The following is a 115343-nucleotide window of genomic DNA, read 5'->3' on the forward strand; positions in this document are numbered from 1 at the left end:
CCGCCAACCGCACCGGTTCTAGCGGTCGTAACGCCCGAACGGAATGCCCGTTCGTTCGGCAACTTCACTCGAAAATCGCGGTGATTTCCTGAAACACGATTCTTCCGCCTCGTCTGCCAGACGTTTCCAGATAAGATTCTTTCAACCCTTACAGAAGATGGAATCGGGCAGTGGCTGCGTATCGAGAACGTGTTTCGACAGCAATGGACCTGCTTACGGCGGGGTTGACCCCCTATGTCGAGACGAAACTGCGCTCCGCTCTGCAGGACAACTGGACCAAAGCGGTTGTTTCCGCCTTTCGCGACGATCGCAACCGCGTCAACGGTGACAAGGTCGACTGGGATGCCCAGGCCCTGTTGACAGTCATGTGGGATCAGTGGAACGCCATTTTCCGCGATGATCTGGGGCACTTCGAGCGGAGCCTGGTCAGCGAGCTGCGGGAAGTCCGGAACCGCTGGGCGCATCAGCACGAGTTCAACTTCGACGACGCGTTTCGCGTGCTCGACAGTGTCGACCGGCTCCTCTCCTCCGTGCGAGCGCCGAATGTTGCCACGGTCAAGCATGAGAAATCGGACCTGCTGGAATCGCATGTGGCCGAAGCGGTCAACACCCAGGTGCAGAAGACCGCCTTTCAGCGGAACAAGTGGTGGATCATCGCCATCTACACGCTCTGCTGCGGGCTGATCGTCGGGCACTCCCTGTTCGACGGCGGAAACGGCAACGCCGCACTCGGTTCCATTGTGCTGCTGGTCTTCATCTATCTGATTTACCAGCAGTTCAAGATGGAGCCGCCGCTCCTCTATGGCCCGCGCGAATGCCCTCGCTGCCACCGGATCGTTTACCGCAAAATCTGCCCTTACTGCAGCAGCGGCGAAACTTGAGCAGGTTGCTCCTCCGCCCCCCGGGCAGCACGACCTTCTATTGATCTCCGGCGTCACTCCGCGTGGCGAGACCGGGTGAATGCAAAAATCAAAGTGCTCATCAAAAAATCCGCCGCACCCTGGGGAGTGCGACGGAATGTGCTTCTCAGAATGGACTGGCTGAAATCAGACTTCCGGTGCGTACAGCACTTTCGGAGTCCCGTTCCCGGCGTGATACAGCACCAGTCCTCCATCGGGACCATTCACACGCACCACGGCATCGGGTCGACCGGCTGAGGCCTCTTCCAGAATTGCTTCCAGCGCCTGCACGGTTGCCACCACCTGCCGGTCAGCCGCCAGATCGTTGTAGCCCAGCTGCTGCATTTCGGCGAGACGGGCAGCACGCCCTGCTTTTTCGCCTCCATGCTCGACATAGGCGACTTCCCGGATGAAGCGCTCAATCACTTCGATGCCGTAACCGCGCTGGGCTCGCTCCTGCCACGGCTCGAGGAAGCTTCCGTTGTAGTGGTTGTTCATCGAATTCTTCAGCGTGATCGGTGTCCGACCTTCCACGGTGCACTCCACACCGCGCTTCCGCGAATGACCATTCCACAGACCGTTGTCGAAGCGGAACTGCACTTCCTGCTCGACATAACCGGGGAAGTTGTCGGGAGTGACCCACGACGTATGCACGTCGAACGCCGCCTCGCGGCCATCCGCGTACTGATACACGGTCTTCGACTGCACGCTGTCCCAGGTGGGGCCATCCGCCTTGCCGACCAGACCACGCTGTCCGGAAGCAGTAATCGTCTTCAGCTTCCCGCCGAACGTGAAATCGATCAGTTTGTAATAGTGCACCGCCACATAGGTTCCGGGGTTCCGCCCCGTGATCCATTCGGCGAACTGGCTGCCGGAGATCGATTTCGGCTCCAGCAGTGAGCAGTAGCCGTTGTTGACATGCTGCAGCACGTTGTCGGCGACCAGTGTCCGCAGCTTCTTGTGATCGGGATCGAGCAACTTGTGGTAGACAACTTTCGCGAGGACCCCTTTGTCATGAGCCAGCTTCACCAGCTCATCAAGCTGGCTGAGCTGCAGCACCGAGGGCTTCTCGATAATGACATGCTTTCCCTGCTCGATCGCCAGCCGCGCGGACTCGAAATGTCGATCGTCGGGAGTGGCGACGCAGACCAGATCGACACCATGCGCGAGCAGATCCTGCGTGCAGTTCTCCCCGGAGGCCGAATAGAAATCTTTCGTGGCGGCCGGGGCGACTTTGCGATAGCTCTCAGCCCGTTTGCCGGTGCGGGACGCGACGCCGGCGAGCTGCACATCGACCACACCGAAGCTGCGGTCATAAACCCCCTGCGCGGCGGCGCGCTCGAAAAAGGGGCGATACGTTTCGTCGAAAATCATTCCCATGCCGATCATGCCGGCACGGACAACGGGATTTCCCATGGGACCCAATTTCCTCAAGGAGTGTCACGCGAGTCGGAATTACCATTTGGAACAACCTGCATCATGGCAACTGACGAAAGCGATTTCGAGGCAGCCAACCGCCGAAATTTCGCACCCGTTGAATTCGAGAGGAATCTCCTGCCGAACGTCGTGAAAGACTGCAGATTGACCTGAAAATCCCCATAGAAAACGTCTATGAGACTGAAATTTCAAGGGGACTTTCCGGCTGTGGAACTGATGGGTGGCCCGTGGGCGGGGTTCTCATTCTGCCTGAATGTGTCACAATAGTCGGATCGGCGCATCGTCCGCCGAAAATCGTCCGATCTGAGTCGTGTCCGTGCCAGCCCCATTCGGGATTGGGTTACCCCCTCCCCAGTCGGCCAACCTGGCCCTCCCGCAGTCGTTCTGAAGGAATCTCCCCGCTCCATGGATGATCTGACTCCGCCCCAACGTGCTGCCGTGGAGCATCTTGAAGGCCCCCTGCTCATTCTGGCCGGTCCGGGCTCGGGCAAGACCCGTGTTGTCACCCGCCGCATTGCCAACCTGCTGGCGCATGGAGTGCGTCAACACCAGATTCTCGCGATCACGTTCACCAACAAAGCGGCCGGCGAGATGGCGGAACGGGTCGGCTCGCTGGTGCCGAATTCCCGTGTCTGGATCAGCACCTTTCATCGCTTTTGCGCGCGTCTGCTGCGTCAGTACGGCGAGGTGGTCGGCCTGAAATCCAACTTTTCGATTCTCGATACCGGCGACCAGCGGCAGGCGCTGCGACGGGTCCTGGTGGATCTGGACTATGACCCCGCGCACTTCGCTCCCGATAAAATCGCCTGGCGGATCAGCAACGCCAAGAACGACCTGATCACACCGGAGCTGTATCACGAACGGTTTGAAGCTTCGGTTGCGGATCATCTGCAGGCGGTCGTCCGCCGGGTCTATCCGGCGTATCAGAAATGGCTGCTCGACTCGAATGCTGTCGACTTCGATGACCTGCTGATGCATGCCGCCCTGCTGCTGGCCGACAACCCCGACCTGCGAGAGCAACTCGACTCGCGCTACCGCTATGTCCTCGTCGATGAGTATCAGGACACCAACCTGGCGCAGTACCAGATTGTGGCGGCGCTGTCACAGACCTATCAGAACCTGTGCGTTACCGGTGATCCTGACCAGTCGATCTACGGCTGGCGCGGGGCCCGCATTGAAAACATCCTGCGCTTCGAACGGGACTATCCGCAGGCGAGCACGATTCGGCTGGAACAGAACTTCCGCAGCACACAGGCGATCCTCCGCGCTGCCGATTCACTGATCATCAATAACCGGCAACGCAAACATAAAGAGCTGCATACCGACAAACATGAAGGGACACCGGTTCAGCTGCTGCGGTTTCAGGATTCGTACGCGGAAGCGGAAGGGATCGCGCTGCAGATCCGCCAGCTGATGAATCAGCACCAGCTGAACTGGAACGACTTCGCCATCTTTTACCGGGTCAACTCTCTCTCGCGACAGCTGGAGCTCGCCTTCACCCGGAATCGCATTCCGTATCAGGTGGCTGCCGGTGTGGCATTCTATGACCGTGCGGAGATCAAGGATCTCCTTGCTTATCTGCGGCTCATCGAAAACCCGGCCGACGAATCCGCCTTTCTGCGGATCGTCAACAAGCCGCTGCGGGGACTGGGAAAAACCTCGCAGGACCGTCTGCTCAACTGGGCGCGGCAACAGGGCTCGACATTGCTCGAAGCGGCCGCCAAGGCCGACAAGGTGCCGAAGCTGTCCAAAAAAGCGGTCGTCATGTTCAAGCTGTTCGCGAAAATGTTCGAGGAACTTTCGCTGGCCGGCGCGGGTTCGGTGGCGGACCTGCTGACGGATACGGTGCGGAAGTCGCGCTACACCGCCGCATGGGAAGGGCTCGACAATGAAGAGGCCCGCGAACATCTGGCGAATGTCGAGGAACTTGTCGCTTCAGCCCGGCTCTACGATTCCGCTGCCGGAGAAGAACGGAGCCTGCAGGGCTTTCTGGAGCAGACCGCGCTCGTCAGCGACCTCGATCGACTCGATGACGAATCGGGCCGCGTCACCCTGATGACGTTGCATGCCGCGAAGGGGCTGGAGTTCCCGGCCGCTTTTATCGTCGGCGTGGAAGATGGCCTGATTCCTCACGAACGCTCGCAGCGCGATGAATCGGGACGGGAATGCGAAGAAGAACGTCGACTGCTGTTTGTCGGCATCACCCGTGCACGGGAGCATCTCTTTTTGACCGAATCGCGCATTCGCTCGATGCATGGCCGGACAATGCCGACGATCATGAGTCCCTTCCTGCGCGAGCTGGACATTGAACAGGTGGAAGTGGCGATGCGGGGAGACGAATTTGCCGGAGGCTGGGGACCGACAGTCACTCCTGCTTCCCCGGCGGTCAGCACATCTCCGGAAACAGGGTCTTCTGTCGCAGCTGCGGAAGAGGCTCCTTTTGTGCATCCGATGAATGTCCGCAAGCCGCTGCTCACCACCGGGGCCTCACTCCTCTCGGGACAAGGAGTCTCAGTGCAGCTGCCGGTTGGCTTCAGCATCGGCCAACAGGTTCGGCATCCCCGCTATGGTCGCGGAACGGTGCAGGAAGTGAGCGGGTTCGGCAAGCTGCGGACGGTCACCGTGAAATTTCCGGATCAGGATCGCATCGAAACGTTTGTCGCTGCGCAGGCACCTCTGCAACCGATCGGCTGAGCATCTTCGCTTTGGAAGTCCCCGTTCCGGCCCGGAGGAAATGAGCATCTCCTCACACGAAACATGTGTCGCTCGGGCACAGGAAGGACCAATCTGCTCTACGCAGCCTGTGCCGCTGCCGCTTCGATCGACTGCAGCCGATCGACAATTTCCTGCAGACAGGAGAAGTAGCGAGTCACCGCCTGGTCGGGTCCTTCCCGCAGCTGGGCCTGAATCTGCACGAAAGGACAGGCGATCACTTCCGGACCGATCTCGATCCCCCACCACCCCTCCCGTTCTCGCCATTCGCCTCCGCAGGTTCGGCGAATCGATTCACCGAGAAAGGCCCCCAGATTGAAAACCGCCTGCTCGGCGAGCGGAGTCTGCAGCATCTCGCGGGCCTGCTCCAGATAGGTCGCCAGATGAGCGATCCCCGCTGCGTCATAAGTCAGAGTGATGTCGAGTTCATCGGCAAAGACCCCGACAACAAGTTCAGCCTGACGTTGAAAGCTCGCGGAATTCGGTTCAGGTGAGGACATGACAGGGCTCCTGCAGTGAGAGGGGAGTGAAACTGCGAGTGGAAGGCTTCAGGTTATGTCTTGTTCAGCAGTGCAAGGACCTGCTGAGGAATCTGGTTGGCGGAGGAGAGGACCGACGTTCCCGCCTGCACGAGAATCTGCTGCCGCGTGAAGTTGGCGATTTCAGAGGCGAAGTCGGTGTCACGAATCGTCGACTCCGCACTGACCGTGTTCTCAAGCGTGGTGCGGAGATTGTTGGCGGTCGATTCCAGAGTGTTCCCCTGGAACGAGCCGAGTTCGCCGCGCAGAATGGTGATGTCCGTAATGGCGGAGTCGATAATGCTGATTGCATCCTGAGCCTTGGCGGCGGAAGTGACGTTGATCTCGGCGAGGTTATTGAACCGGTTTCCGTTCACACCGACTCCCAGCGACTGGGCGTAGATCTGCGGGATCGCAATTTTTGTCGACTGATGCGTGTTGGGGCCGATCTGAAAGACCAGTGAATTATCGGTAACCGTGACATTCCCTTGTGCTCCCGACACGGTGCTGGTCGGGTCGCTGCCACTCAGGCCAACTTTGATCACCAGTCCCTTGGCAGGTCCGCTCGTCGCCTGCAGCAAATTGCCGTTCCCGGTGAAGCTCGTTCCGCCAATGGTCCCCGTCACATCGGTGCCGACCGCATTGACGCCGGTGGTGCCAAAACCGCTGCTGCTGGCTGCGCCCGCCTGATTGGAAATCACCGACAGCTTGGCATTGGCTCCAAACTCGGTTGTGTAAAGCCGCGTGGCTCCGGAGCTGATGTCGGCACTCACCCCGGTCGATGCCGTGAAGGTGTTGATGCGGGCGACCACTTCTGATTGCGAGAGCCCCGCATTCAGGGTGATGCTGACGCCGTTGATCGTGAGGATTTCATCCGCAGCCAGCGGGTCGGTCTGATCGAACCCCGCATCGGTGGTGGCGCGCGTCGCTGCCGAAGTGATGTTAATGTTATACGCCCCGGCGGTGGTATTGCTGCTCGCCTTCAGAAACGAGATGTTGCTATTGCTGGCGACGCCGCTGATGCCGGAAGAGCCGTTCAACAGGTTCTTGGTCCCGAATTGCGTGTTGTTGGCGATACGGTCGATCGTCTGCAGAGCGTTTTCAATTTCGGCCTGATTGGCTGCCTGGGCATCTTCATCATTGACGCCCGCGTTGGCGGAATCGATCGCCAGCCCTCGAACCTTCAGCAGCAGCGCATTGATCTCGCTGAGCGCTCCTTCGGCGGTCTGCACCAGTGAAACCGCCTTGTCTGCGTTTTCAATGGCTTTCTGCAGACCGGAAATCTGGGCCCGCTGGCGTTCGGAAATGACCAGTCCGGATGGATCATCGGCTCCGCGATTGACGCGAAACCCGGAGGACAATCGCTCGATGGAACGCGAGAGTCCGACGGACGCCTTGTTCAGCTGATTCTGTGCCGTCATCGACGACACATTGTTTGCGATTGTCAGTCCCATCGCAGAGTCCTTTCTGCTATCCGGCTGCCGACCGAAGCGGCCTCATGCCCGGCCGAAAAACGTGTCGGCCTGAAATCACTCCGGCTGTCGGGGACGATCGAAATCGGATCGCCCCGCTTCCGGAGAGTGCGTACACTCACAGGAGAGTCTTCCCGCCTGCGGAAGGAGCGGCCCTGCTGAGACAGCAGTGGCTGCGCACGGCGCCGACAGGCAAGTGTCACCTGCAGTAGGATCGGTGATCCGTACCGGCAAGGTCATGTCTGACTCCGCCAGCGAAGCGAGTTCCGCCGCATTTCATGGAAATCACGCACGGTGCGTAATTTCGCGCTCAGCCCCTTGCGCAACAGCTCCGGTGGCCATTCCGCCAGTTGGAACTCCTCAGAGACCGACGCGTCAGCGAGGATTATCCTGGAACTACGCCGGAAGACTCCGGGCCGCGACAGCCAACCCTTGCAGCGTGAGTGCCGGTTCATGTCGGGTTCCCGGCAGATGCGGTGCGAGGATGACTGCCGCTCCGCCGGTCAATAGCACAAGCGGTTCCCCTTCCGTTTGCTTCAGTGCGGCGGTGTAACGGGTCACCATTTCCCGCACCGCCCCCAGATGCCCCCAGTACAACCCGCTGCTGATGGCGGCCTGCGTGTTCTTACCGAGCAACGGCGGAGCATGCTCCAGCAGCTTCCAGACATCAATGACTGGCAAGGTCGTGGTGTAGTCGTGGAGCGACTGCGCCCCGAGCAGAATGCCCGGCAGAATTGCCCCGCCATCAAACGCGCCATGCCGGTTCAGCACATCCACCGTGATGGCGGTTCCCGAACTGACCGTGATGACCGGCTGCCCGGGAGCACGGATGACGTTCGCAGCGGACGCATTCAACAGTCGATCGATCCCCACCTTCTCCGGAAAGTCGACATGAACCGGGATCGGCAGCAGGGTCCGGTCGGTAAACCAGTAGGGTTCCGGCAGGTTGTTCGGCCAGGACTCCAGCAGTTCCTCGGTCTTCTGACGATTCGTTCCCGAGATGATCGCACGGGTCAGATTCTGCGCAGTCGCCAACGCAGCCAGCAACGGCCAGTCGATCGTTTCCAGACTGTGAAACGCCAGCAGCTTGTCGACCTGCGGAAGGGATTGCCCCCCCGCATCCAGACAGCTGGCAAATTTGTAGCGGGTATGTCCGACATCGACGATGAGTAAGCGCTGATCCATAAACTGCAGGATATCGCAGTTTCTGCTCGTGAGCTACAGGTGTCGTCAGGCGACATTCGACACCGAATTCACAATGGTCTCTTCAAAGCGGCCTGTTCACAGGGGCCTGACATCCCAGACATGGCTTTCAATTGTGTCGGGCGCCTGTTCCCTGCACAATTCGTTGCTTCCCCCTTCCGCGTCAGGAATTCAGCCGTCATGGGCGATCAGATGTTTCAGTTTCCGGTGACATCCCTGCGCGAGCAGCTGCAGTCTGCCTGCCTGCTGGAAGCACTCGCCCGCAAGCCGGGAAATGTGCATCCGGGAGCCTCATTTGCCGATCTGACGTTCGAACATTTTGTGAAATCAGCGGCAGCGGTGGCTCCGGTTCTCTCCCGGACACGGGAACTGGGGGTCGGCCCCGCGATTCTCGAAGCGGTCCGGGCCACCACGCAGACCGTCGGCACGAATACCAATCTGGGGATGATTCTGCTGCTGGCTCCGCTGGCGGCGGTTCCGGCGGAAGAGCCTCTGCAAATGGGCATTGAGCCGGTCCTGCAGTCTCTCACCATGCACGATGCCGAGTCACTGTACGCCGCGATCCGGCTGGCCAACCCCGGCGGACTCGGGAAAGTCGACGATCAGGATGTCTCACAGCCGCCGACGCTGTCGATCGTCGCAGCGATGACCCTCGCTGCACAGCGGGATGCCGTGGCGCTGCAGTACAGCAATGGCTTTCAGGAAGTGCTGAATTTCGGGCGACCGGCGCTTCTTCACTGGATTCAGCAAGGCAGCAGCTGGGAACAGGCAATCATCGGCACGCAACTGCAGCTGATGGCGCTTATTCCCGATTCGCTGATCGCCCGAAAGTGCGGGATTGAGACCGCTGTCGAATCGCAGCGCCGGGCACAGCAGCTCCTCGACCAAGGCTGGCCCTTCGCAAGGACCTCTGCGGATCAACAGCGGAACTTTGATGCGTGGTTGCGGAGCGATGGACATCGCCGAAATCCGGGAACGACGGCTGACCTTGTGGCGGCCATCCTGTTCGCCGTGATCCGGGATGGGGATTGGACACCGCCTCCGCAGATCGGTATCACTGCATCACTGCCGGAAAAACCGTGATCCCGGCACGGCCTGATCCCCAGCGGCATTTTGTTTTCTGATCGACCCGTTCTTGCCACGCGGAACTGAGCATTTCATCACATGAATCGCTTGCTGCGCGGGCACCGGAAAGAGCAACCTGCTCTAGCGACTGTTTCCTGCAGAGAATGAAGACTGATGTCCTCCGATCCGATTCGCCGCTTCTCTGTCGAGGTCACCAAAGACCATCTCGTGTTCTCCGCCGGTCACTTCATCACCATCGGCGACTTCTGTGAGCGGCTGCATGGGCACAATTTCCGTGTGGCGGCGATCGTTGAGGGAGTGCTCGATCCCAACGGGTATGTCTTTGATTTCATCGCGCTGCGCGATGAGCTGCAGAAACTGGTGAACCAGCTCGATCATCGCATGCTGCTGCCGTTGAATCATCCCGAAATTCAACTGGACGTCCGTGAGCGGGAAATCGAAGTGACTTACACCGACCGGCGCTGGGTCTTTCCCCGGGAAGAATGTGTCCTGCTGCCGGTTGCCCAGACGACGACGGAACTGCTCGCCCAGTGGCTGGGAGAGCAATTGCTGGCGATCCTGCAGACCGGCACCTTGACCTCCCTGACCGTGAAGGTGGAAGAGAATTTCGGTCAATGGGCGGACTGCCGGTTTGAGCTGGCATAAGGGGGGATGAATCCTTTCCCAGCCACGAACCGGACCCCACTGAATCGGCGCTACCCTTTTCTCCAAAAGAGGTTACAAACCACCAGCGCTCGCAACCCCCGAATCACAGACGGTTCCCCGTAAGCAAACGTCGATTGCTGATTGGCCCCTGATCCGATATGACCACGGGTCAGAGTTTCCAGTCCTTTTGAGCAGATTCGACAGATTCCTATGGTTTCAGGGAAAGAGTCCCCCAACGGGGACGGCAACGGACAAGCCGATCAGCTGCAGTACGTTTCCATCAGCGACGAAACCCGCCGCCGCTATTTGAATTACGCGATGTCGGTGATCATGTCGCGGGCTCTGCCCGACGTCCGCGACGGGCTGAAGCCGGTGCAGCGCCGCATTCTGTATGTGATGCATCATGAGCTGCATCTCACTGCCGATGCCAAATTCCGCAAGTGCGCCAAAATCACCGGGGATACCACCGGCAACTACCACCCGCACGGAGATCAGGCGGTCTATGACGCGCTGGTCCGGCTGGCGCAGAATTTCACTTATCGCGAGCCCCTGATCGACGGGCAGGGGAACTTCGGAAACATCATGGGGTTGCCCGCAGCCGCCCCCCGCTACACCGAAGCGAGACTGACCCGGGTGGCGGAACGCCTGCTCGACGAACTGAAATACAACACGGTCGACATGCGTTCGACCTACGACGCCATGCGCGACGAACCGGTCGTGCTGCCGGCGCAGTTCCCGCATCTGCTGGTGAACGGGACGCAGGGGATCGCCGTGGGAATGGCGACCAATATTCCGCCGCACCATCTGGGCGAAGTGATCAAGGGGTGTGTCCACCTGATCGAGAACCCGGACGCCAGCGTCGCCCAGGTGATGAAGTACATCAAGGGGCCCGACTTCCCGCTGGGGGGTCGCATCGTCACCGACCGTAAGGAGCTGCGCGAGGCCTATGAGACGGGTCGCGGTTCCATCAAGGTGCGGGCGGAATGGCAGTTCGACAAGGAAGGTCGCAAGGAGATCCCCAATCGGCTGGTGGTCAATTCCATCCCCTATGGTGTCGAAACCGGGCCGCTGGTCAATTCGCTGGGGGATATCCGCGATTCGCGACGACTGCCGCAACTGCTCGATGTGACCGATGAATCGGATGGCGAACGGGGGCTGCGGATCGTGCTGCATCTGAAGCCCGGCGCTGATCCCAACATGGTCATGGCGTTTCTTTATAAGCACACCCGGCTGGAAGACAACTTCGCGTTCAACGCGGTCTGCCTCGTGCCCGATGAGCATGGAGTGCTGGTTCCTCAGCGCTGCAATCTGGTCGAGATTCTGCAGCACTTCCTGAAATTCCGCTTCGCGACCGTCAAGCGCCGCTTCGAGTTTCTGCTGGCCCAGCTGGAAAAGCGCATCCATGTACTGCGGGGCTTTGCCATCATCTTCGATGGACTCGACCGCGCGCTGAAAATCATTCGCAACAGCCAGGGGAAGCAGGATGCCGCCGTCAAACTGATGAAAGAGTTTCCGCTGGATGAAGCGCAGACCAACGCCATTCTGGAGTTGATGCTGTATCGCATCTCCTCGCTGGAGATTGGCCGCATCCGCGAAGAACTGCAGGAGAAGGAGACGGAAGCCGAACGGATCCGCAAAATCATCGGCTCGGACAAGCGGCTCTGGAAAGAAGTACAGAGCGAACTTGAGGCGCTCGGGGCCACCTTCGAATCGAAGCGGCGAACCACTCTCGGTTCATCGGAAGAGATCAGCGAGTTCGACCCACAGGCTTACATCGTGCGGGAGAACACGAACATCGTGCTCAGCACGGAAGGCTGGATCCGTCGACTCGGCAAGGTCTCAGCCGTCGAGAAACTGCGGGTCCGCGAAGGCGAACAGGTGCTGGGCATTTACCCGGCGTCGACGGTCGACCACATTGTGTTCTTCGCCAGCGATGGGGTGGCGCATACGGTGCCGGTCGAGCAGATTCCTCCTTCCACCGGCTATGGCGAGCCCCTCTCCAAGCATGTGAAGCTCAGCGACGGTGCGAGCATCGTCGCTGCGATTACCACTGATGCCCGCTTCACTCCCGGTGACACCGAGTGGGAAGGCTTTCCGCCCTCACCGTATCTTTTCGTCGCGACCGCGCTGGGGAATGTGATGCGGATTCCGCTCAGCCCGTTCCGACAGGCGTCGACAAAACTCGGCCGCAAGTTCTGTCGACTGGCCGAGGGAGACCGCGTCGTCCATGTCGAACTGGTGAACGAAGAGGACACCCTCTTCCTGATCTCGCAGGCCGCGCGGCTGATTCATTTTCCTGCCACCGATGTCCCCATTCTCTCCGGTGCCGGCAAGGGAGTGCGGGGTCTGCGACTGGTGGAAGAGGGAGATTTCGTCCTGGGAGCCAAACGTCTCTCGCGCCCCAGCGATGTGCTGAAGGTCGTCAACGAGCATGACAAGACCCTCAGCTTCGGACAGATGAAATACTCCGTCACCTCGCGCGGCGGGAAAGGGATCAAAACGAGCCAGCGAACGCAGATCAAGTCGATCGTTCCGGAAGAAATCGTGCTGGTCGACTGGGCGAAAATCGAAGCGGGTCCGCAGAGCAAATAGCCGGAACGCCGGAACAGAAGATCGACCTCCCCCGTTTCCGGCGGAACCATCGCACGATATGATGATTTCAGCGGGTGAACCACGATCGCCCGCTCTCCTTGTCCCCTGCCAGGCAGTCGCCGTATGGGTCCCTCCGCCCCAACTCCGGAATCCGATCCCTCCCGGAAAGTCTCTGCCGCAACGGCATTTGAACAGGCTGCCCAGGAACGGGAATTGAGTCTGCTTCAGGAATTTGTGCTGTTCCTGAAGGAGAACAAGGCGTGGTGGCTCGTCCCCATTCTGATTGCTCTCGCCCTGCTCGGGCTGCTCGTCGGCCTGAGCGGATCAGCGCTGGCGCCGTTCATCTACCCACTGTTCTGAGCGTGGAGCCGGTTCGGTGCCCCCTGCTCTTCCCTGACGCTGTGGAACCGGATTCCGCAGTGGACGCCCTGCAAATCTGATCGACAATGCAAGGGGGAGACGAAGGATGGAACCACTGCAGCAGGCCCGTGAAGAAATGGTCCGCAATCAGTTGATTGCCCGGGGGATCTCGCAACCGCGCGTCCTCAAGGCGATGGGGGAGGTTCCCCGGGAAGCCTTTATCGCCGCGGACTACACCCCACTCGCCTATCATGACCGGGCATTGCCCTTAACGCATCGCCAGACAATCTCGCAGCCCTTCACCGTCGCCTTCATGTGCGAGGCGTTGAAGCTCAAACCGGAAGACAAGGTTCTGGAGATCGGAACAGGCTCCGGATACGGCGCCGCGATTCTTTCCAAGCTGGCCGCCCAAGTGCACACGGTGGAACGGATCGAAGAGCTGGCTGTGCAGGCCCGGCAGCGTTTGCAGGAACTGGGGTTTGACAATGTGCAGGTCCATCACGGAGATGGCTCACTCGGGTGGCCGCCGGCCGCCCCCTACGATGCGATCTGCGTCACTGCTGCCGCGGGACCGATTCCCCCCGACTACCTCGCGCAGCTCAAGGAGGGGGGCCGACTCGTGATTCCCCTGGGAGAAGGAACAGGGCCACAGACGATGTGTCGCCTGACACGACACGCCCAGACGTTCACGCGGGAACCACTCGGAACATTTGTGTTCGTTCCGCTGATCGGAGTTCACGGGAAAGAGCAGGCAGAGGGCCCGGCATCCGGTCGCTGAGAGGCTGAAATAAATCGGAGATCGGGCAGCGTCGTGGCGTAGCCTGTCCGCCCGTGGAGCAGAAGCTCCTGTCCGGGGTGATCGTCCCAGCGCTCCACTGACACAAAAAAAGCACTGAGCCGCGTTCACGACTCAGTGCTTCTAAACTTCAGCCGAGAATGTCACCGGACGTTGGCCTGCCCACTCCCGTCACGCGGGAAGGAGCAGGCTATCCGGAGATCAGGCGGTCCGGGGATTGACCTTGTCCGCATCAATTCCGAGCTCGCGGAGCACTTCGGGCAGACGATTGCGATCGAAGGCGTTTTCTTCCGACAGCGCGAGCAGCGCGGAGTAGGCGGTGCACTCGGCATCCACTTCGAAGTGCCGTCGCAGCACCGGGCGGGTATCGCTGCGGCCGAATCCGTCTGTCCCCAGGACGAGGTAACGTCCCGGCACCCACTGGCGAATCTGGTCAGCCACGAGCCGCACGTTATCGCTGGCGGAAATGAACGGACCATCGACTCCCTTGAGCTGCTGTGTCAGGAAGCTTTCCTTCTGCTCTCCGTTGGGATGCAGCCGGTTCCAGCGATCGGCATCCATCGCACCGCGACAGAGTTCGCTGTAGCTGGTGACACTCCAGACGTCGCAGCCGATGTTGTACTTCTCCTTCAAGATTGTCTGGGCGCGAAGGACTTCGTTGAGGATCGTTCCGGAGCCGAACAGCTGCGGCCGCTGTTTCTGGCCGTCGCCGCTGTCGGTGCTGGAGTAGCGATACATGCCGCGCAGAATCCCTTCGCGGACCTGATCCCCTTCCGGCATCGCCGGCATTTCGTAGGCTTCGTTGTAGACGGACATGTAATAGAAGATTTCTTCCCCGTCCGCATACATCCGCTTCAGGCCGTCCTGCATGATCACGGCGACTTCATAGGCAAACGCCGGATCGTACGACACCAGGGTCGGCACGCTGGTGGCGATCAGATGGCTGTGACCATCTTCATGCTGCAGTCCCTCGCCGTTGAGGGTCGTCCGTCCGGAGGTCCCTCCGACGAGGAACCCTTTCACCCGACTGTCGGCCGCACACCAGATCAGGTCACCGACCCGCTGAAAGCCGAACATCGAGTAGTAGACGTAGAACGGAATCATGTTGATGCCGAGGTTGCTGTAGGCAGTCCCCGCAGCAATGAACGAGCTCATGGCGCCCGCTTCGTTGATTCCCTCTTCCAGCACCTGGCCGTCTTTGGCTTCCTTGTAGTACATCAGGCTGCCGTTGACGCGGTCGACCGGCTCGTACAGCTGTCCCTTGCTGGAATAAATCCCGAAGGTGCTGAAGAACGCTTCCATCCCGAAGGTGCGGGCTTCGTCAGGGATGATCGGGACGATCCGCTCGCCGATCACCTTATGCCGCATCAGGCCGAGCAGAATCGCTCCGTAGGCACCCGTCGTGGAGACGGTTCCCTTGCCTTCAGTCCCCTTGAGTTGCCGGGCGAAGGACTTGTCATCCAGACCCGGAACTTCGAGACGCTCCGCCGTGGGCCGTCGAGCCGGAATCGGACCGCCGAGCTGTTCGCGCTTGGCCTGCAGATACGCCATCTCTTCGCTGTCTGCCGGCGGGCGATAGAACGGCATCTTTTCTACATCCGCTTCGCTGATGGGAATGCTGAACCGCTTGTGGAACTGCTTGAGTTCGTCCAGGTTCATCTTCTTGGCGTTGTGGGCGATGTTCCGACCTTCACCCGCTTCACCCAGGCCATAACCCTTGATCGTCTTGGCCAGAATCACGGTTGGAGCATTCGTGTTCTCAACGGCGGCCTTGTAGGCCGCGAACACCTTCTCCGGATCGTGACCGCCGCGACGCAGCTTCTCGAGCTGCTCATCGGAAAGATGATCCACCAGTTCGAGCAACTCCGGATCGGTTCCAAAGAAGTGATCCCGAATGTAGCTGCCGGGAGACACACTGTATTTCTGGTACTGTCCATCCACGATCTCGCCGACCCGCTTCATCAGCTTGCCGTTGTAATCGCGGGCGAACAGCGAATCCCAGTCGCTTCCCCAGACCACCTTGATGCAGTTCCAGCCGGCACCGCGGAAGGCTCCCTCCAGCTCCTGAATGATCTTGCCGTTCCCGCGGACGGGTCCGTCGAGCCGCTGCAGGTTGCAGTTCACCACCCAGGTCAGGTTGTTCAGATTCTCGCGGGAAGCGAGCGTGATCGCCCCGAGTGATTCCGGCTCATCGATTTCGCCGTCTCCCAGAAACGCCCAGACGCGCGACTTCGACGTATCCAGCAGACCCCGGTGCTGCATGTAACGCAGGAAGCGGGCGTGATAGATCGAGCAGATCGGCCCCAGTCCCATCGAGACCGTCGGGAACTGCCAGAAGTCGGGCATCAGCCAGGGGTGAGGATACGATGACAGCCCCTTCCCGCGTTCCGTCTCCTGACGAAAATGCTCGAGATGGCTCTCATCAATTCGCCCTTCCACGAACGCGCGGGCATACATCCCGGGAGAGGCATGTCCCTGGAAGTAGACCATGTCCCCCGTGTGATCCGCGGTGCGGGCATGGAAGAAATGGTTGTAGGCCACTTCGTACAGCGTCGCCGAAGAAGCGTAAGTCGAAATGTGACCGCCGACCGCACCGTATTTGTCGGTCTTCTTGTTCGCCCGGACCACCATGGCCATGGCGTTCCAGCGAATCAGCGATTTGATCCGTCGTTCGATTTCGAGATTGCCGGGGTATCGGGGCTGATCGGCAACAGAAATGGAATTGATATAGGGAGTGGTGGCCACGAAGGGCATCATCACCCCTTTGACGTAGGCATGTTCCCGGAGGTTCACGAGCAGTTGCTGGGTCTTTTCGGGACCGTAGCGGTGCAGCACATCTTCCAGAGAATCAAACCACTCTTCGAGTTCTGCCGGATCGATCCCTTCGATCAAACCTTCGCTGGCTGGTTTGGCAACAGAGTCCATCTTGTTGATTGCTTCTTCGGTAGCCATGACGCACTTTCAATTCATGAACAAAACTCAGGACGAGTCTTCAGCGATGCAGACTCGATAGTGATCTGAACGACCGATCGACCGGGGCCTTCCCGGTGATTCACAGAATCCTGCGCATTCTCGTCACAGGGAATCTGGACTGCCCATTCTAGCACTCTTTTGCGATCGCTAAACCCCGACATCCATCAGCGTCCACTGAATCGTCTGGGCATCTTGACAGGATTTTGCCGCCCCACTAAATTGACTCCCTTGCTGGTTTTCGCGAAAACGAAGCCAGCCCGGATGATTCTTCAAGTGCCATCCGGTGGGATGCCGATCAGGATTCGGTCTGCGAGCAAAACCAGAGCTGGCAGATGCAGATCGGCAGAAAATGCCCGAGATGGGGGATTAGCTCAGCTGGGAGAGCGCTTGCATGGCATGCAAGAGGTCAGCGGTTCGAGCCCGCTATCCTCCACTTTCTTTCCAATCACGTACCGACCGTACAGCTTGATTTGGAATTCCGCTTCACGAGTCGCACTCCTTCTTCGCGACTCCTCAACCTCACGCCCTGTTTCCCGCTTCCCCGCGTGCGTCATTCAGCCACTTGGCACGTCACGCCGTCACTGCCAACGTACCAGATGCGTGGCGCCTTTTCTTCGCACTGTCGCCATGCCTGCTGACAGTGACCAGACCGCAGTCGGCGTCCCCCGCTCCCCGACCATGTCAAAAGTCATGCGCCCGACATGACCCGGCGAAGTGACAATCGACACTTCGAGCCCCGCAGGGGGCGAACTACAGTCGACTCCTGATCTTCGCACTGACACGAATCCGACTCGAGTCCGACGCTGGATTCACTCTGACCGGGAACCTCGCATCATGTTCCGATTGCCAACCAGCTGTCGCGCTGCACTCCTGCTCTGCCTTCTCGCGGGGCCGTCCGCTCCCCCAAGCACAGCACAGGGAGCCGAGAGCCCGCTGCACCAGCAACTCTCGCAAGTCGACTTGCAGGACATCCGGGGCAGCAAAGTTTCCCTGTCGGAGTTTCGTCATACCAAGGTGCTCGTCGTCGCCTTCCTCGGAACGGAATGTCCGCTCGCGAAACTCTACTCGACACGCCTGCAGCAGCTCAGTCAGACCTACCCGAGCGATGATGTCCGGATTCTCGGTGTCATGTCAAATTCTCAGGACTCGCTGCAGGAGATTGCCGCCTTTGCAAAGAAACATGAGCTGACTTACCCGCTGGTCAAGGATGTTGGCCATAAGCTGGCGGACGCTCTGGGAGCCACTCGAACACCCGAAGTGGTCGTCCTCGATGCGCTGCAGCAGATCCGCTATCAGGGACGGATTGATGACCAGTATCAAATTGGCGTGACCCGCGACCGGGCCGAGCATCAGGAGCTCAAAAACGCCATCGACGAAATCCTCGCCGGCAAAGCGGTCACGGTTCCGCGGACTGCCGGGGTCGGCTGCCTGATCGGACGTCCAAAAGAACCTCAGCCGAACAGCCCGGTGACGTATTCCAATCAGATCGCCCGGATTTTTCAGGCTCACTGCATCGATTGCCACCGCAAAGGGGACATTGGCCCCTTCGAGATGACCAACTATGAGGACCTGCGTGGTTGGGGAGAAACGATTCTGGAAGTGGTTGAACAGAACCGGATGCCCCCCTGGTTCGCCAGCCCCGAGCACGGAAAATTTGCCAACGATTGCCGCCTGTCGGAAACTGACAAACAGCTGATCAGAACGTGGGTGGCGCACGGTTGCCCGGAAGGAAATCGAGCCGATCTCCCCGAACCGAAGCCGGTCATCGAAGGCTGGCAGCTGCCGCGCGTTCCCGACCGGATCATCGCCATGCGGGACGCCCCCTTCACCATTCCGGCCGATGCCGGGCCCAGGGGAGTGGAGTACCAGAACTTCTGGATCAACCCGAAACTCTCCGAAGATGTCTGGGTCAACGGCCTTGAGGTCCTTCCTGGAAATCGTGCGGTCGTCCACCACATCATTGTCTACATGCACCCGGAGGGCCGGAAAGGAAAACGCAACTCCTTCCTGACCGCCTACGTTCCGGGGCTGCGACTGGAAAACGGATTGCCCGCAGGGGCCGCCAAGCGGATTCCGGCCGGTGCCTGGCTGCGGTTTCAGGTGCACTACACCCCCAACGGTTCTGAACAGCAGGATCTGAGCCGGCTCGGCTGGCTGGAAGTACCGCACGACGACGTGACCCATGAAGTTCAGACGGCGGAGATCGCCCAGACCGGGTTGAACATTCAGCCATTTCTGGCCGATCAGGAGTTCAAGGCCCGGTCTCCGGAAATTCAACGGGAAGCCCGGCTCCTGTCACTCTCCCCTCATATGCACCTGCGGGGACAGTCGTTCCGGTACGAGTTTCTCCCGGGCAAAGGACAGCCGCCGATCGTGCTCCTCGATGTCCCCAATTACGATTTTAACTGGCAGACCCGTTACGTCCTGGCGGAGCCGCTTCCGCTCCACAAGGGTTCGTGGCTCCGCTGCGTGGCGAAGTTCGATAACTCCGAAAAGAACCTCGCCAATCCTGATCCCGCAGCTACGGTGCGGTGGGGAGACCAATCCTGGGACGAAATGATGATCGGCTATTTCGACGTCATCTTCCCGGTCAGCAAGGAAAACTCAAATAACCTCTTCAAAGGGAGCAGCAGCATTATTTCCGATGGTTTTGATCTCGACGAGGCCTTCACCTATCTGGACAAGAACAAGGACGGGTTCCTTTCTCCGGAGGAATGCAAGCGGTTCGCCATTCTGGAGAAGGGATTCCCCCATATCGACGTGAACAACGACAAGCGCATCGACAAGGAGGAACTGGCGGAAGCGTTCCGGAAATACGGCCTGCCGTAACCTGACACCCTCCCGCCTCACGCTGCGGGTTCGATTTCCCACAAGCTATTTCACACAGTTCACTTACAGCACTCGCGATCGCCCCGGAATAGAGAACTAGATGCAAAATCCAGTCCTCTAACCGGACGTCGGATTCCCGATTCAAGTTGACTTTCCAATCGCCCGCTTGACAGCTACAATCTTCGGCTCCCCTGAAATACGCCGGCCTGCGGGACCGGATCTGGTCCCGATTTGAAATCACACGAGGTTTTCCGATGTCCAAGACCCAACGCAAGTTAAAGAAAGCCAACCACGGTGCTCGCCCTGCCAGCTCCAAGGCTCGCCGCCTGAAGCGCAAGGGAATCAAGACATAATTTCTCCGCGAGACTCCCGTTCTCGCAGGCAGAATCGCAGCAGATCTGGGACGCCTTCGCGCGTCCTTTTTTTATTTCTGCACGTCCCGAGGCCCCCACTTCGCTCCCCATCCGGATTCATCCCATGCTGCAGGCGGGCTCTGTTCTGGACGATCTGAAAACGTGGGGGCCCACCGCCCACACTGCCGCTCCCAGCCTGCCCGACGCCGAAAGCTACTGTCGCTCGCTGGCCCGTGCTCACTACGAGAATTTTCCGGTCGCATCGCTCCTGCTTCCCCGGTCGCTCCACCAGCCGTTCTACAACGTCTACGCGTTCTGCCGCTGGGCGGATGATCTGGGAGATGAAACGGGTGGACCGGAGCGGGCACTCCCGCTGCTCGCCTGGTGGCATCAGGAACTCGAGGCCAGTTATGCGGGACAGGTCCGGCATCCCGTCTTTGTAGCGCTGAAGCCGACGATCGACGAGTTCGAAATTCCCCGGCAACTCTTTGCCGACCTGATCTCGGCGTTCGTGCAGGACCAACAGGTTCAGGAATACGACACCTTCGAACAGCTCATCGACTACTGCCGCCGCAGTGCGAATCCTGTCGGGCGAATCGTGCTGCACCTCTGCCGACGTCATACCGCCGAGCAGGCCCACTGGTCGGATTCCATCTGTACGGGGCTGCAGCTGGCCAACTTCTGGCAGGACGTGGCCCGCGATGCCGACATCGGACGGATTTATCTCCCGCGCGAAGACCGGCAACGGTTTGGTTACAGCGACAGCGACTTTGCCCAGCGCCGCACGACTCCGGAATTCACCGCGCTCATGAAATTTGAAGTGGACCGGGCTCGCGAGTATCTGCTGACGGGTCGTCCCCTGGCAGCGCGCATGCCGGGGCGGCTGCGAATTGAAATCGACCTGTTTGTGCGGGGTGGACTCTTGATTCTGCAGGGAATTGAACGGATCGGCTATCGGGTCTGGGAGCAACGTCCCGTGGTCAGTAAAGCCCAGCTGGCGTGGGGAGCGGTCCGCAGCCTGTTGCGATTGCCATAACAGGCCGGGCGCCACTGAATCCGCAGTGACCAGCCGTGCGATGCGGGGGGTGCGCACCATCCTTCAGTGGAATCCGTAATTTCCTCTTCCCGTCAGGACGAAGTGAAACTGCCCGCCGACGAAACAGACGCTGCACACGCCATCGAACGAGCAATCGGCGCTACCGCGACTGACGGCCGAGATCGGTCATCAGTGCTTCCAGGCAGAGCGGAATCGGCATTGTCTGACGCAGATGCAGATCGGCCTCGAAGCAGCGGTCGAGCATGTTGCCGAGCTGATCGAGCCGGGCCACCTCCTCCGTCTGCTGCAATTGCTTGCGCAGGGCTTCCACCACAAACTTCAACGCCCAGCGCATATTGAGCCGCTGGGAAGCACTGTCGGTTCCAAGCTCCTCCAGTGCGGTCGTGATCTGCTGAATCCCCTTCAGCGCATCGACTTCCCGACCGGAAAGGACCGCTTCAACCGTCTTCCACAGTTTCTGCAGCGCGGGCTCAAGCAACTGCCGCGCAACACTGGGGCTCCCTTCCGACATCCGCACGACATCGGCCAGTTGGCCATCGTGCTGTTGATCCTGCAACAGTGTCAGGACCTGTTCATCGGTCAGCGGGTGAAATCGAATCGGCTGACACCGCGAGCGGATGGTCGGCAGAATGGGCTCTGTCTCGGGAGTGAGCAGAAACAGGATCGAGCCGACAGGAGGTTCTTCCAGAGTTTTCAGCAGGGAATTGGCACTCGCCTCGTTCATCGTCTCCGCAGCGTCGATGAGTGCGATGCGGCGGGAAGCGGACATAGGTTTCAATGCGAGGTCATAGCAGAGCCCCGCCCGGCCGCGATGGTCACGGTCTCCTGCCAGCAACTCGATCGGCAATTCTCGCTTCCCTTCCGGCAGTTCGACTGTCAGCAGATCGGGATGCGTTCCGGCTTCCATCTGACAGCACGCGCTGCAGACTCCGCAGGCGTCGAGCGCTTCCTCGGGATAACGTTCGCAGAACAAACACTGGGCGAGCGTGCGAGCAAACAGACGTTTGCCGATTCCGGAAGGACCGACAAGCAGATAGGCATGTGCCAGACGACCGCGGCGGATGGCACGACGGAACATCTCGACCTGCTGCTGATGTCCGATTACACGTTCCCAGATCACAGCGGTTCCACAGCCACGGGCGTCAGAGTCTTTTCGAGAAAGCGTTCAATAAACCACAGGCAGCGTTCATTCACCGGTTTCAGTCGATCCATCGAATGCGGCCAGCCGGGGAGTCGATCATACACAAACGGAACGCGAGTTTCCTCCAGCTTGCGGGCGAGATCGTCCGATTGCGACACAGGGACCAGCAGGTCGACGGTCCCATGCAGCAGCAGCGTCGGTGGATCCTGCGGCGTCACGTAATTGACCGGCGAAGCGACCCGGTACGTTTCCGGGCTCTCCTGTCGGGTCCTTCCCAGAAACATCGTCAGCAGCGGCGATTCCTGTTTGGGCGGGGAGATCGTCGTCAGGTCTGACGGGGGGTAAATGGCCACCACAGAGCGCACATGGCTTGTGACGTGCGGGTTCCCGCCGGTCCCTTCCAGAAACGGAACATCATCACTGTAGCCAACCATGAGAGCCAGATGGCCCCCCGCGGAGGCGCCAACTACGGAGATCCGTTCCGGATCGACATTCAGCTCTTCCGCATGAGCCCGCATCCAGCGGACAGCCGCCTTGGCATCCTGCACCGCAGCCGGAAACGGATGCTGTGGAGCCATGCGGTAATCGATGTTCGCCACCACGTAGCCGCGGGTCGCGAGCTCAATCCCATAGAACGAATAGTTCCCCTTACTGCCAATCACCCAGCCGCCGCCATGAATCAGGATCACGCCGGCTGCTTTGTCAGTCCTCTGCCGTGGTTGGTAGAGATCGAGTGAGACCTCCACCTTGTCGTACGTCGCGTAAGTGATGTCTTTCTCAATCTGCAGTTGATCGATCCGGTCATCTGGCTCGATCGCTTCCGGCGTGAAACGGAGGACCTTGAAGATGTCCTTCGAAAACCGCATCGGTGGCGGCGGATGTGGCACCGCATCTCCAATCAAGCGATGGATATCGCCCGTCGTGATCAGCGAGGGAGGCGCGTTCCCCTCCAGCGGATCCCCAGCCCCGGCCGGGCCGGCAATCGGGATCGCGAGAATAACGGCGGTGAGCAGTCGTTGCAGAAAGCGTGGCAAGGGAGCGGGGAGAAGAGGTGCGGAAAGAAATCGGGGAGTTCGCCGCAGCATGGTTGAGATTGACGGGTGCCGTCCAGATCAGTCCGGTTGTCTCTCCTCCGCTCTCCCCCCGGCAAACCCGTGTTTCCTCTGGAAATTCTGCCACTTCGCGCCGGATCGCCTCGCGCCTGGAGATGTTTCCCGTTCGGCAAAAATTGCGAATCAACGGGCCGCCATTCCCTTCAGCAGTCCCATTCTTGTATGGGAATCGTACTCTGTTGCGTGTGGCAGAGTGGGGCCGCAACCGATTAGGCTGGAGAGTCCCCGCCCTCCTTCCCCCAACGGGAGGTCGGCCGGAAGTCGTGGGCAGCACGGGTTCACGACAAGCTGAATCACAGGAAGGTCTCGGCCGACATGATTGATACGAACCTGATGGAATTCGAGCAGCACGAGACCTGGATGCGTCGCGCACTTCAGTTGGCGGAACAGGCCTTTGAAATGGACGAGGTGCCGGTCGGGGCCGTCGTCGTTCACGACAACCGAATCATCGGTGAAGGCTTCAATCAGCGGGAGACGCTCAAGGATCCCACCGCACATGCAGAGATGCTCGCCATGACACAGGCCGCTGCGGCATTGGAATCGTGGCGGCTGCTGGAATGCACCCTGTATGTGACTCTGGAGCCCTGTCCGATGTGCGCGGGGGCGGTCGTCCAAGCGCGAATTCCCCGAGTTGTCTATGGAACGACCGATCCCAAAGGGGGAGCCTGCCACACGCTCTATCAGATCACAGACGACAGCCGACTGAACCACCGCGCGCTGGTGCTGGGCGGGATCTTGCAGACGGAGTGTAAAGGGATTCTGCAGGCGTTCTTTCTGCAGCAACGGGCCAAAGGCAAGAAATAGAGGACTTGGCCTGATTGGCTGTCAGTCAACACGCTCGCGTGAAGGGGACGCCGGGTGCGTTCGCGACGGTCCGCAAGGAGCGTCACCCGCTGAAGGTGTGCCACTTCGGAACGACGGTAATGCCACTCTCGCTCACGGTCAGCCCCCGGGCACGATCTTCCTGGGGGTCAAATCCGATCCGCGTTCCGGGCGGGATCTGAACCCCCTTGTCGATGATCGATCGGCGAATCTTCGCGTGCCGGCCGATGTTCACCCCTTCGAACACGATCGAGTCGCTGATCTCCGACCAGCTGTTGACACGGACATTCGGCGACAGCACCGATCGGACCACTTCTCCCCCCGAGATGATGCAGCCGGGGCAGACGATGCTGTCGAGTGCGTGACCAACCCGTTGCGGCTGGCTGTCGACATCGGCGAAGACAAACTTCGGTGCCGGCAACGGGGCATGATACCCCCGGATCGGCCAGGTGTAGTCATACATGTTGAGCTGCGGATCAACGGAGATGACATCCATGTTGGCTTCGAAATAGGACTCGATGGTCCCGACGTCGCGCCAGTAATAGTCACGGCCGGTGTTGCGGTCCTGAAAGCAGTAAGCCCGCACCCGATGAGTGCGGATGATCTGCGGAATCACATCTTTTCCGAAGTCGTGCGCACTCCGCGGCTCGGTGGCATCCCGACAGAGTTCGTTCAGCAGAAAGCTGGCCTTGAAGACGTAGATCCCCATCGAAGCGAGACAGCGACTCGGATCATTCGGCATCGGAAACGGATGCTGCGGCTTCTCCTCAAAGCGCTTCACCCAGCCGTCCGAATCGATCCCCATCACCCCGAACGACCGTCCTTCTTCCAGTGTGGCCGGCAGGCAACCGATGGTGCAATCGGCGTTGTTCTCCACGTGTTCGGCGATCAGATGGGAGTAGTCCATCTTATAGATGTGATCGCCGGAGAGGACGACGATGTGAGAGGGGTCATACTGCTCGATCGTGTAGATGTTCTGATAGACCGCGTCGGCGGTCCCCCGGTACCAGTGTTCTCCGAGCCGCTGCTGGGGAGGGAGGACGTCGATGAACTCATCGAGTTCCCGACAGAGAAAATGCCATGCCTGGCGAATGTGCCGATCCAGGCTGGCCGCTTTGTACTGAGTCAGCACCAGCACGCGCCGCAGGCCGCTGTTCAGACAGTTGGACAGCGGAAAATCGATAATGCGATAAGTGCCGGCAAAGGGGACGGACGGCTTGGCTCGTTCGTTGGTCAACGGCTCAAGCCGTGTCCCTTTGCCGCCTGCCAGAATCAGTGTCAGCACATCACGCATTCGTCGCTCTCCCTGTTGCGATCCCGTCGGGATCGGGCACGCGATCCTTCTGGCCGGGATATCGTAGTTGCTCATTGGACGTGCGCACAGTACCCCCTTCATTGAAATTCAACGGTTTCAAACGCTGGCTGCCAATACTGTTCCATCTGGCGAAACTGCGTGAAAATCTCACTCCGATCGGTAAAAAAACGGGACTGGGCGGGTCGGTCCGCTGAAATTTCCGTACAATGCATTCTGGTCTCTCTCTACCTTGCCTGAAGGTCACTCTTCTTTATGAAACGCGTCTATCTGTTGATCGCTGCGACAGTGCTGATGTGTTCCCTGTTGATCGCTGCGGTCTTTGTTCCGACCCGCTCCAGCGGCTCCTCGGCGTCCGATCTGATCGTCCGCGCACCCGCTCCGACTCCCGACGGAATGGTCTGGGTTCCCGGCGGAGAGTTTTTGATGGGGACGGCTTCGCTCCCTGCCCCGGATCGCAACCCCGATCGTGTCAAACCGGATGAATACCCCGCGCATGTGGTCGAACTCGACGGATTCTGGATGGACCAGACCGAAGTCACCAACCGCCAGTTTCAGGAGTTTGTGGCCATGACCGGCTACAAGACATTCGCGGAACGGGAAATGACTCGACAGGATTTCGCTGCCCGTGGGACCGACGTCAGCGCCTTTCCCGAAGGAGTGATTCAGCCCGGATCGATGTGTTTCAACTCTGCCTTCGACAAAACCCAATTGGTCGTTGGCCCTCCCGGCTGGGAATATCAGGTCTGGAAAGTGGTCGACGGCGCCGACTGGAAGCACCCCGACGGCCCCGGTTCCACGATCGACCATCTGATGGACCATCCGGTCGTGCACATCGCGTGGGAAGATGCGGTCGCTTATTGCGACTGGGCAGGCAAACGACTGCCGACAGAGGCCGAATTCGAATACGCTTCGCGCAGCGGAGGACAGGACATGGACTATCCCTGGGGAAACGAGTTTCTTCCCAACGGGAAATATCTGGCCAACTTCTGGCAGGGGGACTTCCCCACGAGCCGCAGCAATGAAGATGGCTATCTCACCACCGCTCCTGTGAAGTCCTACCCTCCCAATTCGCTGGGTCTGTACGACATCGCCGGAAATGTCTGGGAGTGGTGCTCGGATTACTATGACATGGAGTACTACTCGGTCTCTCCCCGCCGCAATCCGAAAGGGCCCCTCGCCAGCAACGACCCGCAGGAACCGGGGAACGTGAAGCGGGTTCAGCGCGGAGGATCGTTCATGTGCAACGTCAACAACTGCACCGGCTATCGGACGCGGGCCCGGATGCGGGGGGACGTCGCCTCCAGCAGCTTCCACAACGGATTCCGCTGCGTGGTCGATGCCAGGCAATTTCCGGCCTTTGAAGCGGCCCAGGCAAAAATTGCGGAATGGCGAAAAACACAGGAAAAATGACCTCTTCAACGGCTGGAGAGGGAATTTGGCCCTCCGCCGCCGTGCTCTCAAATTGACTCGGTTCCCGCCCTGACGTTACTGTGCGGCTACGGGTTCGCAGAGTGCGGCCCGGATCGTCTAACCAATCTGAATTCAGAACGAGCCGATGCCCAGGGGAAAAACTGAAAAGCCTGCTGCGGGTCTGAAGATTCAGGTGAACGAAGGGGTCACCATGCCCGAGTTCGCACACCTTTCGATTGCCGGCTGGCGCGGGACGGTTCTGGAAACGTCCGGATCAGGCAGCAAGCTGAAGGTGATTCTCGAGTGGGATGACGCCACGCTGGCGATGATGCCGGAAGATTACCGGCTCCACTGCGAATCACAGGGACTCGTGTTTTCGATGGCCTGCCTGCCGGGCAGTGACGTCCAGGTCTGCTGAGCTGGCTGAAGATTTTGCCATGATTGGTCTCTCGCCGGGAGGCGGGTGATCCTCACGACAGACGCTCGATCGCATTCTCACACTTGACGACTGCGCGAGCTGATTGAGCTTTCGAGTCTCCGCGCAGCCAGAGTTCTGCCTGCTGCACTCCCCCCTCTCTCACGGCCGGGCCGGGCGATCAAATTCGAAACGGTCCCGGCCGCTGACGCTGATCTTCAGTTGCGGGCACCAACAAAACAGCCCCCGTGATTCCACGAGGGCTGTTGAGCATTTGCATCTTGAACCGCAGCAGTGGGGTTACGAGCAACCCATGCTCTGACCACAGTTGTGGCAGAGATAGCAGTTTCCATTTCGCACGGTAATGGCTCCACAACTGTCGCAGGCGGGAGCATCCAGCTGGAAGTGAGCGAACTGCTCACTGCGGCTGCTGTGCTGCACGCTGACCGACGCCAGAGATTTGGGATCGAACATCACCGCTTTGGATTTACCCGAGTGATGGCCATTTCCGTTGTGGTGTCCGTTGGTCGAGGCCCCGTTCGTATGGGTGGGGGACTCGGCGGCAACTTCCGTCCTGGAGGCGCCCCCCTTCACTTCGTGTGAAGAGGAGACTTTAAAATTTGAGGAGTCTCCTCCGGCTCCGTAGCTTCCCTCCCCGTCATCGTCCCGCTTGGGAGTGTTCGCTTCCCGGTATCCGGCGAGGAACGTAATCCCCAGGAACCGGAAGATGTAGTCGACGACACTCTTGGCGACCGGAATATCCGGGTTCGTGGTCCAGCCCGAAGGCTCGAACCGGGCATGACTGAACTTCTTGACCAGAGCTTCCAGCGGCACGCCGAACTGCAGAGCCAGTGAGGTTTCAGTTCCGATCACGTCCATCAGGCCGCCGATCGTGGAACCTTCTTTCGCCATGGTGATGAAGAGTTCACCCGGTGTGCCGTCTTCAAACAGGCCCACGGTGATGTACCCCTCGTGACCGCCGACCGAGAACTTGTGGGTCACAGACTGACGGGTGTCCGGCAGACGGCGACGGACCGGAGCGGCCGGAGCATCGGAGCCCCGTCCTGCTGCCTGACGATCCCCTTCCTTCTTCGTGGCGAGCGGCTGCGACTGCTTGCTGCCGTCACGATAGATGGCGAGCGCCTTCAGTCCGAGCTTCCAGCCTTCGACATAAGCCAGCTCGACGTCCTCGACAGTGGAATCGGCAGGCATGTTGACGGTCTTGGAAATCGCCCCCGAGAGGAACGGCTGAGCAGCCGCCATCATGCCGACGTGGGCTTTCCAGTGAATCGTCCGCGTTCCGTTGGCCGGCTTGAAGGCACAGTCGAACACGGGGAGATGTTCTTCCTTCAGCCCCGGAGCCCCTTCGATCGTTTCGTGGGATTCGAGGTGCTCGAGAATCGTCTTGATCTGGGCTTCATCGTAGCCGAGGGTCTTCAGCGAATGCGGCACGGTCCGGTTGACGATCTTCAGCATGCCGCCGCCGGCGAGCTGCTTGTACTTGATCAGGGCGATATCCGGTTCGATGCCGGTGGTGTCGCAGTCCATCATGAAGGCAATCGTACCGGTCGGTGCGAGCACGGTCGCCTGAGCGTTGCGATAGCCGTAACGGCGTCCCGACTGGAGACACTCGTTCCAGACCTGACGGGCGGCATCGCGAAGATAAGCCGGGCAGGCCGGATCGATCTTCTCGACCGAATCGCGGTGCATCTGCATGACGTCGAGCATCGGCTGCTCGTTGTCGTGATAGCCTGCGAACGGGCCGATGGTCCGGGCGATCTGGCTGCTGCTCAGGTACGCCTGTCCGGTGAGCAGAGCGGTCAGGGCCCCGCAGATGCCGCGACCGGCATCGCTGTCGTAGGGAATGCCCATCGTCATCAGCAGGCTGCCGAGGTTGGCATAGCCCAGACCGAGGGGACGATACAGGTGGGAATTCTCCGCGATCGACGGTGTCGGGTAGCTGGCGTGATCGACCAGAATTTCCTGAGCGGTAATGAAGATGGCACAGGCGCGACGGAAACGTTCGATGTCGAACGTGCCGTCGGCCTTGAGACACTTCTTGAGGTTGATGCTCGCCAGATTGCAGGCGGTATCATCCAGGAACATGTATTCCGAGCAGGGATTGCTGGCGTTGATCGGTCCGCTGTTCTTGCAGGTATGCCAGCGGTTGATCGTGGTGTCGTACTGCACGCCGGGATCACCGCACTGCCAGGTTCCCTGGGCGATTTCCCGCATCATGTCGGTCGCCTTGAAGGTCGGGCCGTCGTGTGACGGATCGGTGACCCAGCGGGTGGTCCAGTCGGCATTCTTCTCGTACGCCTGCATGAACTCATCGCTGAGGCGGACCGAGAGATTCGCGTTCTGGAACATGATCGAGGAATAAGCTTCCCCGTTGAAGTTCGAATCGTACTCACCGCTGGCAATCAGCGTGTGAGCCTTCTTCTCTTCCTTGGTCTTGCACTGAATGAATTCCATCACATCGGGATGCCAGTCCTTGATCGACTGCATCTTGGCGGCGCGGCGGGTCTTGCCTCCCGACTTCACCACAGCGGCGATCTGGTCATAGACCCGCATGAACGACAGCGGACCGGACGGAGTGCCGCCGCCGGAGAGTTTTTCTTTTGAGCTGCGAATGGTGGACAGGTCGGTTCCGGTCCCCGAGCCGAACTTGAACAGCATCGCTTCGGACGTGGCCAGCCGCATGATCCCCTCCATCGAGTCGTCGACCGACTGGATGAAGCAGGCGGAGCCTTGCGGATATTCGTATGGTGTTTCCGGACGGCGGACGACCTTGGTCTTCGGGTCGAAGTGGTAGTTCCCCAGGGAACCCTTCACGCCGTATTGATGATACAGGCCGACATTGAACCAGACGGGAGAGTTGAACGCACCGTGCTGATGCAGGCAGAGCCAGCTCAGCTCGCGGTAGAAGTTTTCACCATCTTCCGCACTGGCGAAGTAGCCGTCCTGGGTTCCCCAGTCGGCGATGGTGCGGGAGACACGATAAATGACCTGCTTGACGCTGGTTTCGCGTTCCGGGGTATTCGGCTCTCCGTAGAAATACTTGGAGACGACCACGTTGGTGGCCAGGGGGGACCAGTCTTTCGGGATCTGGCAGTTCGACTGCTCGAACAGGATCTTGCCGTTCTCGTCTTTAATATGCGCGGTGCGGGCTTCCCACTCCACGGTTTCAAACGGATCCACGTCGACCGGGCAGAAGTAGGGATCGACGGTCATCGCTCCGCCGGCCAATGATTGTCTTGATGAAGCAGTGACGTTCACGCCTGACATGGGTTGCGTTCCTTGATAGCTGTGCGTCATGCACTTCTCCTGACTGGTGAGTTCCCACAACTCGATGCCACGACGCCGTGGCTGCACTCAACACTCGCAGCAGTTCACATCCTTGCAAATTCAGGGCGCGCAGCGAGGAGCACAAAAGACATTTGTGCGCTGAACGCCCGTGTAGCAACTATTATCGGGTCAAGAACGGCAATAAGCCACAGAAATCGAGAGAAATTCCCCGCAAACTGCACTATTGGTTGTGCAGCCGTCTGCTCGAAACGCAAGATATTGTGAAGCTGTCGAGTGCGGAATATAAACGCCCAAAGCGCTCTGTCAATGAGACTTCGTTTCTGCGAGCGGCAGATTGCTGCCTGTTCTCGACCAAAATCGAATCCGGTCTAGGGTTAGCGATTTTCCAAAAATCCGCAGCCCCAAATCGTCCTCATGTCGGCAACCTGTGAGCTGTTAAAACGGGGGGATTATACCGACACAAGTCCACCGACCGGGCTGGTTTCGGGAGACGAACCTTCGTCGCAGCGAATCGCTGCAGACACTCTGAGCCCAACCAACCCGCACATGCCTTGGCTGTCGGAACTCCTGAAGGGAGGCCACTTACCACCACGTCCGCCCCGCGTCACAGGTCGCCGTGACGCACCTTCTGAGAGACCAGAGCAACATCAGAACCAGTCCTTTGACCAGGACCAGCGGCGCGGACTGCTCGAAGGCCTCACGAAAGTCCGTCAGCGCGAAGACCCACAACAGACCCGCATAGGCCAGTTCGAGCCGTGATTTCCGGTTCGCCCTCCCGCGCAGCAAAACAAGTCCCCCCAGGAGCAGCCAGACTCCCCCTTCGAACAGATTGAATCCGTGATAGAGCTTCCCCCAGCCACCTGCCGTCGCTGGATCGTATCGCCACCAGGGCTCCAGCCAGAGTGCTTCCCAGAAGCTCATCGTTAACCCCCGATCCTGATCAAGGGCGTTGCACACCCGCCCGCTCTCCAAAACGTCTCGTTTCCGGTGAAATCAACTCCCCAGTGAGACAGAGAGGCCGCTTTCCCGACCGTGTCCCGAATTTCATCACACGCAACGCTGGCTGCGCGGGCACGGCAAAGAGCAACCTGCTCCAAAAGGCAACAGAAATTGAGAAATTGAGCTTCAATGACCACAGTGCCCGCACCCCGGGCTGCCGATAAATGAAACGGATTTCCGAATCGACGGCGCTTGCGACGACGGCAAATTCTGGACTGCGCAGCGGCACCACGTATTCACACTCATGACCTTCCCCGCAACGCTCTGGTCCAGCTGCCTCCTGCTTCTGATCTGGCCCTGCGCGACGTTCGCCGAGGAAAACAACCCGGCAGCTGACTGGAACACCGTGCTCCCCCAGCCGGGAATGTTTTCACTGGCAGCGCTGGCCGATGACGACTTCGCCGGCGAAGAGGAGATTGTCCCCCGCATTCCGGAGCCGCTGGTCTTCGAACTGATTCGTCCGCTGGGAGAACGCAAGGGGTCGCAGGCCATCGATGTTCTCTCCCTGATCCCCCTCGGTCCCACCTCCAAGAAGGTGCTGGAGTACATCGACCCGCTGGGCATCCCGCAATATGGGACTGTTCGACGGGAAATCTTCTGGGCCCCGGAGTATGAGATCGCCATCGCGGACGGTCTGGCAATCGAATTCGAACTCCCTTTCGCCGGAGACACGTTAGACGCCTACCGATTTGCCGGGCAGTACACGATCGGCACAGCCTTCAACAACAGCTACATCCACGGCCTGCAGACCATCATCGAACCCGACACCGATCTGCGCAACTGGAACCTCTCCCTCCTTTACTGCGGGGGCTATCGCGTGGACGAGACCTGGTCGCTACTGGGGATGATCGGCGGACGGACGGTGACCCGTCCCGGAGTGGACGACGACCGGACCGACCTCTTGCTGAACCTCAACATCTTCGCCGACATCACTCCGCGATTGACGACCGGTGTCGAAAGCAATTTCGTCGCCTCCGATGAAGGGAACTGCTCACTGCTCCTCACCCCGCAGGTGCACTGCGAGCTGACAAAGCGGATCATGCTGCAGACGGGATTTGGAGCCGCCTGGGACGACGGCGACTTCAGTACGCTGCTGGCCCTGCGCTCGATCTATCTCTTTTAGAGCAGGCTGCTCTTTCCCGTGCCCGCACAGCCAGCGTTGCGTGTGATGAAATGCTCAATTCCACGTGGCGAGCACGGGGAGAACAACAGCGAATCTGCTCTGGCCCGTCCGGAAACTCACACCGGATCATTGCCGGGGACTTTCTCGCGCAGCGACAGGTCCTGTGGAACGGTGGTCTTCATCATAGGGGCCCCATGAGACCGAGCAGAATCAGGACGCCGCATTCCAGACCTGATGCTGCCCTTTCAGTGCTCCATCACGGCTCTGGCTGCGAATCGCGGTCGGTCCGCAGCTGTAGCAGCAGCTGCTCATCTGCGACATCAATCGACTGCAGCTGAATCCGCGTCTGTCCGATGCGGGCCGCGTTGAGATCAATCTGCTGAATCCGATGGTCTTCCGACCAGCTGAGCCACGCCTCCTTCACGAGCTGCTCGAAGGCACGGCCGTCCACCTGTGGCACTCGGCTCCCCGCCAGCGGCCTGGCGTCGAGGAAAGTGACTTCGCAGTCGCGCAGCCAGCGAATCTGCAGGCCCGGTTCCCGATGCGTCGCGGCATCCTCGGCAACAGACTCGATGACCAGAGGCTGCGAGAGCAGGAATTCCGCGCTCCCGAGGGGTTGCGGCTGGCCCAACTGCGGGAGAGCCCAGAAATCGAGTGCGATCCGCTGCGAACTGAGCTGCAGCGGAAGCAGAATCGTCGGCGCTTCCGGCGCCGCCAGGGAGGGTGTCGACGAGGTGTCGGCTGAGACACGCACCGGATCGACCAGTCGCAACACAGTCCGCAAGGCGACATCGGGAGAGAGACTGATCCCCGACACGATGGGAGCCATCACTTTGGGGTCAGCGAACTGCGCGAAACGGGGATCGCCAATGTCCTGCACATTCACCTGTGCGAGTTTCTGGTCGATCGTCAATTGAGAGACGGCGGTCGCCGCTTCCAGCGACATCCCGAGCGCGATTCCCGGCTGATGCGAATAGCCTTCGAGCTGCTGCGGGTGTTCCAGTTGGCCCGTCCCCCCTGCCCCCCGGGTCAGTACGGTCAGATCAAAGATCAGCGACAGTCCATCGCGGTCGGTTCGAACCTGGGCGGTGGAGAGGGACAATTCCGGAACAAGCACCGGCAACGGAGACAACAGCCGCGCCAGACGGGGTGCGTTCCGCGAAGAGAGTTCCCGCTCGACGGTCTCCAGAATCCGGGGGACGGTCTGAAGCACCTGCTGGGCCATCTCCTCACGATTGAGATACAGACTGCCGACCACCCCGGTCACAATGTTGGACCTGGAATAGCGGTCGCTCCGCAGCTGCAGAATTTCGGGAGGCGTGATGTACCAGTTGTCGGGATCGATCTCGAATTTCTCTCGCAACAACCGCAGCTTCAACCGGCCGTCCACCATGCAGGGCTGCACTTCCACCTGCAACACCGCTGGTCGTCGCCTGCCGATCAGCACGCGGAATGGTCCCGCGGTCGCCTGATCCTGTTCGCCCGTCAGCTCGGTGCCGCCGATACTGAGTTCGAGGGGATGCAGCTCAAACCGGGCGAGGAATCGTCCTCCGGAAATCGCCCGAAGTTCACACTGCTGTACGGAGCAATGATAGCGCACCTCGGAGAAGACCACATCGATCTGCTGCGCGCCGCTGCCGATCGAACGACGGATGTCCGGGAGTTCCCCCTCAAGGGAAGTCCCCGGAAACATCGTCGGCAGTTCGGGGGCGATTTCCGCCAGTGCCTGATTCCCCAGTCGTAGTCCCACCGAGCGGGGGATACGGTACCGCTGCGTGAGCACTTCCCGATAGAACCGGCTGGAAGGGGGTAACGGCTGCACCTCCAGCAGTTGCTCTGCCGCCGGCGGAGGGTCCACGGGATCCAACATCCAGCGGAACGATTGCGGATCGGCAAAAACGCGGCGCCAGACATCGTGCCCCGCTTGCGGAACCAGAGTCAGTGTGCCACGCCCGCCGAGTTCATTCAGTCTGGCAATCAGCTGCTGCGACGACTGTGAGGAAACAATCTCATCGGCGGTGCCGTGCACAGCCCAGACCGGCAACCGCTGTCGGGCGAGTGGTTCCAATTGCAATGTGTCAAGATCGCCGCCGCCCGAGATGATCAGGGCGGCCGACCAGTGGGCGGGATCTGCGGCTGCCAGACTCCAGGTGCCGTAACCTCCCATCGAACAACCGGCGATCACCCGCCGCTGGGGATCGATCGACTCGGTCTGCTCGACCTGCTCAAGAATTTTCAGAGCCCGCTGTCCATCGGGAGAGTCTGCGAGCCAGTTGGTCAGCGCGCGACCGTTGACCTCCTCGCATTGAGGAAAGACCGCCACAAAGGGGGCATCGGGGTTCTGCTCCAGTGCCGAGGCGAGTTGTCCGGCGAGCGGCAGCAACCCATCCCGTCCCATTTCGCCCGCACCATGCAAATAAAGGACGACCGGCCAGCGTTTCGCAGGAGAGTCACTCCGCGGCCGGAACACGACGTAGCGATGGTCCCCGGCGGCATCCCGAAAGATCCGTTGTTCAAAGCCGGGGGGCAACGGGGGCGTGGAATCGGAGTCTGCTCCCGTCGCACTCGCCATGCAGACGAGCAGCCAGCAGATCCACAGTGCGCCAAATCGAGATGTTCCGGGCATCCGCGTTCTCACCACTTCGCCCGTACTCCGACACTACCCTGCGAGGGAGGAGGCGTGCTGGCGATAGAGCTTTTCGACATCCGCTTCCGTCACGGTGATCTCACGAATAAATCCCGTGTGCGTCCGTTCATAGGCGATGGTGCCTGCCAGTTCCGGATGGTGATGAATCGCCCGGGAAATCGCCCGCTTCTCGGCGTCGGAGAGTCCCTGCAGTTCGGACGACCAACGGGTCTGCGTTTCGACCACCAACGATTCCAGTCGCGGATCAAAGGCATCGTAATCGGCCATGAACGACCACTCGCATCTGAGGGAATGGATGTTGAACACGAAGTCTAACCGGCACCGGTCGATGCGTCGAGACCCCGGATTCCCCAAACTTCCCCTTCTGATTGTGTCTGTCCCCGACGGGCGGACAAGCGGAACTTCCGGTGTTCCTTTCGAAATTCCCCGCTGGCAATATGATGAGTCTGTCTCATGTCCATTTTGAAGCAGCGATTGACGGTTCACATGGTTGATCTGCAGGTGCGGCTGAATCGACTTCAGCTGCGAAATCCGATACTCGTGGCGTCCGGAACATTCGGCTATGCGCGGGAGATGACTCCGTTCGTCGATTTCTCGAAGATCGGCGGCATCATTCCGAAGACGGTCACCCCCGCTCCCCGGCCGGGGAATCCTCCACCCCGCACGGTCGAAACCTCTTCGGGGATGCTGAATTCCATCGGTCTCGATAACGACGGACTGGACACGTTCATCACCAAACACCTGCCGTATCTCCTCACGCTGGAGGCCCCGGTGTTTGCCAATATCGCGGGCAAGACCGTGGAGGACTTTGCCGTGATGGCGGGCCGTCTGGCGGAGTTCACCGGACTCGCCGGCATCGAGCTGAACATTTCGTGCCCCAACGTCAGCGGCGGTGTCGATCTGGGCACCAACCCCGATTCCACCCGCGCCGTCGTGGCGGCTGCCCGGGGTGCGTGTGATCTGCCGATCGTCGCCAAGCTGACACCCAACGTCACCGACATTACCGCCATCGCCCAGGCAGCCGCCGAGGGGGGAGCCGACGCCGTTTCACTCGTCAACACCTATCAGGGAATGGCGATCAACTGGCGACGGCGACGAGCCGTGCTCGGGAATGTGCTGGGGGGGCTGAGTGGCCCTGCCATCAAGCCGCTCGCCCTGCGCTGCGTCTATCTGGTGGCGAAATCGGTCAATGTCCCGATCATCGGCATCGGGGGGATCAACTCCATCGACGATGTCATGGAGTTTCTGGTGGCGGGGGCCACGGCGGTGCAGATCGGGACCGCGAACTTCTATAACCCGGGGCTCTCGTCCCGACTGGTCGACGAACTCAGCTCCACGCTAGCTGCCGAGAAGGTCAGCTCGGTCCGCGAGATTGTCCGGACGCTGGCCGGGCTCCCTCCCCGCAGCTGCCAGTAGCGGTCACCACGTCGCGACCTGCTTTGCCCGGATGCTGCAAACGAAGAAACGCCCGCCGACGACATCAGGGGCGTTTCCTGTTGATGACATCAAACACCGGTCGAGGGCATCGGCGATACCGCGCTCAGCGCTGGGCAGCCTCAGCGGCCGGTTCTTCAAAGCTGGCCTGTTCGACGACCATGGCCCGGGGTGCGGGTGACTTCGGCTTCGAGGCATCCGTCAGTGACTGCTGCATCGTGAGCGCCAGTTCCTCATCCTTCTGAGCTTCGGCAACCTGACCGTTCGTGCGACGTTGCTCAGCACGCTGGCGATAGGCTGCGATCACGCCGGAATCAAATCGCTTGGCGGCGACGTAATCTTCGATCGCGGCATCGAGGTTCCCCTGCTGAACGTGCGCATCACCACGCAGGGAGCGGGCTTCGTGAATTTCTCCAGCTTCGATTGCCTGGGTGCAGGCGGAAATGACGAGATCCAGTTGTCCTGACCGCATCGCCAGCCGGGCCTGCCCCATCAACGCCGGGAGGGATTTGGGATTGGCTTTCAGAGCCTGCTCAAAGGCCTTCACGGCCTCGTCATCGCGATTCTTCAGCAGCAGATGTTCTCCCAGACTGGTCCAGAGATCGGCATTGCCGGGGGACTTCTGCAATCGCTGCGTCAGTTCCCCATAGGTGGTGACCCAGTTGATATGGTCCAGATCGGCCTGTGCGGCCTGTTCCTGTCCGCTTGCTTCGTAGGCTTCCGCCCGGAGAACATAATGCGGCAACTGCTGTGGCTGCAGTGCGATTGCCTTCGTCAGGTCGGCGGCTGCTTCTGCAGGACGATTCAGTTTCAGGTTGGCGCGAGCCCGGTTGGTGATCGCGTTGATGTATTTAGGGTCGATCGACAGGGCTTTGTCGAATGACTGCACAGCCGCTTCCGCTTCACCCAACTGAATCTGCGCGAAGCCGAGATTATTGTGGGCGTCCACATATTCGGGGTTGATTCGAAGGGCGGTTTCGAAATCACGAACCGCTGCCTTGTGATTCCCCAGAGCAATCGCCACCAGTCCCCGATTGTTGTAGGGCTGGGCATAGGCAAGATCGAGACTGATGGCCTGCGTGAAATCCGCATCCGCCTGCGGATAATGCTTCAGCAGCATCAGAAAATAGCCGCGAGTGTTCAGCAGCTTCGGATTTTCCTGATCCAGCTGAATGGCTGCCGACAGATCATTAATTGCCGCCGGCAGGAAGCGGGCCTCTCCCAGAATCGCCGCCCGTCGCACATAGGCTTCAGCACGCTGCGGTGCCTGTTGAATCGCGAGCGTCAACTGTTTGACTGCATCGTTGGGCTGGCCGGACTGCAGCAGTTTGTCGCTGGCAGTCAGCAGTTCTTCATAGGGAACAGTCGGGACAGGCTGGGCAGCGGCAGCGGGAGTTGGTCCCGCAGCGGGCTGCTCGAACGCCTTCACCGGAGCGGATGCCTGAGCATCAACGTGATCGCCTGCCTGACCACAGCCGGCGACAGCACAGGATAAAGTCACGGCAAGGAAAGTGCGCTTCATGGCTCGTTCCAGTCCATTGAATTCAAGTGAGCCGGAGCAGACTTCATGTCTGCAGGCAGAAGGGGAGAGGCGGGTGGGAGCGGGGTTGTATGACTTGAGGCAAAATTCGGTCAATTGGAATTTTGGGAAGTGCAGCGAATCCGGTGTTTAACCGGACGGGGTCCACGCCGTCCCGGGCGATCCCCAGTGGACCAGTCGCCGCGCAGGAAGCGTTCCGGACCGTGAAATGCTGACATCCGCGCTGAGGACGGGGGGAGTTAAAACGCCAAATGCGCCAGGCGGGGGCTGCTCAGAGGAAGCAGCTCAAAAAAAGAGGCAGCCGCCGGACGGGCCTGACCGGCGGCTGCTCGAACTTGCTGCCAGTGCGGGCCAACGCTGACAGCATCTCTATTTTCGGCACATCGCCCCTCCCGCGGCAAGGACTCATCACCCTGCAATTCCGAGGACTCACATTTTACACAAGTCGGCTCTTGCAAAAGAACTTACAGCACTCGCGACAACCGGAATCGAATTTCATCAGAATTACAAACTCGTCAGGAAATCTCACTTTTTATCTGACGGAGGTCGCTGCTCCTCTCATTTCCAGCTGTGAATGCATGATGGCGATTGCGGTTTACAAGGTGACACGGCACTCTCATCAATCGATGACCGAAGATGGACACACATGAGATCCCTGGCCATGACCGCTCCCGACGCCAATTCGCAGTCCGCTCTTCCCCCAGGAAAGGAAGTGGAGGTCTACTTCGACGGGGCCTGCCCCCTCTGCCGCCGGGAAATTGCCCTGCTCCGCAACTGGGACCGGCAGCAACGCATCGAATTCACCGACATCGCGAACCCGCAGTTTCAGCCCGCTGCGCTCGGGCTGTCCGCCAGGGCGCTGATGGACGAGATTCATGCTCGGCTGGCAGATGGCACGATCATTCGGGGGGTCGAAGTCTTTCGAAGGTTGTATACCGCGGTCGGCTGGGGATGGCTGGTCGCGCTGACCCGACTCCCCGGAATGCGACAGTTGCTCGACTGGGGCTATCGGATCTTTGCGAGGAACCGACTCCGCCTGACCGGTCGGTGTTCGACAGACGGCTGCCGGATCGATCCTTCCCAGCCATTGGATCGATGAGACCCATTCAACGGCAATCGAGCTCTGCCCCGGTTCAGCCCGTGCATGGGGGGGGAAGGTTTCAGCACCGAAGTGCCGTGTCCAGTACTCGGGTTGCTCTCCATCGGGTCTGTGTGGAAGCCTTCTGATTGAAGCTCCGTCCGTAGCCGCTGGTTACGGACGCATCAGCCCGAAGACACCGACACTCTCCGGTCTTCGGACAGGGTTGGCTGGTCGCGTGACGGGGGTCTTGCCGAGGACAAATGCCACAATCACCCCCGCTGCAAATCCGCCGATATGAGCCCACCACGCCACGTTGCTGGCTTCTGGTCCGGCAATGGCCGTCCCCTGCCAGAGCTGCATCAGAAACCAGATTCCCAGAAAGAGAGGGGCGGGCAGCACCATAATCTGAATGATCACAAAGAGGGGGACAATCGCCTGCACATGGGCCCGCGGATACCAGACGAAGTACGCTCCCATCACACCGGCGATCGCTCCGCTGGCACCGATAGTCGGAATGGTGGAGTTCATGGCCGTAAAGTAATGCACGAAGCTCGCGACCGCTCCACACCCCAGATAGAAGAGGAGATAGCCCAGGTGCCCGAACCGGTCTTCGATATTGTCTCCAAAGATCAGCAGAAACCACATGTTGCCGATGAGGTGCATCCAGCTGCCGTGCAGGAACACGCAGGTGACCGTCGTCAGGATCGGCGAAACCGCAGGCGGCGCCGCCACCCGCTTGACCTCCCGCATCCGCTCCCCCTGAGCGGTCCGCTCGGGAACCAGATCCGTCAGCACAATTTCTTCCCCAGGGCGGTGGATTCGTGCGGGGATCATCCCATAGCGCTCCACCAGTGACGGACTGTTGGGATCTTCCTTCAGTTGCATGAAGAACACGACACAGCAGATCGCCACGAGGGCGTAGTTCACAAACGGGACAGTTCGCGAGGGGATGTTGTCTCGTAACGGGATCATAGGGTAAGCAGCCCGCAGTTTCAGGATCCGGTGTGATGCAGCGGGGGAAGAGCCCGCCGCGGGTGTTGTCACATCAGCCCCTTACTTATCTGATTTCTTCAGTGTGCAAAGCCCAAATTCCACGGAAGAAAGCAGATAAGCCTGTTTTGTTGCAGCGAGTTCTCCTTCGGCATAGGATGATCACCCTGCGGCCAGATGTTGTCCGCAACTTCACATTTCCGAAATTCCATCACCGGCTGACAGTCCTCAGTGGCGGTTCAACGATGGCGGGCGTTCCGGAAAGTCGTACACTTCCAGTTGTTACGTCGAGACACTCCCTGGAGCGGTCCCGCCGGCTGTCCGGAGGCGATCCCAGCTCAGGAGCGGGTCAGGCGGGGGACTTCGGTCCCCGATTCAGATTCACACGATCGTTGACGAGTTCACTCATGGGGTGCGTAACGGCACTGCTGATCTGGTTGATGGCGTTTGTGCGTCGGCTTGTCCTCAAGCCGATTCAGGCGCTCACCCTCCCCTCAGCGAACACCGTTACCTGGTGCCGGTTGGTGCCGGATTCAGACAGGTCTCCGTCATTGCTGCTGCAATGCGGGCCGCTGGTCCGGTCTGCCGAACGGCCTGAACGCGCTCCGGATGGCACTCTGGCGCCCCGTGGAACAGGTTCCGCCTACTGGCCTTTTTCCGGGCGGATCACGAATCAGTTTCACTGGAAGTTCGGCTGTTCCTGAACACCCGCATCCGTCGCCTGCCTGCTTACCCAGGCTGCAGGACTCTCAACGCCGGATTTGAGGGTCAATATGCTCAGCTCGACATTGATCGCCGTCTTCGCCCTGCTGTTTGGGGGGGTGGCCGGCTATTTCATCGATCAGGTGCGCAAGGGAAAATCGCACCGCACCGCCGCCGATATCCTGAAAGATGCCCAGCGCGACGCGGAGAAGATCCGCCGCGAAAATGAGCTCGAAATGAAGGAAGCCGCCCTCAAGCAGCGGCAGCAGCTCGACCGCGAGCTGGAACAGACCCGCGAAGCCCTCCGCCAGCAGGAGCGACAGGTCGACAAACGCGAAAACTCGCTCAATGAGACCGAGAACAATCTCAAAAAGCGGGAGCGGATGGTCGAACAGCAGCAGCAGCGGATCAACGAACGGAGCAAGTTCATCGAGAACCGCGAACGCGAAATCGAAAAGCTGCTCCAGCAGGAACAGGAAGAACTCTACAAGATCAGCTCCCTCACCAAGCAGGAAGCCGAAGAGCGGCTCCTCGGGCGGCTCGATAAACAGCTGCGCAGCGAGACCGGCAGCCTGGTGCTCAAGTATCAGCAGGAACTCAAGCAGGAACAGGAGAAGCTGGCCCGCGAGATCGTCGGAATGGCAATCCAGCGGTACGCCTCTGCCCACACGTCGGAAACCACCGTCGCCACCGTCGACATTCCCAGCGATGAAATGAAAGGCCGGATCATCGGCCGCGAAGGTCGGAACATCCGCGCGTTTGAGAAAGAGACCGGTGTCGACGTGATCGTCGACGACACTCCGGGAGTGGTGGTCGTCTCCGCCTTTGATACGGTCCGTCGTGAAATCGCCAAGATCGCCCTGCAGAAGCTGCTGCAGGATGGACGCATTCACCCGGCGCGCATCGAGGAAATCGTCAACGAGACCAAGAAAGAAATGGATGAGCGGATTCTGCAGCTGGGACGCGTGGCCGCCGAAGAAGCGGGCGTTCCCAACCTGCATGAGAAGCTGCTGTATCTGATGGGTCGACTTCATTTCCGGGTCAGCTACAGCCAGAACGTGCTGCGGCACTCGGTCGAGGTGGCGCACCTCACCGGAATGATGGCCGAACAACTGGGACTCGACGCCCAGATGGCCCGTCGCTGCGGCTTCTGTCACGACATCGGCAAAGCGGCCGATCACGAAATGGAAGGGGGGCATCCGGCCATTGGGGCCGAGCTGCTCAAACGGTATGGGGAACCGGCGGAGGTGGTGCACGCCGCTCTCGGCCATCACGATGACATTCGGCCGGAATACATCAACACGGTGTTGACCGCTGCCGCCGATGCCTGCTCGGCATCTCGTCCCGGTTCCCGTCGCGAGACGCTCGAAAAGTATGTCCGGCGACTGGAAGAGCTGGAAGCGATTGCCTGCGGCTTCCCCGGCGTCAATGAGGTCTATGCCGTTCAGGCGGGACGCGAAGTCCGCGTGCTGGTCGACCCCAAGCAGATCAACGACCGGGCCGCCGCAAAAATGGCACGGGAAATTGCTCAGGCTGTCGAAGAAAACATGACCTACCCCGGTGAGGTGAAAGTGGTGGTCATGCGTGAGATCCGCGCGATTGGCGTGGCCAAGTAACGCGGCAGCGGGGACGTTGCGACTCGATCGCCTCCCCCCGCGCTGACCATCAAACCTGCTCTCGCCCCCTGCTCTGATGCGGGGGCCAGGGCAAGTTGCTCTTTTCGGTCCATCGCACAGCTGGCCATGCGTGTGGTGAAATACTGACTCCCGCGTGACAGGGAGGGAGCCATCAAAAGTCAAAATGCTCTACAGGCCGGCGCGGATCGTCTTCTCCAGGATGTCGCACACCTCATCAATTTCCTGATCGCTGATCACCCCCAGCGGAGGGAGCAGTCGGACGCGCGTCGGATCGGCACCCGCCGAAAACGTCATGACCCCCGCCTGATAGAGCTGGTTCATGAACTTCCGGGTCGCCTCCGCCGCGCCGCCGTAGACGGTGAATGCAAGCATTCCACCCAGTCCCCACGGACCGGCAAAACGGTTGGGCCACTGCTGCTGAATCCGTTCGAAGTGTTCCACAAACCGACGGTGCAACTGCATGATCCGTCCGTCATCACCGAAGTAGCCTCCCGATTGCAAACGTTCGAGCAGCGAACGGGCTGCCAGAATGGAAGCGGTCGCCCCGGTAAATGTCTGACTGATCAGCCCGGCTTTCGGCTTCAGCTCACTTCGGAATAACGTCGCACAGATCTGGGTGATTTTCCCCACGGTGACCACGTCCGCAAAGTCGTCGAGTCCCAGATGCTGAAACGCGAAGGGGCGGGTCGTTCGTCCGAAGGTTTGAATTTCATCGAAGAAAATCGGGATCTGATGCTCCCGCAACTGGGAGAGAATCGCCACGAAGAAATCGCGAGGTGCGGTGTAGTACCCCCCTTCCCCCTGGATCAGTTCCAGAATCATTCCCGCGTGGCGACCAGGGTAACGCTGCAGATGTTCTCGCAACCGCCCGACAGCCACCCGGCCACTCTCCTCCGGCGCTGTGGCATCAAAGAATGGGACATAGTCCACCGCGCCGAAGGGAGGGAGGCCTTCCCGATTTTTGGGACGATCCGTCACCTGCGACATCGCCAGCGTTCGCCCCGCAAAGCAGTTGGCAAAGGCCAGCATGCGGTCTGCCGGAGCGCGCTTCTGAAACAGAAGCTTGAACGCATTCTCGTTGGCGGTTGCTCCGCTGGTTGTCAGGAAGCAGTGCGAGAGCGCGCTGCCGCCGTCACGGGCGAGCCCGATCAGATCGCGGCAAAGAGCTTCTGACTCGCGGTTCTGTTGCAGGTTCCCCTGCATGATTGTGTCGCCCAGCGCAGCATCGAAGGCCGCAGCCGCGAACTCCGGATCGCTGTGCCCGAAGCCATGCACGCCAATGCCGGTGATCATGTCATACTTCACGCTCCCATCCGCAAGTTCGACCAGTGCACCGTGGCCAATCCCACTCCCGAGATACGGATAAAACAGACTGCCGCCGCGCAGCTCCGCAAACTCTTCGATCTCCCGTGCGTAGTCCGCCACTCGCGATGCATCGGCCTCGCGGAGCCCCGTCAACTGCTGACGATGATCCCGCAACGCTGACAGCAGCAGTTCGCGGGCCTGCCGGACGCGCGGATCGCGGGCCAGCAGATCTGCCTGTAAAGGAGAGGAAGTCATGGAGCACTCCGCCAATTGAGTGAGGCAGTAATTCTGCAACGTCCAATCATACGCCGGCGACCGGGGCAGTTTGAGAGCATTTTATCGATTCGAGATCGCCTCGCGCTGCCTCGCCTGCGCGGTCGATCGCTTCCAGATGGTCCGTATTCTCGCGAGTGGCCGCCGTGGTGAATTCCTTCCCCCCAAGTCCGCATCCGCTCGAGCGGTTTGCTCTGGCCTGTGCCCGCGCAGCCAGCGTTTTGCATGGTGAAATGCTCATCTCCGCGTGGAGAGAACGAATCCATCACAAGTCAAACTGCGCTAACGCGAGGCGGCTTGCAGAAACGGCAGTTCAAGAGTCCCATCCGCCAGCCGCATCAGAAACAGCGCGGTCAGCCGGGCCCGTTCCGGCAGACTGTCGAGCAGGACAAATTCCTCGTGGCTGTGAATCTTGCCGCCACGAACGCCGAGGGTATCGACATTGGGAACGCCGCAGGCCGCCAGCCGGTTCCCATCACACACGCCCCCACTCGCTTCGCTGCTCAACTCCAGACCGAGTTCATGGCCGCAGTGAATGAGCCCCTGCAACAACTCGGAAGCTGGCTCGTTGACGATTTTGGGCGGGGCGGTGAACGCGCCATGCACTTCCGCCGAGAGCCCATCGCTCCACTTCTGTCCGGCCAGAATCTGTTGAACGGCATCGAGCACCAGCTGTTCGTGCTGACGATCGGTGCAGCGGACGTTCCACCGTACCACCGCGAGATCGGGCACGATATTCAAAGGCCCTCCTCCGTCGATGCGGGCGACATTCAGTGTCACCCCCTCCCAGGTTCCGTTCAGTCCATCCAGCAGCGACGCGATCCGGGCAGCGGCTGCAATCGCGTTTCTTCCCTGTTCGAAATCCCGTCCCGCATGGGCCGACCGTCCGCGCACGACAATCGAGAAATTCCCCGCCCCTTTCCGCGATGACACCAGATTGCCATTCGGGAGAGCCGGTTCGAACAGGAGCCCCAGCTGCACCTGACCGGCCACTTTCTGAAAGAGCGGAGTCGACCCGGGTGAGCCGATCTCTTCATCCGAATTGACGATCACCTGCCAGCCCAGTCGCTTTTTCTTCTTGGCCGCCACGAACCTTTCGAAGGCAGTGAGAGCCGCCAGCATCACCACCAGCCCCCCTTTGGCATCCGTCACACCGGGGCCGTTCAGCGTGTTGCTGTCGAGCATCTTCACGGAATGAAAGGGACTGTCCGGACCGTAGACCGTGTCGAGGTGAATCGCGAGCAAAACCTGCAAGGGAGCCCGCGGACGGCATTGCACCCGCAGATTTCTGCCCAAGGGAAGTGCCACCAGCCGACCGCCGGCATCGATGATTTCATGCGCGGCGGAATCGTGCAGCGTGACGGTTCCCAGATCCGCAAAACTTGAGGAGAGGAGCGGCAGCAGCCGGTTGATCCCCTCCAGATTCAACGTCCCCGTATTGATGTTCGACCAGCGGCACAGCAGATCGACCAGCGTCGGTTGCTGGGCATCAATCCAGGAGAGGTAAGGCTCGTATGCAGACGTCACCGACTCACCCACGACGGAACACCTTCCGGAACAATGCAGTCGGCCCCTCGCACTCGGCAGCCGGGCGCACAGCTCACCGCAGCCGGCTTTGCACTCGGGGTCGCTGCACCAGAAGTCTAGGACATTTCGTCGATTGGTCTACCCGTGTTGACCCGACCACAGCGGAGGGGGCCGGCGGCAGCCGCAGTGTGACGTTCAATCTGCCGAACATCACTCGCATTTCTCAGGAGGAGTCCCGGATTCTGGCCGACGTGGTGGCGAATGAACTGAACCGCTGGGGGTCGAGGAGGTGATGTTGCCGCGTGTCTTCTGAACCATTCTTAAATGCTTTCCCTTTACCCATCCTTCATGCCGCATGCCTCGTTCCGTCCATTGCACGCGACTCCATTTCGCATTTCGTTGCGACAGCCAGACAATCTCCCCACGGTGCAATGTTGCAACTTTCATCCCTTTCTTCCGAGGCGTAGACCGCACCGTCACTCGCGCTGAGATGATCGCCGTATTGTCACAATTAAATAAGTGGAACTCCTGACAATGAATGTGCTGGATGATAACAGATGGCTTGTCGTCCGAGATCTCGCGAATTCTGTTGTACAATTCCTCGTAGTAGATATCGAAATGCAATTTCAGAACGTGTAGAATCATGGCTCCAATGAGGCCGTGCCGTTTACACACGTTCCGCAGCCACTGCCAAAACAGAGCAACCCTCTGAAGAGGAGTGGATACCGTGAACTCTTGCGACTGCCTGAGTGTATCAACCTCCTCACGAATCTCGCGGAGCTCCACTCCCATTCCTGGATTGCCGTCTTCTAACGTTTCCTCCATCGTCTCTAGGATATCCACCAGAGAATTTGTGAACGGCCACTTCGTGTGCAATTCATGTATTTCTCTCAGTCTTTCTCTCGCCTTTGCCAACTCACTGACGATGGAGTTTTGTGTGGCGAACTGACTCGCCGCTATGTCGTTGAGCCATCCTGTGGATGAAGCGATAATGGACCGAGAAGGTTGGATCACCTGTTCAGCCAGGGACCCCCGCACGGCAAGATGGCTCGCGGGGATGAATCGAAACGATTCTGTCACCCGTGCTGCAATTGAGTTTCGAATCTCAAGATTAAGTGCCTCTGCACCACTTAACCGTTCAATAGCTGAAGCGGGTATGGATCGAGACGCCTCAGCGAACCGCGTGACCCGGCGATTAATCTCCGACTGCACTGCCGCCATCCCACGCGCAATATTGTCGATCGCTTTTCTGTGCTCGGAAAGGATCGAGTTTTCCTGAGCATCACCCCATACTGGATGCTGTGGCAATCCAAGGGGCTGGTTTGAATTCGATATTTCTTCCGCCAGCAACCCTCGTAAAGATGGTGATCTTAAAAGCTCTCGTTGAGCTCTTATCAACTTAGAAGCGTCTTCAATAAATTTTGAACCGAATGTGGAAAGAGGATCAATCATTTCACGTCCCGCTCATTTCGAAAAAGTTCTTGAAGTTACGGGGAAGATTATACAACATTGCCGATGATGTGGCATGCGCACACTCACGGAACCAGCGGCAGCTGAAGCGGCACGGTAGAACGGCGCTCGCCTCGATCACCTGCTCAAAATCGAGTGGGGCAGAGAGACCGGCGACAAGTTCTATTCCGACTGCGATCTACCCGCCCCAACATGGAGTCAGACGATTTACTCGCCCGGTGTCAGCGATTCTGGTTCGAACAGCCATCGCAGGGACCGGTCCCGTTGAGTTGTTCGAACTCACCAGTAGCGGCCTCTGTGGTAGGCCGCTTGTGTTATCGGGTCATAGAAATAAATGACCCCTCCCCCATCAGGTTCGACAGGGCCATGCATTTCAAGGAGAGTCGAAGGGGTCTCCCATCCGGTCGCCTCGAACTTCCGTTGGAATTCTGAGCGAATCAGGGTTCTGGTGTCAGAAGCGGAAGCGACTGGACTCGCGCGCGGAGGCGATGGCAGTTCCTCACGAGGAATTGCCGAATGCTCACCCGATCTTTTCCAGAGGCCCTCGACGAACGCCTGCAGGTCGGATTCCGGGATCGAATACCTTGCCCAGTGTCCGGTAGGATCTTTTCTCAGCGTAATCGCCGTGGCAGTGGGGGGCAAAAATCGTTCAATGCGGAAGTCTTTCACCTCGGATGCCGTGGCGAATTCGAATGTCCCAAAGCGGAATCTGTCGACGATCCCCATGATTCCCAGGCAGGAGGGGACAAAGAGCAGAACGCCCAGCAGCGACGAGATCATCAGAGTGCGGCGCCGTCGCCACTTCCACGCAGGAGCCCTCGCAGTCAGGAATGCAATCAGGGCCAGCAGGAGTGCAAACGTAATCTGGGCAGGCAAAACGATGGGCCAGAGCATGCAATCTTCCGGGCCTGAACAGGGGGTGTTGACGTGCCTCGCCTTGAGAGCAGCAATTCGGCCAGCGAGGACCGCTCGACAGAGAGGGTCTGGAAAGGGGAGCTGGCTGTCAGGGGGTCGCTCTCGAGTTATATTCTCCGAGGCGACTTGTTTCCGGCATGTGTTCCCGCAGCTGAAATGCTGGACGCTCATGGGAATTAACATAGGCAGCGAGATCGAGAGCCTCCTGCTCTGTCAGATCTGTTTCATCAAGAGGCATCGAAACCTTGAGCCAGGAGGCAAGTTTAATGACGTCCGCCAGGCCCGCTCCGTCGTTGAAGGAGCGCTTCCCCCAGACGGGCGGATTGTCGTTGTCCCCTTGGCCATCATCACCATGACATGCGGCACAGCGAGTGGTATAGAGGTCCTTTCCGCGAGCCTGATCCGCCATCTCCAAATCGAGTTTCAGGACCGGAACCGCAGATGGCCCCAGAGAACTCTTGCCGTTCATTTTCAGTGGCTGGTCTTCCGAGAGCCAGGTAATGTAGGCAGCAATCGACACAGAGACCTCGCTGCCAAGTGGAGGTCGCGTTCCATGACAGCTCCGCATGAAACAGTTCAGGATTCGGTCCTCAAGAGTGATCACCCGTTGTTCACGGGGCGACCACGCCGGGTAAGCAGTGGCCACCCCGAGAAAGGTGGCTGCTCTCGGATCCGTGCCGTTCTTCAAATGGCACGAGGTGCAATTGAGAGCATTCCCGATATATGGTTTGGTGAGGGGGTGTGAGGTGGTCTGCTCAACCAGCGTGCGTCCTCGCTCGATCACCTCTCCCAGAGGCCCCTCAGGCAGAGCCCTTGCCCCGGGCGGGGGATTCTCTGCGAATACAAAAGGACACAGCTCAAGTCCTAAGACAGTGATGCAGAGAGAGGCCGCCAGAAAATGAGTCCGGTTCCACAAGGCAAGATCCTTTCGGCAACCCGGCATTGAAAAACTCCTGCTCCAATCGGCCGGTGGGAAGGCCACTGCCATACGTCACCCTCGGGACGACTGCCAGTGCGGGGGGGGGGGGGGGGAACAGAACCCCGTTAAGTTGACGGTCTTCAGGATACCCGATGGGAGCTTCAGTTTCCTGCGAATTCATTCCGCAACAATTCTACAGCAAACGCTGCAGCCCGGACTTTCTGATCCGCATTTCGAGCGAACAGGGCCATGACTCATTGTTCCACACCGGAATTCCCGGAGCGTTCCCAATGCGGATGCAGAAAGGAAACCAGAAGGCATCTACAGCGTTTTGACTTTTGATTGTCTCTCTCTTTCACCACCCGGAAGCCAGCGTTTCACCAGACGATACGCTTGCTGCGTGGGCAGTGGAAAGAGCAACCTGATCAAGATGACGAGCCGGCTGAAAGAGTGTCGATTCGGTCACGACTTCCAGACAGAACCATTCGCGGCAGGGAAGGAGTCAGCGGGGCAACGTCGAGTGTGACCGGCAGGCAAAGCGATTGGCCTCAACGGGCATTCGTCAACGCAGCGGCCGCCGCTGTCGACAGACACGCCGACAACGTACGCGAAGCACTACCCAGTCACGAGCACCGGCAATCCGTCGATGCGGCTCTGCGTCGATGACCTGCTGATGTATTCAGATCCGAGTTGACATGGCCGACGTAGGGTCACTGCAGGAAATCGGACGAGACAAATGCGGACCTGCCGTTGAAGGGGCCGGATTGCAAGCGAACCTCAGTACAGAATATGCCGATGTCAACAACGCGGCAGGATGTCCCTGATGGGGTCTCTTTCACTGCGCCAGTCAGCACAAGGGCATTGAGACCCTACAGATCCTTTGCCCGGCTGAGCTTCATCATGCGGTCATAAGCGTCCCTGGTGAATGCAATTGGGACTTCGCTGCCGTTCTTCATTCGCAGGGTGGCAGTTTCGCCGACTTTAATGCTCCGGTGAGAATTGGCCCCGGAATGTGAACCTGGCCAGCTGAACCAGAGAAACAGCAGTCCGGCGAGAATGCAGCCGCCCAAAAACTCGTCACGTTTAGAAGTCGCCATCGGTCACCCCAAGGGGTTGCCGCCTGCCGTGGCGTGGTCAATAAAAAACCTCGGATGCGAAAAACGGATTCCGTGTTCAACCCTTCCGCGCAAAGGCACGCGGAAATTTTTGACGGTTTCCGATTGTGGGCGTTTCCGCTTCCACCATCCGAGGTGATCGGGAATTTCCCGATGTTTCCATTGGCGGCTTGGAAATCACAAGCCGTTGCCGTACAGTATGTTACGGCCAAGTCGAGAGAACAAGACGTCATTTGAACTTTTCATCGGCGAGTTTGAACGCTGGAGGCCAGAAGATTGGCGATTGGCTTCTTCGTGCAACTCCTGACTCCGTTTAGATTTCGCTTCGTGATTCCAGCGTTTTTCTCGCTCCTCCCAACCCGTTGCGATCTTGATTTTGTCGGCCCCGGAGCACTGCATCCGATCTTGAGGCGGCAGCGCCCCACCATAAAATGAAGTCGGCACTTCGTTGATCTCTTCAGCCTGCATACCAGGCTGATTTTTGTTCCTTCCTCGGGAACTCAAACACAAGAGGACCCTTCGGCGTTTCTGTCGAGTTCGCTTTCCAACATCGGTGCTTCGTTCTGACCGGCAGGCTTTCGTTTGGGCCTGTCTGCAAGGACGAAACAACAAACGATGGAGGAAACATGAACAAGAAGAAACGTGATTCGAAGGAGTGGCGGAAGCGAAGGGCAAGAGACATGGCTTTGGACATGGCGCAGCGTCGACTGATTTCACTCGGCTGGGTTTGTCTCCTGGCGTTTGGAGTCTGGGCGCTGGCTCTGTCCAAGCTCTAGCTTTTTGCTTCCGTCGGCCTGGGTAATCCCCAGGCCATTTTTGCAGATTACCAGCCGTGCTCGCATGGCTGATTCAATATCGCATTCAACCGAATTTCTCAGTCCGCATTGTCGGGCTGATCTGTTCCTTCCTCGGGAACGCAAACACAAGAGGGCCTTCGGAACAGAGTTCTTCTCCATCGCAGCGGTGCTTTCGTTCAAGCAGGTCCACGACCTGATTGCACGAACGTATGACAGCAACAATGGAGAAACACGATGTACAAGTGGGAACTCGAAGCGAAGGAGTGGCGAGATCAAGAGTCGGCTTTCTGGAGGTCAATGAAGCGTCTCGATCGGTTTTTGAGTGTGTGTCAACACCTGCTCATTTGGCTGATCGCGGTTTATCTGATCATCTACGTCAGTCGGCTGTGACTCGTCGGCCTGGGTAACCCCCAGGCCATTTTTGTTGCCGGTATCGCGAACCCGGAACCTGTGATCGAAGCTGATTTTCCAGAAACCGTCGAATTTCCGGAAACGGAAAACCGTCCGAATCTGGAAAATCTGTCTGCTGCGTTAGATCAGAGCGGCAAACTGGCGCAGAACTCCCACCGTCTGCGGGATGGCCTGTCGTTCCAAGGCTTCCAAGAAGTCCTCGACGGAGTATGCGGGATTCTTCAGATTCTCGCGCTGTCGTTTGGCTGCCGCGCAGACGACGTTTGGAGCAAGGTCGAGCAAGTGCATGATGAATTCATCGGGATGCTGCACTTCAATTCCGTAGTGGGCGAGCACGTCCGCTGGAAAGTCGCTCAAGTTGTAGGTCACGATCACATCGGCACCGGAGCGGATTGCAGCAGCCAGTACATGGCGATCGTCAGGGTCGGGTAATGTCAGCGCGGGGATCAAATCCTCAAAGTTAGTCACGAGACAATCTCTGACGTGGGCATTCATCAGCTCTCGTGTGCGCGCAATTTTCGCAGGGTCCAGATCTGGTCGATCCTTGAGGACATTGCGGGTCCACTCATCGTGGATGGCGTCAGTCCATTTGGCCCGGAAAAGATCTGACAGTGCAAGATGCATCAGCAGGTCACGCAGCGGTGCCGGGTAGAGCACGCAGGCGTCATACACGGCAGTAAAATTGCTCACCTCAGTAGCCCATCTTCAGTTCCTGGGCCTGGGCAGCGAGTTCTTCCAAGGCCTTCAAGCGATCTTTATCCACCTGCTGTTTGTACTCCATCAAGTCGCGAAAGAGAATGCGACGATGAGTGCCAACCTTCCGAAATGGCAGAGTACCCTTTTCCAACAAGTCGACAAGAAACGGACGCGAGACGTTGAGAATGTCCGCCGCTTGCTGAGTGGTCAACTCGGCATGCACTGGAATCAGCGTAACAGCGTTTCCTTTGCCCATCTCAGTGAGAATGTCAGACAACAGCTTGAACGCTGAGAGCGGGATAGCGATTCGCTCTTCGGGTCCGCCGTCTGGCTCGATGCGCAGGTCGAAGCTCTTCTTGGCTCGCTTGCCGCTGAGGAGCTTGACCAGTTGACGGCTGGAAGCCTCTGCAAGGCGCGAGTCTGCTTCGGTAGGGGTGACGGTTTCGGGGAAGTCGATCAGGGTGGACGCCATAATTTGATTCCTCATGGATTTATGCAGTATATCGTCCAATCGAAACAAAAGCAACAAACGAAATAGACGAAAATCGTTTCGATTGTTTCGATGAGTCCTGGCGAGAAATGGTTCGGCAAACACAACCCCTTGAATTTACTGAGGTTGCGTCGCTGCCGGAATCGCGTGGCTTGGCTTAGAACAACTGCAGTCCGCTGTTGATGCGGGTCTGGACATCCTCCAGTGCAAGCTGCAAGGCCCGTTCGATCTCGTCATACGTGCCTTTCTGCTGGGCCGTGATGGTCACTTTCCAGCCGTTCTCGACAACAATCACCTGGCGAGTTCCACGCGGTGCTGACTTTGCCTTTCCGGCCCGCTTGCGAACCGCATTCGACGCATCGCTGATTGTCAGTTGTCCCGCTGCCGCCTGATCGGCAAGTTGCCGTTGGGAATCTTCGTTTGAGAGCTTCGACAACTCGTAAGCTGTTCTCGCGGCGATTTCCCCGGACTCGACTTTCTGCTGAATGTCAGGTGGCAGATCGAGAAGGGAGAGTACGCGGCTGACCTTCGAGGCCGGAACGCGCAGTGCGTCTGCGACCTGCTTTCCGTTCCAGCCGTTGACTTCCATCAGGCCGCGAAACGCTTTCGCTTCTTCCATCGGCGAGAGATCTTCACGCAGCAAGTTCTCGATGAGCTGCTGCTCCATGATCTCCGTTTTGGCCAGTTCGCCTTCGTGGAAGTAGCAGTCGATCGTCGGCAGTCCTGCGTGTCGCGTGGCGCGCCAGCGTCGCTCGCCGGAAATGATGATCCACTTTTCCAGATCAGCGGCCCAGCGAACGCGAATCGGCGAGAGCTGTCCCTTGTCGAGAATGCTCTGAGACAATCGCTCGATGGCGTCTTGCGAAAACTCGACTCGCGGCTGATCGGGGTCGGGGATGACTTGGTTGATATCGACCTTGCCGAAGTTGCGAATTGCCCGTCTGCCGACATCCTTTGCCGATGCCACCGGACTCAATCTCGGGCTGAGATCGACTTCACGAACTCCCAATGATTCTTCGAGGTTACCTGAGATTTGCTCCAAGGTCGTACGTGTCTTTCCCATCCTGAATCCTACGGGCGTTACGCTACGTGCTGTCTCGAATATCGAGCAGCGATGCGGTTCATAATCTCTTGCGCAAGCTGATCGGTCAGCTTGGCTGCTGGAGAGCGAGGGCTATACATGCCGACTGGTTTGCGGCAGGTCAGGGCTACTTTGAATGCGGACGCCTCGGGGATCACGGTGTTCAACACCGTGTCGCGATACAGCGTTTGCAGCTTCGCGTGATACGACTGATGCACGAGCAACCGCGCGTCGTAGCGCGTCACCAAATGGCCCAGACGACGAAGGTCGGGATTGAGCTTGCGCACGTTGTCGATCGCTTGATGGACCGTTCGCAACCCCTGTGTGCCGAAGTCTTCCGGCGGAACTGGAATCACGACGTAGTCCGATGCAACCATCGACGCCCAACTGCACAAGTACAGATTGGGCGGACAGTCGATGAGCACGATGTCGTGGCCGGTGACCGTTTCGAGAAGCTCCCGTACGGCGAACTGCTTCAGGCCTTCGTTTTCCGGCACTGGCCGATTGTGCTGCGCGAGTTGTTGATTCGCAGGCACAATCGAGATTCGTTCGAACTCGGTGGGCTGCGGCAGCGAGTGCAGGTCAGCGAATCCGAACTCGTCATCGAACAGCGATGCGAGTGTCGCTGAGGCGGGAAGGTTCTCTGCGATAGCGGAACCAAGGAATCCTGGGCTGAGGGAGCCTTGCGGATCTGCATCAACCAGCAACACGCGGTGACCTTGCAGGGCAAAGGCTCCGGCCAGGTGGAAGCATGTGGAACTCTTTCCGCAGCCGCCTTTCTGGTTGATGAGGCAAATGGTGGTTGTCACGGCGTCTCCGCAATTTGGGAATTGCCAGTGGCAATTCCGCGTAAGCCCTTGAAATCTCTTTCGATACGCTGGCACAAGCTGGGCAAGGCCGCAACGGAAATCTTTTCCAGCACTGGTTTTGTGGTCGACGGCTACCTGTTGAATGTATCCCAAGACGTCAAGTTTTAAGGACGTAAAACTTGACATTCGGCGCAGGCGAGCCGATACTTGAAGCATGGCTACCACCACGCGCACATCGTCATCACTTGGAACGGCAAGGCTCGTCCTTCAACAGGTCGAGAATGGCGGGGAGCGTCTGTGGCGTTTGGAGGACTTCGGTGCGCTGCCATTTGGTGCAGTCGCTCAAGCTCTGTCTCGACTTCACCGCAATGGCGAACTTGAACGCGTCGGGAAGGGAATCTATTTCCGGCCGCGACGTACGGTCTTCGGAGCGAGTCGGCCAAACCCTGCAATGCTTCGCAGCGTTGCTGCCAGAAACGCCAAGCTGTTTCCCGCTGGCCTCTCAGCAGCAAACGCGCTGGGGTTTACGACTCAGAATCCCGCCAAAGCAGAAATCGCCACGACGGCGCGAAGCATTCCGCGATTGCTTCAAGACGAAGGCACAGTTGTCCATACTCGCCGTCCGCCTGCCTGGGAATCACTTTCAGAGACGGATGCCGCAGTTTTGGAGTTTCTACGGTTGCGAGGCGAGCCTAGCGAATTGACGGCGAAAGAGACGATTCAGCGACTACTGAACCTGCTTGGGGAGAAAGGCCGATTCTCTCGGTTGGCCGCCGTCTCGGCGACCGAACCCCCTCGGGTTCGGGCGATGCTCGGAGCCTTGGGGGAGGAACTCGGTGCGCCGAAGAGTCTGCTCAAGTCGCTGCGTGCGACGCTGAATCCGCTGACCAAGTTTGATTTCGGCGCACTTGCAGAACTGGAGTCTGCAAGCCGGTGGCAGGCAAAGGAGCGCAGTTTCCGTGCGACTGTCTGAACATGAAGATTTCGATCAGGCGGTACTCCGGGCCGTTGACTATTTCAGCGGCTCGGGGTTACGCCCGGCGATGGTGGAGAAGGATTACTTCGTCACCGAAGCCTTGCGTGCGATTGCGAGTGCTGGCCAGGACAGGGTGATTTTCAAGGGCGGTACCAGCTTGTCGAAGGGCTGGAACCTGATTCAGCGATTTTCGGAAGACATCGACCTGTTCTTGGACCCAGCGGCGTTTGACCCCGCTTTGAACAAGCGCGGAATCGACCGGGAATTGAAGCTGCTCCGTGATGCGGTGGCCGGCGTGCCTGGGCTGACCTTTCTGAAGGATCAGAGCAAGACCTTCGGCGGATTCGGACGAAACGACCGGTCAGGGTACCAGCAAGTTTTCGGCGGTGCTGGTGAGGTTAAAGGGGAAGTGTTTCTGGAAGCTGGAATCGCCAGCGGAAGGCAGCCGACGGCGGATCTGTCGCTTGAGTCGTACGTGGCTCGGTTCCTGAGAGAAACGGGCACGAGCTTAAGCGCGGAGGACGAGACGCCGTTCACGATGCGTCTGCTCCATTTCCGTAGGACGTTTGTGGAGAAGCTCTTTACCATTCACGGCAAAGTCCAACTCTTCAAACAGCACGGGCAGCGAATCGGCTCGTACGCCCGGCATTACTACGACCTGTTTCAGCTTTCCCAGCTCCCTGAAGTGCTCGCGATGCTCCAGTCCGATGAGTATGCCGAGATCAAGGCGGACTATGACACGATCAGTCGCGAGTTCTTTGACCGTGGGTACTTTCCACCTGAAGGAATGAGCTTTCGCGACAGCAATGCGTTGTTCCCGGACGAGACGTTGGAAGCGGAACTGGGGCCAGAGTTTGAATCGCAGTGCCGAGTGCTTTGTTACGGCCCGCTTCCGTCCTGGGCTGAGTTGCGGAAACGGTTCGACGAAATTCGCGACCTTCTTTGAGAATTGCCAATGGCAATTCCGTATAAGCCCTTGAAATCTCTTTCGATACGCCAACATGGATGTGTGAAGGTCAGCAGGCACGTACGTCCAGATCGCCTTACGTCGAAGTGTCAACTCGCAACTGCTACGACGCTGAGCACCTTCGTCACTCTTCCCCTCTTCAGGCATCGTTCTAGGATGCCGATTGTATTGCAATGTGATGCTGCCGATGGAGTTCCACATTTATGACTTTGTCATTGCCGGACGACACTAATCACACGTTTCACCGTTGCACTGCGTGTAAACATTTGCTCACGAGCAGTGCTCACTTTTGTCCGCAGTGCGGCGAACGTGTTCGCTCGTGTGCTGATGCGAGCATGAGCACACCGGCGAAATTCGAAAAAGCAGACCGCCACGCTGATCGGACGCCAGTTGTCCTCGTACTATCCTGTCCGATGTGCGCTGGCCGCGTAGACGCAACACGGCGCGAATGTGCGTATTGCAACGCGCCATTACTGTTTCATTCGGCGGTACCGTATTCAGACACTTCGGTCCAATCGGACGTACTCAGCACAGCAGTAGCAGCATGGCAGGCGAAAATCCGAAGTGATCCTGACAACGCGGAGTACCACTACTCTCTAGGGCTTCTGCACCTCCAGCGTCGGCTGAGAGAAGCGGCGATTCACGAATTTCGTCTGGCGTGCCAGCAGTGTCCCGACAACCATCTGGCTCATTATCACCTTGGCGTTGCGTTATTTGCTAACGGGAACATCCGGGTTGCGTCGCAAGATTTCCAAGATGCAGTACAAGCCTTCGAAACCAGTTTGACAATCTGCCATGATTTCAAACCCGCCCAGGGTTTTAAACACGGACTGATGGCATTGCGACTTCTTGACACGGATGTGGCGCAGTCTGTCATCAAAGGCACTCTTGCGGTCGAGGCTAACCCGGAAGCGCCAATCCTCCACAACAACCTCGGATATGGCCTCTTTCAACAGGGACAACTAGAAAAAGCCGAGGTGAGCTTTGTTAAGGCAACTGAAATGGAGCCACATCTGCAACTCGCGTGGTCAAACCTATGTCTTGCCAGGATGCGAAGGCGAAACCCTCACCAAGCGATTATCGCCGGCAAACGGGCAGTTGCATGAGCCAGTTTCACAACCTTTAGATTACTGAACAGGATTGGCAAGGGATGTGCTTATGAGCATGGTGAAAGGAGACACTCATGCTCATTACCCTGCCTTCGTGGCCGACACCCCGTCGGCCCAACAAGACAGGGTCCAGGACGGCCCCGAAGCCCTTTCTCTCTGATGCACAATGGTTTCTGATCGCGGATCTGTTTCCTGATCTTCCGGTGGGCCCCCGTGGAGGACGCCCTTGGCGATCTTCTCGTGAGTGCTTGGAAGGCGTTCTGTGGGTACTGATTACAGGGGCCCGTTGGAAAGATTTACCAGAACGATACCCCTCACCAGTCACCTGTTGGCGACGCCATCGTGACTGGACTCGAAACGGGGTCTTTCGTGCAGCCTGGGATCGATTGCTCAGCAAGCTGCTACAGCGACGTGGCATCGACTGGGAAGAAGCGATCGGTGATGGCTCGTTTTCACGGGCAAAAAAAGGGGTGACGACGTGGGACGTTGTCATCGTGGCAACGGAACCCGCATCCTCCTCCTGACTGATGGACGAGGCATTCCACTCTCGGCATATACCACCTCTGCCAATTACAGCGAGGTGACCACGATCCAAACATTGATTGATCAATGCCCTCCACACGGCAAGCCGCGTCGCCTGCTGTACGATAAAGCTGCCGATGCCGACTGGTTGAGGGAACATCTTCTGTCCCGTGGCATCGAACTGATCTGCCCGCACCGAGACAAACGAACCAAGCCTCGACTGCAGGACGGTCGAGCATTGCGGCGATACGAACGCCGATACCGAATTGAGCGCACTTTCAGTTGGCTGCAGAACTGCCGCCGATTGATCACTCGCTGGGAATACTACGCCGAACTGTTCGAAGGCTTCGTTCACTTAGCCTGCCTGTACACCATCATCAAAGGGTTGTGAAACTACCTCAAGGCACTTCGCAACTACGAAGCGGTCGTCGATGCCGTCCCGAATCCCAAGACCGCCATTCCACACGCCGAGGAGATCATCAGTGCCTTGTGGTTGCGGTCCCTGACGGTCGATCAGATGGCGGGTGCCGAACCCTACGAGCTTCAGATCGACATCACCGCAGACAAGCCCATCGACGACAACCAGTTCGAGGTCGAACTCGCAAACATCGTTGACAACAGTTGGAACATCCATCCTGTCGGAACCCGTCTCGTCTTCAAGCACGATGTCAACGCCCGGTCGAAGCTGCTGGCTCATGCCAAGAATGACAAGCTCTTCCAGAACGGCGAAGACGTTGAACATCTCGCCAAGGAAATCCGTGCGGTCATCGGCGGTTCGGAAGAAGTGTCGGCGAAGCACCGGGTCGTCGTCCTGAAGAGGAAGTGGCAGAGCGATCCGTGGTCGGAGTTCGACGAGAAGGAACAGCCCAAGAGTTGGGATGCTCGCCTGCCGCTGGTCGTGGTCCCCGACTACCCAGAGAAGATCGAAGGCGTCCTCGGCAAATGGCTGAAGGATCACATGCAGGAGAACCGGAACACGATCCGGTTCCTGCTGCCGCAGAAGGGCACCGGCAACATCTACTACGACCGGGAGTTGCTCGTCCTCGCCAGAGCCGTTTGGCTGGCGATGAAATGGAAGACCACCGAGAAGGTCTACGCCGACCTCGAACGCTCGTTCCGCAAGGATGAACTCATCCCGAAGCTCAAGAGCCGCTTCGACCGCTTCGCCCTCCTCAGCGAGTGGAGCTACGCCGAGCCTGCCAAGTGCCGGTTCGAAGAAGCCAAGCACGACGCACAGGGGGACAAGATTCCCGAAGCGGTGGACCGCCTGGTGCGAGAAGAGGTCTTCATTCCCGAAGAGTTTGAGGAGTACGTTCTCAAGCTCGCCGAGAACTCCGAATCGGTCGGCAAGCTGCTCAAAGACCTGCGTGAACCTCGACCGGGCGGCAAGCCCTGCATTCCGTGGCTGGGCGAGATCGCCGTCAAGGAACGGGTGATCCGCATGTGTGCCGAGGGGCAGATCGCCATCAATGTGCGTGGACTCGATTTGCTGCAAGCCAAGCCCGGCGAAGATGCCGACGACGCTTGGACTCGCATGAAGGGCAAGCTCGGCACCGGCAAGCATCTCGATGAAACGATCATGCTGCTGCCTGATGCCGTCACCGTCAGCGGCGGCAAGACGGTTGTCACTGATCCCACGACCGGGGAGACAACAACGGTGGAAGTCGGCGGCACTGGCGGCAACGGTGCAACTGTCGTCACGGGCGGTACGAACGCAGGCGGCACAACGTCCGGCAACGGCGGTGCCCCCGGCAATCTGTTTGGCGGATCAGGTGGAGCGGGAACCGTCTCCAAGAAATCCTGCTCGGCACCGCCGACTTCCGGTCTCAACCTGCTCGGTCAGGTCGAGTCGTGGGGCATCGGTCCCGCCACGAGCGTCAACAATGTCGCCCTCAAAGTCGGCAAGATGACCGGGGCACAGCTTCAGGCTCTCATCAAACACCTGCCCGATGGCGTGACCTACGCACTCGACCTTGAAAAAGAAGTACAGGGCGAGAAGGAGGAGAGCAACTGATGTCCTCATTCACTGCCGATCTCCTCGAATCCGTCACCAGTGGTCCGCCGCAACAGGCATGGGGCGACATCGCCGACCATCTCTGGCAGACGTTCTCCGCTCCTATCGCACCGGCTGTCGCCGACGCCGAGGTCGTGAAGCGGGATCGCAGCATCACGGAACTGGAAAACACCCTCTCTGGCTCCTGTTGGGACTTGTGGAACGAGTTCGAGACCAGCGTCCCGAAAGCCAGTGCCGGAATCGTGGAATTCTGGAAACGCATCCACGGCGGCAAAGCGGTGCTGATCCTCGATGGCGTCTCGCTGCGGGAAACGCCGTGGCTGCTCGGTCAGGCGAGCGACCGGGGTTACACCATTCATGCCGCTGGTCCTCGTGGAACCGAACTTCCCTGCGAAACCTCACCCTTCGCCAAGGCACTCGGCTTCGCACAGCGATCCGCCTTGGAGAACAACGGTGCCGGTGGTGCCCACAAGCTGACCGGGGCGGCAACCGAATCGTCCAACCTCAACTGGAAGGACTGCATCGGGCTGGTCGGCAATCAGCAGCACGTCGTCTTCTGGCATCACTTTCCCGATGCCCGGATGCACGATTTGTCAGTGCCGGGCGAAGGGCTGCACAAGCTGGCGAGGGAGACGCACGAGCATTTCACGTCCGATGACTTCTGGGCGTTTGTCGAACGGCTGGCGACCGGGCGGCGGCTTGTCATCACCAGCGATCACGGCTACGCCGCCTGCGGCTTGTTCCCCGACCTCGTGGACAAGGATCAGGTCGAGTACATGAAGAAGCTCTTCAAGAGCGGACGCACGGCGACCAGCGTCAGCGAAGACGGGGCATGGGTGCCGCCGATTGACCTGCGGCTGGTCACCAGCCACGGTTCGCATCGGCACGTCCTCGGTCGGCGGAAATGGAAGAGTTCCGGGGGCTACCCCACGCTGCATCACGGCGGCTTGTCGCTGCTGGAAGTCTTCGTCCCGTTCATCGAGTTGTCGAAATAACGGGTCGGCTCGCAGGCGACAGAACGAACATCGAAGAACAAGCATCAACGGAATTACCGGAAGAGCATTCAACGGATCGAGGGTGGAAGTGGCTAAGGCAAAGAAGAAGACGAAAGCGGAAGAACTTCAGGAAGCAGTCGCCGAGGCGGTGGGTGCCGGGCGGGAACTGCACTTGGAGTCCGTGGACTTCTCCGACCCGAATCGCCCGAAGACCTGCCTCGAAGTCGATTTCCCGATCCTGCCGATCAACCACGTCGCCGCCATTGAGGGGAACGCCGGGAAGCCGATTTACCAGATGTCGAAATGGTGGGCACGTCGGCGGTCGAGCGTGTTCCGGGCGATGCTGATCGCTGCGGCGACGAAGGCTCCCGAAGATCAGGGCGAAGCGGCGAAGACCGTCTGGGACGCTTACTACGGCAACCATCAGAAGAACGAAGCGTTCCGCAAGCTGAAGGTCGCCGACATCTTCATGGGGGGCGGCACCACCATCGTCGAAGGTGCCCGGCTCGGAATGCAGATGTACGGCAACGACCTCAACCCGGTCGCTTGGCTGGTCGTCAAGAACGAACTGGCTCAGGTCGATCCGAAGGAGGTTCAGAAGCTCCTCGACGCCATCGAAGCCGAGGTCAAGCCGCAGATCATGCCGTTCTACGCCTGCGACTGTCCTCGTGGGCATAAGGGGAAGTGGACGCACAAGCCAACCGGCAAGGTGATGGAGTCGAACTTCGATCCGCTCAGCCTGACGCCAGAGCAGCGACCAGAATACGAGTACGAAGGACCGGAAGTCATCTATACCTTCTGGGCGAAGCACGGTCCCTGTCAGGCGTCAGAGTGCAACCACCGCACGCCAATCATGTCTTCCCCGGTTGTCGCCTTGAAGCAACTCACGGTCAAAGCGTGGAGTGGAAAGGAATGCCAGTCCTGCGGCACGAAGTTCGACATCGAACAGAAGGACGCTCGGATGGCACCAGCAGCGATGCTGGTCGTGGCGGATTCCGAAACGCCCTTTTCCGTCATGGATGACAAGGGCAACTACACCTGCCCTCACTGCGGTCATGAACGCCAAGATCAGAAGGCGGCGAGTGATGGTCAGTCATCGTCACTTGGAAAATCCAAGAATAAGAAGATCGACCTGACACTGCTCGTCCATCCCGATTGGCTCAAGGGATCGCCCGGCAAAGACTCCGATGGCAACTGGTTCGGAGGCAGTGTGACCGACTCTGCGGAGGCAACTGCCGCTTGGAACGAAGTGCGGGCGAAGTCGCTCAAGCTGATTGAAGTTCGTGGTGAACTCCCTGAAAGCATTACATGCCCGGACACTGGCGACCTAATGCTGACGGGGAAGACCGGCGGTACCGTGCCGGGAAAATCCAAGTTCAAGTGTCAGGAGGCAACGTGCGGACGTGAACAAGACGTTCTGAAATCCATCAAGAAAACCAAGAAGGCTGGACCCGTCTCGATGTACGCCGTCCACGGCAGGTGTCCTGAGTGCTCTAAAAATGGGGAAGCCTACTCTGGAAGATTCTTCGGATACCCGTCGATCCCACTCTTCAATGCAGCGTGTCACGAGTGGGAGTTGAGGAGATCAACTGATCTGGCTACGTATTGGCCAACCAGCGAAGTCCCCTATGGTTTCATGACGCACATGAATAACGGTGGCATCCCGAATCATGGGTACACTCACTGGTGGACCATGTTCAACCACAGGCAGTTACTTGTGCTTGCACAGATTCTTCGAGGCATTCTGAGGGCAGGGAATGCGGATTGGAACGTGCGAGAATTTATTGTACCTGCGTTCCAGCAGTATGTCCGTTATCAAAACATGTTTTGCTATTGGCACATCAAGAAAGACCATATCGTGCCACACATGAGCAATAGCAACTACCACCCAAAGCCGAATGTAGTCGAGAACTCAGTGTTTTCGGACTTTGGAATGGGGAACTGGCAGAGCAATTGGGAGGGGCTTCTTGCCGGGTTGGAGTGGTCACGGCAACCGTGGGAGCGTGTCCCATACTCGGCAATCGATGCTCAGAAGATTAGTGGGAGGACAAATCTCCCGAAGACCGAGAAGGTATTCCCACTCGATCCACTCAACGGCAGCAGAGCCGAGATTACATGCGGGTCGTCAAGTGACTTGACCAGCATCGAAGCAGAATCCCTTGATCTTGTGGTGACCGACCCACCATTCGGCGGCTTACTACACTACTCTGAGCTTGCTGACTTCTTTCACGTCTGGATGCGATTGGCTCTGAAGGAACGGTACCCGGACTATTTCGATGCAGACTTTACACCAAAGGCACTTGAGGCAGTTGCAAACCGGGCACGTCACCCGGAGGATGCGGATGAATTCTACGAGAAGCTCTTGACTGAGTGTTGGAGGCAGTCCTTCCGAATTCTCAAGCCCGGAGGAATTCTTGCGTTTACGTTCCATCACAGTGAGGACGAGCCGTGGGTTGCTGTCCTAAAGAGCCTCTTCGATGCAGGATTTATCCTTGAGGCGACGTTCCCGATTCGTAGCGATGAAACAAAGGGAGAAGGATCAAAACCGGGCACAATTGGCTCTCAAAAGATCGAGTTCGACATCGTTCACGTCTGCCGAAAGCGACTCGAAGAGCCAGAACCGATTAGTTGGGCACGGTTGCGGCGGCAGATCATGCGGGATGTTCGCCAGCTTCAGGAGATTATCGAGCAGCACCAGAAGGAAGGTCTCGGCGAGGCGGACCTGCAAGTGCTCCGCCGTGGCAAGGCTCTCGAATACTACTCCCGGCACTACGGCAAGGTGTACATCGAGAAGGGACGGGAAGACGAGTTCACCGTCAAGGACGCTCTCGTCGGCATCAACCAGCTTCTCGACGACGAGAGCGACACCACCAGCGAAGCCCCGCCAGTGCTCGCCGAGCCGTACACCCGGCAGTTCCTTCGCCTGTTCGCTGATCGTGACAGCCTCGAACGTGACCAGATGCAGAAATACCTGCGTGGCACGGGTGTCTCGCCGTCCGAGTTCTTGGAACGAGGCTGGTGCAGCGAAGAGAAGAAAATCTTCACGATCACGCCGCCGCTCGAATGGGCACAGCAGTGGAAGGGGAAGGCTCGCAAGGGGATGTCCCGTGACTTCGATCAGACCTTCTTCTTGATCGGTGCCTGCTACGACGAGAGCGGCATCAAAGCCAGCGACACCCTCAACAGCGGCAGCTTCGTCCCGCACCCCGCCATCAGCGACCTGCTTGACTGGTTCGGCAAACACGGTAGCGATGCGGAAATGAAAGCCGCCGCCCGACGAGCCAAGCAGATTTACTCGACATGGCTGGCGAAGAACAAGCCGAAAGTTGACTCCCAGTTGTCGCTGTTCGACCTGGACGGAGGGGAATGACCAGAATGCAGGCTCCGCTGATCAATGACGACCTGTGGACTCGGCGTGGGATTTCTCTTCTATGGGATGCCGACGAACTCAACAAGTTGTGCCAGCCGACGCAGGTGATCAGTCTGCGCCGATTCCGACAGCTTCATGCGGCCGGCTGGCCGGATTCTGATTTGCCACTGGTCAACGATGTCGCTCTTGTCGTTGCTGGATTGGAAGCGTGCATTGACGCTCTGCCTCCTGACGACATGACGGCGTGGCTTGAGCAAAAGATCTATCCGGCGATTGTGAGCTACCAGCGGGAAGTGGCCGATGGCGGAAGTCAGGCGGCATTAGTGTTCTGGATGGTTGAGCATGCCAGACTCCAGCACCACGTCAGCGAAGATGCCTGGTTGTGGCATTGCAGCGGCGAGCATCGACAGCAGCAGATTCCGTTGAGTCATTGCCTGTTCAACGGAGCACAGCACGATCTCAAGGAGATTCACGATGCCAAAGGGAATCGCCTCGGCTTGTACCACCCAAGGATTTCTTGAGCGGCGATTTCTGAATGTCATCGGCTCCTACTCTTCAGCCTGGTCAGCGAATCCGTCACGCCGAATTTGGTGAGGGCGTTATCGTCGCTTCGGCGGCGAACGGGTTCGTGCGGGCGTTCTTTAGCAGTGGCGAACGCCAAGTCCCGCTCGTTTCGCTGACCCCCATTCTCCCGCGGTCTGAGCAGATCGTGCAGAATGTCAGCGCAGGGGCTTCGCGGAACCGTCGAGCATGGCTGGCGTATCAGGCCCATGCGTTGCCACTGTTGGAGAGTGCGGCGGCGTTAACCTCCGCCAAGATCGACTTGCTGCCGCATCAGGTGGTGCTGACGCACCGAATCGCCACCGCTTCGCCACGCCGGTACCTGATCGCCGATGAAGTTGGCCTGGGGAAGACGATCGAAACAGCACTTATCCTGAGGGAGCTTGCCAGCCGTGGAGAAATGAACCGGGCGTTGATGGTCGTCCCCGCGGGCCTCGTCAACAACTGGCACCGAGAACTGAACGAAGTGTTCAATCTCGATTTTGAAGTGTTTGGAAGCGAGGGGGATGTCACCGACCGAAAATCTAACGCCTTTGCCAAGCACGACCGGCTGATTGCGAGTGTCGATACGCTCAAACGCCGAACTCGCGTCAAACGGCTCATGGATGCGCCGCTGTGGGATCTGGTTGTGTTTGACGAAGCCCAGCACCTGACTGCTTCCAGATCGGGGGGAAAGACCAAGAAGACGGAAAACTACAAGCTGGCGGAAGCACTGAAGGACCACTGCCGGGATTTGCTCCTGTTATCAGCGACACCGCACCAAGGGGACCACTACCGCTTCTACATGCTGATGAAGCTGCTCGATCCCACCATGTTCTCGTCGCCCGACGACATGCTGGAGAATCGGCATCGGCTCAATTCAATCATCTTCCGCCGCACGAAGGCCGACGCCTGCCGACCTGACGGCTCAACGCTCTTTGCCCGCCGTTGGGTCCATACCGAATCGTTCGTGATGTCGGATGCGGAGCGTGAGTTCTACAACGAACTCAACGTGTATCTGATGGACGGGTTCGCTCTGGCCAAGCAGCAAGGCAGCAAGGGCCGTGCGCTCGGCTTCGTGATGACGATCTTCCAGAAGATCGCCGCTTCGAGCTTCGCCGCCGTGCATCGTACACTGCGTCGGCGTCTGATCGCCCTGACGGTCCAAGAAGGGCTGATGCATGACAGCAAGCTGGACATCGACGCCCGTGATGCCGCCTTCGCGGAGGCTCGCCAGTTGATCATGCGGGAGTTTCATCTTCCGGCAGATCGCCTCGGTCAGATCGAGTCTGAACGCATTCTTGCCGACCTGAAACGGCAGATCGTCAAGCGAATGGACGATGACGAGTTGGCGATTCTGTCCAGCGAGTATTCTTCCGAGACGGCGACCACTGCCTCTGAGGATTCCGCCATCGTCGCCGTCGAACTGGCGTTGCCTGAAGAGCGCCTACGCATTCGAGATCTGCTGACGAAGTATCCGCCGGAAAGCGAAACCAAAGTCAAGAATCTGATCAACGCCCTTGGAACGCTCTGGCAACAGGATTCGTCAGAGCGAGTCGTGATCTTCGCCACATACCTCGGCAGCGTCGAGATGCTCGGCGAGGAGATTGAGAAGGCGTATCCCGGCCAGGGCGTGGTTGTCCTCAAAGGGGGCGATCACGGAACCAAGCTGGCGGCCGAAAAGCGGTTCAAGCAGCCGAACGGCCCCCGAGTGATGATCTGCACGGCTGCCGGTCGGGAAGGCATCAACCTGCAACATGCTCGCGTGTTATTCAACTTTGATCTGCCGTGGAACCCAATGGACTTGGAGCAGAGAATCGGTCGCATCCATCGTTACGGACAGAGACATACGGCGCAGGTCTACAATCTCGTGTTGTCCGATACCATCGAAGGCAAAATCTTTCTGCTGCTTGACGACAAGCTCAAGGAGATCGCCAAGACTTTGGGCAAGGTCGATGAGCATGGGGAGGTCGCTGAAGACCTGCGATCTCAGATTCTCGGGCAGCTTTCGGAACGGCTCAGCTACGAAAGCCTCTACGCTCAGGCAATCTCTGACCCAGAGCTGAAGCGAACTCGACTCGAACTCGAACAAGCGCTCTCGAATGCGTCCGAGGCAAGGAACGTCGTGTATGAGTTGTTTCAGGATCTCGACGGCTTCTCGCTCGACGACTATCAGCCATTCTCAGACACGAGCGAGGGAATGGACGAAATCGTTCGTTTCGTCCGTAACGCAGCCGAAGAAGATGGAAGGACGTTTCGGCCGGAATCGAACGGAGTGTTTGTCGTCTCGGCTTCAGCCAATGGGGACACTCTTCGCTTCACAACAGACCGCGATGCTTCCATTCAATCCGACAACGTAGACCTGCTTGGTCTGGACCATCCACTCGTCTTGGAGTTCATGCAGCGGTTCCGTGACCTGCCTGACGATCAGATTGGCGTACGAGTTCGGAGCGATGATGGCCGCTCGGGTGTTCTTTCCATCTGGCACGTCACGATGCAGGGCGAACGTGGCGAAACGCGAAGCCATTTGCTGACCTTGGCGGTAGACGGCGACGGTCAACGTATCCCTTCCTGGGAAAAACAAGCTGATCGACTATTCCAGCTTGAACCATCGCCAGCAAGTGCCGTCGCTCAGATTGATCTACTGACCGAGACTCTTGAACCGATGATTCAACGCGAACTCGTCCATCGCGGCGTGCTCGGCGAGAACAGAGGCTACAACGCCAAGTTGGTGGGGTGGGTCGAGGTTGTTGGATCGGCTCACGCGCGATTCGTCACAGACTCAGATTGATATCCGCTCCACGATATTTCGCGTAACTCGCCGCTGCCGCCGGTCGTAGAGCCTCGTCGTTCGCGGATCGGCGTGCCCGGCGAGAAATTGCACGTCCTCAAGCGGCACGCCTTGGCTGAGAAGATCGGTGATGGTTGTGACTCGGAACGAGTGAGGAGAAAGGCGTGCGGGAAGACCTGAGTCGCGCATGCGGCGTTTGACCATGCGGCCCATGTCCGCCCGCGCCAGCGCACGGGAAGTCAGTTGTCCAGTTCTTCGCACGGCTGCACGGAACAGTGGAGCCTGCTTTTCGACGTTCTGAAGGCCCGCCGCGTCCAAATACTCGTTGAGGAAGTTTTGCAGATCATGGCGAGCAGGAATCTCGCGTGACTTGCCTCCCTTCTCATTGAAGCGAAGACAGAATTGTCCGCCGGCGTCATAGAAATGCTGGCGCTGGAGCTTGGCCACGGCCCCGATGCGTGACGCCGTGTAAATCAGAGTCGCAAGTATTGCGCGGTCCCGAAGGCCGACGACGCTGCGGGTGTCGATGCTCGCCAAGAGGGTCCGCACCTGTTCGATGGCGATCTCCGGCGTCTTTCCCTCAATGACTTGATGCCGCTCGGTGCGAACGCTCGCGGCCGGATTCAGAAGCACGGCGTGCCGGTTGACCAGAAAATCGAAGAGTCGACGAATCGCGGAAAGATGGAGCTTCTGTGTCACCGGCGACACTGCGAGTTCGTCGAAGTACTGGCCCACGTCTCGGGGCGAGACGCGATGAAGCTCCAGGCTTCGCGACTGACACCACACGAGAAAGCGCTTCGCGGCATGTCCGTAGTTGCGGCGAGTGTTCGGGTTTCTCAGCGCACCATAAATGAATTCTTCCCACGCAAATTGTGCCGCACTCCCGGCGTCACGGATCAATCCCGGCGTGTTTGCCTCGGCCCTCTCGGCGGGCAGCAGTATGTCGTCATCGCGGTCGAACATCCGTGGTGCGGTTCAGATGGGATGCCCAGCAAACGCTCACCCTTCGACGGAGCGATTCCTTGAGCCGACAAACGTTCATTCAAGGGGCAGACTTTTGGCAGACCTGCCAATTCTTTTGGGCCACCGAACTCGCCGGGAAATGGCGATCCGGTGAGTTTTTCCGAATGTCAGAGTTAGTGCCCCACAACGTCTTTTGTGTAGCACTAAACGCGATACCCCGGCGAGCCTGTTTTTCGTCCTGAGGGGTTTCCGGTGTCTGTCGGCGGTATTTCGCCGCTGGCTGACTTTGCACTCCAGTTTGACATTCGCGGCTCCAAACTGCTTGGGTGAGGAAGATCATATTCCTTCCCGACGTAAGCAGGTGCGCTATGCCAAAGCCTTCCTCACTCCGACTGACCGTGTCGGCCCTTGCAGCTCTGATCAATGCGTTTCGGTAGGCTCCATGACTTCTGAAAAACTTATTGCTCAGAGAAGACTGGTCCGTAAGGACTCCGACGGCATTCCGGTAACAGTACGGCTATTTCTCCCAACTGAGCTCGAAGATGGGCGTTTTCTTTGTCGATTCGAGTTCGATGGGGCGCCAAACATGAAGGTCGAACTAGTGCCAGGTCCTGACGCTTTTTCAGCGTTGATTTACGCACTGTTTCAAATAGGCGAGGAAGTGTATCGGCATCATGATCTAGTGTGGGAGCTGACGATGCAGAGCCCCGGATTCCCATTTATTTTGCTGACATACGATTCTTTTGGAGAAGGGCATCGACTAAAACTGCGGCAACTTCTCGACGATTATGCGGGCACGATCAATCGGAAGAAGTAGTCGTCACAAAGCGGCGCACATCGAAGTTATCGAAAGAATGAGCGACTCCGAATGTGTCCCTCAGGCGGGCGAGCCAGTGCATTGCGGCGGTAGCCTCAAGCGTTATTCGGATGGGCGATGGATGACGGGCCGTTACGAATGGACCTGCCAACCCGAAGACCGTCCCACGTTCCACGTCGCTGGAACGTCAATCTTCCTCACTCCGCAGCGCCTGCTGCGCTGGCCGCAGTAGTGCGAATGCCTCTCTCCGTCGTTAAGCAGCATCCCGCAGATAGAGCAACCGCCAGATTCGGTCAATTTCACCGCGTTCGATGACTTCCAAGGGCTTGAAGCCGTCGAGGGAGTCATTCGGCAGCAGCAGCCAGGCACCGATTTGTTCGGCAGGAATCACGGTGAGCAACGCTTGCTGCAAACGGACAATCTCTGTCAACCGCTGACGGGATGAGTCGCTCTGCTCCTTTCCCGTTTCCCATTCAGCAATCGCCCGCTCCGAGTATCCGGTGAGGCGCGAGAACAGCTTTCGGGTCAGCCCGAGTGACTGACGCAGTTCAGCCACGGAAGGGGCGGTTGACACCGCGTTAAACGCAGTCTGAATCGGTTCTGAAACCTTCCGCTGATGCCTGGTACCCAAGCCTGTCCCTCCAATGGTACTGTCGGGCGCTTGCTGCATCGGCTCAAGCACCGTTGCATGCAAAAGTGCAGGCGACCTCGCAAGCACTCGTTATTGCTGATCTTTTCATGGCGTTCCCACTGCCTTTTTCCTCGCTTCGTGGTAGGGAATTGGATCAGAAACGCTCTCTGTTTGTCGGGAATAGGAGGGATGACAAACGCCACCTCTCGTTGACGGGTCGGGCCGTGATCGGGAGGTCGGTGGTGCCACAGGTTTTCAATTTTTCTCGGCCTTTCCACGGCCCCACCGGCCGAGTCCCAGGTTGCCCACGTGTGTGGACGACCCGTGGCTCGGCTGCGTATGCCGGGCGGATTTTCCAAGTCCGCGATTTCGAGGAGAGGCATCATGACGAATCTGACTACGGCCAATCAGGAACTCTTTCGGCGACCGCCGGACGAGTGCTTCGATTCGCTCGATGTGCTGCACGGCCATTGTCGCCAGCAGCGTGAGCAGTCCTCAGACATCTGGCAGAAGCCGGAGGACGTGCGGTTGTCGCACGACATGACGTTGATGATCGGAGACAATCCCGATCGTGTGCTCAATGACTGGTCGTTCTCACAGCTCTGCCGCATGGCCGGCGTGAGCAAAGACACGATCAATCGGCTGTCGAACAAGACTGCGAGCCGAGCACTTGAAGAGACGCTTCCGCGCTCTGACAAACCGCTGCAACTGTTGACGATGGACAACCTCGTGAGGTCGGTTCACGGAGTCGCTTACACGCGCCTCTGGAACGCCGATCTTTTGGATGCAGTCCGTGAAGCGGGGCCAGGCTTTCAAGCTCCGCAGAATGCAATGAACGGACACGGAACGGGGCTGTACTGCGGTGAGCAGGACATGTTCGCGTTTCTGATCGATCCGCTCGGCTGGATCGAGATTGACGGTGATGCGTTCGCACCTGGTTTCTTCGTCTGGAACAGTGAAGTCGGTCGGCGCTCTCTCGGCGTTCAGACGTTCTGGTTCCAAAAGGTGTGTCAGAACCACATCGTGTGGGACGCTGTCGAAGTCGTCGAGTTCAGCCGAAAGCACACGGCCAACGTCAAGGATGGCCTGGATGAGATCCGGCGCTTGGTCGAAAAGCTGGTCGCACGGCGCGACGCACGGCGGGACAGCTTCGCGGGTGTGCTGCAGAAAGCACTGACGCAGAAACTCGGCGACGATGCCGAACAGGTGTCGAAAGTGCTGGCCCGCGAGGACTTGCCCAAAGGGCTGATCAAAGAGGCCCTGGCACTCGCGCAGGCTCAAGGCGCATTCACAATCTTCGCATTGGTGGATGCCTTCACCCGGCTGAGTCAGTCGGTGAAGTTCGCAGGCGATCGGGCAGAACTCGATCAGAAAATCGGCCGCTTGTTCGCCCTGGCTGCTTAGTTGTCTGTGGAACACCTCCGTTGTGGAAGTGCTCATTGGTTCCGTTTCAATTCTTGTTGGAGCTATTCGTCATGTCACAGCAGACCAAAAATCGACCGGTTCATGAGATTCGCTTGGGACGCATCAAGGCTGCGATCTGGGAGAACGACACGCAGAACGGGACGCGCCACAACGTCACCGTCAGTCGCCTCTACAAGGAGGGAGAAGCGTGGAAGGACTCCGCCAGCTTCGGACGCGATGATCTGCCACTGGTCGCGAAAGTCGCCGATCAAGCTCATTCCTGGATCTTCAGCCAGGGGCACGATGCTGGCAACGGCGATGGTTGACTGAGATCGGTTCGGGATGACGCAGAAGGCGATTCTCGAACCATTCTCGCAGAGGTTACGGCACCACCGGACCTCTGACTCTTGTCGCGGCGCAGCACTTACCCGTCGGTAAACCAATTCGCGATTGCTAGATCATCTTGATGGTTTCAAGATCCTCAGATGTCTTTGTCAGGATGCTGCGGAAGCATTCGTCGCATACTCGCTTAGAGGTAGAAAAACCTGTGCCAAGTTTCGGGATTTCAACACAGGTTTGCCCGGCGACAAATGGTCCCTGACAGCGAGAGCATTTTGACGCCTTCAAGACATTTACCCGCTTTGGCCTTCCGTTCGTACTGCCAATTAGCGAGGGAACGGGACCTCTAGGCTTGATTTTTTTCATATTCGGACTTGGCTTTGCGGACACGTCTCGCAAGGGTCTGGAGGATGTCATCGAGATTATCCAATACGTGTTTGAATTCCTCAGTTGAAGCCTGTGCACGCTCTTTTCCAAGGCGTTTGTTGATCTCGGCATTTACCATCATCAGAGCAGACACGTAGTTGTTCTTTCCTGCAAGCTTCAGAGATTTGTATTTATGGACAAGCTCCATGCCGGGCATAGTCAACTCGACGTGGTTGAGCAGCAATTTCGCGATGCGTTGCGCCTGCTCATACAGCCGTTTTTTAGCCTCTTCCCATTCCCGTTGCGGCTGGACCGCGAACGGTTCAGAAGGCGCCCGCTTGCGAACGGGTGCCACCTGCGCTTTTTTCACGAGTTCGTCTGCCTGGCTGGGGTCGAGACCAAACAACCGCAGCCGGTCGCGCAAATCCTCTATGACCTGCTGATCCTCGATGGTAGTGAAATCTTCCTCCCAAAGCGATTCCACAACTTCACCATGTACGACGACGCGCTCGCCAACCGTAAGCCGCGTCGAGCCATCACGGACTTCAGCAGGCACCTCGGGCTCGTCGCCGCTGATCACCTTATCCCAAAATGCTTGATCGTCGTTCTCGAATTGCTTGAACTCCTTTAGCCGTTCGTCGAGATTCATGCCGAGATGAGTGACGATGTGGCCGACATTGTCTGGATGCACCGGGTCGTTCTGAACGACAACGCGCATAATTCGGCCGACAAACTGGATGTAGGGGGCGAGGGTCCGAAATGGGCGGAAGATAGCTGCTATGCTCAACTTCGGGTGGTCAAACCCTTCGCCAAGCATCTGCACCTGGATAATACAATCCAGAGTACCGTTGCGCAGGGCAATGAGAATCGCCTCTTGTTCGTCAGAAGTTTGCTTGCTGTGGATTACATCGGCGTTGAAACCTCGTTCCTGGTAGAGCGATCGGATTTCCCGAGCGTGATTGATCGAGCACGCGACGGCGATAAGCTGGTGTCGAGTTCCACTTTGCCGCAGCTCTTCGAGCTTTTCGAGACTGCTGTCAACGATGTGCTGGTTGCAGGGTCGAGCAAGCGCAACACCTCGGCTGAACCACTCTTCCTCTTTCAGCTTGAGCACCTCGTCAAGGTTGTATGTGCGGCCTCGCTCGTCGGAAAAACCGAGTTCGATTTCAGAAGGAGCGACGTAACTGGCTTTCAGTCGCTTAATGTAGCCTTTTAGGGTCGCGCTGCGGAAAGGATAACGGAACACCAACTCCCCGTCGATTTCCTGTCGATCGCTGCGGAACGGCGTCGCAGTCATGTGAATGATTTTTGCATTCGGAAAGTGATCGATGACCTTCTGCCAGCTTGCAGCGGCGCTGTGGTGGGCTTCGTCGACGATAATCATGTCAAAGAAGTTATCGGAAAACTGCGAAAGCCACTTGTCGACGCTGGTCGCAAGCTGCTGAATGTTGGTGATGACGATGTGCGACTTGGTCGCTACCGAGATATTGCCTGTGTCGAGGGTACATGCCAAAGGCCCGGCTACCATTTGGTCAGGACTCAGTACTGCTGCTTTCCGCCAGAAGCATTTCTGGCGGTTCGTGATGTCCATCGCCTCGTAAAGGCCATTTTTTATTGTCAGATTCGGCGCAATAACAAGGGCGCGCCCCTCTGCGAGCCCGAGAGGAAGCAGGGCTGCCAGACCGGTTTTGCCGCAGCCGACGGGTATCTGAAGGATTGCCTTGTTCTTGCCTGCACGAAAGAAGTCGTACGTCCGCAGATAGCCATCGCGTTGGGGATCGCGAAGAGCAGCATTCTCCTCGATATTGAAGTCCAGGTTTACAAAGAATGACTCCAGCGGTTGGTTAGCGCGAACCCAGGCATCTACGCTTGCCTTTTCAAAGACCCATTTTTTTCCGAGTTTGCGAGCGGGAATCCGGCCATCGCGAGCGAGCGCATACAGCGCAGTTTTTCCCATGCTTAGGTAATCCGCCGTCTCTTCAAGAGACAGCCATTGGGCCTCTGAATTCATTTGCATGCCTCCTGTCAACAGATATCAAGTGATACCAAACGACAGATACGGCGTCAAGTTTGTCAGCGTGACCAAAGCCACGAGATTACTTCCAGTTGGGTGCTGAGGCTTCGTCGTCCTTCATCCGTCGAGCTCGCCCCGTGAGGCCGGAGGCCCTTGGCTCGATGAATGAAGGATGAGGAAGACTCGGGGCAGAGACGAGCAGTCGACTCCGCCGTTCGCCTTGGCCCGCAGAGGCTTTGTTGTTCGATTCCCGAGGGCCTCGTCTCCAAGCTGCGTCGCATGTGTTCCTTGGGCACGAGGTCGCAAGTTTCAACTGACAATCAAAGTCGTCAGATGCGAGCTCGATTCGCGCGCCAACGAAAAAACCGCCTTATGTTTTACTGCCCGGCGGAATGGGTCAGGCCGCCTTATTTTTCTGTTCCCGGCAGCGGAGGAACATGCCTGCATTGTACCAGATTCGGCTCAGGGGGCGAGTAGCCCCTTCTCCACCATCTGCTTTGCGTACTTGAGCAGCAACGCATGGGCCTTTCTCAACTCCGGCGTGTTGGTGCGCTCGAAGCCGGAGGCGCTGCCAATGAACTTTGGAATCGGTCCTTGGTTGCGGTCGTTCTGAATGCTGGCGACGTACATCAGGCCCTCCATGCCGGTGCGGCCTTCCTTCATCGCGTGCCATTCGACGAGCTTTGCGTACGACACCGGGCCAGGTTTGGCAGCGTTCTTGGTGTACGTCGTGCCGTTTTCGACCAACGCTGACAGGTAGTGCTTGATGTCGGGCAGAGCTTTCTCGAAATCGGCGTCGCGGGCGGCTTTTTCCTCGGCAAGTTTCTTGGCCGCCATCGCTTCCTGCTGGCGACGTTGTTCGGCCTGGGCTTCCTGAACGATCTTCGCCGCGGCCTGCTCACCGGCGAGCTTTGTCGCTTCCGCCTGGGCCATGTCAATCTTGCGCTGCGCTTCCGCCTTTTCTCTGGCGATGCGATCGGCACCTTCGCGCCGCGCTTGTCCCAATGCGGCATCTTCGGCCTCGCGCCGTTCCTGGTCGCGATGCTCCTGGACAGTATCCAGGGCAGCTTGCAGCGTCATCGTTTCATGTGGGGTGAGAGCACTGGCTTCTTTCGCCAGTGCCGCCAAGTCGCGTGTCGCACGTTGAATCTCATCCAACTGCTCGTTGACGCTCGACTCGATATCGGAGATCCGCGATTGCAGATCCTTGCTCGGCGTGAATGCAGTGTCTTGCTCGGCAGCACGCTTGACCGGCTGCATCAAGCTGTCCAGGCGCTGCGCGAGTTGGTCGGCAGTTTCTGCGGTGGGGAGGTAAGGCGAGAGCAGACGATCCGCACGTTCGACGAGCTTCCAGTCGGAAGCAATCTTTCGGCCAGCCTCGCCGTCAAGGACTTCACTGCGTTTGGCCTGCCAGACCTTCAATGCACTGCGGAGCTGGGCAATCCGGTCCTCAGCAGTCTTCGCGACCTGAACGGCGGTAAGCGACGCATCACGGGCAATCGCTTGCTCCTGCTGCTGGTACAGCTTCGACGTCTTCAAGTCTGAAACGACTTCTTGCAGATTGGCCATGCTCTTCTGCAATTCGGCGTTCTGGGAGACCTGTTCCGCGAGGCGGGCTTCAGCCGCATCGCGAGATTTCTTGCCGTCGAAATAGATGTAGGCGGCAAACAGAGCCAGGCCAACAACAACGGCGGTCGTGCCGAGCCGACGGGAGTCAGGCCGCGACACGTCACCAGTTGGGGCCGGTGGTTGGTCGGTCATTGATTGCCCTTTCTATCGGATTAGTTCTTTGGGGGTCGTTTCTTGCGTTTTGAAACTTGGGACTGCCAAACGTCGCGGAGCGGGTCTGGTTTGTTCCCGTCCGCTTCTTCAAACGGCAGCTTGGCATCGATGATCGGTTTTCGCTTTTCGCCCACGACGACATCCTGAATCGCAGCGGCCGACTCCAATGTGGGCACCAGTGTTGCCGGGTTCTGTTCTGGCCAACGAGCATTCTTTCGTTCACCGTACTCTTTGGCACTGATGTGATGCGTCGAGCGCATGACGAAAGGAAAACCGCCGTACTGCGCGTAGCCATCGCCGCGTCGAATCTGGACGATGCTTTGGAGCGGATGATCGGTGGCGAGCAGGATGTCGTTGACGCCAAGCCGGGGAAGGAGCGTTTCGCTGTAGCCGACGCTGGTCTGTCCGCCGTGAAGGGCGCTCAGGGACTCCCGCCAGGCGCGTTGGTGAACGAGAGTTTGACCGGAAAGAGCGATCAACTCCTGCTGATCCTCGACATTGGATGCAGCAAAGATTTGCTTGTAGCGAGTATTGGCCCGAACGGCGGGCATCAGGTCGATGCCCTGACGCTTCAGATCGTACATCGACTGATTGGCCAGAATCAGTCCGACTTTCATGCTGCGGGCGGTCTGGAGAATCAGTTCCAAATTGCCGGAGACAATGCGCTGGAACTCGTCGATGAAAACGAACACTTGTTTGCGTTCGGCGTCGGGTACGGTCCGCGCCGAGCCAAGCAGCGAATAGAGTGCGATGCGGGCGATCTCAGCCGACGATGTTGTTCCAAGTGACGAAGGCAGGTGGAGGTAGACGACCTGCGGAGTGCGGAACACGTCACTGAATTCGATCTGCTCCTTGAGGACGGTCTCCGGGACCTGAGTGCGTGGCGTGACATTCAGAGCTTCGGTAGCTGCCAATCGAGACACGATAGTGCGGATGTGCGAGCCGTCTTTTAGCACCTGGTTGCTGACGCCGCGCATCGCGTAGCGATCCCCGAGGACTTGCTCCAATTCCCGGAAGGAGTCGATGTCGGGCCGGACCTTCAGGGCGTTGAAGAGAAGCTCGGCATTTGCGTCAGAAAAATATCCGCGCCCGTAATCCGTGCCGTACTGAAGACCCAAGGCCGTCGTGATGACATCGGTTTTCTGATACAGCGACAGCCCTGCGAAAAACGCCTGCCGTAGCGGGTTGAAGGCGTACGTTGAGCGATTCAGTTCGTTGGTGAACCAGCGAAAGGGCTTGTTCGCCTTTTCTGAGTCGATGCGACTCCCGCTGAACAGCGCCAGGTCATCCCCCTTCAGGTCGATAACGACAACCGAGGTGTCCTGCACTCGCGCCATCTGCGAAAGAATCAGCGAGATTCCGAGTGAAGTTTTGCCCGAGCCGGAATCGCCGATCAGGTGCGCGTGTTCCTCGAAGACCTTCAGCGGAACCAACACCGGCGTGTTGTCGCTGGCGTTGACTCCGAGCAGCAGACTTTTCTTCTCCACGTTGTCTTCTGAGGACTGCACTCGTTTGACGAGTTCTTCCCAACCGTCCGCTGAGAGAATGTCCTGCGGATCTACATCACTGTTGGGACGGAGGTACCCCGCGACGCGGCCAGTAGTTGCGAAACAAAAGCCGCCGACGTAGAGGAGCGGGAATAAGACCGCGAAGACCGGATAGGTCGCCCAGGTCACAACCGCGAGAGTCCAGCCAGCAGCGACCCAGAAAAACCGTGCGGCGATGCGATCTTGTTGCTTCTCCCGAGATGCCGGATCACCCGCTTCTGAGGCCGACTTTGGAGTGGCCGCAGGCTTTGCAGGCTCTGTCGGCTCCGCTGGCATTCGCTCACGAAGCCGCTTCAAGTATTGCTCGCGTTCCTCGGGCGGCATGCGTTGGAGCATTCGTTCCTGATACGGCTCCAGTTTCGGATCGCCAGCGAGCAGGAAAGAATCGGCTGCGGGTTCTGGATCGGGTGACTGGCCGCGAATGCTGGTCGGGTTTTCTCGTTTGTGCCAGTCAGCCGGATCGAAGTCATGGAGCTTTTCCCAGAAGCCACGGCGAGGAAATCCCTGCACCCGAAAGAGCCGATTGCTGTAGTCCATGCCATGACTGAAAAGCTGCGCGAAACTCGCCGCGAACAGAATCAGCAACCAAAAACTCAGCCGCCGGCGTCGCCGGCAACTGCCTGCCGGCGTCTGGTAGGCACCGGCAACTTTGATGTGTTGTGGGTTGTAGGTGAACCACTGCACCAGCGCTGGCCAGAACGCGGTTCGCATTTGTCGCAGTCGTATCCACGGGCGAACGTAGAAGTAGCCTGCCAGGACCTCCACCACGAGCGGCAGCAGGAGCAACACCAAGAGGCCGAGCATCAGCGGCGGCACGTTGGCCCACATCATGCCCGATGCTGGGGCCGACATGAGCCACCAGAGAAACACGGGAAAGGAGAACAGCCCGACAACCAGCAGTGAGTACAGCTCCAGACCTTTGGCCGTATTCCAAAACCAGCGCGCTCGCCAGAGCGAGCGAAGCTGGAGGGCGCGATCGCGGTCCAGTACTGAGGTGGTCTGCAAATGAAAGAAATGACACGCGAAGCTGTCAGCGACGATGACGGCACAAATGCACGCGACTGTCGCGATGAGCAACGGCTCGCGCAGCATGGTCAACGCGAGCATTAGCGGCGGCAAGACGAAGAGATAGTACAGCCACGCAGACCAGCGCTTCGGAAAGCCGGTGAAGACGACCGAGAAAATCGCCAGGGCGAGCGCCCCGACGGCCCCCAGGATGAATTCAATCGAGTAGTACAAATTGAAATTGGCGACGATCGCCAGCGGAAGGCAACACAGTAGTCCCAGAAAAATCTGCCAGCGGGCGCCCCGGCGATTCTCGGGCAGTGATCCGCTGACGACCGGAAATTCCAGCTCGACGCCTGAGGTGTTCGGCAGCCGGTCAACCTGCGTGGGGTTTCCGATCGGCTGCGCGAGAGACTTTGGGAGCAGATCGAGTGAATCGAGAAACTGCCGGATGGTGCGAAACATCAGCCGTCTCCATCAAACGGAGAACGACTCGACGACCCGCTCGCGAGCAGTTGGGCGAGATCTTCGACGGCTTCGACGCGAAAGCGAACGTTCCAACTGTGCCGCTGAATGGCCTCGCGAATTGCGGCGGCCTTTTCTTCGGTGGCTGTGATGATTGCCACGAGATAGCGGTCTTGTTCGATTAGCGTGCGGACAGCGGCGATCCGCAGTTGCATTTCCAAGTCTTCTCGGCACTTCCGAATGACATGGTCTGGCGGCCCTCCTTGATCGACTCGGATATGGGCCAGGCGAACGGTTTCGCCGTCATGGTCCAGGTAGTAGTGACCACAGTCGGAACGCTTGCCGGTGAAATTCGGAACTTTCTGCTGTAGCTCCGACACCAGCAGCCGCTCGCGTGGCGTGTTGGCCATGCAGCAAAAGAGCAAGATCCCGTATTCACGCGGGAGCGCTTGAGTGCCGATGGCTTTGCACTTTTTTGGGTGAGAGTCCGAAGAGCTTGATTGCCTCAATGCCGACCACGAAGTAGCTGCGACCGGAGTACAGCTCGTAGCGGTTCAGAAATCCGTGATCGACCAAGCGAGACGTGACTTTGGTGACGGCATTCAGTTCGCTATCAGAAAAGAAGAGGTGGTGCAGAACCTCGCGCGTTGTCATGCGATAACGGGGCAGGTGGTCGAGAATTTCATAATCCCGGTCGACCAAACGGGGATGCTTTGTGTTCCGTCTGGCCATGATTACCAAATCTCGTAGGGCAGTCCCCGCTGCTGGTTGTCGGTATGAAAGTCGATCAGTCGGTCTTTGTCGTAAGCGCCGCCGAACTCCAACACGAGTTGCGGACGCTCATCGGCACGAAGGGCGATCACCGCATCTGGAAGTTTTGTCCGCGCCGATGCGGGGCGAGCTCGTCTTCTCCAATCCAGTTCTTGGCCTCGTCAGGCCGCTGCTCGCGAAGCTGCAAAAACATCTCGCTGACGCCGAGATCATGCGTTGCCTGAAACTCTTGCTTGATGCGACCGGCTGCACGGCCTCCAAAGAGATTCGCTGCACGGCTGGTGGCGAAGTAGACGCGGGTCTTGCGAGGCTCTTTTTCCCAGCGCGATTGCAACCGCCAAGCGATGCTGCCGTATGCAGGTTCGGCGTCACCGGGCTTCCAGCTCATCACGGGTGCGGTGAGTTCCGGGAGGGGTCGCGCCATCACCTGCGACTCATTCAGAAGTCCTTCTTTCACCAGCACGGAGAGACGACGACGTGCGTTCTCCAGCCCTTGTTTGGCTTCCTTCCACCAGTGATTTGTAACTTGACTCAGAGCCACGATTCGAACCCGACTACAAAGCATGCCCACGATTTCGCGATCACATTCGGTCAACATCAACCTCGCAACGACTGGCAATCAGCGTGATCAGAAAATAAGCCTTGGATTGTACCGAAACTTCTGCGCCGATTCAGCCCAGGTGTCGGCGGACACTCTGACCTGACACGTTGGCACAGTTTGTCGCGCTTACTCGGATGCTGCTTTCGCATTACGCCCGTGCCTTGCAGCACGTCGCGTGGCACTTCGCCCTGCAGGGTGAAGTGCCACGCCGATCACAGAAGTCCCGCGTCGCCCTGGCGACGCGGTGCCCCGAAGGTCGTACAGACCGCAGGGGCAGGCCGCAGCGTTCAGCGGAGGCCGAGTGGTCCGCACCCGGCCCCAGCCGGGTCGGACCCAGGCGAGCGGCAGCGAGCCGGCGACCGTACAGGTCGCGGCATGCACCGGCCCCAGCCGGTCATGCCATGCCGTTCAGGCAGCGTTGCGTTCCAGCAACGCAAGGAGCAGCACGGGCCGCGTTCAGCGGCACGGGATGCGACGGAGGACGGGCAAGGCATCTCCCAAGTACGAAGTACTGGGGAATGCTGCGACCGGACGGGACAAAGAAGACGCGGCAATGCCGCGTACCTCAGCGCGCAGAAAAATGCCCCGCCTAAAGCGGCGGAGCGTGGAGCTATTTGGATTGCTCCTTGAGCCAGATATGGCAGCGCCGAACGGCGCGAATCACGTCGTTGAAGTCTTGAGGTCGGAAGTTGTTTCGAATGCAGTCAGAGGCATTTCTGTTGTCGATGCGGTGCAAAGAAATTCGCAGATACGTCGTGCCGTCTTTGGATTCGTTCAACCAGATTCGTGCCCAAACATCACCGAACGTAAACGCGGCGACCGGTTCGTTGATTCCGCGACGCGCCTCCGGTCGCGGAAACATCTGCCTGACGATGTCCTCTGTGCGGATCAGGTTCGATTTTGGTCTGTCGTTGCTTCGATTTTGAAAGCGTTTCCAAGCGGTCATTGTAATTCCTCCATGAAGAAACACCGGCCCCAGTGCGACCGGTGCGAATGTTGGGCGGGAGCACTGGCCCCGTTGGAGGAAACCGATCAGTCCTCGTGAGGCAGCAGGATGGTCAGCACTGGGCGCGGGTCGTCACCAGGTCCGCAGATCGCTTTCAGCTTGATGGCTTCCTGATTGCCGTCTGGAAGCTGCTGAGCACTTGGAAATTCACGCGGTCCTGTCCGCACTCCATCCGGTTGCGAATCACGAAGCGAAGCACCCGAAGCAGGTCGGCCAGTCGCAAGGCTTCGGTTTGGTCGGGCTGGTCTTTGAGGTGTTCCGGGACAGGAATGCAGGACTCCCAAGCGGCTGAAGTCATCGCGATGGGGAGTACAAAGCCAATCTGTTTGGCGAGCTGCTCATTCACTTCGATCAGTACGCCATCTTCGATGGCCTGTGCCCGGCTGTAGGCAAAGATCACTTCTCCAAAGAGGGGATGTTCCTGGGTGTTGTTCGTCTTGTCGTTCATGTTTTCCTCCGTGTGCGCGCTTGCGCGTTGGTTGTTCGTCAACCACCCCTGCATTCGTTTCCGGCGGGATGGACTGATTGGCATCCCTTGTGGTGCAGTCCATCCCGCTGGGAACGAAGGAAACGCTCGCGACGCGGAGCGATGGAGGCCCGGAGGCGGGGCGGGGGCGTACCGGAGCAGGGTCAAGGTGGAGAGCGGAGCAAAGCGCAGCGGACCTTGACGCTGCGGGAGGGAAGCGAACAGGTGGGGGCCGGAGTCGCGCAGCGTGGCGAGACCATGAGGGGGAGTGAGGCGAGCGTGTTCCGCGAAGCGGAATAAGCGACCCGAACGTGGTGGGGCCTGAGCGACGTTCAGGAGCGAAGGCTGGCCGCTGCGTCCAGCGGAGGCCAGGGGCGGTGGCGGCGCGGCGAAGAATTCAGCCCGCCCGTACTGGGGCGAGCTGGGAGGATCTCAATCAGTCCTCGCGTGGAAGCATGATCGTGATTACCGGCTCTGCATTATCTCCTGGGCCGCAAATCGACTTGAGATCAACACGGCGGGAAGTTCCGCCGGAGCCGACAACTGAGACACAGAAGCGGATCTCTGATTCGTCTCTGCCGATGATGCTGAACCTCAGCACGTTTAGAACGTCCCAAAGCCTCCCGGTTTCGTCTTGGCCGGGGGCATTGAATGGCACTTCAACGGCGGCAGTCCAGGCGGCGGCGGTGATCGCGACAGGAAATTTGAATCCCGCTTCTTTGGCCAAGTCGCTGACATCAACGAGCGTTCCATCCTCGATGGCCTGCTTGCGCGTGTAGGCGAAGATCAGAACTGGTTCCGGCTTCTGTTTCGGGGAATCTACAATCAACTCGTCGGCGATGCTGTACCAGTCGATGCGGCTGGTCGCGGTAGTCATCAGATCCGAGAACGCGGACGCGGGGATTTCCGGGGCGAGATCCTCAAACCATTCTTCGAGCGCGTCTGCCAACTGCTTCCGTGCCTGGTCGCTGGGTTCCGAGCGAAGAAACTGCGCGGTGCGATCGCGCCAGTACAGGTACATGCCTTGATCGTTGTCGATCCAAACTTTGACCAACCAAGTTTCTCGGTTCTGCTCGCTCTGTTCTTTTTTGTCCATGTGGTTGCCTCTCCAGAGAGCGGCCGCGTTGACGGCCAGTTTTCACAACCACCCAGTCCGCATGTTTTCGACTGAGTGGGCCTTTGAGAGCCGCTTGCGGTGAGGCCCACTCAGACGGAAACGTGCAACGCACAGCGACCGATGTTGAGTGGCATCCGAGAGGGGAAGCGGGGCGGGCGTACCGGAGCAGGGTCAAGGTGGAGAGCGGAGCAAAGCGGAGCGGACCTTGACGCTGCGGGAGGGAAGCGAACAGGTGGGGCGGATTACAGGAGGCATCGGGAGACGATCAGCGGCGCGACGGAATCCGTCGCGGGCGGGGGTGGGCGAAGTCTGCAAGCGATTCCAACTCGCCAGCCAAGGTGTCGAACTTGAAGCCTCACTTTTCACAGTGAATTACGAGCGCACACGGCGAGCTTGAATTCGCAGTGGTGCCACAAGCCGTGTCTCTTTTTTCGCGATTCGCTTTTGGTCACGTAGCTTCGATGTGGTGAGAGGACATTCCGTTCACGACATGGGAGCACGACGATGCAGAACTGGTTTGCGAAGAAAGATGGTGGGGCTGTTGCAGGCGACTTGGTAGAGGGCGAACGGGTCCATCCGCCGGAGACTCCCGGCGGATCAAGTGACGCGGTTGCGGAGACAACGGAGCCACCACGAGAATTACTGCTGCTAACAGAAGCCCATCGGGCGATTGCGGAAGTGCATGGCCTCGATGGCATCAAAGCCATTCGAGATAAGGCTGAAGCGGTGCGCAAGTACGCGCAGTCTGCCGGAATGGGCCTGGAGCTTCAGAATTATGCGGCCGAAGTGAAGCTCCGTGCCGAACGCAAGGCGGGGGAGCTGCTCTCCCAGTTGCAGTTGCATGGCGGTGATCGAAAGTCAGAGCAGTCTGAGCAGCGGGTAAAGCTCGATGACTTGGGCATTACCAAAGATCAGTCATCACGCTGGCAACTGACTGCGGCGATTCCTGATCGGGATTTCGAGAAGTACGTCACGGAAACGAAGTCAGGGCGTGGCGAGGTGACAACTGCCGGGCTGCTGCGTGTGGCCAAGGACTTCGTGGCCAAGCGGCGTAAGCGATTCAAACAAAAGAAGACACCGGCGCAGCCTGTTATCGGCGGCAATGGCCCGTCCGTGCTTGAGTCGCTGAAGAGTCTGATTGAGCAGCCACAGCGGTTTTCGTGCCTGTACGTCAATCCACTGTGGCCGGACTTCGGGGAAGGTGGTGATGAACTCGCCTCGCTGTTTGAACTGCCGGTAAGTCACGTCTGTCAGGAGAACGCCCATCTGCATCTCTGGCTGCCGGAGCAGTACTCCACCGATATACCCCGGCTGATTTCAGCCTGGGGCTTCAAGCTCACCAGTTCCTTCGTGTGGGTATCCGGCAAGGGGGGGCGCGGCGAATACTGGCGGACCTCGCACCGGATGATGGCACTCGGTGTTCGCGGCGTGCTGCCGTTTCGCAACAAGTCAGTGCTGAGTTGGATTCGTGCCGACGCTGCGATTCAAGCGGGCAAACCGGAAGTAGTTCGAACGCTGATCGAGCGCGTCAGTCCGGGACCATACCTGGAACTCTTCGGCATAAAGCCGGTTCCTGGGTGGACCGTGCTGGCCCCTGCACTCGGTCAGAGCGAGTTGCTCTAGTCCACACCGCCTTCATTCGGCTCTCCACCGTTACTCATCAAAGGACAGCTCACATGGCAAAGCAACCGGTTCACAGCATTCGTATCGGCTACATCAAGGCAAGCGTCTGGCACAATCAGACCAAAGCAGGCGACCGCCACAACGTCACCGTAACGCGGTTGTTCCGCGATGGCGATGTGTGGCGCGAGTCGAACCACTTCGGCAGGGATGACCTGCTTCTTCTTGCCAAGGTCGTCGATCAGGCGCACACCTGGATTTGCGAGCAAGGAGCCGTTTCTGAGGCGGGGGTGGAACAATGAAGCCTCCATCCAACAAACCGTACGCGATGGTCGGTGCGGGAGATCTCACGGCTTCAATCGGGAAGGAACGCGCTGTGGGTGCGAGTTGGAAGTATGGGTTCAGCATCTTTCGACTCGACAGCCGCAACGACCGTGCGACGCAGCGGCTGCTGCCGAGAGACATCCTCGATCTGATCAAGTTGGCCCGCGTGTTGGCGCAAGTCATCGCCGATGACGGCTGCTTGTCTTCTCAGATACGGCAGGAACTGCTGTCCTTGGCTGCATCTATCGACTGCCTGCTGGGCGACGAGGGGAGTGTTTGATGGTGCAGCGGCGTTCCAAAGCGACTGCCCGCGACTCGGAAGAAACGCCGAGCGTGATTCTCCCGCCGGGAACGCCCGAGTGGGTGACGGTCGCATTGGTGGAACAGACGCTGGAAGTCTGGCAACCGCGTTACGAATCGCCGCTTTCAATCGAAGACGCCATACGAATTCTGGTCGGCGCGAGCCGCTTGTTCCGAACGCTTGCCGCAGACGAACTGGCGATGCCGTCTAAGGCCGTCCGCAATGGTGATGATTCAGTCGGTCCATAACTCGAACGTGGAAGTGCAGCGTGCAAGGTCGCGAGACACGACCGGATGGTCAGGCAGATGAGAACGGCAACGACCTGCCGTTGCCGACCATCGTGCGCGATTTGCACTCGCTCTCTCGGAGCGGAATCCGCTTCTCAACAGTGTATGCGGACCCTCCGTGGCCCTACTCAAACACGGCCGCGCGCGGAGCAGCTGAGAACCACTATCGGACGATGACGCTGGAAGCGATTCGGAACGAGCCTGTGCGGCAGTTGATCGCCAATGACGCGCATCTGCATCTGTGGACGACCAACGCTTTCCTGCAAGAAGCGTTCGATGTCGTTCGGGCCTGGGGCTTCCGCTACAAATCGTGCTTGGTGTGGGTGAAGCCACAGATTGGCATGGGCAACTACTGGCGCGTCTCGCACGAGTTTCTGTTGCTCGGCGTGCGTGGCAATTTGCCGTTTCAAGCTCGCACGATCCGAAGCTGGCAACTCGCACGCCGGACTGTTCACAGTCGCAAACCGTTTCTCTTTCGCAGTCTCATCGAGCAAGTCAGCCCCGGTCCATATCTGGAGCTCTACGGGCGTGAGGAACAGCCTCACACTGGTTGGACCGTGTACGGCAATCAAGTCGAGCGCCGCTTGTTCTGAACATGCGAGCGAGTCGGACACGGGCGAGGCGGCGATCTCTGGAAACTTGCTCCAGATCGATGCGGTCAGCATTGACGCGACAGCGGCGGCCGTACATCAATTTGAGAAGTGGCTTGGAGTTTCTCTGGGTGCGAACGGAGCAGCGGCATGAAGAAGTTCGTCGCGTTGGCCCGAGTCAGCAGTCGTGAGCAGGAGCGGGAAGGGTTTTCGCTGGCGGTTCAGGAAGACGCCCTGCGTGCTTACGTGAAAAAAGTTGGCGGCGAAATCGTGCGGCTGTTTCGCATTGCAGAAACGGCCAGCAAATTCGAGGAACGCAAGACGTTCCGCGAGCTCGTCACCTTCGCCAAGAAGCACTCGCTCGAACTCGATGGGCTGCTGTTCTACAAGGTGGATCGTGCGGCTCGTAACCTGTTCGATTACGTCGAGCTTGAACGACTCGAATCCGAGTATGGCGTGCCGTTCATTTCGGTGTCGCAACCGACCGACGACAATCCCGCCGGACGCATGATGCGTCGCACGCTGGCGAACATGGCCAGTTTCTACACGGAACAGCAGTCGGTCGATGTCCGCGAGGGGCTGGCTCGGCGCGTGCAGGAAGGGTGGTTCATCAACCGTGCCCCGTATGGCTACCGCAACGTGCGGAAGAACGGCCGCAGCGTGGTGGAGATCTGTCCCGAAATGGGGCCGAAGGTGCGGCGGGTGTTTCAGTTGTTCGCCTACGAGAACCTGACGCTGGATGCACTGATCGAGCGGCTGGAACGTGAAGGGCTGACGTACAAGCCTTCGGCTCCAAAGTTCGCCCGAAGCTCAGTGCATCAAATGTTGCACGATCGCTCGTACATCGGCGAAGTGCCGTTTCACGGCGAGTGGTATCCCGGAAAGCATGAACCGCTCATCGACCGCAGCACTTGGGATCGAGTGCAGGAAATTCTCGGCGGACATTTCTACCGTTCGCACGAACTGACCTACGGCGGCGAACTCATCCGCTGCGGATTCTGCGGCTACCCGATCACAGGCGAGCGGAAGTTCAAGCAGACGAGCACCGGTGAGCGAGCCTACACCTACTACCGGTGCGCCAAATACAACCGGCCAGGGCATCCGCGAACGCGGGTACGGGAAGAGGAACTCGACCAGCAGATTCTCGCTCTATTTGACCGCATCCGCATTCAGGACGATGCGGTTCGCGAGTGGTTCCGGGCGGTGCTGGCGTCTCAGACTCGCGACCAGCAGCACGAAACCCGATCACAGCGGGATGAGCTTCAACGTCAGTTGACGATGGCGATGAACCAGCAGGATCGCGTCGTGAACCTGCGTGTGGACGGCGAAATCGACGCCGAGATTTTCGCGAAGAAGCAGACCGAGCTTCGCGACCGGATGGCGTCGCTCAAGATGCAAATGGATGCGTTGGACCGCAATCGCGACGAAATGGCGGACCTGGTGTCAAAAGTGTTTGAACTTTCGCAAACGCTTCGGGAGAAGTGGCTTACAGCCGATTACTCCTGCAAGCGTCGCATCCTCGAAATCATCTGTTTGAACTTTTCCCTCGACGACACAACTCTCTGCTACGAAATGAGAAAGCCCTTCGACGTTCTCGCCGAAGGGCTTCCTGTCCAGTGGAGTCGGGATGACAGGATTTGAACCTGCGACCTCTACGTCCCGAACGTAGCGCTCTAGCCAAGCTGAGCTACATCCCGTCGTCTCATCCCCCTGCGATCGAATTAACTCTCGTGAGTATCAGGGGTTCCGAACCACACCAGCAATGTGGAATGTGCCCGGGAAAAGAATCTTAGCGGTCGTGCGGGGTTCGGTCCAGTGGAAGAGCCAGCGGACGACCCGGCAGCCTCAGCCTCGCCACTTCCACCGGCAATCTTCACCGATCCTGGCAGCCCTGGCAGCTTGGAGATGATCCCCGGTACGCACCCGGCGCTGCGGGGACGTACCGCCGGCGGCTTCTCTCACTCCCTAAGAAAGAAGTTGGCCTGGCGCATCTTGCCTGTTGAATGCCGCTCCTCGGCACACGGATGTCAGCATTTCTCCTGTTGAAACGCTGGCTGCGCGGCACTGGAAAGAGCAAACTGCCTGGCCCGTGGAGGCCATGCTGCTGGAACTCACGGGCCCGTCCCGTGCCCGCGGAGCGTGAGTCCTGACGAACAGAACTCAACGACGCCGCAGGGCGAGGAGCGTGGCCTCTGCAACAGGACAGCGCTCCTTCCGCTGGCACGGTGAGCTGGTCGCAGAATCACTGGTCGCAGAATCACTGGTCGCAGAATCACTGGTCGCAGAATCACTGGTCGCAGAATCACTGGTCGCAGAATCACTGCGACTTTTTGTTCAGCCGCGCTTCCAGCGTCTGCAGCGTTTCCTTGAGCGCGTATTGCAGGTAGTCATCCTGTGGGTGGAGCAGGCTTTCGACTGCAATTTCGACTGCCGGCTCCGAGTCAAAGAAGCTCAATGAACGGACAGCTTCCAGACGAACACGCGGGTGTGGGTCGTTGGCGGCGGTTCGCAGGAGGGGAAGAACGTCGGCAAGTTCATCCCGCCAGCAGCAGGCCACACGCACAGCAGCAGCCCGGGCCCGCCCATCGTGAGCAGTCAGCAGTCGCTGCAACAACGCGGGATCGACCACATCGTGCTGTTGTTTCACCCACAGTGCCTCGAGCAGCAGCTGCTCGGTCACAGGATCGGAACCGGTGAGCGCAGCGGTCCAGGCATCAAGTGCCAGCATCACTTCCTCAGTCGGCCGGTTCCGCAATTCACGACGGACCCGATAACGCGTACGATCTTCGGGAGCTTTCAGCAGTTCCAGCAGTTCCTTCACCGAGGCTCCGGCTATGACGGGTGGCTTCACGAGAGGACGGGACTTGTGGGTCACTCTCCAGATGCGTCCGTGAATATGGTCACGCATCGGATCGCGAATCGAGTGCTGCATGTGTCCGATCAGGGGATTGAACCAGTCGAGAACATACAGCGCGCCGTCGGGGCCAAACTGCAGATCGACCGGACGGAAGTTCGGATCATCGGATCGCAGGAGTGGCGTGGTCGGCGTGGCTGCATAGCCGGAGCCTTCTTCATTCAGACGGTACTGCAGAACGCCCTGAAAGCCGATGCAGTTGTTGACGAGGAAATCTCCCTGCATCGAGTCCGGGAAGTGTCGACTGGCCACCAGTTCGGTTCCGCAGGTGGGACGCCACTGCTTCACCAGAAACTGCTTCATCGACGGGTGCTGCCGGGGGAAATCGACCTCGCCCGAGAAGGGGGTAACAAAATAGTTCGCACCGCCGGAGGCGTCACTCAGGAAGCCTTGTCCCCACTTGTCGAAGCTGAGACCCCAGGGATTTGCGAAGCTGTATGCGACATGGACTTCCAGCTTGTCCTTCCGGGGTTCGTAACGGTAAACCGCCCCGTTGGCACATCGCACCGGTCCGTGGGGTGTTTCGATCTGTGAATGCAGGAAGGTTCCCTCCAGCATGAACAGGTCTCCACCGGGTCCCCATTCGAAAGCGCTGATCGTGTGATGCGAGTCAGCGGTGTCGAACCCGCGCAGAACAATCTCACACTCGTCCGCCACGTCATCGCCGTTGGTATCTTTCAGAAACGCGAGATCAGGCTGCGTGGTGACATAGGCACCGCCGTCGGCGATTTCGAGGCCTGTCGGCAGGTTGAGCCCCGAGGCGAAGACCGTCTGCTTGTCTGCCCGTCCATCGGCATCGGTGTCGGCCAGGATCAGGATTTTGTCGTCCGAAGGAACTCCGGGAAGCATCTGCGGGTAGGTCGGCATGGTGGTGATCCACATGCGGCCCTGAGCGTCGAAGGTGAACGTGACCGGGTTCTTCAGATCCGGAAACTGGACTTCGGATGCCCAGAGTTCCACCTGAAAGCCGTCGGCAACGGTGAACATTTGGGCCGACTCTTCCGGCGTGGTAATTACCACCTGATCCTTGAAGTTGGTCGGAATCTCCGGCAGTTCGCCGGTCTGAGAGTCGTCGATATTTTCGGGCAGCGGTTTGCCCTGAGCGGCATCCCAGATGCGATGATCACGGACATCGACCATCTTGCGCAGCTTGGCGAACTCGGGAGGGAAGTTCACCACACCGAACGGCTCCTTGCGTCCGCCATAAATGTAGAAACCATTCACCGCCCGATAGTCTGTGTAAAACAGGTTGTTTTTGTCGGCAATCGCTTCTCGCAGCGCGGCGGACTTTTTGGAATCAGCGGTGGCTGCCCCCCCTTGTGACTGTGCCGGGAACAGCACGCTGTCGATGTATTCCGCTACCAGGGCATGTCCAGCGGCATTCAACTGACTTCCATTGGAAGTGAACGAGCGCGATGGCTTGGCAAAATCCTTCGCAGTCCCTTCGAACAGGTCGACAAAGAGCACCTTCTCCTGCTCAGCCACGCGCCGCATCGCCTCGGAGTAAAGTTTCAGATTGGGATTGTTCTTCTGTGCGGCATAGATACCTCGTCCAGGCCGATCCTGATTGGCGGTCGGAGCAAACAGGACAATCTGCGGCGGGTTCTCCACCTTTCCGGATTTGTCCTGCAGCTTGGGGACATCGGTCCCGCGGGCATAGTTGGTGGTCGGGTATTTGAGCTCTTTCAGGCCGCGGAGAAACCGGGCGAGATCTGCCTCGAAAGCCGGGAGTCCTTCGGGACCTGCAAAGGACTCGTTGAAGCCGAAGAAGGCCAGCAGGATGTCCGGCTGATGATCGACGAGCGTATGCCCATGATCCTGAAAGCCAGTTGACCGCAGACGGACGTTGATGGTGTCAGCCGACCAGCCCAGATTTCGAACCACCAACTGATGTTGGGGGAACCGCTCGTACAACAGGGTTTCAAACGTATTGTCGGTCTGCATCGACTCAGCGAGTGCATTGCCGATGATAACAACCTTTGCCCCCGGTTTGACTTCGAGCTTCGATTCGGCCGCAAAGGAGAGGCCGGCAAACCCGAACAGAAGAGTCAGAACCGGCGAGAGCGACCTCAAGGAAAACGATAGGTGGTGGGCCAGCATGCGGAAACTTTCGATACACTCGGGACCAATGAGAGCGTGTTGATATATCTTGTTGCGGAGGACGGGGAGTTGCAACCGCCGCCGACCCGCAAGCAGTAAAATTGATCAAGGTGTCTCCTGCAGATCCTGTCACCTCATCAGACTATTCCGGGAAGCGGCCACAAAAAAACGCCCGTCGGACAAACCGACGGGCGTCTCATGTTCAGAAATTGACGCAGCGGAAATCAGTTCAGAATTTCGCTGGTCTTCTTGACGACAGCAGCCACCTTTTCATTGGTCAGCTCGTCAATCTTGAAGGATTCGTTGACCTTCAGCTTGCCATCGACCCACATCATGACGGTCACGTCAGCATCCTTGGAGATGCTGTAGGCCGGCGGGCCAGCAATGCCGTCGAAGGTGGTCAGCGGGGTGTTGGCAACTTTCTTCTCTTCAGCGATCTTCTTCAGTTCGCCCTTGTGAGCTTCCGGCTCATCGGTCAGCAGCACCACGAAGGCCTTCATGTCCTTAGCCTGATTGTTCCCGACGACGCCATCGAGATTCTGGATCAGCGTGGGAACTTCCCCCTTCACGCCGCGTGCGAACACGCTGACGACCGGACGATTCCCGTAGCGGCAGCGGTAGCAGAGCTTGGTGCCGGCAGCGGGACCGGTCACGTCTTCGACGTAGAAGGCCTTCACCTGGTCACCGACCTTCAATTCTTCGGCGATCGCGAAACTTGAAAATGCGGTCACCGCCACTGCCAATGCGAGCAACTTCTTCATAGGGTCCATTCTCCTCATTAATGCTGATCCAAAGCCGCGTCCCAGATTCACCAGTGAAACTGGAGGACGATGTGTCTCTGGCCGCCCTTGTTTGAGCTTCCCCCCGGTCGCCGACAACTGTCCGGGAATCCTCACAGACCCGGCAACCGCACCTCCGGATTTTAGTCCGCCCGCGACAACTCCCGCAACCCCGCTTGCAGCGGACGCGAGCCCGTTCGCCTGTTACACTTCGCAGCCAACGCCTGAAAAGAGACTGCGAATCCTCAGAAAAACACCTTCGTTGACGCAAACTGACAGAATTGACATCTGCCAACGCCGTTTCTGGCGGCAGCGTCTCAGATTCACCCGGAACAGACATGGAAACCCTGCTCGAATCCCAGATCCCCGGAATTCCCGTTCGACGCGGCAAAGTCCGTGACGTTTACGACTTTGGCGACCGGCTCCTCCTGGTCGCGACCGACCGGATCAGTGCGTTCGACTGGAATCTCCCGTGCGGTATTCCGGATAAGGGACGGGTCCTCACGCAGATCAGCGCCTTCTGGTTTGAAGCGCTGCAGGTGAACGACCACCTGCTGACGACCGATCTGGCGGAGCTGCAGTTCCCGGAAGGAACCAACATCGCCGCACTCGAAGGACGATCGATGATTGTCCGCAAGACGAAAGTCGTTCCGATCGAATGTGTCGCGAGAGGATACCTCGCCGGTTCGGGCTGGAAAGAATACCAGCAGTCGCGCACGGTCTGCGGTGTCCCGCTTCCCGAAGGACTGGTGGAAAGCAGCAAACTTCCCGAGCCGATCTTCACACCCGCCGACAAGGCGGAAACGGGACACGATGAGAACATCACGTTCGAAGAGATGTCCACCCGCATCGGCGCTGAACTGGCCGACGACCTGCGGACCATGACCCTGCACATCTACGAACAGGCGGCCGCCTACGCCCGCGAACAGGGAATCATCATCGCCGACACGAAGTTCGAATTCGGGCTGGTCGACGACGAGATCGTGCTGATCGACGAAGTCCTGACCCCCGACAGCTCGCGGTTCTGGCCCGTTGACGCCTACACGCCGGGGCGCGGCCAGCCCTCGTTCGACAAACAATTTGTCCGCGACTGGCTGGAAACGACCGGTTGGGACAAATCAAGTCCTCCACCCGCACCCCCGCAGGACGTGATCGCCAAAACCCGCGAGAAATACATCGAAGCGTTCGAGCGGTTGGCGCAGCGAAGTTTCTACTGGAAGTGACCGACACGCCCGCCGCAATTCCAACGTGACGCTGCCCCAACGAGACCATTTGCCCTCGGTCCAAGGGAATGAGCTCAGCGTGCGGAAGGCCTGTCACTGGGAAAAATTCGTTTCCCAACTCTGATTCGAGACGGGGCAGGGCGGGATTCAGACTTGACAGTCACTGCGCATCAGGGGGATTATGAAGGCTGAGTTTCAGACAGGCTAGGCACTTCTGAATCCATGAGGGTGACCAGCCTCATCTCTGAGCCCGCCGTTCAGGTCATGACCTCCACGGCCCCGTGAATCGGTTGTCTTGTGGCCGCCGCCCGCGACCAGTTATTCGTAAAGGGGTACCATATGGCTTGTCAAAGACGTGGGTTTACGCTGATTGAGTTGCTGGTCGTCATTGCGATCATCGCCATTCTGATTTCGCTCTTGCTGCCCGCCGTCCAGAATGCACGCGAAGCGGCGCGTCGCAGCCAGTGCCAGAACAACCTGAAGCAGATCGGCCTGGCCCTGCATAACTACCATGACCTGCATCGGGTCTTCCCCCCCGGGCAGGTGGCCCACTATTTCAAGACCGTGCAGATCAACGGACAGCCGGCAAGGATCGCCGACCCGATGGAAGCCAAGAACTATGGGGCCAACAACACCGCCGTCCGTCCGGGTGAACAGGGAACCAGCTGGATGCTGCAGATCCTGCCGATGATGGATCAGGCGGGGATCTACAACTTCTGGAACTTCAACGCCAATGTCTGCCGCAACGGCGAAGATCCTCCCCTGACTCTCGATGCCTCGACACAGCCGATCTATCCCCCCAAAGGGAACATTCCCAGCTTCTACTGTCCCAGTCGCCGCAATTCGATGAAAGCGGACACCGACTACGCCGCCACCGAACGGATCGGTCTGGAAGGACTGAACCGCACCGCCTGGACCTCGGGCGGGACCGACTACGCCGGGTGTACCGGATCGGGAATCGCCTTCTACGACCTCGATGCCAACAATACCGCCGATAACCTGCTGAACCGTCAGACCTATGCTCTGACCGCTGCCCAGCTGACCGCACTCACTCCCACCGGTCTGAACTTCGCCCCGTACACGCAACACGCCGTCCATCGGGGAGTATTCGGAGTCAACAGCAACACCACGATCGCCGACCTGACCGACGGCACCAGCAATACGGTGATTGTCGCTGAGCGCCGCATCTTCCGTTCGGCATCTCCCAACGATCATCGCAGCAGCGATGGCTGGGCCTACGGTGGGCCTGCCACGCTCTTCACCACCCGCTTTGTTCCCAGCCCGACCGGTCCGGCGTTTACCAATACCGTTCCTGTCGGAAGTCAGCTGACCCAGTTCGGCAAGAACTTTGATGAAGCAGGGAGCGAACATCCCCAGATCGTGCAGGTGCTGACCGCCGATGGGAGCGTTCACAATGTGAGCCTGAATGTCGACCTGAGAACCTGGAACAACCTGGGGAACATCGCCCAGGGAACCCCGATCGAGTTGTTCGGGAAATAGAGAGCAAAAAACGCCCGGAGAAGAAGTGCCGCATTTCGGATCTGTGCGGCCCTGGTCACTCTGTCGAAGCGGCAGGTCCGACTGTCGGGTCTTGACGATTCGTCCGAATCGCCAGATCAGCCGCGTCCCTCCCCCGTCGAAGATTGACAAGCCCGGCAGGGGGAGGTCATGTTGCTGCACCCTGGCCCACTGGACCGGGGACTGATGTCCTTTCCGGTTTCCGAGTGTCCACAGACGAGGGACGCACGATGACGATTCGCTATAAATGCCCAAAGTGTGCCTCGGTCCTGAAGATCAAGGATCAGCTTGCGGGCACCGACGGCAAGTGTCCCAAGTGCAAAACCCGGTTCGTCGTCCCCCAGCCGCAAGCAGAGTCGGAAGCGGAATCGGATACCGAGTCGATTTCCGCAACCGAGTCGCAGGAACTGACCCCCGCTGCCGCAACCGCCAAGCAGCACCAGGAGGCCCCCCTTCCCGCTCCCGCAGCCAAGCCGTCCAAGAACGGGGACGACTTCGATGTCGACTCCTTCCTGATGGACGACTCTGCTCCCGGAGCGAAGTCCACCGCTGGTCTGGCCGCACCCGAAGCGGGACCGGTGAAACCTCCAGTCGACCGCTTTGGCCGCAGACAGATCGTCGCTCCCCCTCCCGGACCGACAGGGAGTATCGCCCCGCCGGCCGGCGCCACAGCTGCTGCCGCCGCCTCGGCCAACGCCCTCGAAATGATTTCCAAAGCGAAAGGAGAGGCGCACGGCAAACCTGCCTCCCTGACCGAGCGGAAGGCGCGGGCACCGATCGACTGGGCGGGCACCGCCAGACAGCTGACCAGCCACCTCCCCTACATCATCGGGGGTGTAATTCTCATTGCCGGACTCTACTGGCTGGCGTCGCGCATGTTCGCCAATGAACTCCCGACACCGCAGCTGGCGGAAGTGACCGGTTCATTGAAAGTGGACGGCAAGGAGCTGCCCAATGTGCTGGTGGTTCTCACGCCGCTGGACGTCAACGGAAAGTCCCGCAAGGGGAAAGACATCAAACTCCGCGACGCCTCGGGCATCACGGATGAGAACGGTTTCTACCGGGTCTTTTACGCGGGTGACATCGAAGGGGCCCCGCTGGGCAAAGTCAAAATCTGGGTGAAGCCCCTGAGCGCTGCCGACATGATGAAGGTGCCGTTTCAGTACCAGAATCCCAATTCCGACATCCGCGAGGTCCGTGAGGCCGGAAATGAAGGAAAGTTCAACCTGGATCTGTCCTCGAAATAATCGGCGGTGCATTGCACTTCCGGCCCCTCGCGCATTAGACATTGCACCCGATATGTCTTCCCGGAGGGAAAAGCGGACGTGGATCTGGAGCCCCATCTCAACAACCTGCGCGAGCGAATCCAGCAGCGACTGACGGCCGATACGGCCGTCTCGCAGGACTGCCCCCCGCGGCTGGCCGAATCAATTCGCTACAGCCTGCTGGCCCCCGGCAAGCGGGTCCGCCCCTGCCTGACCCTCCTTGCCTGCGAAGCCTGTGGCGAAGATCCGGACCGGGCTCTTCCCGCGGCCTCCGCGATCGAGATGATCCATTGCTATTCGCTGATTCATGACGATCTCCCCGCCATGGACGACGACGACCTGCGACGGGGACGACCGACAAATCACATCCAGTTTGACGAACCGACCGCCATCCTCGCCGGGGATGGGCTGCTGACTCTGGCCTTCCAGATTCTGGCTCAAGGGGTGCAGCCGAAATCCGTTGCAGCGGAATGCATCATCGACCTGGCGAGCGCGGCCGGGGTGGAAGGAATGGTCGGAGGGCAGCAGGCCGACCTGGAGGCGGAATCGGCCACCGAGATGACATTGGCCCAGCTGGAGGCGATTCATCGACGAAAAACCGGGCGGCTCCTGGTGGCGGCCCTGACCATGGGGGGCCGCATTGGCAACGCGGACCCGCAAACTCTACGGAATCTGACGATTTACGGTGAGTCGGTTGGCTTGGCGTTCCAAATTGCGGATGATCTCTTGGATGTGACAGGCGATGTCCACAAAATGGGGAAGGGAGTCCAAAAGGACGCCCAGCACGGGAAACTGACTTACCCCGCACTGTTAGGACTGGAAGAGAGCCGACAGCGAGCCCGATCCCTGGTGGATCAGGCCTGCGATGCGGTGCAGTTTCTCGGTCCTCGCGGCCAGTATTTGACGGCCCTGGCCCGATACATCATCGAACGAGACCATTAATGGAATACAAACTCCTCCCCCTCATTGGCTCACCGCGCGAACTTCGCAGCCTTTCCAATGAGCAATTGCAACAGCTGGCCGATGAGATCCGCGAGGCGCTGTGCGAGCTCGTTTCGGATCGCCCTGCCCACTTCGCCAGCAATCTGGGAGTCGTCGAGCTCTGCATCGCCCTGCATCTGGTCTTCGATTTTTCCAAAGACCGGCTCATCTGGGATACCGGGCATCAGATCTATCCGCACAAGCTGATCACGGGCCGCTTCCCGGAATTCAACACCATCCGTCGTCGCGGCGGGCTGATGGGTTATCCCAATCCGCAGGAAAGCGAATATGACCTGTTCATGACCGGCCATGCCGGAGCCAGTGTCTCGACATCACTGGGACTGAAGGCCGGCGACGACCTGATGCACCCGGAAGAGAACCGCAAATCGGTGGCGGTGATCGGCGACGGCGCCCTTCCCTCGGGAGTGGTGTTTGAAGCCTTTAACAATGCCGCCGGCATGAAGAAGGATCTGCTGGTCATTCTCAATGACAACAAGATGGGGATCTGCCCCCGGGTCGGCGGTCTGGCCACCTACCTCGACAAGGCCCGCGTGGCACCGTTCTACAACGGCCTGAAGCGGGATGTTTCCTGGCTGCTGAACAAAGTGCCGATGATCGGCGAATCGGCTGCGGAAGCACTCGGCCACTTCAAGGATGCCGTCAAGAATTACCTGCATGGCGGGATGCTCTTCGAAGAAATGGGCTTCCGCTACATCGGTCCGGTCGATGGTCACGACCTCGCCTCCTTGCGGCGGTATCTGGAAATGGTGAAGGAGGTCCGTGGCCCCGTGCTGCTGCACGTCTTTACCGAGAAGGGGCACGGCTTCGCCCCGGCGACCGAAAATCCGGTGAAGTTCCACACGCCGAACCCGTTCTGCCGCACAAGCGATGATGGGGAAGTGGTCTTCGTCAAGAAGGGCTCTCCTCCGGCGTACACCAATGTCGTCAGCGATGCCCTGCATGCCGCCATGCGGAAAGACCGTCGGGTCTGTGTTCTGACCGCCGCAATGTGCGAAGGAAACAACCTCGGCCACATTCGTGACGACTACCCCGACCGCTTTTTCGATGTCGGCATCTGCGAGGCACACGCCGTCGCCTTCGCCGCCGGAATGGCGAAGACCGGCCTGCGTCCGGTGGTCGATATTTACAGCACCTTCCTGCAGCGGAGTTTCGACCACATTTTCCAGGAAGTGTCGCTGCAGAATCTTCCGGTCGTGTTCTGTATGGATCGGGCCGGCATCTGCGGTCCCGACGGCCCGACGCACCATGGACTGTTCGACAACTCGTACATGCGGGTGTTTCCGAACATCGTACTCATGGCTCCGGGAGACGAGCAGGATGTGGTCCCGATGCTCGACTTCGCACTCGAACACAACGGCCCCACATCGATCCGTTACCCCAAGGCGAATGCCGAAACGATCGAACGGGAAGTCGCTCCGATCGAACTCGGGCGTTCCGAAGTTTACCGCTGGGGCGAAGACGGAATGTTCGTCGCCTTCGGCTCGCTGTTCTCCACCTGCGTGGCGGCTGCCGAACGGCTGGCGAAAAATGGGCTGGACGTGGGTGTCATCAACGCCCGGTTCCTGCGTCCGCTGGATACCGAAGTGATTTTCAAGGCGATTCAGGAGACCGGATTCGTTATCACCGTGGAGGAGAACACCCTGAACGGCGGATTCGGCAGTGCGGTGCTGGAGGCAGCCAACGATGCCGGCCTGCCGACCCAGAACATCCGCCGCCTCGGCATTCCCGACCGCTATGTCGAACATGGCGAACGGGGCGAACTGCTGGCGGAACTGGGGCTGGATGTCGCCGGTCTGATGAGTACCGCCCAACAGATGGCGAACCGCAAGAACTTTGCTCTGGGCGACCGCGTCAGCGTCTGATGCCCGAGGGCTGCGGAATCAAAACAGAACCGGCCGTGTGCGTGCAGGCACACGGCCGGTTTCATTTTGAGCGGGATTTGCCAGCAACCCGTCCGCTGCAGGCCCCTTCGGGCACCTCACCCCGGAAACAGCCAAGACCGCGTCAGCCAAGACCGTGTCAGCCAGTCGACGTCGATCAGACGTTGCTTTCACTGCGGGGATAAGACCCGAGGATCTCCATCCGCACCGCTTTCTTCTCCAGCAGCTGCAGCGCCTTCTTGATCCGCGGCTCCTTGATGTGCCCTTCGAAGTCGAGGAAGAACAGATAGCCCGACTCCGGTCCCCGCAATGGGAAGGACTCGATCCAGGTCAGATTGACCTTGTTGTTCTTGAACGACATCAGAGCGTCGGAGAGTGAACCGGGGCTGTGCGGAATCTGCAGCAGCAATGCGGTCCGGTCGCGGCCGGTCGGCTTCGTGTCCTGCTCGCCGATGATGGCAAAGCGGGTCACATTGTGGGCATTGTCTTCGATCTTCTCGGCAATAATGTCGAGCCCGTACTGCACGGCCGCTTCACGGCTCGCGATCGCTCCGGCGCCCGGCTTCGTCTGCGCGAGGGCCGCCGCGGTCGAGGTACTCGTCACATCGTAGACCTTGGCCTGCGGCATGTTGCGGGCCAGCCAGTCCCGGCACTGCGAGAGGGCCTGCGGCTTGCTGTAGATTTCGGTGATCTCGCTGCGCGGTGACCGCGAAAGCAGATTGTGATGAATGGAGATCTGCACTTCACCGCAGATCCGCAACGGCAGCCGCGTGAACATGTCGAGGGTATCGACCACGCGACCATCCGTGCTGTTTTCGATCGGGACAATCCCGAATCCGGCGTGCCCCTTGTTGACCTCTTCGAAGACCGAGGCAATGGAATTGACCGGGACCAGATCAGCAGTCTTGCCGAACTTCTCCACGGCTGCGAGATGAGTGAAACTGAACGGCGGGCCGAGATAGACCACGCGAATCGTTTTGACGCGGCTGCGGGCGGCGCAAAGGACTTCGCGGAAAATCCCTCGCAGCACTTCGCGGGGAAGCTGCCCCTGATTGAAGCCGTCGAGTTCCTGCCACAACTCCTGCTCGGCCTGCGGATCGAACCACAGGTCGCGGCGATCGACCGTTTCCTGCAGTTGTTCCGTCGTGAGCCGAAGACGTTCGCTGAGCAGGTCAACGAGTTGGCGATCAATCGTTTTCAGGCGATGCGGTGAATTGCCCGCGCTCGGTTTTTTCCGCGTGACAACCTTCGGTGAGGTCGATTTGGCCAGTCGGCTCGCCCGCGCGGGAGTCTTCGTATTGCGGGCAGGTTTCTTCTTGGGCATCTTCCGTCTGTCTTTCGCGGAAACTGGGCCGTCGAACCTCGCCGCTCCGTGACGGACGTTCAACTGGATTGGGATTGGGGACGATGCCGTTCTGCAGCCGTCGCAGGCCGACACCCGACTGCTGCCAGTCGATTTTAACCCTTGTGCACCAAACAGGTTGGAAGAACGTTGTATCTCTGTTCAGACGCTCTGTCAAGCAGCCGCAGGCCCACCGCTGTCGGCCGCCGCGGCCGCAGCCCTGCTGGGGCGAGAACTTACAGATCAATGACAGTGCACGTCTGGAGGGTTCCGAACAGCCGATTTCAACGATTTGTCTGTTGACGACGCTCTCCCGGATCGCTTTAATTTCTTCATGAGAATGAGTCTCAATAGCAACTCGCCGTTGAAGTGTCGCTCAATCAATGTCTCAAGCTGCCGTCCAATCTGATCCCATCCTCTGTCGTTGCCTGCAGGTGCGGCTCTCGACAGTGAATGACTGTGTCGTCCTCCTGGGTGCCGAAACCACCCTGGAAGTGCGGGACGCCTGCGGTGCCGGTGCCGGTTGCATGGCCTGCGTCCGTCGCATCAAGAATCTGATCGAAGAGCATCGCAGCCGCGAAGCGGGACAGCCCCACGACCGTTGCAGCACGCACTGAGGCCCTCTCCCCTCCCCATGCCGAGGGGCTGCTTCCCACCGGATGGAGCTCCGGCAGTCTCCATCTCCAGCGGATCGCACACGCTCCTGTCCACCTGAACAGAGATTTTCGGGCCCTCGTAGGGTTCCGTACCAGACGATTCTCACCTGCCCAAAAAAAGAGAGCGTTCCGATCGAACGCTCTCTGGAAACTCTGCGATGAGTTGCGACCGGCTGATCAATGTCCGCCGTCGTCGTTTCCAACCTGCGAAAGCATGTAGTTCGGCAGACCCATCTTGGCGATCAGGTCCAGCTGGGCCTCCAGCCAGTCGATGCTCTCTTCGGACTCGCGGATGATCTGCTCCATGATCTCACGGCTGGCGGCGTCTTTCTCCTGCCGGGCGATCTCTGCTCCCTCGTTGTAGGTCTTGCTGGCGTTCGTTTCGAGTGCCAGGGCGTTCTCCAGCTGTTCCTGCACAGTGGCTCCAACGCGAATCACGTCGTAGCGGGCAATTTCCGGCACTCCGTCGAGGAAGATGATCCGGTCGATCAGCATCTCGGCATGCTTCATCTCATCGATCGATTCGGCATAGTGGTGCTTATAGAGGCGGTTGAGCCCCCAGTTCTGGCACATCTTGGCTTGCACAAAATACTGATTGATCGCGGTCAGTTCGATCGTCAGTCCGGCGTTCAAGGCGTCGATGACCTTTTGACTTCCCTTCATCTATCGTCTCCCGTAATAAGGCTGAATTCTGTAATCTGCGGCTGTGGCGAACGGATGATTCTAGATCTGAAACCAGTGATCAGCTACAGCAGGGAGCCCTGTTCAACGCGGATTCAGACGATTGACATCTGGTCGCTGCCGATCGGGCATTTCCCTTGAGAATGGGTGCCAATGTCCGCGATCACCGCGATTCATCACCGGGGAACAACATGTGGAAGACGGTGACCATTGGCGAACGAACGGCTGAAGTGTTCCAGCCGGAAGGGGCTCCCTTTCGCCACGCCCTGATCTACCTGCATGCCTTCGCCGGCGAATCACTGGCCGATCATCCCGCCTTTACGGAACAGTTCCAGCGTTTTCAGCTCCCGGTGATTGCTCCTCGGGGCGGAAAAAGCTGGTGGCTCGATCTTCCGGATGCGTCAGGAGAGCACACTGAGACCGTGTTTCAGTTCTGCCGGGACACCCTTCCCCGCTGGATCGCACAGCAGTGGGGAGTCACGTCTCCGGGGATCGGGCTGCTCGGCGTCACTGTCGGCGGACAGGGGGTGCTGCAACTCGCCTACCGACACGCGCTCAGGTTTCCCGTGGTCGCGGCCATCAGTCCGGCCATCGACTTTGACCAGCTCTACGGCCAGGGATTCGGCGTGGAAGAACTCTTCGCCACTGCAGAAGCGGCACGGCAGGAGACTGTGATCCTGCATCTGCATCCGCTCAACTGGCCCCGGTATCAGTTCTTCTGCTGCGACCGGTTCGACCCGGTCTGGCGCGACGGCTGCGAACGCCTGGCGAGCAAACTTGCGTCCTCCGGCGTCCCTTTTACAGCGGACCTGCAGACGTCACACGGAGGGCATGGCTGGCCCTATTTCGAAGCGATGGCCGAGACGGCCGTCTCATTTCTGGCGGAAAAGCTGCAGTCGCTGTCGGACGAACGTCCCGGGTCCCGCCATTGACCGCCTCGCGGCCTGCCCGAAAGACAGACAGCCCCGGCAGAACCGAGGCTGTGAGAGCTTCGCAGCTGGTGTTGAGGGATCCAGTTCAGAAGCCCAGCTTCACTTTCTTCGGAAGGGAAACCTTCGGCGTGGGAAGAGGGTTTTTAACCTGGGGAGCGGGGATGGAAACATCTTTCTTCATACCTCCCACCTGCAGACCGGCAGTCAGCCCTTTCTGGCTCGCAGCCGTTTGACCCGCGAGCGGGATTCCCCCCAGAGTCGAGGTATGTGACCCCTGAGCTTTTCTCGCTCCTCCCGTTCCCCTGGTCTGTGCCCCACCAATCATCAGGCCGTCCCACTGCGAGAACCCGAGTTCTGAATTGCCGCCCCGAAAGGTGGCATTGTTTCGCGATTGATTGATCCCCGCCCCGTAATCGAGCCGGGAATTCTGATTGATCCCGTGTCGGTTCAGCAGACCGTGGGCGGTGCCGTAGGGTCCCTGTCCCTTGTCATCCGTGATCTCGAGATTTCCTCTCAGGCTTGAATCCCGACCGCGGAGGTCTCGGCTGACATCCCACCGGTTCCTTGTTCCCGGGACGAATCCGGGGACGTTGGCGCGGAATCGATCGCTGGTGTTCGGTCCCGAACGAGCCCCTGTCGGCCCCATTGAGTGAATGTGGGGAGCTCTTGAACCGGGGTTGGGAAACCCGGAATTTTGCGCCGAAAAGTTGCCCGGCCCCCCACGGTGACTGAAGGAGGGGCCACCGGAAAAACGTGACCCGTACTGTGCCTGAGCAGCGGTCTGCAGGCTGGTCACGAGCATCAGGGAAGCAACACATCGAATTGGCATGGAGGAAAGCATGGTGGGCCCGTTTTGGTAAGTGATTGGCAGCGGCAGTTGAATGTCTTCTGCCAATCCAAACGGGAACGCCTTCGACGCCGGACAAAGGATTCTGAAAATCCTCCCCTGCCCCTCGCCCGGGTTGCCGCGCAGCAGTCCCCGAGACCGACGAAACAGACCCCGGCGACCTCGTCACAGAAGCCAATTGGGCTGACGTTGCGTCGCCCTAATTACCGAGTGCGAGCCAGTGTGGAGGAATTGCCGGGTGCGTTCGCTTTGATTTCCGGAGACCGGACGGTCAATCCGGTCGGCAGCTGGAAGGGGAACGCTTCGCCATCGCTGATCCGCGTACTGACCGGCGTCGCTGACTTCGGAATTTCCCCGCCGGAACCGCTGGCCAGCACTGTTTGAGTCGGCTGTTCCGACTGGTCAATCCCGACACCGGTCACGCAATCACGCCAGCAGGCGAGAACCGGCAGACCTTCCACTCCCGCCATGGCCAGCTCTTTATAAACCTGGGTCGGCAGCTGGAGCTTCCGTTCGCCGCGCGCTGCTTCACTGAGGAACTTTGCGTTGACTTCTTGCGGAAGTGCAAAACAGGAACTCACGGAACCGGGAACATCCAGGAAGACATAGCTCACAGGATCAAGACAGTACACCACCATCATGATTTCCGGCTTCTCGCTCTTGCGATACATCTGGGCGTGCATCGCCTCATAGGAGACTTCGATGAGTTGCTTCGCGTTCTTCGGCTCCAGGGCAATCAGCCCTCGCAGGGCACAGTCATAATAAGGACGCGAGAACGGGAGCGAGTCGTAGCCTCCCCGACGGGCCGAGCGGCAATAGCCCAACAACGTGGTCAGGTCGTTTCGCCGGGCGACCCGCGTGGGAATCAGCGGGTCCTTGATTTCTGCGAGCGGCTCTTTCAGGTCTTCCAGCAGAATCTTCAGGGCAAACATCGCCGCTTCCAGATCTTCCCGGTTCAGCGTCCGGTTCAGTCGCTCTTCATCCAGATAGGCTTCCAGTGTATTCCGCAGAATTCCCGCATACTTGGCCAGTTGCTCCAGCTGGCAGGTCAGCTCTCCCTGCGGATCCGGCTTGAGATCTGCCGCCAGCAGCAGCCTGGTCAGGTCGCGGCAGATATGGATCGACGGCTGATTGATGCCGACATCACCCCGGGCAATTTCCTGCTGTGACTTACCTTCAGTCGCCGGCTTGGTGGAATCCGCTGCCAGTCGAAGCTGCTCTGCAGCCAACTCCGGATCGTAAGCGGTGGTCCCGGGAATCGAGAGTGCGAGAGCGTACTTATAGCGCACGCGCTGTTCCAGACGGCTCCGCTTTTCAGGAACCATGTATCCGCAGGCGACCAGCGCCCGGCGATAATCGTCGGCGGCTTCGGTCGCATTGGTCGGCAGATTGAACAGGCTGCAGTCAGCAGTCCGCTCCAGCGTGTTGACCAGACGTTCCACCAGTCGCCCTTTTGTCTGCCGGTAGTTGGTCTCACGATCGTCCGCCTGACGCAGACGCAGGAACTCATCGAGAATCTGACTGTAAAGCCGGCGATACTGGCCGACCGCCTCATCCCGCTGACCAAGGAATTTCTGCGCCAACGCCGCACCATGCAGGTTATGGAAGGTCAGGATCTTGGCTTCCATATCACCGGAGGAACTGGCTCCCCCCTGCCCCTCATTCTCGCCGATCATGGGAGCGAGAATGTGGTTCGAATGGTGGAAGTCCTCGGCCGCCTCGCGGAATCGGCAGGCCTGCATCCGCAGCCAGGCGCGACGGTGATAGAACGCCGCACTCAACGGGAACGCTTCGTGGGGATCGACTTCTCGCACGCACTCCAGGGCATCGTTCAACCGCTGAACGGCGACCCCTTCCCGCCCCAGATGCAACAGCGATTCGGCATCGCGACACAGGACAAAAACCATGAATGGTTGCGGGGTCATGGGACCGTAAATACTGCGAGCCTCGGAAAAATGTCGGCTGGCAGCGTCGAAATCGCGCTGCACATCGGCGTAGAACCAGCCCAGGTCGGCCAGGCACATCGCCTTGAGCGCTTTGTAGTGCGGGTTTCGCTGAATGTCGTCTTCATAAGCCGTCAGAGCGCGGCGGTAGCAGTCGATCGCTTCATCGACATCCTGCCGCATCGAATGCAGCAGCACTGCCAGAAAGTGCAGATCGACCGCATCCATCTCGATGCGCTGCGCCCGGGTCCCGGTCGTGACCGGATGAAAATCGCCCGGACGCTGGTCTTCGTCGCGGGCCAGCTTCTCGACCGCTTCATCCTTCTGGGCTTTCAGCTCCTTGATGATCTGCCGGGCGTTGCGGTTCCATTCTTCTCCGGAACCGACCATCAGCAGTTCCATGTGATTCAGTCGTCGCTGCGCATTTTCGCTCAGTCGACCGCTGTTCCGCAGCCGCATCCGCATTTTATTGGCCGCATCTTCCAGCTGCCGGACGCTGATGATCTCCAGATTCACGCTGCGAGACTGCTGGGAATCGGAGATGATTTCGTAACGCAGGCCGGGAAGGAACCAGGGGCATTCATCGAACCACCAGTTCCCGAAGGAACCCGGAACCATGGCGATCATGTTCTTGCGGATCTGCTCATCGAGACGGTCCGGTTCAGGCGGCAGCTTCTGCACCTGAAAGTGAAACTCTCCCTGTCCGGCATCCAGCCACGAACACAACGGCGACTGCTTGCCCGCCAGTGAAGCATCCAGATAGAGCTGCATGCCGACAAACACCTGCGATGTTGTGAAGACCGCCCCTTCCCCTTTCATGGCTGGAAGCTGCCGAAGCGTGTTCAGCAGCGAAGCGGTGAAAGGAGAGTGCGGAGAATTCTGACCATCCTGTGGACGGGCGGAATCGCTGGCCAGCTGCAGTTCCCGGCTGGCGGTCATCGCCTGAAACCCGGGTGCGGTAAAGACCGACTGGTCGACTCTCAGGGCATCGAACGGAACCGAGCGACGCCCTTCCTGAGAGAAGACCGCGCCGGAGTGACAGCAATCGAGAACGAGCAGTTTATGGCGGGCCTTGCTGTAGCGTTCCAGCGTCCGAACGAGAGTCTCCATCTGCAACGAGCTGACGAGCTTGGGAGCCCCTTCATGGAATTCCGAGTCGTACGGAATCAGTTCCCCCAGGGTCGTCTGGTCATGCGGTTGCGGACGGCCATATCCGTGACCGCTGAAGTAGAAGAGGACGCAATCCTCGTCGGTGACCCCTTCCAGCAGCTTGCTGCTGATTTCACGTTCGATTGCCGCCTTTGTGGCGGAGGGGCCCAACAGCAATGCGGTGTCTTTGGTATCAAACCCGTAGTACGTCGTCAGCAGCTGATGCACTTGCTGGGCATCGAGTTCGGCGTTCTTCAGCTCGGCTAACGGAACATTGTTGCGGTCAATGCCGCTGTAGTTGATTCCGACAATCACTGCTCGGCGCGAGCGGTAGGTTTCGCGCCGGACCGGGGCTGTGTTTTTCAATCCACGATGCGCCGGTTCTGCGGCAGAGCCCGAATCGGCATCCGCCCCTGGTTGAATTTCAATGGGGACAGCTGCCTCGGCTGGTTCCTGCGCAGCCAGCGGAATGGCATTTTCCACTGCGGAGCCTGACAACAGTTCCGGAGCCTCTGCACTCCAGCTGATGCCTGCACACAGAAGAATCGCCGCCGTCGTGAAAGACAATTTCAACATGATCCGCTCTCGCCAAGAGAAATTTGCAGCGATCTGAATTCGCCCTCATCCGTGTGAGTGCAATCCATTGCGGAAACTGACATCCGCAAACGGCCAATCAGCAGCGGCAGCCGAGCATGTCAGTTCCCGCCAGCTTAAATCTTCTTTCGCCTCAAGTCAAAGACGATATCCCCATTCCGACTCGGAGCTTCCGTAAATTTCACGGGATCGTTGCACCTTGCCAGAATTCGGTGTCGCGGGGAGGCAACGTCCCCGAATTTTCCGCCCGCGTCGCGGGTTGGTTTCTCGCACTTTGGCCGGTTCTACGGGTTTGTTGAAGAACCCGAACCGGTGTTTCCGACTGGCTGCGTCAGCCAGGTCCGCATGATCACATTCGGCTGGTCGACACTTTCCGTTCCGAGACTCCGGGTCTTCACTTCCGAGCGGGCCGCATCGAGGAGCCGACCGAAGGGAGAGGTCGGAACCGATTTCGATCCCCGGGTCGCAACTTCCGTCTCCTTCAAGCCGACCTGCTCGAGAAAGTCAAATTGAGGTTCCATTTTTCCTGTGGAGATCGGGGTGGCCAGCAGCACAAATCCTTCCAGACCGACGGTGGAATCGTCGACGGTCGGACTCAGCGGGGGGGATTTGCTCGAGGCCTTGATCGAACCCGACATGAAGTTGGTCATGCTCAGGTCGCTTCCCAGAAAGAGGAGCGTCACCCAGTAGTCCCGGACCCCCTCGTTCTCGATCTGGACGTGAATCGTTTCGCCGCTGTGCAGCACGGGAGGATTGATGACCTCTTCACCGTTCCGGTGGACGCGGATCGTGAACTGCAGGTCAGGAGCGGATTGCAGAGTGGATGAGGTCTGGGCGACTCGCCAGACGTTCTGCCACGTGAAGATTTTCTGCACGTCGGTCGCCAGCTTGTTCGCCAGCGTGTTGAAAGCAGCGCGGTCTTTGGCAGGAGGTAATTTGTGCCAGGTTGTCGCAAACTTGGCGTGTGTCGAGGTCGCCGCAGAGCTTTCCGGCTGCGGTCCGGCTGCCGCTTTCTGTTCTTCGGTCATGGCCCACGATGACCGGAGCAACGCGGGGGTGGCCAGGATCACTGCGGGGGCTCCGGGATCGGTATCGAATTCTTCACGAATCACGGAAGGGGGAACCAGATACAGCACCCAGTCAGCCGACTGCAGATCGGGCTCCAGCTGAAACAGATTTCGGCTTCGCTCCGGCAAAGTTTCGAGTGCGATGCGCAGATCTCCTTCCTGTGGGAACTCGATCCGGGGATGGCGGAAAATCCCGAGCTTCACCTGCATCTCACCTAGTGCCTGGGAATGCAGCCGGCAGCGTGAGTTGTCGGCGAGCGCTGGCGACTGGTCCTGGACCGTTCCTTCCGCATCACTCGGCTGGGCGACCGCTTCGGTCGGTGTCGCCTCGGTGATCCTGAAATAGAGGGCCGGCGCGGCAGCCTCATCCCCTCCGGCTTCGGGGACCAGCGCGACGACGGAACCGACAGTCAGTCCGTTGAGTTCTCCCCCCTGAATCCGAAAGCTCCCTGACTGCAGTTTAATGGGATAGGTGGAGTGATCCCCCCACGTTTTCTGCCCGAGGACTTCACGCTCGAGCGATCCTTCGAAGAGTGGCGTCGGCCCACGTGTGCCACGCTCGGCGCAGTACAGATTGAGAATCTGTTGACCGAGTTCCCGGTAGTTCAGCGGAGCCTTCTGACGTTCGATCGATTTGACCAGTGAATAAGTAAACAGCCCGTAGTAGTGCGCTGGCTTGCGCGGGGCCTTGGCGGGGCGGGGGAGCTCCGGCGCCTCTTCGAAAGCCTGTGCTGCCGAAAAGCCGGTGAAGCTGCCACCGTGAGCACTGGCGGACTGCTTGAGATTCGGAGTTGCCGACGCCAGCAGGTTACCTGTCGTCCGTTTGAACGTCGAAGCGGGAATCCCCAGCTGCGAAGGGGGAACAGCGCGGGAACGTTCTTCTTCCAGTTCATCGCTCGCGCCACCCCGCGTCATGGTCCCGGAGTGACAGGTGTCGAAGATCACCCAGAGGTGGACTCCCTTGTCGGTCAAAGATGTGAACCAGTTGCTGAACTCATTATCGGTGATCCCGTTGGGGAGTTCGGTCCCGTTCCACTTGCGGGCATCGGCGGGCAGGAAGACTTCATCCAGACCGTCGTCCTGTTCGCCCGATTCCGCCAGCTTCTCTTCCGGCACCGGCACCTGTGTTCCATGCCCCGAGATCAGGATCACCACCTGCGAGCCTGGCTGGGCCGTGGCGACAAGTTCATCGAGTGCCTTGACGATGTTCTCCCGGGTGGGGCGTTCGGCTTCATTGGTCGGCCATCCGAGCAGAGTTCGGATTTCCGCATCCTGAAAACCGAAACGTTCCTTGAGCATGTTGCGGAACATCGGAATGTCGTTCGCCGGACCATACAGCCGACGGATGGCATCCGACTGCTCGTACTCGGTGCAGCCCACCAGCAGCGCCTGTTTCTGGTGTGGGGCCTCTCCCTCCGAGGAGGGCTGCGCCCGGACAGCCGGAGAAACGGCGAGCAGACAGCAGACTGCAAGCATCTTCTTCAGGCGAAGGAACATATTGACCCCGCAATCGTGACAAGTTGGCGTGAATCGAAACATGCAGTTTGTACCTCCTGTTGCGGGAACGGCAACTCCCCGACTCTGCGGACAGGGAATTGAGCAATTCTGTCAAGTCGTCGCCGGACTCACCATGTTCTCCGCGTCTCAACGAACACTGCAGCTGTGCCATTCGCATGCGATTCAATCCGCGCGCCGTGACAGGAGAGCAATGCTGTGAAAGGCAACAGCTCACAACCCCAACAGCAATTCGCCGAGAGAGCTTCAGATTCCTTGTCCGAAGCCTCTCGAAAGCCCGTTCAGACAATAGACACTGGAGAGTGGCTGTGAGATGCTGGCAGGACCGCCCATGCAGTCTTCCGGCGATCGTCCAATTCAATGGCTTTCCACCACCTCGCGACGAGCAGGCCTTCCGATGAATCTGCCCAAATCCTCCCACGACGAGCAACTCGGGGAAACGAGAATTGCCATGCATGGTTCACTTCCGGGGGTCGCTGTGTTTCTGCACGAGATGCGGGGGCGCTGGGCAGAAGGTGAACGTCCTCTCTGCGATGAATTCATTGCGCGGCTGGAATCCGATCCTCCCGACGTCGACGATGTGGTCGACCTGATCTACTGCGAATATGGTCTGCGACAGCAATACGGCCTCGACGCCACGCAGGCCGCGTTTCTCGCGCGGTTTCCGGAATATGAAACGGGGCTGCGGCGGCAGTTCGAGCTGGATGATCTGCTCTCCCCTTCGCTGTCACAGGCAACGGCTCCTCCTCCTGTCACGAAATCAAAGCCGGCGCATCCCTTGCTGGCAGGCCGACCACTCCCGACGACCGTCGGCCGATATCTCGTCGTCGCTCCGGTCGACGGTGGGGGACAGGCGGAAGTCTTTCTGGGAATCCACCCGACGCTGAAACGGAATGTCATCCTGAAACTGGGACGGCATCCCTCGGGTCTGGATGCCGAGGCCACCGCCGGTCTGCTGCGGGAAGGTCGAGTGCTGGCCGGACTGGAACACGAAAATCTGGTTCGGGTCTACGATGTCGAGATCGTCAACGATTACCCAATCGTCGTCATGCAATACATCTCGGGTGTCTCGCTGGAACAGTACGTCCGGCGACATCCGCTCACACCCCAGCGGGCAGGTGAGATCCTCGCCGCGGTGGCTCGGGCGGTCGATTATGTTCACCGACAGAACCTGCTGCATCTCGATATCAAGCCGAAGAATATCCTCATCGACGAACAGGGTGTCCCCCGCCTCATCGATTTTGGACTGGCCCGACTGATCGATGCCTGGACCCCTGCGGAAACAGACAGCCGCATCTCGGGCACTTTGCAGTTCATGGCGCCGGAACAGGTCAGCGGCAATCCCGACCAGGTCGGTCCGGCCGCGGACCAGTTCGGACTGGGTGCGGTCCTGTATTTCCTGTTGACCGGACACCCTCCCTATCAGAAGTCGAGCGTCAATGAGTTGCTCAAGTCGGTTCAGGCAGGGGACTGGAATGCCTCTGACCTGGAGGGGAGCGACGCTCCGCTGCCGTTAAAGGAAATCTGCTGCAAGGCGATGTCGCTGAACCCGGCACAACGGTATTCCACCGCCGGCGACCTCGCCTCCCGGATTGAAGAGGTCTTTCGACCGAGAACTCCCGCTCGCTGGTGGGCCGCCGGTGCAGCTGCGGCAGCCCTTGTGATCCTGCTCGTCGGCTGGACGGTGTGGCGGTCTCTTTCCCCCGCTCCGCAGAATCTCAACGCACTCCTCGCAACAGTCAATGAACCGGCCCAGCTCCAGATCGACGCCTGGGACGACGGCACCTTTGAACCGCTGGAGAACAAGCTGCCGCTCATCGAAGGGGACCAATTAAGGATGCAGGTGCATCTTCCGGCCCAGCGACAGGCGGCATTGCTGCACTTTGATAACCAGTCGGGGTGGACGGTTCTGCAAAACTGGGAAGCCGAGCCCCGCCGTCGTCTGTTCTATTACCCGTCGATCGACTCCTCTGTCCCCCTGACCGGACCGACCGGACCGCAGGTCCTGCTGCTCTGCATCGCTGAAGATGTCAGCCCGTTCCTCACTGAACTGCAGGGAACTCGCCCGGGAAGCCTGCAGCTCGGACAACTTCCTCCCTACTCCATCGTGAGGGCCGATTCCGCTGGCACCCGCGTGGAAAATCACGGACGCGGTTTCGGTCCGGCGGTGAAACACGAAGAGGGAGATGCGGCCATTGCCGCCCGACTCGATCAGGAAATCGCCCGTTGGCGGACTCCCCACAATGAAATCCTCGCCATCGCGTTTCAGAAAAAGTGATTCCCCGAGGGCAGCAGCGGGAGGACCCTTTCGTAGGGAATCCCTGTCCGCTTCCGCTTCTCAAGTCCGTTTACAACTGTACTTTGAACTAGGTAACGTGACAGAACTATCAGTGGGGGTCCAGACTCCTCTCACTTTGCGTTCGCAGATAACGAAGTCATCTTCATGCCGGGCCAAGTTAATTCGAAACGACGCGGTATCGCTCTGCGCCTTGCGCTATTTTGCCTCATCGGCGGCTTGGCCAGCACCAGTGCCGGGGGATCGGAAAGCCTGATCATCCGTCTGGATGAGAAGCAGGGAATTGTCCTGGAGCCGCAAGACACCGCGAGCCGACCCGATTCTCCGCAGCCGGGCCTCTGGATCATCCGGCAAGGGCAAGGAGCCCGTTGCCTTCCCCTCTCGGCGGCTGCCGATCAAGCTCCCACTCCTCTGCGACCTCTCGAAGGGGTTTCCCGCTCTGAATCGGGAGGTGACGGCCAGACCGTCGCCATCTCTTTAGCCGAGTTTGACCAGCTGGCCAGCGGCGAAGTGGTCCGGGCCCTGAAGGCCGGCAGCCTGCTGACTCCGGCGGATAAGGGGCAGAACCTGAATCCGCGCGTCACGTTCCGCCGGCAACCCTCCGACGGAAGCGACCCCTATCCAGCCGACAGCTGCACCCTCATCGGCAGCCAGGTGCGTTACGAATTCCCGTTTCCACCGGGGACGTCCCGACTGCGCTGGGAGGAACTTCCGGGCCTGCCCGAACCGATCCGTGATGGGCTCCCCCCCGGCCGGTACCTCCTCAAAATGAAGAATGCCGCCACGGAGACCTCGTTCCACGTTGTCGAAACCGACCTGACGGAACAGTGGACCGAAAAGGTCGAGCGAGTCCAGCGGGTCCTCGGCCCTGTCGATCAGAATCTGCTCGATCAGGTGCTGGTGGAACGTCTGCTGAAGAATGTGGACGAACTCGGACAGCCCTTATCCTATTTCTCCGACGCGGCCGATCTGCTGGATCGCGACGGACTGTCGCCCCACCTCGTCACGGTGCGGGAAGGACTGCTTCGCTATCTGCGCAGTGAAGACTCAGCCGCTCCCACAGACGAGGATGAGGAACTGGCAGCCGTCAATTCCGCCCGGGATCTGATTGCCCGAGGCCAGTGGAATGATGCGCTCGACTTTCTACAGACCGCAGCCTCCGGTTCGGACCGCGCCGCCCGACTCGCCCGTCTGTACCGCGGAGTGGCGATGGCAGAATCCAGCGCGACACTGGCTGGCGATGCGGAGATGGAGTTCCAGGCGGCCCTGCACGACATCGCCACGGCTCCCGCCGCAGACGCCTATCGCATTCGCAACAACTACGCCAACTTCCTGCTGCGTCGGATTCAGAACGAGTTACACAACCGTCCGTGGCGCTCCGCCAGCGGTGCTGCCGACACGCTCTTCGATGTCCTGATCACCTGGCAGCGTGCCTGTCACGAGTATCAGCAGGCGTGCGAGATTGGCAAGGAACTGGGACCCGCATCGGCCCATGCCGCACAGGTCGGGCTGGCACGTCACTACGCGCTGCTCGCCGATCTGCTGCGAGTCACCAATGCCCAGTTGCCGGTGGATCAACGTCTCGATGTGCTGGAAGCAGCGGCCCGCACGAAGGCCGAAGCACTGGCAGTCGACGTTCTAAAACCGACTGCGGAAGCCGATCGGGCAACCCGCGCCGCCGCAGCCGAAACACTGGCGCAGCTGGCCCATCGGCAGGGAAACTCAACCGTCTGTCTCGAATTTGCGACGCAGGCCCTGCAGGATTACGCGGCGATCGGTTCTATTGTCGGCGCTGAAGGAATTCTGCGGCTGCGGGCACTGGCTCAACTCAATCAGCGGCAGCAGCCCGGGGCAGATCAGGTCGCCTTGCGTGATGCCGCCCTGCAGAATCTCCTGGCATCCCACGCTCTGGCCGAACACCTGCGCGAGCAATATCCCGATGACACCATCGGCCTCAGCCGCGCGGGCTTCCTCGCCCGTCGGGCTTACGTGACCGACCGGATCGTGGAACTGCTGATCGACAAACAGGATGCCGCAGGAGCACTCGCATTTCTCGAAACGGCCAAGGCCCGCGCCCTGCAGGATATGCTGTCGTCGAGAAACAGCGGGGATGCCCCTGCGGAGGCCCCCGTGGATCAGCTGCAGGCCGCACTCGCCGAATGGCCACAGGGAACCGCTGGTCTCGAATATTTCCTCGGTGAAGATCAAGCCTGGGTGTTCGTCGTGAACGGGCCGCAGCATGTGACTGCCCACCGGCTGGAAAACAGTCACGGCACTCCGGTTCAGCCTGTCGAACTGCTGGCCCGGGTCCGGGTTTTTCTCAATCAGACGGAAGAGACCGCCCGCAAGCTGCGAGAAACGAGTGCCCCGGACAAGCCCTTCGACAGTACCTGGCAACACGAGCTGCACCGCTTCTGGAATGAGCTGATTCCCGCAGCAGCCCGCAGCGAAATCGGCGATGCGAAAAACGTGGTGATTGTGCCGCAGCATCTCCTGCATTATTTCCCTTTCGCCGCACTGGTGACAGAACTCGACGCCGCACAGCGTGGCCCGCTGGAAACCGTCATGCCCCGCTTCTGGATTGAGAGTGGCATCAACCTCGTGCAGGCCCCCTCCTTCACGTCGTGGCATCTGCTGCGGACCGATGAGCGGCAGACTGCAAGCTCCGTGCAGGCAATCGGGATTTCCACCTTCGCCACGCAAAAGCCACTCCCGGGTGTGAAGGTCGATCTCGCCAATCTGCAGCGGACGTTCAAGAACTCGCTGCAGCTGACGACCGATCGTCAGGCGACGGAAGGGCGACTGCGTCAGGGGCTCGAACAGCCGGGCATGATTTTCATCGGCACCCATGGGACCAACCTGCCCGACCAGCCGCTGGCCAGTTACCTGATTTGTCAGCCGGATCCGGAAAATGATGGATATTTCATGGCCGGTGAGATCTACGGTTCCCGTTTTGAATCGAGTATCGCCTTACTCAGCGCCTGCTACACCGGCCTGAGTGACCGGTCTCCCGTGGCGGGAGACGAATTGTTCGGGATTGAACGGGCCCTGCTGCATGCGGGAGTCCTGACGGTGGTGGACGGGGTCTGGGATGTTTTCGACAACACGGGGACCGAGATTATGAATCACGTGTTCGAGGAACTTCTGGCCGGTGAAACAACCGTCAGTGCTGTCGCCGATGCGCAGAGAAAGTTCATTCAGGAGAGAAGAAACGAAGGGCCGGGAGATCCGTGGATTCACCCTTATTTCTGGGCGGTCTACAAAGTCTCCGGCAGCGACCAGACACGATTCGACGCCAACTAGAGCATTTTGGCCTGGGATGGCCTTATTTGCCGCGAAAGTGAGGATTTCATCACACGAAACGGTCGCGGGACGGGAGCTGGAGCGAGCCACTTGCTCTCGAGCAGAGGCTCCATCCGAACTCCCGACAGCAAGCATTCTCACGGATGCAGGCAGAGTTCCGCGGCAGCGGCAGGGGTCAACAACAAGCCAAGCGGCTCGCAGTCGTTCGGATGCGGGGATC

At 59.1% G+C, this 115343-nt stretch carries 90 protein-coding genes, 2 tRNA genes and 1 pseudogene; 48 read left to right on the forward strand and 45 right to left on the reverse strand.

Going from position 1 to position 115343, the window contains the following annotated elements; genetic code table 11:
- The first annotated feature begins 170 nt into the window (after positions 1–170).
- Positions 171–881 (forward strand): Swt1 family HEPN domain-containing protein, encoded by a 711-nt coding sequence (locus SH664x_RS18200; protein WP_437203294.1) that lies wholly within the window; start codon positions 171–173, stop codon positions 879–881.
- A 165-nt stretch (positions 882–1046) separates the two neighbouring features.
- Here SH664x_RS18200 and SH664x_RS18205 read toward each other — a convergent pair whose 3' ends face one another.
- Positions 1047–2315, reverse strand: a complete 1269-nt coding sequence (locus tag SH664x_RS18205) for a Gfo/Idh/MocA family protein (protein WP_437203296.1) — start codon at positions 2313–2315, stop codon at positions 1047–1049.
- 426 nt (positions 2316–2741) lie between these two features.
- Between SH664x_RS18205 and SH664x_RS18210 the strand changes: the two genes are divergently transcribed.
- Entirely contained in the window at positions 2742–5030 is a 2289-nt protein-coding gene (locus SH664x_RS18210; protein ID WP_437203297.1) for an ATP-dependent helicase, read from the forward strand.
- Positions 5031–5128: 98 nt separating this feature from the next.
- Here the strand turns inward: SH664x_RS18210 and SH664x_RS18215 are convergent, their stop codons facing one another.
- The 3 genes from SH664x_RS18215 to SH664x_RS18225 all read right to left on the reverse strand — a co-directional run bounded on the left by SH664x_RS18215 (position 5129) and on the right by SH664x_RS18225 (position 8223).
- Positions 5129–5548 (reverse strand): hypothetical protein, encoded by a 420-nt coding sequence (locus SH664x_RS18215; protein ID WP_437203299.1) that lies wholly within the window; start codon positions 5546–5548, stop codon positions 5129–5131.
- Between the two features lie 53 nt (positions 5549–5601).
- Entirely contained in the window at positions 5602–7020 is a 1419-nt protein-coding gene (locus SH664x_RS18220; RefSeq protein WP_437203300.1) for a flagellin, read from the reverse strand.
- A 414-nt stretch (positions 7021–7434) separates the two neighbouring features.
- Positions 7435–8223, reverse strand: a complete 789-nt coding sequence (locus SH664x_RS18225) for a type III pantothenate kinase (protein ID WP_437203302.1) — start codon at positions 8221–8223, stop codon at positions 7435–7437.
- A gap of 198 nt (positions 8224–8421) precedes the next feature.
- Between SH664x_RS18225 and SH664x_RS18230 the strand changes: the two genes are divergently transcribed.
- From SH664x_RS18230 to SH664x_RS18250, 5 genes are all read left to right on the forward strand, one after another.
- Positions 8422–9324, forward strand: a complete 903-nt coding sequence (locus SH664x_RS18230; RefSeq protein ID WP_437203304.1) for a triphosphoribosyl-dephospho-CoA synthase — start codon at positions 8422–8424, stop codon at positions 9322–9324.
- A 156-nt stretch (positions 9325–9480) separates the two neighbouring features.
- Positions 9481–9972, forward strand: a complete 492-nt coding sequence (locus SH664x_RS18235) for a 6-pyruvoyl trahydropterin synthase family protein (protein WP_437203305.1) — start codon at positions 9481–9483, stop codon at positions 9970–9972.
- A gap of 210 nt (positions 9973–10182) precedes the next feature.
- Positions 10183–12564 (forward strand): DNA gyrase/topoisomerase IV subunit A, encoded by a 2382-nt coding sequence (locus tag SH664x_RS18240; RefSeq protein ID WP_437203307.1) that lies wholly within the window; start codon positions 10183–10185, stop codon positions 12562–12564.
- Positions 12565–12687: 123 nt separating this feature from the next.
- A complete protein-coding gene (locus SH664x_RS18245; protein WP_437203309.1) occupies positions 12688–12924 on the forward strand; it encodes a DUF5989 family protein in 237 nt (78 codons plus the stop codon).
- A gap of 106 nt (positions 12925–13030) precedes the next feature.
- Positions 13031–13702 carry a protein-L-isoaspartate(D-aspartate) O-methyltransferase gene (locus SH664x_RS18250; protein WP_437203311.1) on the forward strand — a complete coding sequence of 224 codons (672 nt, stop codon included), beginning with the start codon at positions 13031–13033 and terminating at the stop codon, positions 13700–13702.
- Between the two features lie 219 nt (positions 13703–13921).
- Here SH664x_RS18250 and aceE read toward each other — a convergent pair whose 3' ends face one another.
- On the reverse strand, positions 13922–16645 hold the full coding sequence (gene aceE, locus SH664x_RS18255) for a pyruvate dehydrogenase (acetyl-transferring), homodimeric type (RefSeq protein WP_437207268.1): 2724 nt from the start codon (positions 16643–16645) through the stop codon (positions 13922–13924).
- A 408-nt stretch (positions 16646–17053) separates the two neighbouring features.
- Between aceE and SH664x_RS18260 the strand changes: the two genes are divergently transcribed.
- The 4 genes from SH664x_RS18260 (at position 17054) to hpnC (ending at position 20911) form a co-directional block, all read left to right on the forward strand.
- Positions 17054–17126: transfer RNA gene (locus SH664x_RS18260), tRNA-Ala, on the forward strand.
- 401 nt (positions 17127–17527) lie between these two features.
- Complete coding sequence (locus SH664x_RS18265; protein WP_437203313.1) at positions 17528–19522, forward strand: redoxin domain-containing protein; 1995 nt, start codon at positions 17528–17530, stop codon at positions 19520–19522.
- Positions 19523–19776: 254 nt separating this feature from the next.
- Entirely contained in the window at positions 19777–19875 is a 99-nt protein-coding gene (locus SH664x_RS18270; RefSeq protein ID WP_437203315.1) for a 50S ribosomal protein bL37, read from the forward strand.
- 124 nt (positions 19876–19999) lie between these two features.
- Positions 20000–20911 (forward strand): squalene synthase HpnC, encoded by a 912-nt coding sequence (hpnC, locus tag SH664x_RS18275; protein WP_437203317.1) that lies wholly within the window; start codon positions 20000–20002, stop codon positions 20909–20911.
- A 160-nt stretch (positions 20912–21071) separates the two neighbouring features.
- On the opposite strand, the gene holB is transcribed toward hpnC, so the two are convergent.
- Both holB and SH664x_RS18285 read right to left on the reverse strand, forming a co-directional pair.
- Complete coding sequence (gene holB / locus SH664x_RS18280) at positions 21072–22052, reverse strand: DNA polymerase III subunit delta' (protein ID WP_437203319.1); 981 nt, start codon at positions 22050–22052, stop codon at positions 21072–21074.
- Positions 22049–23158, reverse strand: coding sequence for an alpha/beta fold hydrolase (locus SH664x_RS18285; protein WP_437203321.1), 1110 nt, complete (start codon positions 23156–23158; stop codon positions 22049–22051). The genes holB and SH664x_RS18285 overlap by 4 nt, the downstream gene beginning before the upstream one ends.
- Positions 23159–23500: 342 nt before the next feature.
- Between SH664x_RS18285 and tadA the strand changes: the two genes are divergently transcribed.
- Entirely contained in the window at positions 23501–23989 is a 489-nt protein-coding gene (gene tadA / locus SH664x_RS18290; RefSeq protein ID WP_437203323.1) for a tRNA adenosine(34) deaminase TadA, read from the forward strand.
- An 82-nt stretch (positions 23990–24071) separates the two neighbouring features.
- Here the strand turns inward: tadA and glgC are convergent, their stop codons facing one another.
- A complete protein-coding gene (glgC, locus tag SH664x_RS18295; protein ID WP_437203324.1) occupies positions 24072–25301 on the reverse strand; it encodes a glucose-1-phosphate adenylyltransferase in 1230 nt (409 codons plus the stop codon).
- A 273-nt stretch (positions 25302–25574) separates the two neighbouring features.
- On the opposite strand from glgC, the gene SH664x_RS18300 reads away from it, so the two are divergent.
- Positions 25575–26732: a formylglycine-generating enzyme family protein gene (locus SH664x_RS18300; RefSeq protein ID WP_437203326.1), complete on the forward strand. Its 1158-nt coding sequence runs from the start codon at positions 25575–25577 to the stop codon at positions 26730–26732.
- Positions 26733–26877: 145 nt separating this feature from the next.
- Entirely contained in the window at positions 26878–27150 is a 273-nt protein-coding gene (locus tag SH664x_RS18305) for a hypothetical protein (protein ID WP_437203328.1), read from the forward strand.
- 297 nt (positions 27151–27447) lie between these two features.
- Here the strand turns inward: SH664x_RS18305 and SH664x_RS18310 are convergent, their stop codons facing one another.
- Positions 27448–30435 (reverse strand): vitamin B12-dependent ribonucleotide reductase, encoded by a 2988-nt coding sequence (locus tag SH664x_RS18310; RefSeq protein ID WP_437203330.1) that lies wholly within the window; start codon positions 30433–30435, stop codon positions 27448–27450.
- A 603-nt stretch (positions 30436–31038) separates the two neighbouring features.
- Positions 31039–31377: a hypothetical protein gene (locus SH664x_RS18315; RefSeq protein WP_437203332.1), complete on the reverse strand. Its 339-nt coding sequence runs from the start codon at positions 31375–31377 to the stop codon at positions 31039–31041.
- Between the two features lie 322 nt (positions 31378–31699).
- Between SH664x_RS18315 and SH664x_RS18320 the strand changes: the two genes are divergently transcribed.
- The gene (locus SH664x_RS18320) at positions 31700–32578 is read left to right on the forward strand and encodes a hypothetical protein (RefSeq protein ID WP_437203334.1); all 879 of its coding nucleotides are present in this window, start codon (positions 31700–31702) and stop codon (positions 32576–32578) included.
- 256 nt (positions 32579–32834) lie between these two features.
- On the opposite strand, the gene SH664x_RS18325 is transcribed toward SH664x_RS18320, so the two are convergent.
- Together SH664x_RS18325 and SH664x_RS18330 are read right to left on the reverse strand one after the other, a co-directional pair.
- Positions 32835–35204, reverse strand: coding sequence for an alpha/beta hydrolase-fold protein (locus tag SH664x_RS18325; RefSeq protein WP_437203336.1), 2370 nt, complete (start codon positions 35202–35204; stop codon positions 32835–32837).
- A gap of 33 nt (positions 35205–35237) precedes the next feature.
- Positions 35238–35492 (reverse strand): hypothetical protein, encoded by a 255-nt coding sequence (locus tag SH664x_RS18330; RefSeq protein WP_437203338.1) that lies wholly within the window; start codon positions 35490–35492, stop codon positions 35238–35240.
- Between the two features lie 186 nt (positions 35493–35678).
- Between SH664x_RS18330 and SH664x_RS18335 the strand changes: the two genes are divergently transcribed.
- Positions 35679–36641 carry a dihydroorotate dehydrogenase gene (locus SH664x_RS18335; protein ID WP_437203340.1) on the forward strand — a complete coding sequence of 321 codons (963 nt, stop codon included), beginning with the start codon at positions 35679–35681 and terminating at the stop codon, positions 36639–36641.
- 124 nt (positions 36642–36765) lie between these two features.
- Here the strand turns inward: SH664x_RS18335 and SH664x_RS18340 are convergent, their stop codons facing one another.
- Positions 36766–38181: a tetratricopeptide repeat protein gene (locus SH664x_RS18340; RefSeq protein ID WP_437203341.1), complete on the reverse strand. Its 1416-nt coding sequence runs from the start codon at positions 38179–38181 to the stop codon at positions 36766–36768.
- Between the two features lie 664 nt (positions 38182–38845).
- On the opposite strand from SH664x_RS18340, the gene SH664x_RS18345 reads away from it, so the two are divergent.
- Positions 38846–39298: a thiol-disulfide oxidoreductase DCC family protein gene (locus SH664x_RS18345; protein ID WP_437203343.1), complete on the forward strand. Its 453-nt coding sequence runs from the start codon at positions 38846–38848 to the stop codon at positions 39296–39298.
- 153 nt (positions 39299–39451) lie between these two features.
- Here the strand turns inward: SH664x_RS18345 and SH664x_RS18350 are convergent, their stop codons facing one another.
- Positions 39452–40252 (reverse strand): rhomboid family intramembrane serine protease, encoded by an 801-nt coding sequence (locus SH664x_RS18350; RefSeq protein WP_437203345.1) that lies wholly within the window; start codon positions 40250–40252, stop codon positions 39452–39454.
- A gap of 791 nt (positions 40253–41043) precedes the next feature.
- Between SH664x_RS18350 and rny the strand changes: the two genes are divergently transcribed.
- Entirely contained in the window at positions 41044–42588 is a 1545-nt protein-coding gene (rny, locus tag SH664x_RS18355; protein WP_437203347.1) for a ribonuclease Y, read from the forward strand.
- Between the two features lie 189 nt (positions 42589–42777).
- Here the strand turns inward: rny and SH664x_RS18360 are convergent, their stop codons facing one another.
- The 7 genes from SH664x_RS18360 to SH664x_RS18390 all read right to left on the reverse strand — a co-directional run bounded on the left by SH664x_RS18360 (position 42778) and on the right by SH664x_RS18390 (position 50601).
- Positions 42778–44169, reverse strand: a complete 1392-nt coding sequence (locus SH664x_RS18360) for an aminotransferase class III-fold pyridoxal phosphate-dependent enzyme (RefSeq protein ID WP_437203349.1) — start codon at positions 44167–44169, stop codon at positions 42778–42780.
- A 300-nt stretch (positions 44170–44469) separates the two neighbouring features.
- On the reverse strand, positions 44470–45714 hold the full coding sequence (locus tag SH664x_RS18365) for a hydrolase (protein ID WP_437203350.1): 1245 nt from the start codon (positions 45712–45714) through the stop codon (positions 44470–44472).
- A 210-nt stretch (positions 45715–45924) separates the two neighbouring features.
- Positions 45925–47166 carry a hypothetical protein gene (locus SH664x_RS18370; protein WP_437203351.1) on the reverse strand — a complete coding sequence of 414 codons (1242 nt, stop codon included), beginning with the start codon at positions 47164–47166 and terminating at the stop codon, positions 45925–45927.
- Positions 47167–47463: 297 nt separating this feature from the next.
- The gene (locus SH664x_RS18375) at positions 47464–48078 is read right to left on the reverse strand and encodes a hypothetical protein (protein WP_437203353.1); all 615 of its coding nucleotides are present in this window, start codon (positions 48076–48078) and stop codon (positions 47464–47466) included.
- A 109-nt stretch (positions 48079–48187) separates the two neighbouring features.
- On the reverse strand, positions 48188–49087 hold the full coding sequence (locus SH664x_RS18380; RefSeq protein ID WP_437203355.1) for a c-type cytochrome: 900 nt from the start codon (positions 49085–49087) through the stop codon (positions 48188–48190).
- 800 nt (positions 49088–49887) lie between these two features.
- Entirely contained in the window at positions 49888–50115 is a 228-nt protein-coding gene (locus tag SH664x_RS18385; RefSeq protein ID WP_437203357.1) for a hypothetical protein, read from the reverse strand.
- Between the two features lie 195 nt (positions 50116–50310).
- The gene (locus SH664x_RS18390; protein ID WP_437203359.1) at positions 50311–50601 is read right to left on the reverse strand and encodes a hypothetical protein; all 291 of its coding nucleotides are present in this window, start codon (positions 50599–50601) and stop codon (positions 50311–50313) included.
- A gap of 158 nt (positions 50602–50759) precedes the next feature.
- Between SH664x_RS18390 and SH664x_RS18395 the strand changes: the two genes are divergently transcribed.
- Positions 50760–50909 (forward strand): hypothetical protein, encoded by a 150-nt coding sequence (locus SH664x_RS18395; RefSeq protein ID WP_437203361.1) that lies wholly within the window; start codon positions 50760–50762, stop codon positions 50907–50909.
- Between the two features lie 552 nt (positions 50910–51461).
- Here SH664x_RS18395 and SH664x_RS18400 read toward each other — a convergent pair.
- The 4 genes from SH664x_RS18400 to SH664x_RS18415 all read right to left on the reverse strand — a co-directional run bounded on the left by SH664x_RS18400 (position 51462) and on the right by SH664x_RS18415 (position 54417).
- On the reverse strand, positions 51462–52031 hold the full coding sequence (locus tag SH664x_RS18400; protein ID WP_437203362.1) for a PIN domain-containing protein: 570 nt from the start codon (positions 52029–52031) through the stop codon (positions 51462–51464).
- 1 nt (position 52032) lies between these two features.
- A complete protein-coding gene (locus tag SH664x_RS18405) occupies positions 52033–52509 on the reverse strand; it encodes a helix-turn-helix domain-containing protein (RefSeq protein ID WP_437203363.1) in 477 nt (158 codons plus the stop codon).
- A gap of 175 nt (positions 52510–52684) precedes the next feature.
- Positions 52685–53590 (reverse strand): ParB/RepB/Spo0J family partition protein, encoded by a 906-nt coding sequence (locus SH664x_RS18410; RefSeq protein ID WP_437203365.1) that lies wholly within the window; start codon positions 53588–53590, stop codon positions 52685–52687.
- Positions 53591–53607: 17 nt separating this feature from the next.
- On the reverse strand, positions 53608–54417 hold the full coding sequence (locus SH664x_RS18415; protein WP_437203367.1) for a ParA family protein: 810 nt from the start codon (positions 54415–54417) through the stop codon (positions 53608–53610).
- Positions 54418–54631: 214 nt separating this feature from the next.
- Here SH664x_RS18415 and SH664x_RS18420 point away from each other — a divergent pair, with 214 nt between their 5' ends.
- The 10 genes and pseudogenes from SH664x_RS18420 to SH664x_RS18465 all read left to right on the forward strand — a co-directional run bounded on the left by SH664x_RS18420 (position 54632) and on the right by SH664x_RS18465 (position 67701).
- Positions 54632–55390: a DUF6088 family protein gene (locus SH664x_RS18420; RefSeq protein ID WP_437203368.1), complete on the forward strand. Its 759-nt coding sequence runs from the start codon at positions 54632–54634 to the stop codon at positions 55388–55390.
- Positions 55377–56339: a nucleotidyl transferase AbiEii/AbiGii toxin family protein gene (locus SH664x_RS18425; protein ID WP_437203369.1), complete on the forward strand. Its 963-nt coding sequence runs from the start codon at positions 55377–55379 to the stop codon at positions 56337–56339. The genes SH664x_RS18420 and SH664x_RS18425 overlap by 14 nt, the downstream gene beginning before the upstream one ends.
- A gap of 224 nt (positions 56340–56563) precedes the next feature.
- On the forward strand, positions 56564–57466 hold the full coding sequence (locus SH664x_RS18430; protein ID WP_437203371.1) for a tetratricopeptide repeat protein: 903 nt from the start codon (positions 56564–56566) through the stop codon (positions 57464–57466).
- 77 nt (positions 57467–57543) lie between these two features.
- Positions 57544–57993 carry a transposase gene (locus tag SH664x_RS18435; RefSeq protein ID WP_437203373.1) on the forward strand — a complete coding sequence of 150 codons (450 nt, stop codon included), beginning with the start codon at positions 57544–57546 and terminating at the stop codon, positions 57991–57993.
- A pseudogene (locus SH664x_RS18440) lies at positions 57939–58382 on the forward strand (IS5 family transposase); the annotation flags it as partial. The gene SH664x_RS18435 and the pseudogene SH664x_RS18440, both read left to right, overlap by 55 nt.
- A gap of 96 nt (positions 58383–58478) precedes the next feature.
- Positions 58479–60005, forward strand: coding sequence for a DUF499 domain-containing protein (locus tag SH664x_RS18445; protein ID WP_437203375.1), 1527 nt, complete (start codon positions 58479–58481; stop codon positions 60003–60005).
- Positions 60005–61000: a hypothetical protein gene (locus SH664x_RS18450; protein ID WP_437203377.1), complete on the forward strand. Its 996-nt coding sequence runs from the start codon at positions 60005–60007 to the stop codon at positions 60998–61000. Before SH664x_RS18445 ends, SH664x_RS18450 begins: the two co-directional genes overlap by 1 nt.
- Before the next feature lie 88 nt (positions 61001–61088).
- Complete coding sequence (locus tag SH664x_RS18455; RefSeq protein WP_437203379.1) at positions 61089–64370, forward strand: DUF1156 domain-containing protein; 3282 nt, start codon at positions 61089–61091, stop codon at positions 64368–64370.
- Positions 64367–64891 (forward strand): 5'-nucleotidase, encoded by a 525-nt coding sequence (locus SH664x_RS18460; RefSeq protein ID WP_437203381.1) that lies wholly within the window; start codon positions 64367–64369, stop codon positions 64889–64891. The genes SH664x_RS18455 and SH664x_RS18460 overlap by 4 nt, the downstream gene beginning before the upstream one ends.
- A 14-nt stretch (positions 64892–64905) precedes the next feature.
- Positions 64906–67701: a DEAD/DEAH box helicase gene (locus SH664x_RS18465; RefSeq protein WP_437203382.1), complete on the forward strand. Its 2796-nt coding sequence runs from the start codon at positions 64906–64908 to the stop codon at positions 67699–67701.
- Here the strand turns inward: SH664x_RS18465 and SH664x_RS18470 are convergent.
- A complete protein-coding gene (locus SH664x_RS18470) occupies positions 67693–68664 on the reverse strand; it encodes a tyrosine-type recombinase/integrase (protein ID WP_437203384.1) in 972 nt (323 codons plus the stop codon). The genes SH664x_RS18465 and SH664x_RS18470 overlap by 9 nt on opposite strands.
- A gap of 442 nt (positions 68665–69106) precedes the next feature.
- Between SH664x_RS18470 and SH664x_RS18475 the strand changes: the two genes are divergently transcribed.
- Both SH664x_RS18475 and SH664x_RS18480 read left to right on the forward strand, forming a co-directional pair.
- The gene (locus tag SH664x_RS18475) at positions 69107–69481 is read left to right on the forward strand and encodes a DUF6968 family protein (protein ID WP_437203386.1); all 375 of its coding nucleotides are present in this window, start codon (positions 69107–69109) and stop codon (positions 69479–69481) included.
- A gap of 37 nt (positions 69482–69518) precedes the next feature.
- Entirely contained in the window at positions 69519–69713 is a 195-nt protein-coding gene (locus SH664x_RS18480; protein ID WP_437203387.1) for a hypothetical protein, read from the forward strand.
- Positions 69714–69734: 21 nt separating this feature from the next.
- On the opposite strand, the gene SH664x_RS18485 is transcribed toward SH664x_RS18480, so the two are convergent.
- Positions 69735–70112, reverse strand: coding sequence for a helix-turn-helix domain-containing protein (locus tag SH664x_RS18485; RefSeq protein ID WP_437203389.1), 378 nt, complete (start codon positions 70110–70112; stop codon positions 69735–69737).
- Between the two features lie 384 nt (positions 70113–70496).
- Between SH664x_RS18485 and SH664x_RS18490 the strand changes: the two genes are divergently transcribed.
- Together SH664x_RS18490 and SH664x_RS18495 are read left to right on the forward strand one after the other, a co-directional pair.
- On the forward strand, positions 70497–71516 hold the full coding sequence (locus tag SH664x_RS18490) for a DUF932 domain-containing protein (RefSeq protein ID WP_437203391.1): 1020 nt from the start codon (positions 70497–70499) through the stop codon (positions 71514–71516).
- A 71-nt stretch (positions 71517–71587) separates the two neighbouring features.
- Complete coding sequence (locus SH664x_RS18495) at positions 71588–71842, forward strand: hypothetical protein (protein ID WP_437203392.1); 255 nt, start codon at positions 71588–71590, stop codon at positions 71840–71842.
- 359 nt (positions 71843–72201) lie between these two features.
- On the opposite strand, the gene SH664x_RS18500 is transcribed toward SH664x_RS18495, so the two are convergent.
- The 10 genes from SH664x_RS18500 to SH664x_RS18545 all read right to left on the reverse strand — a co-directional run bounded on the left by SH664x_RS18500 (position 72202) and on the right by SH664x_RS18545 (position 82974).
- Positions 72202–74232 (reverse strand): DEAD/DEAH box helicase, encoded by a 2031-nt coding sequence (locus tag SH664x_RS18500; RefSeq protein ID WP_437203394.1) that lies wholly within the window; start codon positions 74230–74232, stop codon positions 72202–72204.
- 465 nt (positions 74233–74697) lie between these two features.
- Positions 74698–75996 (reverse strand): hypothetical protein, encoded by a 1299-nt coding sequence (locus tag SH664x_RS18505; protein WP_437203395.1) that lies wholly within the window; start codon positions 75994–75996, stop codon positions 74698–74700.
- Positions 75997–76016: 20 nt separating this feature from the next.
- Positions 76017–78803 carry a type IV secretory system conjugative DNA transfer family protein gene (locus tag SH664x_RS18510; protein ID WP_437203396.1) on the reverse strand — a complete coding sequence of 929 codons (2787 nt, stop codon included), beginning with the start codon at positions 78801–78803 and terminating at the stop codon, positions 76017–76019.
- Positions 78804–79033: 230 nt separating this feature from the next.
- On the reverse strand, positions 79034–79459 hold the full coding sequence (locus tag SH664x_RS18515; protein WP_437203398.1) for a hypothetical protein: 426 nt from the start codon (positions 79457–79459) through the stop codon (positions 79034–79036).
- Positions 79460–79469: 10 nt separating this feature from the next.
- A complete protein-coding gene (locus SH664x_RS18520) occupies positions 79470–79766 on the reverse strand; it encodes a hypothetical protein (protein WP_437203399.1) in 297 nt (98 codons plus the stop codon).
- A 2-nt stretch (positions 79767–79768) separates the two neighbouring features.
- Positions 79769–79897: a hypothetical protein gene (locus SH664x_RS18525; RefSeq protein WP_437203401.1), complete on the reverse strand. Its 129-nt coding sequence runs from the start codon at positions 79895–79897 to the stop codon at positions 79769–79771.
- A complete protein-coding gene (locus tag SH664x_RS18530; RefSeq protein ID WP_437203402.1) occupies positions 79894–80346 on the reverse strand; it encodes a hypothetical protein in 453 nt (150 codons plus the stop codon). The genes SH664x_RS18525 and SH664x_RS18530 overlap by 4 nt, the downstream gene beginning before the upstream one ends.
- Positions 80347–81016: 670 nt before the next feature.
- The gene (locus tag SH664x_RS18535; protein ID WP_437203404.1) at positions 81017–81268 is read right to left on the reverse strand and encodes a hypothetical protein; all 252 of its coding nucleotides are present in this window, start codon (positions 81266–81268) and stop codon (positions 81017–81019) included.
- Positions 81269–81506: 238 nt separating this feature from the next.
- Positions 81507–81860: a DUF6573 family protein gene (locus SH664x_RS18540; RefSeq protein ID WP_437203406.1), complete on the reverse strand. Its 354-nt coding sequence runs from the start codon at positions 81858–81860 to the stop codon at positions 81507–81509.
- A 454-nt stretch (positions 81861–82314) separates the two neighbouring features.
- Entirely contained in the window at positions 82315–82974 is a 660-nt protein-coding gene (locus SH664x_RS18545; protein ID WP_437203407.1) for a DUF6573 family protein, read from the reverse strand.
- A 525-nt stretch (positions 82975–83499) separates the two neighbouring features.
- Between SH664x_RS18545 and SH664x_RS18550 the strand changes: the two genes are divergently transcribed.
- The 6 genes from SH664x_RS18550 (at position 83500) to SH664x_RS18575 (ending at position 87758) form a co-directional block, all read left to right on the forward strand.
- A complete protein-coding gene (locus tag SH664x_RS18550; RefSeq protein ID WP_437203409.1) occupies positions 83500–84618 on the forward strand; it encodes a hypothetical protein in 1119 nt (372 codons plus the stop codon).
- A gap of 53 nt (positions 84619–84671) precedes the next feature.
- Complete coding sequence (locus tag SH664x_RS18555) at positions 84672–84917, forward strand: hypothetical protein (RefSeq protein ID WP_437203411.1); 246 nt, start codon at positions 84672–84674, stop codon at positions 84915–84917.
- A complete protein-coding gene (locus tag SH664x_RS18560; protein ID WP_437203412.1) occupies positions 84914–85219 on the forward strand; it encodes a hypothetical protein in 306 nt (101 codons plus the stop codon). Before SH664x_RS18555 ends, SH664x_RS18560 begins: the two co-directional genes overlap by 4 nt.
- Positions 85219–85488, forward strand: a complete 270-nt coding sequence (locus tag SH664x_RS18565) for a hypothetical protein (RefSeq protein ID WP_437203414.1) — start codon at positions 85219–85221, stop codon at positions 85486–85488. The genes SH664x_RS18560 and SH664x_RS18565 overlap by 1 nt, the downstream gene beginning before the upstream one ends.
- Before the next feature lie 140 nt (positions 85489–85628).
- Positions 85629–86120: an MT-A70 family methyltransferase gene (locus SH664x_RS18570; protein ID WP_437207270.1), complete on the forward strand. Its 492-nt coding sequence runs from the start codon at positions 85629–85631 to the stop codon at positions 86118–86120.
- A 147-nt stretch (positions 86121–86267) separates the two neighbouring features.
- A complete protein-coding gene (locus SH664x_RS18575) occupies positions 86268–87758 on the forward strand; it encodes a recombinase family protein (protein WP_437203415.1) in 1491 nt (496 codons plus the stop codon).
- Here the strand turns inward: SH664x_RS18575 and SH664x_RS18580 are convergent.
- From SH664x_RS18580 to SH664x_RS18590, 3 genes are all read right to left on the reverse strand, one after another.
- Positions 87740–87814, reverse strand: a tRNA-Pro gene (locus tag SH664x_RS18580). The two genes, SH664x_RS18575 and SH664x_RS18580, sit on opposite strands and share 19 nt — an antisense overlap.
- Before the next feature lie 620 nt (positions 87815–88434).
- Entirely contained in the window at positions 88435–91131 is a 2697-nt protein-coding gene (locus SH664x_RS18585) for a PVC-type heme-binding CxxCH protein (RefSeq protein WP_437203417.1), read from the reverse strand.
- 224 nt (positions 91132–91355) lie between these two features.
- Complete coding sequence (locus tag SH664x_RS18590) at positions 91356–91892, reverse strand: hypothetical protein (protein ID WP_437203419.1); 537 nt, start codon at positions 91890–91892, stop codon at positions 91356–91358.
- A gap of 356 nt (positions 91893–92248) precedes the next feature.
- Between SH664x_RS18590 and SH664x_RS18595 the strand changes: the two genes are divergently transcribed.
- The 5 genes from SH664x_RS18595 (at position 92249) to dxs (ending at position 98780) form a co-directional block, all read left to right on the forward strand.
- A complete protein-coding gene (locus SH664x_RS18595) occupies positions 92249–93133 on the forward strand; it encodes a phosphoribosylaminoimidazolesuccinocarboxamide synthase (protein WP_437203420.1) in 885 nt (294 codons plus the stop codon).
- A gap of 339 nt (positions 93134–93472) precedes the next feature.
- Positions 93473–94633 (forward strand): DUF1559 domain-containing protein, encoded by a 1161-nt coding sequence (locus tag SH664x_RS18600; protein ID WP_437203422.1) that lies wholly within the window; start codon positions 93473–93475, stop codon positions 94631–94633.
- A 248-nt stretch (positions 94634–94881) separates the two neighbouring features.
- A complete protein-coding gene (locus SH664x_RS18605) occupies positions 94882–95898 on the forward strand; it encodes a hypothetical protein (RefSeq protein WP_437203423.1) in 1017 nt (338 codons plus the stop codon).
- A gap of 78 nt (positions 95899–95976) precedes the next feature.
- Positions 95977–96858: a polyprenyl synthetase family protein gene (locus tag SH664x_RS18610; RefSeq protein ID WP_437203425.1), complete on the forward strand. Its 882-nt coding sequence runs from the start codon at positions 95977–95979 to the stop codon at positions 96856–96858.
- The gene (gene dxs, locus SH664x_RS18615; RefSeq protein WP_437203427.1) at positions 96858–98780 is read left to right on the forward strand and encodes a 1-deoxy-D-xylulose-5-phosphate synthase; all 1923 of its coding nucleotides are present in this window, start codon (positions 96858–96860) and stop codon (positions 98778–98780) included. The genes SH664x_RS18610 and dxs overlap by 1 nt, the downstream gene beginning before the upstream one ends.
- 175 nt (positions 98781–98955) lie before the next feature.
- On the opposite strand, the gene pheA is transcribed toward dxs, so the two are convergent.
- The gene (gene pheA, locus SH664x_RS18620) at positions 98956–100122 is read right to left on the reverse strand and encodes a prephenate dehydratase (RefSeq protein WP_437203429.1); all 1167 of its coding nucleotides are present in this window, start codon (positions 100120–100122) and stop codon (positions 98956–98958) included.
- A 401-nt stretch (positions 100123–100523) separates the two neighbouring features.
- Here pheA and SH664x_RS18625 point away from each other — a divergent pair, with 401 nt between their 5' ends.
- A complete protein-coding gene (locus tag SH664x_RS18625) occupies positions 100524–100757 on the forward strand; it encodes a (2Fe-2S)-binding protein (protein WP_437203430.1) in 234 nt (77 codons plus the stop codon).
- A 216-nt stretch (positions 100758–100973) separates the two neighbouring features.
- On the opposite strand, the gene bfr is transcribed toward SH664x_RS18625, so the two are convergent.
- Positions 100974–101459 (reverse strand): bacterioferritin, encoded by a 486-nt coding sequence (gene bfr / locus SH664x_RS18630; RefSeq protein WP_437203432.1) that lies wholly within the window; start codon positions 101457–101459, stop codon positions 100974–100976.
- A gap of 161 nt (positions 101460–101620) precedes the next feature.
- Between bfr and SH664x_RS18635 the strand changes: the two genes are divergently transcribed.
- Positions 101621–102409: an alpha/beta hydrolase-fold protein gene (locus tag SH664x_RS18635; RefSeq protein WP_437203433.1), complete on the forward strand. Its 789-nt coding sequence runs from the start codon at positions 101621–101623 to the stop codon at positions 102407–102409.
- An 85-nt stretch (positions 102410–102494) separates the two neighbouring features.
- Here the strand turns inward: SH664x_RS18635 and SH664x_RS18640 are convergent, their stop codons facing one another.
- The 3 genes from SH664x_RS18640 to SH664x_RS18650 all read right to left on the reverse strand — a co-directional run bounded on the left by SH664x_RS18640 (position 102495) and on the right by SH664x_RS18650 (position 109548).
- Entirely contained in the window at positions 102495–103238 is a 744-nt protein-coding gene (locus SH664x_RS18640) for a hypothetical protein (protein WP_437203435.1), read from the reverse strand.
- Between the two features lie 221 nt (positions 103239–103459).
- On the reverse strand, positions 103460–106924 hold the full coding sequence (locus tag SH664x_RS18645; protein ID WP_437203437.1) for a caspase family protein: 3465 nt from the start codon (positions 106922–106924) through the stop codon (positions 103460–103462).
- Positions 106925–107226: 302 nt separating this feature from the next.
- On the reverse strand, positions 107227–109548 hold the full coding sequence (locus SH664x_RS18650; RefSeq protein ID WP_437203438.1) for a caspase family protein: 2322 nt from the start codon (positions 109546–109548) through the stop codon (positions 107227–107229).
- A 427-nt stretch (positions 109549–109975) separates the two neighbouring features.
- Here SH664x_RS18650 and SH664x_RS18655 point away from each other — a divergent pair, with 427 nt between their 5' ends.
- On the forward strand, positions 109976–111802 hold the full coding sequence (locus tag SH664x_RS18655) for a serine/threonine protein kinase (protein ID WP_437203440.1): 1827 nt from the start codon (positions 109976–109978) through the stop codon (positions 111800–111802).
- A gap of 237 nt (positions 111803–112039) precedes the next feature.
- Positions 112040–115123, forward strand: coding sequence for a CHAT domain-containing protein (locus SH664x_RS18660; protein WP_437203441.1), 3084 nt, complete (start codon positions 112040–112042; stop codon positions 115121–115123).
- The last annotated feature ends 220 nt before the right edge of the window (positions 115124–115343 follow it).

The organism is Planctomicrobium aquicomposti (genome assembly GCF_051466325.1).
Taxonomy (GTDB): Bacteria; Planctomycetota; Planctomycetia; order Planctomycetales; family Planctomycetaceae; genus Planctomicrobium.

Coding starts and splice junctions, on each gene's coding strand:
- SH664x_RS18205 (WP_437203296.1), bottom strand. CDS start 2,315: ATGGGAAATCCCGTTGTCCGTGCCGGCATGATCGGCATGGGAATGATT.
- SH664x_RS18210 (WP_437203297.1), top strand. CDS start 2,742: ATGGATGATCTGACTCCGCCCCAACGTGCTGCCGTGGAGCATCTTGAA.
- SH664x_RS18215 (WP_437203299.1), bottom strand. CDS start 5,548: ATGTCCTCACCTGAACCGAATTCCGCGAGCTTTCAACGTCAGGCTGAA.
- SH664x_RS18220 (WP_437203300.1), bottom strand. CDS start 7,020: ATGGGACTGACAATCGCAAACAATGTGTCGTCGATGACGGCACAGAAT.
- SH664x_RS18225 (WP_437203302.1), bottom strand. CDS start 8,223: ATGGATCAGCGCTTACTCATCGTCGATGTCGGACATACCCGCTACAAA.
- SH664x_RS18230 (WP_437203304.1), top strand. CDS start 8,422: ATGGGCGATCAGATGTTTCAGTTTCCGGTGACATCCCTGCGCGAGCAG.
- SH664x_RS18235 (WP_437203305.1), top strand. CDS start 9,481: ATGTCCTCCGATCCGATTCGCCGCTTCTCTGTCGAGGTCACCAAAGAC.
- SH664x_RS18240 (WP_437203307.1), top strand. CDS start 10,183: ATGGTTTCAGGGAAAGAGTCCCCCAACGGGGACGGCAACGGACAAGCC.
- SH664x_RS18245 (WP_437203309.1), top strand. CDS start 12,688: ATGGGTCCCTCCGCCCCAACTCCGGAATCCGATCCCTCCCGGAAAGTC.
- SH664x_RS18250 (WP_437203311.1), top strand. CDS start 13,031: ATGGAACCACTGCAGCAGGCCCGTGAAGAAATGGTCCGCAATCAGTTG.
- aceE (WP_437207268.1), bottom strand. CDS start 16,645: ATGGACTCTGTTGCCAAACCAGCCAGCGAAGGTTTGATCGAAGGGATC.
- SH664x_RS18265 (WP_437203313.1), top strand. CDS start 17,528: ATGTTCCGATTGCCAACCAGCTGTCGCGCTGCACTCCTGCTCTGCCTT.
- SH664x_RS18270 (WP_437203315.1), top strand. CDS start 19,777: ATGTCCAAGACCCAACGCAAGTTAAAGAAAGCCAACCACGGTGCTCGC.
- hpnC (WP_437203317.1), top strand. CDS start 20,000: ATGCTGCAGGCGGGCTCTGTTCTGGACGATCTGAAAACGTGGGGGCCC.
- SH664x_RS18285 (WP_437203321.1), bottom strand. CDS start 23,158: ATGCTGCGGCGAACTCCCCGATTTCTTTCCGCACCTCTTCTCCCCGCT.
- tadA (WP_437203323.1), top strand. CDS start 23,501: ATGATTGATACGAACCTGATGGAATTCGAGCAGCACGAGACCTGGATG.
- glgC (WP_437203324.1), bottom strand. CDS start 25,301: ATGCGTGATGTGCTGACACTGATTCTGGCAGGCGGCAAAGGGACACGG.
- SH664x_RS18300 (WP_437203326.1), top strand. CDS start 25,575: ATGAAACGCGTCTATCTGTTGATCGCTGCGACAGTGCTGATGTGTTCC.
- SH664x_RS18305 (WP_437203328.1), top strand. CDS start 26,878: ATGCCCAGGGGAAAAACTGAAAAGCCTGCTGCGGGTCTGAAGATTCAG.
- SH664x_RS18310 (WP_437203330.1), bottom strand. CDS start 30,435: ATGTCAGGCGTGAACGTCACTGCTTCATCAAGACAATCATTGGCCGGC.
- SH664x_RS18315 (WP_437203332.1), bottom strand. CDS start 31,377: ATGAGCTTCTGGGAAGCACTCTGGCTGGAGCCCTGGTGGCGATACGAT.
- SH664x_RS18320 (WP_437203334.1), top strand. CDS start 31,700: ATGACCTTCCCCGCAACGCTCTGGTCCAGCTGCCTCCTGCTTCTGATC.
- SH664x_RS18325 (WP_437203336.1), bottom strand. CDS start 35,204: ATGCCCGGAACATCTCGATTTGGCGCACTGTGGATCTGCTGGCTGCTC.
- SH664x_RS18330 (WP_437203338.1), bottom strand. CDS start 35,492: ATGGCCGATTACGATGCCTTTGATCCGCGACTGGAATCGTTGGTGGTC.
- SH664x_RS18335 (WP_437203340.1), top strand. CDS start 35,679: ATGTCCATTTTGAAGCAGCGATTGACGGTTCACATGGTTGATCTGCAG.
- SH664x_RS18340 (WP_437203341.1), bottom strand. CDS start 38,181: ATGAAGCGCACTTTCCTTGCCGTGACTTTATCCTGTGCTGTCGCCGGC.
- SH664x_RS18345 (WP_437203343.1), top strand. CDS start 38,846: ATGAGATCCCTGGCCATGACCGCTCCCGACGCCAATTCGCAGTCCGCT.
- SH664x_RS18350 (WP_437203345.1), bottom strand. CDS start 40,252: ATGATCCCGTTACGAGACAACATCCCCTCGCGAACTGTCCCGTTTGTG.
- rny (WP_437203347.1), top strand. CDS start 41,044: ATGCTCAGCTCGACATTGATCGCCGTCTTCGCCCTGCTGTTTGGGGGG.
- SH664x_RS18360 (WP_437203349.1), bottom strand. CDS start 44,169: ATGACTTCCTCTCCTTTACAGGCAGATCTGCTGGCCCGCGATCCGCGC.
- SH664x_RS18370 (WP_437203351.1), bottom strand. CDS start 47,166: ATGATTGATCCTCTTTCCACATTCGGTTCAAAATTTATTGAAGACGCT.
- SH664x_RS18375 (WP_437203353.1), bottom strand. CDS start 48,078: ATGCTCTGGCCCATCGTTTTGCCTGCCCAGATTACGTTTGCACTCCTG.
- SH664x_RS18380 (WP_437203355.1), bottom strand. CDS start 49,087: ATGGCAGTGGCCTTCCCACCGGCCGATTGGAGCAGGAGTTTTTCAATG.
- SH664x_RS18385 (WP_437203357.1), bottom strand. CDS start 50,115: ATGGCGACTTCTAAACGTGACGAGTTTTTGGGCGGCTGCATTCTCGCC.
- SH664x_RS18390 (WP_437203359.1), bottom strand. CDS start 50,601: ATGCAGGCTGAAGAGATCAACGAAGTGCCGACTTCATTTTATGGTGGG.
- SH664x_RS18395 (WP_437203361.1), top strand. CDS start 50,760: ATGAACAAGAAGAAACGTGATTCGAAGGAGTGGCGGAAGCGAAGGGCA.
- SH664x_RS18405 (WP_437203363.1), bottom strand. CDS start 52,509: ATGGCGTCCACCCTGATCGACTTCCCCGAAACCGTCACCCCTACCGAA.
- SH664x_RS18410 (WP_437203365.1), bottom strand. CDS start 53,590: ATGGGAAAGACACGTACGACCTTGGAGCAAATCTCAGGTAACCTCGAA.
- SH664x_RS18420 (WP_437203368.1), top strand. CDS start 54,632: ATGGCTACCACCACGCGCACATCGTCATCACTTGGAACGGCAAGGCTC.
- SH664x_RS18430 (WP_437203371.1), top strand. CDS start 56,564: ATGACTTTGTCATTGCCGGACGACACTAATCACACGTTTCACCGTTGC.
- SH664x_RS18435 (WP_437203373.1), top strand. CDS start 57,544: ATGCTCATTACCCTGCCTTCGTGGCCGACACCCCGTCGGCCCAACAAG.
- SH664x_RS18450 (WP_437203377.1), top strand. CDS start 60,005: ATGTCCTCATTCACTGCCGATCTCCTCGAATCCGTCACCAGTGGTCCG.
- SH664x_RS18460 (WP_437203381.1), top strand. CDS start 64,367: ATGACCAGAATGCAGGCTCCGCTGATCAATGACGACCTGTGGACTCGG.
- SH664x_RS18465 (WP_437203382.1), top strand. CDS start 64,906: ATGTCATCGGCTCCTACTCTTCAGCCTGGTCAGCGAATCCGTCACGCC.
- SH664x_RS18470 (WP_437203384.1), bottom strand. CDS start 68,664: ATGTTCGACCGCGATGACGACATACTGCTGCCCGCCGAGAGGGCCGAG.
- SH664x_RS18475 (WP_437203386.1), top strand. CDS start 69,107: ATGACTTCTGAAAAACTTATTGCTCAGAGAAGACTGGTCCGTAAGGAC.
- SH664x_RS18480 (WP_437203387.1), top strand. CDS start 69,519: ATGAGCGACTCCGAATGTGTCCCTCAGGCGGGCGAGCCAGTGCATTGC.
- SH664x_RS18490 (WP_437203391.1), top strand. CDS start 70,497: ATGACGAATCTGACTACGGCCAATCAGGAACTCTTTCGGCGACCGCCG.
- SH664x_RS18495 (WP_437203392.1), top strand. CDS start 71,588: ATGTCACAGCAGACCAAAAATCGACCGGTTCATGAGATTCGCTTGGGA.
- SH664x_RS18500 (WP_437203394.1), bottom strand. CDS start 74,232: ATGAATTCAGAGGCCCAATGGCTGTCTCTTGAAGAGACGGCGGATTAC.
- SH664x_RS18505 (WP_437203395.1), bottom strand. CDS start 75,996: ATGACCGACCAACCACCGGCCCCAACTGGTGACGTGTCGCGGCCTGAC.
- SH664x_RS18520 (WP_437203399.1), bottom strand. CDS start 79,766: ATGGCCAGACGGAACACAAAGCATCCCCGTTTGGTCGACCGGGATTAT.
- SH664x_RS18535 (WP_437203404.1), bottom strand. CDS start 81,268: ATGTTTCCGCGACCGGAGGCGCGTCGCGGAATCAACGAACCGGTCGCC.
- SH664x_RS18540 (WP_437203406.1), bottom strand. CDS start 81,860: ATGAACGACAAGACGAACAACACCCAGGAACATCCCCTCTTTGGAGAA.
- SH664x_RS18545 (WP_437203407.1), bottom strand. CDS start 82,974: ATGGACAAAAAAGAACAGAGCGAGCAGAACCGAGAAACTTGGTTGGTC.
- SH664x_RS18550 (WP_437203409.1), top strand. CDS start 83,500: ATGCAGAACTGGTTTGCGAAGAAAGATGGTGGGGCTGTTGCAGGCGAC.
- SH664x_RS18555 (WP_437203411.1), top strand. CDS start 84,672: ATGGCAAAGCAACCGGTTCACAGCATTCGTATCGGCTACATCAAGGCA.
- SH664x_RS18560 (WP_437203412.1), top strand. CDS start 84,914: ATGAAGCCTCCATCCAACAAACCGTACGCGATGGTCGGTGCGGGAGAT.
- SH664x_RS18565 (WP_437203414.1), top strand. CDS start 85,219: ATGGTGCAGCGGCGTTCCAAAGCGACTGCCCGCGACTCGGAAGAAACG.
- SH664x_RS18575 (WP_437203415.1), top strand. CDS start 86,268: ATGAAGAAGTTCGTCGCGTTGGCCCGAGTCAGCAGTCGTGAGCAGGAG.
- SH664x_RS18585 (WP_437203417.1), bottom strand. CDS start 91,131: ATGCTGGCCCACCACCTATCGTTTTCCTTGAGGTCGCTCTCGCCGGTT.
- SH664x_RS18590 (WP_437203419.1), bottom strand. CDS start 91,892: ATGAAGAAGTTGCTCGCATTGGCAGTGGCGGTGACCGCATTTTCAAGT.
- SH664x_RS18595 (WP_437203420.1), top strand. CDS start 92,249: ATGGAAACCCTGCTCGAATCCCAGATCCCCGGAATTCCCGTTCGACGC.
- SH664x_RS18600 (WP_437203422.1), top strand. CDS start 93,473: ATGGCTTGTCAAAGACGTGGGTTTACGCTGATTGAGTTGCTGGTCGTC.
- SH664x_RS18605 (WP_437203423.1), top strand. CDS start 94,882: ATGACGATTCGCTATAAATGCCCAAAGTGTGCCTCGGTCCTGAAGATC.
- dxs (WP_437203427.1), top strand. CDS start 96,858: ATGGAATACAAACTCCTCCCCCTCATTGGCTCACCGCGCGAACTTCGC.
- pheA (WP_437203429.1), bottom strand. CDS start 100,122: ATGCCCAAGAAGAAACCTGCCCGCAATACGAAGACTCCCGCGCGGGCG.
- SH664x_RS18625 (WP_437203430.1), top strand. CDS start 100,524: ATGTCTCAAGCTGCCGTCCAATCTGATCCCATCCTCTGTCGTTGCCTG.
- bfr (WP_437203432.1), bottom strand. CDS start 101,459: ATGAAGGGAAGTCAAAAGGTCATCGACGCCTTGAACGCCGGACTGACG.
- SH664x_RS18635 (WP_437203433.1), top strand. CDS start 101,621: ATGGGTGCCAATGTCCGCGATCACCGCGATTCATCACCGGGGAACAAC.
- SH664x_RS18640 (WP_437203435.1), bottom strand. CDS start 103,238: ATGCCAATTCGATGTGTTGCTTCCCTGATGCTCGTGACCAGCCTGCAG.
- SH664x_RS18645 (WP_437203437.1), bottom strand. CDS start 106,924: ATGTTGAAATTGTCTTTCACGACGGCGGCGATTCTTCTGTGTGCAGGC.
- SH664x_RS18650 (WP_437203438.1), bottom strand. CDS start 109,548: ATGTTTCGATTCACGCCAACTTGTCACGATTGCGGGGTCAATATGTTC.
- SH664x_RS18655 (WP_437203440.1), top strand. CDS start 109,976: ATGCATGGTTCACTTCCGGGGGTCGCTGTGTTTCTGCACGAGATGCGG.